89 protein-coding genes (1 of these 89 cut by a window edge) are annotated in these 115,343 nt (G+C 67.9%); 43 read left to right on the top strand and 46 right to left on the bottom strand.

Annotated features, from left to right (window positions below):
• The first annotated feature begins 173 nt into the window (after positions 1 to 173).
• The 3 genes from AC1RR5_RS23540 (at position 174) to nagA (ending at position 3,135) form a co-directional block, all read left to right on the top strand.
• Positions 174 to 914, top strand: a complete 741-nt coding sequence (locus AC1RR5_RS23540) for a GntR family transcriptional regulator (RefSeq protein WP_492925627.1) — start codon at positions 174 to 176, stop codon at positions 912 to 914.
• A gap of 83 nt (positions 915 to 997) precedes the next feature.
• Entirely contained in the window at positions 998 to 2,005 is a 1,008-nt protein-coding gene (locus AC1RR5_RS23535; RefSeq protein ID WP_492925631.1) for an SIS domain-containing protein, read from the top strand.
• On the top strand, positions 2,005 to 3,135 hold the full coding sequence (gene nagA / locus AC1RR5_RS23530) for an N-acetylglucosamine-6-phosphate deacetylase (protein ID WP_492925625.1): 1,131 nt from the start codon (positions 2,005 to 2,007) through the stop codon (positions 3,133 to 3,135). Before AC1RR5_RS23535 ends, nagA begins: the two co-directional genes overlap by 1 nt.
• 58 nt (positions 3,136 to 3,193) lie before the next feature.
• On the opposite strand, the gene AC1RR5_RS23525 is transcribed toward nagA, so the two are convergent.
• Together AC1RR5_RS23525 and AC1RR5_RS23520 are read right to left on the bottom strand one after the other, a co-directional pair.
• Complete coding sequence (locus AC1RR5_RS23525; protein WP_492925623.1) at positions 3,194 to 3,763, bottom strand: gluconate 2-dehydrogenase subunit 3 family protein; 570 nt, start codon at positions 3,761 to 3,763, stop codon at positions 3,194 to 3,196.
• Positions 3,763 to 5,511 (bottom strand): GMC oxidoreductase, encoded by a 1,749-nt coding sequence (locus AC1RR5_RS23520; RefSeq protein ID WP_492925621.1) that lies wholly within the window; start codon positions 5,509 to 5,511, stop codon positions 3,763 to 3,765. The genes AC1RR5_RS23525 and AC1RR5_RS23520 overlap by 1 nt, the downstream gene beginning before the upstream one ends.
• Before the next feature lie 100 nt (positions 5,512 to 5,611).
• On the opposite strand from AC1RR5_RS23520, the gene AC1RR5_RS23515 reads away from it, so the two are divergent.
• Positions 5,612 to 6,490 carry a 3-keto-disaccharide hydrolase gene (locus tag AC1RR5_RS23515; RefSeq protein ID WP_492925619.1) on the top strand — a complete coding sequence of 293 codons (879 nt, stop codon included), beginning with the start codon at positions 5,612 to 5,614 and terminating at the stop codon, positions 6,488 to 6,490.
• 16 nt (positions 6,491 to 6,506) lie between these two features.
• Here the strand turns inward: AC1RR5_RS23515 and AC1RR5_RS23510 are convergent, their stop codons facing one another.
• Genes AC1RR5_RS23510 through AC1RR5_RS23490 form a run of 5 tightly spaced genes read right to left on the bottom strand, consistent with a single transcriptional unit; the run spans position 6,507 to position 11,274 of the window.
• Positions 6,507 to 6,866 (bottom strand): c-type cytochrome, encoded by a 360-nt coding sequence (locus AC1RR5_RS23510; protein WP_492925617.1) that lies wholly within the window; start codon positions 6,864 to 6,866, stop codon positions 6,507 to 6,509.
• Between the two features lie 34 nt (positions 6,867 to 6,900).
• The gene (locus AC1RR5_RS23505; protein ID WP_492925615.1) at positions 6,901 to 7,956 is read right to left on the bottom strand and encodes a sugar phosphate isomerase/epimerase family protein; all 1,056 of its coding nucleotides are present in this window, start codon (positions 7,954 to 7,956) and stop codon (positions 6,901 to 6,903) included.
• Complete coding sequence (locus tag AC1RR5_RS23500; RefSeq protein WP_492925613.1) at positions 7,953 to 9,086, bottom strand: Gfo/Idh/MocA family protein; 1,134 nt, start codon at positions 9,084 to 9,086, stop codon at positions 7,953 to 7,955. The genes AC1RR5_RS23505 and AC1RR5_RS23500 overlap by 4 nt, the downstream gene beginning before the upstream one ends.
• Positions 9,086 to 10,009: a sugar phosphate isomerase/epimerase family protein gene (locus AC1RR5_RS23495; RefSeq protein WP_492925611.1), complete on the bottom strand. Its 924-nt coding sequence runs from the start codon at positions 10,007 to 10,009 to the stop codon at positions 9,086 to 9,088. The genes AC1RR5_RS23500 and AC1RR5_RS23495 overlap by 1 nt, the downstream gene beginning before the upstream one ends.
• Positions 10,010 to 10,032: 23 nt before the next feature.
• Entirely contained in the window at positions 10,033 to 11,274 is a 1,242-nt protein-coding gene (locus AC1RR5_RS23490; RefSeq protein ID WP_492925609.1) for an MFS transporter, read from the bottom strand.
• A gap of 138 nt (positions 11,275 to 11,412) precedes the next feature.
• On the opposite strand from AC1RR5_RS23490, the gene AC1RR5_RS23485 reads away from it, so the two are divergent.
• Positions 11,413 to 12,420, top strand: a complete 1,008-nt coding sequence (locus AC1RR5_RS23485; protein WP_492925607.1) for a LacI family DNA-binding transcriptional regulator — start codon at positions 11,413 to 11,415, stop codon at positions 12,418 to 12,420.
• Here AC1RR5_RS23485 and AC1RR5_RS23480 read toward each other — a convergent pair.
• A complete protein-coding gene (locus AC1RR5_RS23480; protein WP_492925605.1) occupies positions 12,417 to 13,196 on the bottom strand; it encodes a 3-keto-disaccharide hydrolase in 780 nt (259 codons plus the stop codon). The genes AC1RR5_RS23485 and AC1RR5_RS23480 overlap by 4 nt on opposite strands.
• A gap of 114 nt (positions 13,197 to 13,310) precedes the next feature.
• Positions 13,311 to 13,622, bottom strand: coding sequence for a hypothetical protein (locus AC1RR5_RS23475; RefSeq protein WP_492925603.1), 312 nt, complete (start codon positions 13,620 to 13,622; stop codon positions 13,311 to 13,313).
• A gap of 216 nt (positions 13,623 to 13,838) precedes the next feature.
• On the opposite strand from AC1RR5_RS23475, the gene AC1RR5_RS23470 reads away from it, so the two are divergent.
• Positions 13,839 to 15,047 carry an ROK family transcriptional regulator gene (locus tag AC1RR5_RS23470; protein WP_492925601.1) on the top strand — a complete coding sequence of 403 codons (1,209 nt, stop codon included), beginning with the start codon at positions 13,839 to 13,841 and terminating at the stop codon, positions 15,045 to 15,047.
• Here the strand turns inward: AC1RR5_RS23470 and AC1RR5_RS23465 are convergent.
• From AC1RR5_RS23465 to AC1RR5_RS23440, 6 genes are all read right to left on the bottom strand, one after another.
• Positions 15,044 to 15,952 carry an ROK family protein gene (locus AC1RR5_RS23465; protein WP_492925599.1) on the bottom strand — a complete coding sequence of 303 codons (909 nt, stop codon included), beginning with the start codon at positions 15,950 to 15,952 and terminating at the stop codon, positions 15,044 to 15,046. The genes AC1RR5_RS23470 and AC1RR5_RS23465 overlap by 4 nt on opposite strands.
• An 81-nt stretch (positions 15,953 to 16,033) precedes the next feature.
• Positions 16,034 to 17,236, bottom strand: coding sequence for an alpha-galactosidase (locus AC1RR5_RS23460; protein WP_492925597.1), 1,203 nt, complete (start codon positions 17,234 to 17,236; stop codon positions 16,034 to 16,036).
• Positions 17,229 to 18,776: a tryptophan halogenase family protein gene (locus AC1RR5_RS23455; RefSeq protein ID WP_492925595.1), complete on the bottom strand. Its 1,548-nt coding sequence runs from the start codon at positions 18,774 to 18,776 to the stop codon at positions 17,229 to 17,231. Before AC1RR5_RS23455 ends, AC1RR5_RS23460 begins: the two co-directional genes overlap by 8 nt.
• 59 nt (positions 18,777 to 18,835) lie before the next feature.
• Positions 18,836 to 21,988: a TonB-dependent receptor gene (locus AC1RR5_RS23450; protein ID WP_492925593.1), complete on the bottom strand. Its 3,153-nt coding sequence runs from the start codon at positions 21,986 to 21,988 to the stop codon at positions 18,836 to 18,838.
• A gap of 342 nt (positions 21,989 to 22,330) precedes the next feature.
• The gene (locus AC1RR5_RS23445) at positions 22,331 to 23,032 is read right to left on the bottom strand and encodes an FABP family protein (RefSeq protein WP_492925591.1); all 702 of its coding nucleotides are present in this window, start codon (positions 23,030 to 23,032) and stop codon (positions 22,331 to 22,333) included.
• Between the two features lie 55 nt (positions 23,033 to 23,087).
• Positions 23,088 to 24,974, bottom strand: a complete 1,887-nt coding sequence (locus AC1RR5_RS23440) for an ulvan lysase-like protein (RefSeq protein ID WP_492925589.1) — start codon at positions 24,972 to 24,974, stop codon at positions 23,088 to 23,090.
• A 245-nt stretch (positions 24,975 to 25,219) separates the two neighbouring features.
• Here AC1RR5_RS23440 and paoA point away from each other — a divergent pair, with 245 nt between their 5' ends.
• The 3 genes from paoA to paoC are packed head-to-tail and all read left to right on the top strand — an operon-like array spanning position 25,220 to position 29,011.
• Positions 25,220 to 25,849: an aldehyde dehydrogenase iron-sulfur subunit PaoA gene (gene paoA, locus AC1RR5_RS23435; RefSeq protein ID WP_492925587.1), complete on the top strand. Its 630-nt coding sequence runs from the start codon at positions 25,220 to 25,222 to the stop codon at positions 25,847 to 25,849.
• Entirely contained in the window at positions 25,846 to 26,808 is a 963-nt protein-coding gene (locus AC1RR5_RS23430) for an FAD binding domain-containing protein (RefSeq protein ID WP_492925585.1), read from the top strand. Before paoA ends, AC1RR5_RS23430 begins: the two co-directional genes overlap by 4 nt.
• A 4-nt stretch (positions 26,809 to 26,812) precedes the next feature.
• A complete protein-coding gene (gene paoC, locus AC1RR5_RS23425; RefSeq protein WP_492925583.1) occupies positions 26,813 to 29,011 on the top strand; it encodes an aldehyde oxidoreductase molybdenum-binding subunit PaoC in 2,199 nt (732 codons plus the stop codon).
• Here paoC and AC1RR5_RS23420 read toward each other — a convergent pair.
• From AC1RR5_RS23420 to AC1RR5_RS23385, 8 genes are all read right to left on the bottom strand, one after another.
• Positions 29,008 to 29,520 carry a winged helix-turn-helix transcriptional regulator gene (locus tag AC1RR5_RS23420; protein WP_492925581.1) on the bottom strand — a complete coding sequence of 171 codons (513 nt, stop codon included), beginning with the start codon at positions 29,518 to 29,520 and terminating at the stop codon, positions 29,008 to 29,010. The two genes, paoC and AC1RR5_RS23420, sit on opposite strands and share 4 nt — an antisense overlap.
• Before the next feature lie 9 nt (positions 29,521 to 29,529).
• Positions 29,530 to 31,086 (bottom strand): serine hydrolase, encoded by a 1,557-nt coding sequence (locus AC1RR5_RS23415; protein WP_492925579.1) that lies wholly within the window; start codon positions 31,084 to 31,086, stop codon positions 29,530 to 29,532.
• Entirely contained in the window at positions 31,083 to 32,204 is a 1,122-nt protein-coding gene (locus AC1RR5_RS23410; RefSeq protein ID WP_492925578.1) for a YkvI family membrane protein, read from the bottom strand. Before AC1RR5_RS23410 ends, AC1RR5_RS23415 begins: the two co-directional genes overlap by 4 nt.
• A complete protein-coding gene (locus AC1RR5_RS23405; RefSeq protein WP_492925576.1) occupies positions 32,201 to 33,235 on the bottom strand; it encodes an N-acetyltransferase DgcN family protein in 1,035 nt (344 codons plus the stop codon). The genes AC1RR5_RS23410 and AC1RR5_RS23405 overlap by 4 nt, the downstream gene beginning before the upstream one ends.
• 37 nt (positions 33,236 to 33,272) lie before the next feature.
• On the bottom strand, positions 33,273 to 35,516 hold the full coding sequence (locus AC1RR5_RS23400) for a TonB-dependent receptor (RefSeq protein WP_492925574.1): 2,244 nt from the start codon (positions 35,514 to 35,516) through the stop codon (positions 33,273 to 33,275).
• Positions 35,517 to 35,694: 178 nt separating this feature from the next.
• Complete coding sequence (locus AC1RR5_RS23395; RefSeq protein WP_492925572.1) at positions 35,695 to 36,972, bottom strand: peptide MFS transporter; 1,278 nt, start codon at positions 36,970 to 36,972, stop codon at positions 35,695 to 35,697.
• Positions 36,969 to 37,982 carry a dipeptide epimerase gene (locus tag AC1RR5_RS23390; RefSeq protein WP_492925570.1) on the bottom strand — a complete coding sequence of 338 codons (1,014 nt, stop codon included), beginning with the start codon at positions 37,980 to 37,982 and terminating at the stop codon, positions 36,969 to 36,971. The genes AC1RR5_RS23395 and AC1RR5_RS23390 overlap by 4 nt, the downstream gene beginning before the upstream one ends.
• Entirely contained in the window at positions 37,982 to 40,003 is a 2,022-nt protein-coding gene (locus tag AC1RR5_RS23385; protein WP_492925568.1) for a serine hydrolase domain-containing protein, read from the bottom strand. The genes AC1RR5_RS23390 and AC1RR5_RS23385 overlap by 1 nt, the downstream gene beginning before the upstream one ends.
• Before the next feature lie 169 nt (positions 40,004 to 40,172).
• Between AC1RR5_RS23385 and AC1RR5_RS23380 the strand changes: the two genes are divergently transcribed.
• Complete coding sequence (locus AC1RR5_RS23380; protein WP_492925566.1) at positions 40,173 to 40,778, top strand: helix-turn-helix domain-containing protein; 606 nt, start codon at positions 40,173 to 40,175, stop codon at positions 40,776 to 40,778.
• Here AC1RR5_RS23380 and AC1RR5_RS23375 read toward each other — a convergent pair.
• The 4 genes from AC1RR5_RS23375 to AC1RR5_RS23360 form a co-directional block, all read right to left on the bottom strand.
• Positions 40,775 to 41,839 carry a LacI family DNA-binding transcriptional regulator gene (locus AC1RR5_RS23375; RefSeq protein WP_492925565.1) on the bottom strand — a complete coding sequence of 355 codons (1,065 nt, stop codon included), beginning with the start codon at positions 41,837 to 41,839 and terminating at the stop codon, positions 40,775 to 40,777. The two genes, AC1RR5_RS23380 and AC1RR5_RS23375, sit on opposite strands and share 4 nt — an antisense overlap.
• A gap of 137 nt (positions 41,840 to 41,976) precedes the next feature.
• A complete protein-coding gene (locus tag AC1RR5_RS23370; protein WP_492925563.1) occupies positions 41,977 to 44,952 on the bottom strand; it encodes a TonB-dependent receptor plug domain-containing protein in 2,976 nt (991 codons plus the stop codon).
• A gap of 126 nt (positions 44,953 to 45,078) precedes the next feature.
• A complete protein-coding gene (locus AC1RR5_RS23365) occupies positions 45,079 to 48,123 on the bottom strand; it encodes a glycosyl hydrolase family 28-related protein (protein WP_492925561.1) in 3,045 nt (1,014 codons plus the stop codon).
• Between the two features lie 22 nt (positions 48,124 to 48,145).
• Positions 48,146 to 51,160 carry a glycosyl hydrolase family 28-related protein gene (locus AC1RR5_RS23360; RefSeq protein ID WP_492925559.1) on the bottom strand — a complete coding sequence of 1,005 codons (3,015 nt, stop codon included), beginning with the start codon at positions 51,158 to 51,160 and terminating at the stop codon, positions 48,146 to 48,148.
• Positions 51,161 to 51,315: 155 nt separating this feature from the next.
• On the opposite strand from AC1RR5_RS23360, the gene AC1RR5_RS23355 reads away from it, so the two are divergent.
• Complete coding sequence (locus tag AC1RR5_RS23355; RefSeq protein WP_492925557.1) at positions 51,316 to 51,870, top strand: gluconokinase; 555 nt, start codon at positions 51,316 to 51,318, stop codon at positions 51,868 to 51,870.
• On the opposite strand, the gene AC1RR5_RS23350 is transcribed toward AC1RR5_RS23355, so the two are convergent.
• Positions 51,867 to 52,544 carry a FadR/GntR family transcriptional regulator gene (locus AC1RR5_RS23350; RefSeq protein ID WP_492925555.1) on the bottom strand — a complete coding sequence of 226 codons (678 nt, stop codon included), beginning with the start codon at positions 52,542 to 52,544 and terminating at the stop codon, positions 51,867 to 51,869. The two genes, AC1RR5_RS23355 and AC1RR5_RS23350, sit on opposite strands and share 4 nt — an antisense overlap.
• A 294-nt stretch (positions 52,545 to 52,838) precedes the next feature.
• Between AC1RR5_RS23350 and AC1RR5_RS23345 the strand changes: the two genes are divergently transcribed.
• Complete coding sequence (locus tag AC1RR5_RS23345; RefSeq protein WP_492925553.1) at positions 52,839 to 53,096, top strand: helix-turn-helix domain-containing protein; 258 nt, start codon at positions 52,839 to 52,841, stop codon at positions 53,094 to 53,096.
• An 87-nt stretch (positions 53,097 to 53,183) separates the two neighbouring features.
• Positions 53,184 to 54,332 (top strand): N-acetylmuramoyl-L-alanine amidase, encoded by a 1,149-nt coding sequence (locus AC1RR5_RS23340; RefSeq protein WP_492925551.1) that lies wholly within the window; start codon positions 53,184 to 53,186, stop codon positions 54,330 to 54,332.
• Between the two features lie 39 nt (positions 54,333 to 54,371).
• Here the strand turns inward: AC1RR5_RS23340 and AC1RR5_RS23335 are convergent, their stop codons facing one another.
• The 8 genes from AC1RR5_RS23335 to AC1RR5_RS23300 form a co-directional block, all read right to left on the bottom strand.
• A complete protein-coding gene (locus AC1RR5_RS23335) occupies positions 54,372 to 55,718 on the bottom strand; it encodes an LLM class flavin-dependent oxidoreductase (protein WP_492925549.1) in 1,347 nt (448 codons plus the stop codon).
• Positions 55,719 to 55,732: 14 nt separating this feature from the next.
• Positions 55,733 to 56,404: a peroxiredoxin-like family protein gene (locus tag AC1RR5_RS23330; protein ID WP_492925547.1), complete on the bottom strand. Its 672-nt coding sequence runs from the start codon at positions 56,402 to 56,404 to the stop codon at positions 55,733 to 55,735.
• Complete coding sequence (locus tag AC1RR5_RS23325) at positions 56,404 to 56,793, bottom strand: 4Fe-4S dicluster domain-containing protein (protein WP_492925545.1); 390 nt, start codon at positions 56,791 to 56,793, stop codon at positions 56,404 to 56,406. The genes AC1RR5_RS23330 and AC1RR5_RS23325 overlap by 1 nt, the downstream gene beginning before the upstream one ends.
• Positions 56,793 to 58,367 carry an FAD-dependent oxidoreductase gene (locus tag AC1RR5_RS23320; protein WP_492925543.1) on the bottom strand — a complete coding sequence of 525 codons (1,575 nt, stop codon included), beginning with the start codon at positions 58,365 to 58,367 and terminating at the stop codon, positions 56,793 to 56,795. Before AC1RR5_RS23320 ends, AC1RR5_RS23325 begins: the two co-directional genes overlap by 1 nt.
• Positions 58,364 to 59,305, bottom strand: coding sequence for an ABC transporter substrate-binding protein (locus AC1RR5_RS23315; protein ID WP_492925541.1), 942 nt, complete (start codon positions 59,303 to 59,305; stop codon positions 58,364 to 58,366). The genes AC1RR5_RS23320 and AC1RR5_RS23315 overlap by 4 nt, the downstream gene beginning before the upstream one ends.
• 11 nt (positions 59,306 to 59,316) lie before the next feature.
• On the bottom strand, positions 59,317 to 61,923 hold the full coding sequence (locus AC1RR5_RS23310; RefSeq protein ID WP_492925539.1) for a TonB-dependent receptor plug domain-containing protein: 2,607 nt from the start codon (positions 61,921 to 61,923) through the stop codon (positions 59,317 to 59,319).
• A gap of 145 nt (positions 61,924 to 62,068) precedes the next feature.
• Positions 62,069 to 62,911 (bottom strand): TauD/TfdA dioxygenase family protein, encoded by an 843-nt coding sequence (locus AC1RR5_RS23305; RefSeq protein ID WP_492925537.1) that lies wholly within the window; start codon positions 62,909 to 62,911, stop codon positions 62,069 to 62,071.
• 144 nt (positions 62,912 to 63,055) lie between these two features.
• Positions 63,056 to 63,892 carry a LysR substrate-binding domain-containing protein gene (locus AC1RR5_RS23300; protein ID WP_492925535.1) on the bottom strand — a complete coding sequence of 279 codons (837 nt, stop codon included), beginning with the start codon at positions 63,890 to 63,892 and terminating at the stop codon, positions 63,056 to 63,058.
• Between the two features lie 213 nt (positions 63,893 to 64,105).
• On the opposite strand from AC1RR5_RS23300, the gene AC1RR5_RS23295 reads away from it, so the two are divergent.
• From AC1RR5_RS23295 to AC1RR5_RS23265, 7 genes are read left to right on the top strand one after another with little or no spacing between them, the layout of a single operon-like run.
• On the top strand, positions 64,106 to 64,831 hold the full coding sequence (locus tag AC1RR5_RS23295; RefSeq protein WP_492925533.1) for an ABC transporter permease: 726 nt from the start codon (positions 64,106 to 64,108) through the stop codon (positions 64,829 to 64,831).
• Positions 64,832 to 64,833: 2 nt separating this feature from the next.
• Positions 64,834 to 65,646, top strand: a complete 813-nt coding sequence (locus AC1RR5_RS23290) for an ABC transporter ATP-binding protein (RefSeq protein WP_492925531.1) — start codon at positions 64,834 to 64,836, stop codon at positions 65,644 to 65,646.
• 3 nt (positions 65,647 to 65,649) lie between these two features.
• Positions 65,650 to 66,261 carry a cysteine dioxygenase family protein gene (locus AC1RR5_RS23285; RefSeq protein WP_492925529.1) on the top strand — a complete coding sequence of 204 codons (612 nt, stop codon included), beginning with the start codon at positions 65,650 to 65,652 and terminating at the stop codon, positions 66,259 to 66,261.
• Positions 66,258 to 67,835 carry a rhodanese-like domain-containing protein gene (locus AC1RR5_RS23280; RefSeq protein ID WP_492925527.1) on the top strand — a complete coding sequence of 526 codons (1,578 nt, stop codon included), beginning with the start codon at positions 66,258 to 66,260 and terminating at the stop codon, positions 67,833 to 67,835. Before AC1RR5_RS23285 ends, AC1RR5_RS23280 begins: the two co-directional genes overlap by 4 nt.
• Before the next feature lie 8 nt (positions 67,836 to 67,843).
• A complete protein-coding gene (locus AC1RR5_RS23275; protein ID WP_492925525.1) occupies positions 67,844 to 68,482 on the top strand; it encodes a glutathione S-transferase family protein in 639 nt (212 codons plus the stop codon).
• Positions 68,483 to 68,508: 26 nt separating this feature from the next.
• Positions 68,509 to 69,603, top strand: coding sequence for an LLM class flavin-dependent oxidoreductase (locus AC1RR5_RS23270; protein WP_492925523.1), 1,095 nt, complete (start codon positions 68,509 to 68,511; stop codon positions 69,601 to 69,603).
• Between the two features lie 3 nt (positions 69,604 to 69,606).
• Positions 69,607 to 70,113, top strand: coding sequence for a flavin reductase family protein (locus AC1RR5_RS23265; RefSeq protein ID WP_492925521.1), 507 nt, complete (start codon positions 69,607 to 69,609; stop codon positions 70,111 to 70,113).
• Here AC1RR5_RS23265 and AC1RR5_RS23260 read toward each other — a convergent pair.
• From AC1RR5_RS23260 to AC1RR5_RS23245, 4 genes are all read right to left on the bottom strand, one after another.
• The gene (locus AC1RR5_RS23260) at positions 70,090 to 73,041 is read right to left on the bottom strand and encodes a TonB-dependent receptor (RefSeq protein WP_492925519.1); all 2,952 of its coding nucleotides are present in this window, start codon (positions 73,039 to 73,041) and stop codon (positions 70,090 to 70,092) included. The two genes, AC1RR5_RS23265 and AC1RR5_RS23260, sit on opposite strands and share 24 nt — an antisense overlap.
• Positions 73,042 to 73,135: 94 nt before the next feature.
• Complete coding sequence (locus AC1RR5_RS23255; protein ID WP_492925517.1) at positions 73,136 to 74,134, bottom strand: FecR family protein; 999 nt, start codon at positions 74,132 to 74,134, stop codon at positions 73,136 to 73,138.
• Positions 74,135 to 74,209: 75 nt separating this feature from the next.
• Positions 74,210 to 74,698, bottom strand: coding sequence for an RNA polymerase sigma factor (locus AC1RR5_RS23250; protein WP_492925515.1), 489 nt, complete (start codon positions 74,696 to 74,698; stop codon positions 74,210 to 74,212).
• 80 nt (positions 74,699 to 74,778) lie between these two features.
• Positions 74,779 to 77,562 carry a TonB-dependent receptor gene (locus AC1RR5_RS23245; RefSeq protein ID WP_492925513.1) on the bottom strand — a complete coding sequence of 928 codons (2,784 nt, stop codon included), beginning with the start codon at positions 77,560 to 77,562 and terminating at the stop codon, positions 74,779 to 74,781.
• 322 nt (positions 77,563 to 77,884) lie between these two features.
• On the opposite strand from AC1RR5_RS23245, the gene AC1RR5_RS23240 reads away from it, so the two are divergent.
• A complete protein-coding gene (locus tag AC1RR5_RS23240; protein WP_492925511.1) occupies positions 77,885 to 78,442 on the top strand; it encodes a hypothetical protein in 558 nt (185 codons plus the stop codon).
• A gap of 62 nt (positions 78,443 to 78,504) precedes the next feature.
• Here AC1RR5_RS23240 and pal read toward each other — a convergent pair whose 3' ends face one another.
• Positions 78,505 to 79,041: a peptidoglycan-associated lipoprotein Pal gene (pal, locus tag AC1RR5_RS23235; protein ID WP_492925509.1), complete on the bottom strand. Its 537-nt coding sequence runs from the start codon at positions 79,039 to 79,041 to the stop codon at positions 78,505 to 78,507.
• 259 nt (positions 79,042 to 79,300) lie between these two features.
• On the opposite strand from pal, the gene AC1RR5_RS23230 reads away from it, so the two are divergent.
• From AC1RR5_RS23230 to atzF, 8 genes are all read left to right on the top strand, one after another.
• Positions 79,301 to 80,764: an ATP-binding protein gene (locus tag AC1RR5_RS23230; protein ID WP_492925507.1), complete on the top strand. Its 1,464-nt coding sequence runs from the start codon at positions 79,301 to 79,303 to the stop codon at positions 80,762 to 80,764.
• A complete protein-coding gene (locus AC1RR5_RS23225) occupies positions 80,761 to 81,456 on the top strand; it encodes a response regulator (protein ID WP_492925505.1) in 696 nt (231 codons plus the stop codon). The genes AC1RR5_RS23230 and AC1RR5_RS23225 overlap by 4 nt, the downstream gene beginning before the upstream one ends.
• Positions 81,457 to 81,472: 16 nt before the next feature.
• A complete protein-coding gene (locus AC1RR5_RS23220; RefSeq protein ID WP_492925503.1) occupies positions 81,473 to 83,104 on the top strand; it encodes a Na+/H+ antiporter in 1,632 nt (543 codons plus the stop codon).
• Between the two features lie 116 nt (positions 83,105 to 83,220).
• Complete coding sequence (locus AC1RR5_RS23215; RefSeq protein WP_492925501.1) at positions 83,221 to 83,694, top strand: CopG family ribbon-helix-helix protein; 474 nt, start codon at positions 83,221 to 83,223, stop codon at positions 83,692 to 83,694.
• Positions 83,691 to 84,515, top strand: a complete 825-nt coding sequence (locus AC1RR5_RS23210) for an urea amidolyase associated protein UAAP1 (RefSeq protein WP_492925499.1) — start codon at positions 83,691 to 83,693, stop codon at positions 84,513 to 84,515. Before AC1RR5_RS23215 ends, AC1RR5_RS23210 begins: the two co-directional genes overlap by 4 nt.
• A gap of 9 nt (positions 84,516 to 84,524) precedes the next feature.
• A complete protein-coding gene (locus AC1RR5_RS23205) occupies positions 84,525 to 85,151 on the top strand; it encodes an urea amidolyase associated protein UAAP2 (protein WP_492925497.1) in 627 nt (208 codons plus the stop codon).
• Between the two features lie 10 nt (positions 85,152 to 85,161).
• Complete coding sequence (uca, locus tag AC1RR5_RS23200; protein ID WP_492925495.1) at positions 85,162 to 88,785, top strand: urea carboxylase; 3,624 nt, start codon at positions 85,162 to 85,164, stop codon at positions 88,783 to 88,785.
• Positions 88,782 to 90,554, top strand: a complete 1,773-nt coding sequence (gene atzF / locus AC1RR5_RS23195; protein ID WP_492925493.1) for an allophanate hydrolase — start codon at positions 88,782 to 88,784, stop codon at positions 90,552 to 90,554. The genes uca and atzF overlap by 4 nt, the downstream gene beginning before the upstream one ends.
• Positions 90,555 to 90,799: 245 nt before the next feature.
• Here the strand turns inward: atzF and AC1RR5_RS23190 are convergent, their stop codons facing one another.
• The 3 genes from AC1RR5_RS23190 to AC1RR5_RS23180 are packed head-to-tail and all read right to left on the bottom strand — an operon-like array spanning position 90,800 to position 93,500.
• On the bottom strand, positions 90,800 to 91,564 hold the full coding sequence (locus tag AC1RR5_RS23190) for an ABC transporter ATP-binding protein (RefSeq protein ID WP_492925491.1): 765 nt from the start codon (positions 91,562 to 91,564) through the stop codon (positions 90,800 to 90,802).
• Positions 91,564 to 92,379, bottom strand: a complete 816-nt coding sequence (locus AC1RR5_RS23185; RefSeq protein ID WP_492925489.1) for an ABC transporter permease — start codon at positions 92,377 to 92,379, stop codon at positions 91,564 to 91,566. Before AC1RR5_RS23185 ends, AC1RR5_RS23190 begins: the two co-directional genes overlap by 1 nt.
• Before the next feature lie 5 nt (positions 92,380 to 92,384).
• Positions 92,385 to 93,500, bottom strand: coding sequence for a putative urea ABC transporter substrate-binding protein (locus AC1RR5_RS23180; RefSeq protein WP_492925487.1), 1,116 nt, complete (start codon positions 93,498 to 93,500; stop codon positions 92,385 to 92,387).
• On the opposite strand from AC1RR5_RS23180, the gene AC1RR5_RS23175 reads away from it, so the two are divergent.
• The 6 genes from AC1RR5_RS23175 (at position 93,469) to AC1RR5_RS23150 (ending at position 100,293) form a co-directional block, all read left to right on the top strand.
• Positions 93,469 to 93,843, top strand: a complete 375-nt coding sequence (locus AC1RR5_RS23175) for a hypothetical protein (protein ID WP_492925485.1) — start codon at positions 93,469 to 93,471, stop codon at positions 93,841 to 93,843. The two genes, AC1RR5_RS23180 and AC1RR5_RS23175, sit on opposite strands and share 32 nt — an antisense overlap.
• 175 nt (positions 93,844 to 94,018) lie before the next feature.
• Complete coding sequence (locus tag AC1RR5_RS23170; RefSeq protein WP_492925483.1) at positions 94,019 to 95,182, top strand: acyl-CoA dehydrogenase family protein; 1,164 nt, start codon at positions 94,019 to 94,021, stop codon at positions 95,180 to 95,182.
• A complete protein-coding gene (locus tag AC1RR5_RS23165; RefSeq protein ID WP_492925481.1) occupies positions 95,179 to 96,129 on the top strand; it encodes a D-isomer specific 2-hydroxyacid dehydrogenase family protein in 951 nt (316 codons plus the stop codon). The genes AC1RR5_RS23170 and AC1RR5_RS23165 overlap by 4 nt, the downstream gene beginning before the upstream one ends.
• Before the next feature lie 11 nt (positions 96,130 to 96,140).
• Positions 96,141 to 96,983, top strand: a complete 843-nt coding sequence (locus tag AC1RR5_RS23160; protein ID WP_492925479.1) for a class II aldolase/adducin family protein — start codon at positions 96,141 to 96,143, stop codon at positions 96,981 to 96,983.
• Positions 96,983 to 97,981, top strand: a complete 999-nt coding sequence (locus AC1RR5_RS23155) for an ABC transporter substrate-binding protein (RefSeq protein ID WP_492925477.1) — start codon at positions 96,983 to 96,985, stop codon at positions 97,979 to 97,981. Before AC1RR5_RS23160 ends, AC1RR5_RS23155 begins: the two co-directional genes overlap by 1 nt.
• A 131-nt stretch (positions 97,982 to 98,112) precedes the next feature.
• Positions 98,113 to 100,293 carry a TonB-dependent receptor gene (locus tag AC1RR5_RS23150; protein ID WP_492925476.1) on the top strand — a complete coding sequence of 727 codons (2,181 nt, stop codon included), beginning with the start codon at positions 98,113 to 98,115 and terminating at the stop codon, positions 100,291 to 100,293.
• Positions 100,294 to 100,336: 43 nt separating this feature from the next.
• Here AC1RR5_RS23150 and AC1RR5_RS23145 read toward each other — a convergent pair whose 3' ends face one another.
• Positions 100,337 to 101,023 carry a DOPA 4,5-dioxygenase family protein gene (locus AC1RR5_RS23145; protein ID WP_492925474.1) on the bottom strand — a complete coding sequence of 229 codons (687 nt, stop codon included), beginning with the start codon at positions 101,021 to 101,023 and terminating at the stop codon, positions 100,337 to 100,339.
• 288 nt (positions 101,024 to 101,311) lie between these two features.
• Here AC1RR5_RS23145 and AC1RR5_RS23140 point away from each other — a divergent pair, with 288 nt between their 5' ends.
• The 7 genes from AC1RR5_RS23140 to AC1RR5_RS23110 all read left to right on the top strand — a co-directional run bounded on the left by AC1RR5_RS23140 (position 101,312) and on the right by AC1RR5_RS23110 (position 112,476).
• Complete coding sequence (locus AC1RR5_RS23140) at positions 101,312 to 102,655, top strand: LLM class flavin-dependent oxidoreductase (protein WP_492925472.1); 1,344 nt, start codon at positions 101,312 to 101,314, stop codon at positions 102,653 to 102,655.
• Complete coding sequence (locus AC1RR5_RS23135) at positions 102,652 to 103,866, top strand: dipeptidase (protein ID WP_492925470.1); 1,215 nt, start codon at positions 102,652 to 102,654, stop codon at positions 103,864 to 103,866. The genes AC1RR5_RS23140 and AC1RR5_RS23135 overlap by 4 nt, the downstream gene beginning before the upstream one ends.
• Positions 103,867 to 104,190: 324 nt before the next feature.
• On the top strand, positions 104,191 to 106,578 hold the full coding sequence (locus AC1RR5_RS23130; protein ID WP_492925468.1) for a TonB-dependent receptor: 2,388 nt from the start codon (positions 104,191 to 104,193) through the stop codon (positions 106,576 to 106,578).
• Between the two features lie 408 nt (positions 106,579 to 106,986).
• On the top strand, positions 106,987 to 108,561 hold the full coding sequence (locus AC1RR5_RS23125; RefSeq protein WP_492925466.1) for a flavin monoamine oxidase family protein: 1,575 nt from the start codon (positions 106,987 to 106,989) through the stop codon (positions 108,559 to 108,561).
• 14 nt (positions 108,562 to 108,575) lie between these two features.
• Positions 108,576 to 109,040 carry a Rid family hydrolase gene (locus AC1RR5_RS23120; protein WP_492925464.1) on the top strand — a complete coding sequence of 155 codons (465 nt, stop codon included), beginning with the start codon at positions 108,576 to 108,578 and terminating at the stop codon, positions 109,038 to 109,040.
• Positions 109,041 to 109,150: 110 nt separating this feature from the next.
• On the top strand, positions 109,151 to 111,598 hold the full coding sequence (locus AC1RR5_RS23115) for a TonB-dependent receptor plug domain-containing protein (RefSeq protein WP_492925462.1): 2,448 nt from the start codon (positions 109,151 to 109,153) through the stop codon (positions 111,596 to 111,598).
• Positions 111,599 to 111,717: 119 nt separating this feature from the next.
• Complete coding sequence (locus AC1RR5_RS23110; protein ID WP_492925460.1) at positions 111,718 to 112,476, top strand: SDR family NAD(P)-dependent oxidoreductase; 759 nt, start codon at positions 111,718 to 111,720, stop codon at positions 112,474 to 112,476.
• Here the strand turns inward: AC1RR5_RS23110 and AC1RR5_RS23105 are convergent.
• The gene (locus AC1RR5_RS23105; protein WP_492925458.1) at positions 112,470 to 113,342 is read right to left on the bottom strand and encodes an alpha/beta hydrolase; all 873 of its coding nucleotides are present in this window, start codon (positions 113,340 to 113,342) and stop codon (positions 112,470 to 112,472) included. The genes AC1RR5_RS23110 and AC1RR5_RS23105 overlap by 7 nt on opposite strands.
• Before the next feature lie 168 nt (positions 113,343 to 113,510).
• On the opposite strand from AC1RR5_RS23105, the gene AC1RR5_RS23100 reads away from it, so the two are divergent.
• A protein-coding gene (locus tag AC1RR5_RS23100) for a TonB-dependent receptor (RefSeq protein ID WP_492925456.1) crosses the window boundary here: on the top strand, positions 113,511 to 115,343 show its 5' portion. The gene runs 444 nt beyond the window's last position; 1,833 of the gene's 2,277 nt are visible here — the first part of the coding sequence; it begins with the start codon at positions 113,511 to 113,513; its stop codon lies off the right edge, out of view.

Genomic DNA, 115,343 nt, shown 5'->3' with positions numbered 1-115,343 from the left:
TCACTTTTTGTCAGACCATACGATTTACGTTTGGCAACAAGGACTTTTCGCCGATTTTGCGAACCAATTCCAACAAGGCCGGTTGCAAAAGGACTTAGATTGGTATGTTTCTAGTCAGCAACCGACCCACAGCGCTTCCTCCCGAAGCGAGTCGCGTTCAGGAGCGCTCGTAAATGTCGCTGGCCACCCAGATCGGCCCCTTGGGCCCCGGGGATTCGGCGCCGCTGTACAAGCAGCTGCAGAAGGCCCTGCGCGAGGCGATCCAGGGCAAGGTGCTGTCACCCGACGACGCCTTGCCGCCAGAGCGCGACATGGCTGACGAGTTCAACGTATCGCGAATCACGATCCGCAAAGCGCTGGACGGCCTGGTCAGCGAAGGCCTGCTGACCCGCCGCCAGGGCGCGGGCACCTTCGTCGCCGCGCGAGTCGAGAAGAACTTCTCGAAGCTGACCTGCTTCACCGAGGACATGATCGCGCGCGGGCGCACGCCGCACAGCGAATGGATCGCCCGCATGGAAGGCGCGGTGACGCCTGAGGAATCCCTGACCCTGGGCCTGTCGCCCGGCGCCCCAGTCTATCGTTTCCACCGCGTGCGTTACGCCGACGGCGCGCCGATGGCTGTCGAATATACCACCATCGCCGCCTTCGCCCTGCCCTCCGCCGAAGTGGTCAAGGACTCGCTCTACGAGGCCATGGCCGCCACCGGTCACCGGCCCGCCCGGGCCCTGCAGCGCCTGCGCGGGGTGCTGATCTCGACCCAGCACGCGGCGCTGCTGAGCGTGAAGGCCAAGGACGCCGGCCTGCTGGTCGAGCGGCGCGGCTTCCTGCGCGACGGCCGGGCCGTCGAGGTCTCGCAGTCCTATTATCGCGGCGACGCCTACGACTTCGTCGCCGAGCTGAACGATCCGGCCTGAGGGCCTTTCCCTTTCTCGTATTCCGGAGGTCGCCCGTGACGGCGCTTACCCTGTCATCGCCCGTGTCGTCGGACAGCACGCGGATGTTCCTGGAGGCCGGCGAAGCGTCGTCGGTCGCCGCGACCCAGCTCTCCGCCAACGCCCGCAAGATCGAGGCCCTGGCCCAGCGCCTGCGGGCCAATCCGCCGCGCGTGGTCGTCACCATCGCGCGGGGCAGCAGCGATCACGCCGCCACCTTCGCCCGCTACCTGATTGAGACCAAGGCCGGGGTGCTGACCTCGTCGGCCGGCCTGTCGGTCAGTTCGGTCTATGACGCCTCGCCCAATCTTGAGGGCGCCGTCGTTCTGGCCATCTCGCAGTCGGGCAAGAGCCCCGACCTGCTGGCGGCGGTGAAGGCGGCCAAGGCCGCTGGCGCCTATGCCGTGGCCCTGGTCAACGTGACGGACTCGCCGCTGGCCCAGCTGGCCGACGAAGTGATCCCGCTGCATGCCGGCCCCGAGCTGTCGGTGGCCGCCACCAAGTCCTACATCGCCGCCCTGGTGGCCATCACCCAGCTGATCGCCGCCTGGACCGAAGACGCCGAGCTGACCTCGGCCCTCTCCTCTCTGCCCAAGGCGCTGGAACAGGCCTGGGCGCTGGACTGGACCCCGGCCGTCGAGCGCCTGAAGCTGGCCCGCAACCTCTACGTCCTGGGACGCGGCGTCGGCTTCGGCGTGGCGCTGGAAGCGGCCCTGAAGTTCAAGGAAACCTGCGGCCTGCACGCCGAGGCCTTCAGCGCCGCCGAGGTGCTGCATGGCCCCATGGCCCTGGTGAAGGACGGCTTCCCGGCCCTGGTCTTCGCCCAGAACGACGAGAGCCGCGCCAGCGTCGACGACATGGCCAAGGGCCTGCGCGAACGCGGCGCCTCGGTGCTGATCGCCGCGCCGGGCGAGACCGGCGACGGCGTGCTGCCGACCGTTTCGGCCCATCCGGTGCTGGAGCCGATCCTGATGATCCAGAGCTTCTACCGCATGGCCAACGCCCTGTCGGTCGCGCGCGGCTACGATCCCGACAGCCCGCCCCACCTCAACAAGGTCACTGAAACCGTCTGATGCTGGCTGCTCTCGTCAATGGCCGCGTCCTGACGGCCACCGGTGTCGAAGCCGGCAAGGCCGTGCTGGTGCAGGACGGCAAGATCGCCGACGTGGTCGCGGCGTCCGAGGTTCCGGCCTCGGCCGAGCGTACCGACCTGGACGGCGGCCTGCTGATTCCCGGCTATATCGACACCCAGGTCAATGGCGGCGGCGGGGTGCTGTTCAACGACTCGCCCACCCCGGAAGCCATCGCCGCGATCGGCGCGGCCCACCGGGCCTATGGCACCACCGGTTTCCTGCCGACCCTGATCAGCGACGACCTCTCGGTCGTCGACCAGGCGATGCGGGCCACGGAACAGGCCATAGAGCAAGGCGTGCCCGGCGTGCTGGGCGTCCACATCGAGGGCCCGTTCCTCAATCCCAAGCGCAAGGGCATCCATGACGAGGGCAAGTTCCGGGTCATCGACGAGGAGGCCCTCGAACTCCTGAGCTCGTTGAAGGTCGGCAAGACCCTGGTGACCCTCGCGCCCGAGCGCACCACGCCGGACATGATCCAGCGGCTGGCCGACGCCGGGGTGCACGTCGCCGCCGGCCACACCAACGCCCTCTACGGGACCATGCGCCAGGCCCTGGACCATGGCCTGACCGGCTTCACCCACCTCTTCAACGCCATGTCGCCCCTGACCAGCCGCGAGCCCGGCGCCGTCGGCGCGGCGTTGGAGAGCCTGACCGCCTGGTGCGGCCTGATCGTCGATGGCCGCCACGTCGATCCGGTGACCTTGAAGCTGGCTTTGCGCACCCGGCCGCTGGACCGCTTCATGCTGGTGACCGACGCCATGCCGACCGTGGGCATGACCGACAAGCGCTTCACCCTGCAGGGCCAGGAGATCGTCGTCCGCGACGGTGTCTGCGTCGGCGTCGGCGGCACCCTGGCCGGCTCGGACCTCGACATGGCCGGGGCCGTCCGCAACACGGTCGAGATGCTGGGCGTCCCCCTGGAAGACGCCGTGATGATGGCCTCGGCCGCGCCGGCGGCGTTCCTGGGACTGGACGGTCAACGGGGGCGGATCGCCCAGGGTTATGCGGCGGACTTCTGCCTGCTGAACGAAGACCTCTCCGTCCGCAGGACCTGGATCGACGGGGCCTGACAAAAAAGGGCGCTGGCCTCGCGGTCAGCGCCCCAGGACTTTCGCCTAGATATTAAAGTCAGCGCGTCGCCCAGGCCTTGCCGATTTCCGCCAGCGGGACACAGCCGTGGTAGGCGCCCGGCACCGGGTCGTACTTCAGCGCCTCGGTCGCGCCCGTTTCGGACGTGAAATAGCCCACCGTGACCATGTCCTCGAGCGCCGGGAAGAAGTGGGTTTGCCCCTGCCCCCGCGAGACGCCGCCCTCCTGGTCGTAGGCGGTCAGCAGCGCGACCTGCTGCTCGGGCGTCAGGGCGGCGAAGACATCGCCGTGCGCGGTGCGGGCGTCGGCGTCCATGCGCGCCAGGCCGCCCAGCAGCTGGTCCACTTGATCCTTGGTGTAGTAGTCGGCCACGGCGCGGTCGATGAACTGCGGCACGCCGGCCGCCCGCGCGCCGGGTGTGTCGGTCGCGGGGATGATGAGCTCGGCCACCACATTCAGCAGGCGCGCCTGTTCGGCGTTCAGAGCTTTCGGGGTCCAAGTCAGGGCCGGGGCTGGCGCGGCGGCGGCCAGGGCGCGCTCGGCCCAGCCGGTCGAAGCGACGCCGACCGCCAGAGCCAGGCCGCGCAAGGTATCGCGTCGGTTCAGCATCAGATGTCTCCCCGCTTGCGAGCCTTCACCGCGTGGTCGGCGGCGCGGGCCGTCAGGGCCATGTAGGTCAGGGACGGGTTCACGCACGAAGCCGAGGTCATCGCCGCCCCATCGGTGACGTAGACGTTCGTGCACTCGTGCACCTGGTTGTGGGCGTTCAGCACCGAGGTCTTGGGGTCACGCCCCATGCGGGCGGTGCCCATCTCGTGGATGCCCAGACCCGGCGCGAAGCCGCTGTCGTGGCCCTTCACGTTCTTGAAGCCGGCGGCCTCCAGCATCTCGACCGCCGAGGCCTGCATGTCGCGCCGCATGGCCATCTCGTTCTCACGCATGGTGACGTTGATCGACAGGGTCGGCAGGCCGAAGACGTCCTTCTTGTCGCGGTTCAGGGTGATACGGTTGTCCTCGTACGGCAGGATCTCGCCGAAGCCGCCGAGGCCCATGGTCCACGGCCCCGGCTGGGTCAGCGCGGCCTTGCGCGCCGCGCCAAAGCCCTTGGCGCCCTTGGCCCGATTGCCCAGGTCGCGGTCCCAGGTCGAACGGCCCGCGCCGCCTTGGTAGCCGAAGCCGCGCAGGTAGTCGGTGCGCTTGGTGGCCTCGTCACCCAGGTTGCGGAAACGCGGCACGTAGATGCCGTTCGGGCGGCGGCCCGAATAGTACATGTCGGCGAACTCGGGTGCCTCGCCGGTCGCACCAACACCAAGGTGGTGGTCCATGACATTGCGGCCCAGTTGGTCACTGCCGTTGCCGAAACCGTTCTCGAACCGCGAGCTGGTCGAGTTCATCATGATCCAGGCCGAGTTGAAGGCCGAGGCGCAAATGAAGATGACGTCGGCGTGGAACTCCTCGTCCTTCTTGGTTTCGGCGTCCAGGATGCGCACGCCCGACGCCTTGCCAGCCTTCTGGTCGTAGACGATTTCGGTGACGATCGAGTTCGGACGGATCACCAGATTGCCGGTGCGCTCGGCCGCCACCAGGCCGCCGGAGTTGGAGCTGTAGTAGCCGCCGAATGGGCAGCCGCGGATGCACATATTGCGGTACTGGCACTTGGTGCGGCCAAGGCTGAGCTGTTCCTCGGTCGGATCGGTCAGGTGGGCCGTGCGGCCCATGCTGATCCGGCGCTCGGGGAAACGCGTCTCGGACTTGGCTTTGAAGGCCTTCTCAACGCAGTTCATTTCCATCGGCGGCTGGTAGTGGCCGTCAGGGAAGTGGCTCAGCCCCTCGTGCTGACCCGACACGCCAATGAAGCGTTCGACATGCTCGTACCAGGGCGCGAGATCTTCGTAGCGGATCGGCCAGTCGACGGCGATCCCGTCACGGGCGTTGCCTTCGAAGTCCAGCTGGCTGTGGCGATAGCTCTGCCGCCCCCAGGTCAGCGACCGGCCGCCGACGTGATAGCCGCGGATCCAGTCGAAGCGGTTTTCCTCGGTATAGGGGTGCTCGTCGTCCTTGACGAAGAAGTGCTGGGTGTACTCGGTCATCGTATAGTTGGTGCGGCGCTGCACCTGATAGTGCGCGTCCAACTCGGCCTGCGGCAGCTGCCCCTGCGGGTACTTGGTCTGCCAGGGATCGAGGACGGCGGTCGGATAGTCCTCGAGATGCTTGACCATGCGGCCCCGCTCGAGAACCAGGACCTTCAAGCCCTTCTGCGTCAGTTCCTTGGCCGCTATGCCGCCAGTGATACCGCTACCAACAACGATCGCGTCATAAGTGTTCTTGCGCCGCGCGCGGCCGTTCAGATTGGCCATGTTAGCTCCCTTTGCGGCCGCTCGATGGGCCGCGCCGGAAGCTTTAAGCAACGCGACGCCCCGACCTCGGCGAACCCTTCATTCTTGCCTGGAGGCTTCCATGAAATGGGTTACATTGCAAGAAAGCTCGGCATTTCATGTCAAAAATGGGCGAGCGTCTGGGAGGACAAGGATGATCAGATGGACCGCCGGGGCGCTGGCCCTGCTGCTGGCGCTTGGCGCGGGCGTGGCGCACGCCGAGGATGTGAAGGCGGGGCCCTGGCGGCCGCTGTTTGACGGCAAAACCCTGAATGGCTGGACGCCGAAGGTCGCCAAGCATCCGGCCGGCGAGAACTATCGCAACACCTTCGTCGTCGACCACGGCGCCATCCGGGTGTCCTACGCGGGCTATGACACACTGGACGGCCAGTTCGGGCACCTGTTCTACAACACGCCGTTCAAGGCCTATCGCCTGAAGCTGACCTACCGCTTCCTGACCGAAGGCGGTCTGGCCGACACCCCGGCCTGGGCGCGCAGCAACAGCGGCATCATGTTCCTCGGCCAGAGCGCCGAGAGCATGACGGTCGAGCAGCCCTTCCCGGTCTCGGTCGAATTCCAGCTGCTGGGCAAGGACGGCGACGCGCCCCGCTCCACCGGTTCGGTCTGCACGCCCGGCCTGACCATCACCATCGACGGGACCAAGGTAAAGGAGCATTGCACGATCTCCAAGAACGCCCCGACCATCCCGAACGGCACCTGGGTCCAGACCGAGCTGGAGGTGCTGCCCAACGGCGAGATCACCCAGAAGATCAACGGCGTGGCGGTCCACCACTATGCCGGCGTGACCTTGGATCCGGACGACACCGTGGCCGGCGGGGCTAAGCCCTACATCCTGGCGCGCGGCGCCCAACCCGTGACGGAGGGCTACATCGCCCTGCAGAGCGAGGGCCATCCGATCGAGTTCAAGGACATCCAGATCCAGGAGCTGACGGCGCGCTGAGCGCCGTCAGAACCGGCTACTTCTTCAACGTGCTCAGATACTGGACGACGGCGGCGCGCTTGGCCGCGTCCGCCTCGCCCAGCAGCATCTTGGTGCCCGGCACGGTCTTGCCTGGGGCCTTGATGAAGGCGTCCATCTGGTCGGGCGTCCAGGTGATGTTCGAGGCCTTCAACGCGGTGCTGTAGGCAAAGCCAGGGGCGGTCCCGGCCTTGCGACCGGCGACGCCGGCCAGGGGCGGCCCCATCTTGCCCGGCGCGGGCTGCAGCGAATGGCACATCGTGCACTTCTGCTCGAACACCTGCTGGCCTGAGGTCTGCGCGGCGGCGCTGGTCGCCATCACAGCCATGACGGCGGCGAGCGTAAGCTGGAACTTCATCGAGGAAACTCTCCGTCAGAATTTGGCGGCGGCCTTACAGACCCAATAGCCGGCGATTGCGACCGGCGTCTGGCGCGCTGCCGGCGAAGTCGTCGAAGGCCTTGTCCGTGACCTGGATGATGTGGTCGCGGATGAACGGCGCGCCTTCGCGAGCGCCCTGTTCGGGATGCTTCAACGCGCACTCCCATTCCAGCACCGCCCAGCCGTCGAAATCGTATTGGGCCAGCTTGGAGAAGATCGCCTTGAAGTCTACCTGGCCATCGCCCAGCGAGCGGAAGCGGCCCGGCCGCTCGGCCCAGCCCTGGTAGCCGCCGTAGACGCCCGACTGGGCCGTCGGCCGGAACTCGGCGTCCTTGACGTGGAACGCCTTGATCCGCTCGTGGTAGCGGTCGATGTAGCCCAGATAGTCCAGCTGCTGCAGGACGAAGTGGCTGGGATCATAGAGGATATTGGCGCGCGGATGGCCGCCGACCTCATCCAGGAACCGCTCGAAGGTCGCGCCGTCGTGCAGGTCTTCGCCCGGATGGATCTCGTAGGCCGCGTCGACGCCGTTCTCTTCGAAGACATCCAGGATCGGCTTCCAGCGGCGACCGAGTTCGGCGAAGGCCTCTTCGATCAGCCCCGCTGGCCGCTGCGGCCACGGGTACATGTAGGGCCAGGCCAGAGAGCCCGAGAAGGTAGCGTGAGCCTTCAGACCCAGGCGTCGACTGGCGACGGCGGCGGCCTTGACCTGCCCGACGGCCCATTCCTGGCGTTCCTTGGGCTTGCCGCGCAACTCGGGCGGAGCGAAGCCGTCGAACAGCTCGTCATAGGCCGGATGCACAGCGACCAGCTGGCCCTGCAGGTGGGTCGAGAGCTCGGTGATCTCCAGGCCGTACTCGGCCAACAGACCAGCGATGTCGTCGCAATAGGTCTGGCTTTCGGCGGCCAGGGCCAGGTCGAAGAACGAGTCCGCCCCGCCCGTCGGCATCTGCACGCCGACATAGCCAAGGTCTGCGACCCATTTGGCCATGGTCTCCAACTTGTCGAACGGCGGCTCGCTGCCGATGAACTGGGCCAGGAAGATGGCCGGTCCCTTGAGCGTCTTCATCGACCGTCTCCTTGAAGCAACACCCAGCCGGCGTCGTCGCGGCTGGCGGCCACGGCGCGCTCGACGAAGGCCATGCCGCGCACGCCCTCGCCGATGTCGGGCACGAGCGATACGCCCTGCCCTTCGATGGCGTCGGCGAAGTCGCGATAGATGTTGGCGAAGGCCTCGATGAAGCCTTCCGGATGGCCTGTCGGCAGGCGGGTCACCGCGCGAGCGCCCGCGCCCAGATAACCCGAGCCGGCGTGCAGCACCTGGCTGGGACCGTCCAGCCAGTCGATGGTCAAGACGTTCGGATCCTCGTGCGACCAGGTCAGCCCGCCCTTCTCGCCATAGACGCTGAGCGTCAGGCCGTTGCGGGCGCCGGCCGATATCTGCGAGGCGATCAGCACGCCGCGTGCGCCGCCTTCGAAGCGCAGCAGCACGTTGCAGTCATCGTCCAGGCTGCGGCCCGGCACCACGGTCGAGACGTCGGCGCACAAGCGCTCGACGCGGACACCGGTCACGAACTCGGCGATGTTGAAGGCGTGGACGCCGATGTCGCCGATGCAGCCGCCAACACCTGATTGCTTGGGGTCGGCGCGCCAGCTGGCCTGCTTGTTGGCCTCGTCACGCTCCAACGGCTGCGATAGCCAGCCTTGCGAATATTCGACCACGACCTTGCGCACCACGCCCAGGTCGCCCCGCGCCACGATTTCGCGCGCCTCGCGGACCATCGGATAGCCCGTGTAGGTGTAGGTCAGCCCGTAGAGCTTGCCAGACGCCGCGACGATGCTCGCGAGCTCCTGGGCCTCGGCGAGGTTCAGGGTCGCGGGCTTGTCGCTGATCACGTGCAGCCCGCGCTTCAGAGCGGCGGCCGAGACGTCGAAGTGCAGATGGTTCGGCGTCACCACCGAGACCAGCTGAACGCCGTCTTCACGGGCCCGCTCGGCGGCGATCATCGCGTGATGATCCGGATAGACCCGGTCGGGCGCCACGCCCCAGGCGGCCGCCGCCTGGGCGCTCTTGGCCGCGTCGCGGCTGAACACCCCGGCGACCAGCCGGATGCGGCCGTCCAGCTCGGCGGCCATGCGGTGCACCGGCCCGATAAACGAGCCGGGACCGCCGCCGACCATGGCCATCCGCAAGCTCATCAGGCGACGACCTTCGAGAGGTAGTCGTAGCTGATCTTGGCCGACTCCAGGCGCGGATGCGCGAACGGCGGCTCCTGCTCGTAGTAGAAGCCGCGAATGCCGGCGGCGTAGGCGGCGGGCAGCAGTTTCTTCCAGTCGATCATGCCGCTGCCGACCTCGGTCGGGTCCTGCTTCAGCTCGAAATTGGTCTTGGTCGTCGCCTTGACGTCCTTGACGTGCATCTGGGTGAAGCGGCCCGGATGGGCCTTCAGGAGCGCCTGCGGATCGTGGCCGGCGGCGGTGACCCAGCCCACATCCATCTCGAAGGTGACCAGGTTCGGATCCGTGCCCTTCAGCAGGATCTCCATGCCGGTGGTGTCACCCAGCGGCGCGAACTCGAAATTGTGGTTGTGATAACCGCTGACGATGCCGGCCTTCTTCAGCACGGCGGCCTTCTCGTTCAGGAAGTCGGCGTTCCACTTCCAGTCGTCGGCGGTCATCTGGACGCCGGCCGCGCGCAGGTCGTTGCCCAGGCGGTCGGGGATGTAGAGGATCGGCATGATCGCCGACTTCACCCCGATCACATGCAGCTCGCCGGCCAGCTTGTTCAGGTCGCCGCTGAAGCCGTTGGGGCCCTTGGGCGAGATGTGGGCGCTGGGGCAGATCAGGCCTGCCTTGTCGAAGGAAGCGCGCAGCTCGGCCGGCGTGCGGCCCAGATAACCGGCTAGCTCGACCGACTTGAAGCCAATCTTGGATACCGTGGCCAGCTGGGCGTCCAGCTCCTTGGCCAGGTCCGGACCCAGACTGTAGAGCTGGATGCCAACCGGCTGCTTGTGGCGCTGGAAGAACGGCGTCTGGGCCGCGCTGGCGCCGCCGGCCAGGGTCGCGCCGAAGAGGGCCGCGCCTGCGCCGAGAAGGCCGCGTCGAGAAAGGTGTTCGTGCACGAGGCTTTCCTTTTGCATGAGGCTTAGACTTGGGCCGGGCTGGCGGTGGCGGTGACGTCATCCGCCTCCGTCACCGGGCCGCGCGTGGGCGGGCGGAAGAACACCGCCAGCAGGCAGACGGCCGCCAGGGCCATGCCGGTCGGGACCAGGAACAGGGTGGTGTAGTCGACGGATCCGCCCGTGCTCAGCTTGCTGACCAGCGACGGGAACAGGAAGCTGGCCACCACATTGCCGACGCCCAGGATCAGCAGGTTGAACAGCCCCTGGGCGCTGGAGCGGACGTCCTTGGGGAACACCGCGTCGACGAAGATGTACACGGTGGCGAAGAAGAAGGCGTAGCAGATGCCGTGCAGCAGTTGCACGGCCACGATGGTCGGGATGCTGTCGGCGAAGAAGGCGAAGACGGCGAAACGCGCGGCGTGGCCCAGCACGCCGACGATCATCGTGACCTTCCAGCCCAGACGCACCAGCACCCGGCCCAGCAGGAACATGGTCAGCACCTCGGCCACCTGGCCCAGGCTCAACACCACCATGCTGAGGTTGCCGGCGATCCCGACCCGGTTGGTCAGGAAGGCGTCGGCCATGACGAAATAGCCGTTGTGAATGACGCTATCGATGAAGGTGACGATGAACAGCACCAGCACGAACGGCGCGGCCAGGAGCTTGAAAGCCCGTCGCCAGGCCAGCTTATCGATGCCGGTCGCGTCCTTGCGGGCCGGCGTGTGCGGCAGGGTCAGGGCGTAGCCGGCGAAGGCGAACGAGACGATCGCCGCGACCAGGAAGATCCAGCGCACCTGCTCGACCGACGCATGCGCGCCCAGCAGGAACACGAAGGGCCAGCTGACCAGCACCCAACCGACCGTCCCGCCCATCCGCACCGCGCCGAAGCCGGCCGCAGGGTCCTTCAGGTTGGCGAAGGCGATCGAGTTGGTCACCGACAGGGTCGGCACATAAACCAGGCTGAACACCAGGTAGCAGGCGAAGAACGGCCAGAAGGTGGTCGCGAAGGCCGTGCCGACCAGGGCGAGGCCACCGATCAGGTGGCTGACGGCCAGAAACCGCTCGGCTGCGAAGTTGCGATCGGCGAACTGGTTGGAAAAGAAGATGCCGACCAGGGCGGCCACGCCCCAAGAGCTGCCAACCAGCGACTGCTGCCAGGGCTCGAAGCCAAGCATGCCCATGTAGGGGAAGATCTTCGGCGCCCAGGCGCCCCAGATCGCCAGCTGCAGCACCATCATCACGAAGAGCCGGAAGCTCGTGTTCATGGACCTGGCCCTCCCCGACCAGTTTTGGGCGGCAGTTTCGGCCCGTTTGGGCCGCTCCCGCTCCGATGTAATCGAAATCATCGATAACAGGGGTGCGCCAGCTTGCCAAGCTGTCGGCTAGTCGCCAGTGTCGCGCCAATGGCGACCATTCAAGATGTTGCGCGCGACGCGGGGGTCTCGACCGCGACGGTTTCCCGGGTGTTCAGCGCGCCCGAACTGGTGCTGGAAACCACCCGCAACAAGGTGATGGAGGCGGTCAACCGCCTGGGCTACGAGCCCAACTTCGCCGCCAAGAGCCTACGCACCCTGCGGACCGAAAAGATCCTGGTTACGGTGCCCGACATCTCCAACCCGTTCTTCTCGCAAGTGATCCGGGGCGTCGAGGAAGCCGCCCTGGCCGCCGGCTATTCGGTGCTGCTGGGCGACACCCGCCATGAAGAGACGCGCGAAGAGCAGTACGCGGCCATGTTCCGCCGCAAGGAGGCCGACGGCCTGATCTTCCTGGGCCACCGCCTGCCCGACGTGCTGGCCGAGATGGTCGCCGCCAAGGGTCCCAAGACCCCGATCGTCAACGGCTGCGAGTTCCGGCCGGGCCTGGCCGTCTCCAGCGCCCATATCGACAACGCCGCCGCCGCCGCCGAGGTCGTCGACTTCCTCTATGGCCTGGGTCACACCCGCGTCGGCGTGGTCACCGGCCCGTTGGCTAGCCCGATCAGCAGCGACCGCCTGGCCGGCGTGCTGTCGGCGGCCCAGCGCCACGGCCGGGCCAGCGCCCTGCGCATGGCCATCGGCGACTTCTCGATCGAGTCGGGCGTGCGCCAGACCGGCGAGCTGCTGGACGAACCCGGCCGACCGACGGCGATCTTCTGCTTCAGCGACGAGATGGCGATGGGCGCGCTTGAGGCGATCCGCCAGCGTGGCCTGCGGTGTCCGGAAGACGTGTCGCTGGTCGGCTTCGACGACATCCGCTTCGCCCAATATCTGCACCCGCAGCTGACTACGGTCAGCCAGCCCAAGGAGCAGATCGGCCACGAGGTGGTGCGCCTGCTGCTCGACATCCTCAGCGGCCGCGCCACCGCGCTGCAGAACGTCACCCTGCCCCATCAGCTGGTGGTGCGGTCAAGTACGGCGCCGCCACCCGCCTAGCGGGGCGCCAGCTCGCGGACCCAGATGTTGCGGAAGCTGATCGGCGCGCTGGGATCGCCATGCGCCTGCAGTTTGATCGGCGTCGGTCCGTGGGCCTTATAGCCTGGCTTGCCGATATAGACTGTCTCGCCGGCCAGCACGGCGTGGTCCTGCACAAGGACGCCATTGTGTATCACGGTGACATTGGCCGGCGTCATGAGCGCGCCGTCCCCGCCGAACACCGGGGCATGCCAGACGATGTCGTAAGTCTGCCACTCGCCCGGCTTGCGGCTGGCGTTGGCCAGAGGCGGGTGCTGCTTGTAGACGCTGGCCGCCTGACCGTTGACGTAAGTGGCGTTGTCGTAGCTGTCGAGGATCTGCACCTCATAGCCCTGGTCGCGCGGACCGGTAGACGCCAGGAAGACGCCGCTGTTGCCCCGCGCCTGTCCCGAGCCGGTGATGTCGGCGGGGATGCGCCATTCCAGATGCAGCTGGTAGTCGCGGAACGACCGCTTGGTCTCGATATTGCCGCGCGCCTTGTCGACCGTCAGCACGTCATTCGCGACGGTCCAGCCGGCGGGCGACTTGTCCAGGGTCGAGACCCACTTATCCAGACCCTTGCCGTCGAACAGCACGATCGCGTCGGCGGGCGCGCCACCGGCGTCCTTGGCCGGCGCCACAACGGGAACCGCCGGCTTCCAGACCTCGGTCTCTTCAGGCTTGGTCTGGGCTACGGCCAGAGACACGGCCGCCAGGCCACCGACGCCAGCCAGCGCCAGGACGCTCTTACGCTTCATCTTGCTTCCCGCTCCCAGTCGAGCGGGCAGCATAGGCGCCTGGGTCCAGAAACGACAACGCCCCCGCTGGCGGACCAGCGGGGGCGATTGCGTGTAGCGCAAAGCCTAAGAGACTTACGCGCCGCCCGGGAAGCGGAAGGGAACCTTCACCGAACCGGTCTTGGCGCCCATCGGCAGCTTCTCGGCGATGCACATGGCAGCCTTGTCGAAGCCCTTACCGGCGGCGCTGTTGTCGACGACCTTGCAGTCCGACAGCTTGCCGTCAGCGGCGCTGCATTCCAGCATCACCTGCGCGGCGTCGCGCGTGTTGGCGAACTGCTGCAGGCAGCGGCCCATCTGGTCTTCGAAACCGCCAGCGGCCGAAGCGGCTTGAGCGACGAGGAAGCTGCCAGCGAGACCCGCGGCGAAAGCGATCGAGAGTTTCATACCCACCCATTCCTTCTGGAACCGAACTTGTGAGGATGGTTATCGGGCCTAAGCCCTAAGGAACGGCCAAGGTTCGCGGTTAATCATTTCCAAAAGCGCCGTGTCCGGAGAAAAATCCCTGATCGCGCCTGGCTTGGCGGAGAAATAATAAAAGCGGTTTTCTTAAATGCCGAACGAATGGTATCGCTTCCAATTCCCAGGAGAGACAGCGCGACCATGCCCGAAGCGCACAGCCGGCGCCCCAGCAAGCCGCACGACGACCGGACCAGCCTATCCGGCACCAATATCGAACGGGCCGGTGACTACAATCAGCGCGTCGCCTTGCAATCGATCCGTATCGGCCTGGCCAAGACCAAGCAGGAAGTCGCCACCTATACGGGCCTGACGGTCCCGGCGATCACCAACATCACCAACCGCCTGCTCGAGGAAGGCCTGATCATCGAGGCAGGCAAGCTGCACGGCGCCCGGGGCCAGCCGGCCATGACCTTCACGGTCAATCCGGACGGCTGCTACTCGATCGGCCTGAATATCGACCGCGACCACGTTACGATCGTGCTGCTGGACCTAGCCGGCAAGGTCCGCGCCCGCGCCTCGCGCGAGATCGCCTTCGCCAGTCCCGACGAGGTCGCCGAGTTCTTCGAGCAGCATCGCAAGGCGTTCCGTCGGCTGAAGGGCGTCCAGGCCGACCGCATCATCGGCATGGGCGTGGCCGTGCCCGACGACCTGGCCAAGGGCGACCTGCCCCATCGTCCGGCGGACTACGAGGCCTGGAACACGGTCGACATCCGCGCCCTGCTCTCGCGCGGCCACGACTGGCCGATCATGGTCGAGAACGACGCCGCCGCGGCCGCCCTGGGCGAGCTGCACTTCGGCCACGGCATGCGCAACCCCAGCTTCTTCTACATGCTGGTCAGCTCGGGCCTGGGCGGCGGGCTTGTCGTCGACGGCGAGTATTTCCGCGGCGCCCATGGCCGCAGCGGCGAGCTGGGCTTCCTGCCGACCGATGCCTCGGGCTCGGCGACGCTGGAGGACTTCCTCTCGCTATCGTCACTGAACGAAGCCCTGGGCGACCTTGCCCCGGCCGATCCGGCCGAACTGGCCAACCTGCCGCCGGAAGGCCGCGAGCGGATCGACGCCTGGCTGGACGTGGCGGCCGAGCGGCTGTGCGATCCGCTGGTGGCGATCAGCTGCCTGATCGATCCCCAGGCCGTGTTCATCGGCGGCCGCCTGCCCGGCTCGCTGATCGACCGCCTGGCCCAGGCCGTGAACGACAAGCTGGCCGCCCGCAACCTGGCCCTGGCCATGGCCCCGGTGCGTCACGCGGCGCTGGCCGCCGACGCTCCGGCCCTGGGCGCGGCGATCCTGCCGATCATCGCCAGCTACCTGCCGCTGCGCTCGGTGCTGCGCAACACCGCCCAGGTCTAGCCGGCCTCGCCCGGGGACCACAGGCGGGCCGCGCCACGCACGCCCGAGCTGTCGCCCCAGCGCGCCGGCGCGATCTTGGCCGAGAAGCCGTCCGAGAAAATGCGCGGCCCGATCACGCCCGGCAGCCGCGCGTACAGCGCCTCGACGTTCGACAGCCCGCCGCCCAGCACGAAGACGTCCGGGTCGACGATGTTGCAGATCACCGCCATGGCGCGCCCCAGGCGATCGACCAGGCGATCGAAGGCCGCGCCGGCTTCCGGTTCGCCGGCCAGGGCGTCGGCGACGATCGCCGCGCCGTCCAACTCCCGCCCCGTGCGCGCCGTGAAGTCGCGGCGCAGGCCCGTGCCCGAGACCCAGGTCTCCAGGCAGCCGTTTTGGCCGCACCAGCAACTGGGGCCGGGCGTCTCGTCGGCGTTCGGCCAAGGCAGGGGGATGTGTCCCCACTCCCCGGCTACGCCGTCGCCGCCCTCGACCAGACGCCCGTCGACCACCAGCCCGCCGCCGCAGCCAGTGCCCAGGATGATGGCGAAGGTCACGCGCGCGCCCGCCGCCGCGCCGTCGGCGGCCTCGGACAGCGCCAGGCAGTTGGCGTCATTGGCCAGGCGCACAGGTCGCTGAAGGGCCTGGGACAGGTCCTCGCGGAAGCGGCGGCCGTTCAGATAGACGGCGTTGGCGTTGCGCATCACGCCGGTGCGCGGCGAGATCGAGCCCGGCGCACCGACGCCGACCGTGCCACGCGTTCCAGCCTCGGCTTCGATGCGATCGATGAGATCGCGGACGGCGGCCAGGGCGGCGTCGTAGCTCGCGGGCGTCGGCGTCCTCAGCCGGGCCACCACGTTGCCGTCGGACGCCAGGGCGGCCGCCTCGATCTTCGTTCCACCAAAATCGACACCAATCTGGATCACTACAGAGCCTCAATCGAGCAGGTGGCGGCGCCCGCCCCCGCGTAAGCGTGGTTGGAGAAACGAGAAGAAAGACGAGCCCCGCTAGGGCGTGATGCGGACCATGACCACGCCGTGCGACGGGGCGGTCGCGACGAACCGGCCCTTCATGGCGCCCAGGTCCTTGCCGGCCCAAAGGTCACGCACCTGGGCCTTCAGCGTCGCAGGATAGCCGAGCTCGGTCCAGTCCACGGCGATCGGCTTGGCCGCCTCGCCACGATTGAACAGGATCACCGCCCGGCTGCCGTCGGCCAGGGGCTTGGACCAGACCTCCAGATCGCCATCGTCGCGCACGCGGCGGCCCTGAACGCCCAGGCGGTCCTGGTTCACGGCGATGACCTCCTTGTTCAGCAGGATGTCGCGCGTGTCCTTGTCCATGTTGGCGACGTCATTGCCGGCGATCAGCGGCGCGGCCATCAGCGCCCAAAGGCTGAAGTGCGAGCGGTACTCCGTCGTGGTCAGCCCGCCGTTGCCGACCTCCAGCATGTCCGGGTCATTCCAGTGGCCCGGGCCGGCGAACGGATAAAGTGGCTCGTTCAGATCCAAGATGCGCAGCACGCCCAACGAATAGTCGTGCTTGCCGTCCCACTTGTCGGTGATGTCGCCAGTGGTGCGCCACAGGTTGCCGACAGCGCTGGCCCACAGCCACGGCTTGGCCGTGCCCCACTCGCACATGGAGAAGACGATATCGCGGCCAGTCTCGCGCAGGGCGTCCGCCATCAGGGTGTAGGCCTCCTCGGCGTTGCGCGTGCCGGTCTCGCACCAGTCGTATTTCAGATAGTCGACGCCCCACGAGGCGTACGTTTTGGCGTCCTGGTACTCATGACCCTGGCTGCCCGGGCGGCCGCCGCAGGTCTTGGGGCCGGCGTCGGAATAAATGCCGAATTTCAGACCCTTCGAATGCACATAGTCGGCCAGCGCCTTGATCCCGCTGGGGAAACGCTTGGCGTCATAGGTGATGAAGCCGCCCTCGTCGCGCGCGCCATGCCAACAGTCATCGATCACGACGTACTGGTAGCCGGCCTCCTTCATGCCGTTGCCGGCCATGGCGTCGGCGACGCGGCGCACGGTGGCCTCGTCTATACTGCAGGCGAACTTGTTCCAGCTGTTCCAGCCCATCGGCGGCGTCTGGGCCAGGCCGTTGGCGACGCGCGGCGGCGGGTCCTTGTCCGCCGCGAAAACAGCGGACGGCAGGATCAGCGCGGCGGCCGCCAGCAAGGCGATCAGACGCTGGGATGGCCTAGGCATCAACGGTTCCTTTCACGGGATCGGGCGCGGAGACGCGCTCGAGAATGTTGGCGTGGGTGGGCATCTGCTCGGCGGCTCGTCGACAGGCCATCCGAACGTGCTGCAGCCGCTCGGCCATCAGGCGTTCGTCCATCAGGTCGGCCAGAGGATCGTGGCCCTCCGGCATGCCGCCCTGACCGACCATGATCGCCAGCCAGTTCGGCTCCTGGAAGATGGTCTGGTTGGGGAAGACGGTCGCGCCGCGGGTGCGGAACAGCTCCATCTTGAGCTTCAGCGAGTCCGGGATGGCCATGTGGCGCATGCGGTCCCACAGCGGCTGACCGACCCGGCGGTTGGCGTGGTAGTGGTAGATCAGGAAGTCCCGGATCTGCTCCATCTCCTCGCCCATCATCTGGTTGTAGAGGTCGGAGACCGGCGCATCGATCTTGACCAGCGGGAAGCTGCCAGCCAGCTTGATCAGGCCGTGCTGGATCAGGTGGATCGAGGTCGATTCCAGGGGCTCCAGGAAGCCGCTCGACAAGCCGATCGCCGCGCAGTTCTTGAACCGCGACACCTTGCGCCGGCCGGTGGTGAACCGCAGGAAGCGCGGCTCGGCCAGGACCTTGTTGTCCGGATGCTCAGCGGCCAAGGCGGCGAGCAGGTCGTCGGCCGCCTGGTCGTCGCTGATGTGGTCGCTCACATAGACATAGCCGTTGCCAGTGCGGTGCTGCAGCGGGATGCGCCAGCGCCAGCCGGCCGTGTCGGCGGTGGCGCGGGTATAGGGGATCGGATCCTCGTAGCGCGCCGTAGGCACGGCGATAGCGCGGTTGGCCGGCAGGAATTCCGACCAGTCTTCATAGCCGACGCCCAGAGCATCGCCGATCAACAGACCTCGGAAACCCGAGCAGTCGACGAAGAAGTCGCCCGCCAGCGTCTCGTCGCCATCCAGCGTCAGCGAGGCGATCGTGCCGTCCAGGGAGTCGAGGTTCACGCCCCGGATGGTGCGTTCGACACGCTTGACGCCCCTGCCCTCGGCCACCTCGCGCAGCAGCTTGGCGTAGAGCGAAGCGTCGAAATGATAGGCGTGGGCCATGGCCGCGCGCGGGTCGCGGGGATCCTCGACGCGCCAGTCGAACTTGCCGGCCTTGGCGGCCACGCAGCTCAGCGAGAATTCGGAAAGATCGGCCTGATAGCCCAGCTTGCGGGCCCGCAGCCAGAAGGCATGGAAAGACACCCCGTCCATCGGTGGGCCATAGTTGCCGAACGGATGCATGTAGGCGTCGCCAGGATCGCCCCAGCCGACGAACTCGATCCCCAGCTTGTACGTGCCTTGAGTGGACGTCAGCATCCGGCGCTCGTCCACGCCCACGACCTGGTTGAAGAAGGTGATCGGCGGGATCGTCGCCTCGCCCACCCCGACGGTGCCGATGTCGGCGGACTCCACGAGGGTGATCTTCATCTGCTGGGGCGTGAACACCTTCGAGAAGAAGGCCGCCGACATCCAGCCGGCCGTGCCGCCACCGACGATGACCAGGTGTGAGATCTTTCCCGCGTTTTCCATGCCGCCTTCGTTCACTCAAAAGATCCCCGCCGGCGGGAGGCCGGCGGGGTTGCAGGGGCCTAGAAGGTCCCGCGTACGATGAACGAAACACGGCGGTCGCTGACGGTCCAGCTATGGGTGCGGACCAGGGACTTCGAGAAGTTCCCCTGCGTGCCCAGGTACCAGCTGTCCCGTTGGTCCATCTCGAGGTCGTAGCGCGAGTTCAGGAGGTTCACGACCTGCAGACCGACCTTGACCTGCGGGGTCAGGCCGTAGGTCACCGAGCCGTCCAGCTGGCCGTACGCCTTGGCGTAGACCGGCACCATCAGGTTCGAGGCCGAGGCGCTCATCAGGTAACGCGAGCGCCAGTTGTAGGCCAGGCGGGCGTCGATGCCGTACTTACTGTAGAGCAGCGTCGCGTTGTAGGTGTAGCGCGACAACTGCTCCAGCGGCAGGTCCAGCTTCGAAGCATTGATCTGCGAGGAGTCGGTAACGCTGCTGGAAACGTTCGAGGTTCCTTTGCTTTCCAGCATGGTCGCATTGAATTCCGTACCCAGCCCGCCGAACGCGCCGGGCAGGAAGTCGTAGTACTGCTGGTACTGGAACTCGAGGCCATAGACCTTGCCATGGCCCATGTTCTGCGGGATCGTGCCCACGGCCTGCACGGACTTGCCGTCGGCCTTGGTGATCGTCGCCAGGGTCGGGGTCGACTGGATGTAGTCGTAGACATCCTTGTGGAAGGCGCCGAGCGCCATCATGCCGCCCTTGAAGTACCACTCGCCCGACAGGTCGAACGAGTTGGAGCGCATGGGCTTCAGGTTCGGATTGCCCGAGTAGAAGCCGAAGGCGACGTCGCTGTGGTACTGCACCGGCGAGCCACCGGCCGCCGCCGCGTCGAGCTGGGCCTGGGTGTAGGCCGATCCCGTCTGGGCGTTGATGATGCCGTCGGCCGCCGTGGCGTTGCGCGACTGCAGCGTGGCCGACATGTTGACCGAGGGATCCAGCTGGTAGAAGTCCGGCCGGACGATGTTCTTGGACGCCGCGAAGCGCAGGAACAGGTTCTCCTTGGCCTTCAGGCGCAGGTTCAGGCTGGGCAGCACATTGGTGTAGTTGGTGCTGCCGACTGAAGAGAACGACTTGCCGTCGGCGAAATCGATCTTGGCCTGGGCCGTGGTCGAGGCGAAGCGCTTCTGGGACGCGTCGATGAAGCCGACCGTGCCGAAGCCCTGCCCCTCGGTCGACGCATGCACGATGCGTAGGCCGATATTGCCGTCCCAGCTCATCGCCCGGTCGCCCCACTCGAACGGCAGGTCGCCGCCGAAGCGAGCCTTGGCGTAGACCGCCTCGGTCTTCTCCCACTGGCGGTTGACGCCGCGGCCGCCCGAATTGGCGAAGCTGGTGTTCACGTCGCCCAGCGGCTGCCAGTAGCTGATGCTGCCCGTCGGCGCGGCCCAGATGGGCATATAGCTCATCAGGGTGCCTTGGGTGAACGGGCTGTAGGTCCCGCCGGCCGGAGACCAGGTCGGGATGGTGCCGTTGGGGCCCCCGCGCGGATAGTAGCCGTACTCGCCGTCGTTATAGGCCGGGCCGCCGCCGGGGATCGGGCCGTTCCAGATGGTGTTTTTCAGATAGGCCGACAGCGCCTGCGGGCTCTTGGCCAAGTCGAACGACGGCATGATCAGGCCGGGGACGCTGAGGTCGCCCTTGAAGAAGTTATCGAAGCTGACCTTGTCCTGGTACTGGGTATACTTGTCGGCGGTGGCCGTGACCCGCGTGGCCCAGGGCGCCGAGATCAGGTTCCAGTTGTAGCCGGCGTCGCGCGAGGTGGCGTCGCGCGAGGTGGCCCGCACGCCCAGCTTCAGGTCCTTCAGCCAGCTGTCCTCGTCGAACGCGTAGGTGACGTCGAACTTGCCCGAATATTCGCGGGCGTCGTTGTCGTCGATGTGGTCCATCGCGGCGTACAGGTTGAACGCCGACGGGGTCGAGGTGGCGTTGGTCATGGTGATCTTCGGCAGCTCGCCGGTCAGATCCAGGCCAAAGCCGCCCGCCAGGGTGACGGTGTTATAGACCGTCAGGTCGGTGCCCTCGCGGTGCGAATAGACGTATTGCAGGTCGCCGGTGACCAGCCAGCGGTCGTTGCTCCACTTGAAGCCGGCCGAGACGTCGTTGGTGTTGTCCTTCACCTTGCCGTAGCGGGTGCCCAGGTTCAGCAGGAACGAGTTGGCCACGCCGTTGCCGCCGCCACCGCCGTCGACCAACTGGCCCTTCAGGAAGTTGCCGTCCGAGTCGAAGGTGAACGAGGTGCCGGTCGCCGGGCCGACCACGAACGACTGGTTGTTCGTCGCCGAGCAGCAGGCCGAGGTCTGGGCGAAGCGGTCCTGGAAGGTCTGCTTGGCCTCGGTGCGGAACAGGGTGGTGTAGAGCTCCAGGTTCTGGTTCGGACGCCACTGGAAGGCGCCGTAGAAGCCGTTGCGGTTCCGGTCCTGCTCGTTGTTGCGGTACTGGATGCCAACCGGCACGAAGACGCGGGCCTTGCCCTGGCCAGTGATCGAGTTGTCGCCATTGAAGTTCAGCGTCGAACCGCCGTCATAGGACGACTGCACGCCCACGCCGTGGGCGTTGTACGGATCGACGGCGATGGTGTTGACGGCGGTCTTCAGCTTGGAGCTGGACATGCTGACCAGCATGCCGAACTCGCCCAGATTGGTGTCGAAGCGGTCGCTGAGCAGGAAGCTGCCCGACGGCGAGCCTTCCTTGCGCAGGTCGCCGCGCGTGTAGTCCGCCGAAAAGGCCATCTGCCGACCGGCCTGATCGAACGGCATGCGGGTGCGCAGGTTGACCGTGCCGCCCAGGCCGCCTTCGACGATGTCGGCCGAGGGGTTCTTGTAGACGTCGACGCCGGCGAACAGCTCGGGCGTCACGTCTTCCCACGAGATCGCCCGGCCGCCACGCGCCGAGAACATGTCGCGTCCGTTCAGCTCCGAGCGCACCCAGGTCAGGCCGCGGATCTGGATGCCCGAGCCTTCGGCGTTCAGGCGATCGACGTCGCGCGGCTGGTTGGTCCGGCCGATGGTCACGCCCGGAACGCGTTGCAGGGCCTCGGTGACTGAGCGGTCCGGCAAGCCGCCGATGTCGACGGCGGTGATCGAGTCGACGATCTCCTCAGAGTTCTTCTTCAGATCCTGCGCCGACTGGATCGCCTTGCGCTGGCCGACCACGACGACTTCGGTCACTTGATCGACAGCGCTGTCTGATCCAGACGCAGTTGTCTGGGCCTGCGCCGATGTGGCCATGACGCCAGACATGGCGAAGGCGGCAGCCGACGCCAAAAGCACACTTTTCCTGTTGGTTGTCTTCACGTTTCCACCCCTGAAACTTCCGCCAGGCCGGTTGACCGGGCGGGCCGCCGTTTGCGGCGAGTTCGACAAGAGTCGCCTCACCGTCCCCGGCATATTTTATTTAATATGCTTTATTTAACCGGCCTGCATTTATCGTACAAGCGCCATTTTTCTGACGCCGAAAACGCGGCCGTCACCAGCAGCGGCGGGGTGAGCCGCTGCTGGGTTTCGACAGGTTCAGTCGGCGTTTTCCGGCGGCGTGATCGAGACGAAGCCGTGCGCCTCGACCAACGAGGCCTGGCCGGCGGCGATTCGCGCCGAGGGATTGGGTCGCGGCTCGGCAACCTTGTGCAGCGTGTTGCGATCAATGTGGCGGAACGGCGCTTCCCTGCCCCGCACCTGCAACATCGTCGTCGAGGTGTAGGACCAGCCGCCGTCGGCCTCGAAGCGGACGTCCAGTTCGTAGGAGTCGGTGCGGAACGCCCATTCCAGGAAGTCGGTCGAGCTGATGCCGTAGCCCGGGCTACCCCGCTCGGCCCGGACGATCAGGCCCGAGCCGGTTTCGAGGGCGCGACCGCCGGCCAGGGCCGTCTGCCCGCGCGGCAGGGCCAAGGTCTGCATGATCAGGCCCGTGGCCGGCTCCCACAGCCAATAGCCGACCTGGTCGTGAAAGGTCGTGTCCTCATCCGAGGCGACGATATGGACGTGATAGCGCAGGCCGTAGAGCAGTTGCGGGCCGTTGGCCTGCGGGTCGATCGGCTGAATCTCGATGCGCTCGAGGAACTCGCGGCGCTCGGGGCCCTCGGCCTTGGGGTTCACGTCGACGCCCTTCATCCCCTCCCAGACGCCGGCCAGGCGACGCAGCGGACCGAGGTTGGCCAGGGTGTCCGGATCCACGTCCTCCGGTTCGGTGAAGATGTCGTCGGGGAAGTCGTGCATGGCGTCCGTGCTCTGGTGAAGCTTGACGCCGGCTCTATCGGGATAGGCGAAGGCGTCAAGCGGTGCTGATCACCAGACTAGCCGCCTGGCCGTCCCGCAGATTGATCAAAAGTGGCGCCGCTTGCAGACCAGGCACGAGGTTGAAGATCCGGGCGCCGACGTCACCGGCCAGATCCGCATCAGGGCTGGAGACCAGGATCGAGCCGCCGGTCTTGGCGATGGCGACCGTACGGGCGTCGCGACGGGTAGCCGGCTCGTCCTTACGGGCCACGATCGGCGCAACCAGACGCGCGGCGCGATCACCGAGCCCGAACACGGTCGCGCTCAGCTCCAGGCCTTTGGGAGTCACGCTATAGGACATCGCGAAGTCGACCGGCGGATCCAGCTCGCGGCCTTCGGGTGTTTTCAACCGACCGGAGGCGGTAACGCCGACCGCGGCATCTCGCTCGACGGTCTCCAGCTTCGCGGACAGGTCGGCGACGCTGGTGAAGACGTCCCTGCCCTGCGCGACCTCGATCCGAAGCGTCAGCGGCTGATGCGCGGCGTCGATCGGCGCCTGCTGGTTGCTTATCTCGACGGCCTTGTAACGCGTCATGCTGGCGGCCAGGACCGGCCCCAGCGTCTGGTGATACAGAAGCGAGATCGCCCCGCCGGACGCATGACCGCCGCCGGCCGGCGCCAGGTAGTCGAAGTCGTAATCCGTGAAGGTCGCGCGCCAGGGGCCAACCGACGCCAGGTGCGTCCCGATCTCTGGAAACCGTTTCAGGCCGTAAGGCTTGTCTCGCGGCAGCGCCGCACGTGTCGGCGCGATCGGTTTGGCCAAGTCCAACACCGCCGCCAACGCCTTGGCGTGGCTGAAGGTGTGGTGGATGCAAGGCTTGTAGCCGGCGGCGCGATAGTGCGGGCCGCCATACAGCAGGCCGTCATGGGTGCAGGCGCTCATCAGGGCCAGGTTGCGGGCCGAGACCTCGGCGAAGCGCGGATCGCGATCGGCCAGCAGGCGATAGGCCGGATGGCAGCCGTCGCTGGTGCGGCTGCCCCACCAGGTCCACTTGAAGTTCCGCGTCCCCCAGCTGTTGTCCCAGCCGCCGTCGGGAAGCATGAACTCCATGTGGGCGCGCAGGCTGGTCACGACTTGATCCAGCAGCGCCTGGTCGTCCGTGCGCAGGCCGTACATCGCCAGGGCCGGCAGCGACTCCTCAACATTGTAGCCGAGGTCGACCGGCGGCCGCCCCTTGGCCGTGCGGCCGCGCTGCGGACGGCCCTCCCCGAACAGCAGGCCGTTCGGGGTGAAAAAGTCGAGGCTGGCCTGGGCGAAGTCGCGGGCCTTGGCGGTGTAGGCGTCGCGTCCCAGCGCCTCGGCGCCCAGCGAGAAGGCGTAGGCCGTCGAGATCGGATAGTTGATGTTGCCGGTGTCGATCTTCATGAAACCGTCGAGGAAGTCGAAGGCTTTGCCCAGCCGAGCCCGCCAGGCCTCGCGCGTCGCCGTATCCAGCAGGTCGCCGTGATGCAGCAGCGTCTCCGACAGGGCGATGGCGCGGAAGACGGTGATGCCTCGCCAGTCGTTCAGGAAGACGTCATTGGCCCAGCTGCCGTCCGGCCGGCTGACATTGTGCTCGCTCCAGTCCTGGGCGGCCTTGGCCGCGCGCACATACCGGGCTTCGCCGCTGGTCCGAGCCATGCGCATCAGCGGATAGACCGTATCGGCCACACGCCCGTGGATCATGCCGCAGCCCGGACACAGGAAGCCGCCATTGGCGCCCTCCCCGGCCAGACCGGTCACCTGGCGCCTGACCAGCCCATCACACCAGGTCTTCAGCAGCGTCTCATAGGACTGGAGGTCGGCGTGTGCGGGCGCCTCCGGCCCAGCCTCGGCCAGCGACGGCGCCAGCACCGCCGCGGTCGAAAGACCCAACACGCCTCTACGCGAAAGTCCGCTCATCACCCCTCCAGCGCTATGCGCGGGCACCATGACCAGGAGCAGAGAATTTGGCCAGACCAATTTCGAATATCGGTCATGCCACTTTGACCTGGCGCGGATTAGTGAATTATGCTCACCAAGCCGTGGAGCAGAACGCGCTAATCGAGACGCAGAACGTCCGCTAACCTGAGCCGACCTGCGCGCGGCAACCACCAGCCGCCCACGCCGCTTATAGTCGCGGCGTCAGCGGAGGATCGGAGGATGGAATGGCCGACACTGAAGACCTCAGCCTTTCGAGGCGCGACCTGATGGCCGCCGGCGCGGCGTCCGCCGCTGTCGTGAGCGCCCCCGCCGCCGCCAGCGCGGCGCCGTCCGACGCGCCGAGCCTGGTCCAGGTCGCCTTCAAGGTGAACGGCCAGAAGCGGTCCCTGAACCTGGACACCCGCACCACCCTGCTGGACGCCCTGCGCGAGCACCTGAAGCTGACCGGCACCAAGAAGGGCTGCGACCACGGCCAGTGCGGGGCCTGCACGGTCATCGTCGACGGGCGGCGGATCAATTCCTGCCTGACTCTGGCGGTGATGCACGAGGGCGACGAGATCACCACGATCGAAGGCCTGGGCACGCCCGACAAGCTGCACCCGCTGCAGGCCGCCTTCGTCAAGCACGACGGATACCAGTGCGGCTATTGCACGCCAGGCCAGATCTGCTCGGCCAAGGCGGTGCTGGACGAGATCAAGGCCGGCGTCCCCAGTCACGTCACCGCCGACCTGACCAACGATCCCAAGCTGACCGAGGCTGAACTCCGTGAACGGATGAGCGGCAACATCTGTCGCTGCGGGGCCTATTCCAACATTGTCGAAGCGATCGCCGACGTCGCGGGAGGCCTGGCATGAGAGCCTTCGCTTACGAACGCGCCAGCACCCCGGCGCAGGCCGCCGCGGCCGTCGCCAAGGATCCGACCGCCCGCTTCATCGCCGGCGGCACCAACCTCCTGGACCTGATGAAGCTGGATATCGAGACGCCGCGCCGGCTGATCGACGTCAACGGCCTGAAGCTGGACAAGATCGAAGCGACCAAGGACGGCGGCCTGCGGATCGGAGCCCTGGTGCGCAACACCGACCTCGCGTCCGACAAACGCGTGCGCAAGGACTATGGCGTCCTGTCACGCGCCCTGCTGGCCGGTGCCTCGGGCCAGCTGCGCAACAAGGCCACCACGGCCGGCAACCTGCTGCAGCGGACGCGGTGCCCATACTTCTACGACACCAACATGCCTTGTAATAAGCGCGTCCCCGGCGCGGGCTGTTCGGCGGTCGGCGGCTTCACCCGTTCGCACGCCGTGCTGGGAACCAGCGAGGCCTGCATCGCCACCCATCCCAGCGACATGGCCGTGGCCATGCGGGTGCTTGACGCCTCGGTCGAGACCGTCCGCCCTGACGGCGCGACACGGGCTATCCCGATCGCCGATTTCCACCGCCTCCCGGGGAACACGCCGCACGTCGAGACGGCCCTGGCGCCGGGCGAGCTGATCACCGCCGTCACCTTGCCCAAGCCGGTCGGCGGGACGCACGCCTATCACAAGGTCCGCGACCGGGCCTCTTACGCCTTCGCCCTCGTCTCGGTGGCGACCATCCTGCACAAGGACGGCACCGGCCGGGTCGCCCTGGGCGGCGTCGCGCACAAGCCTTGGCGGATCGAGGCGGCCGAGAGCGCGCTGCCGCAGGGCATCAAGTCAGTGTCCGAGCTGCTGCTGGCCGGCGCCAAGACCACCTCGCAGAACGCCTTCAAGCTGACCCTGGCCGAACGCGCCCTCGGCGCGGCCATCGCCGACGCCCAAACTCAAGCGAAGGGCTAGAGCCATGAAGTTCGACACCCCCGCCACCACCAACCCGATCGACCAGCTGAAGATCATCGGCAAGCCGGCCGATCGCATCGACGGCCCCCTGAAGACCACCGGCACCGCGCCCTACGCCTATGAGCGCCACGACGCGCTAGAAGGCGTGGCCTACGGCTACATCCTGGGCTCGGCGATCGCCAAGGGCAGCATCAAGTCGATGGATGTCAGCCGCGCCAAGGCCGCGCCGGGCGTGGTGACCGTGGTCACCGCCCAGACCGCCGGCAAGCTGGGCAAGGGCGACTTCAACACCGCCAAGCTGCTGGGCGGCCCCGAGATCCAGCACTACCACCAGGCCGTGGCCGTCGTGGTCGCCGAGACCTTCGAGCAGGCCCGCGCCGCCGCCGCCCTGATCAAGGTCGAGTACGAGCGGACCAAGGGAACCTTCGACCTGGCCTCGGCCAAGGACGGCGCCCCGCCGGTCGGCAAGGACAGTCCCGACACCGCCATCGGCGACTTCGACAAGGCCTTCGGCGAGGCGCCGGTCAAGCTGGACGAGACCTACACCACGCCCGACCACGCCCACGCCATGATGGAGCCGCACGCGACGATCGCGGCCTGGAAGGGCGACAAGCTGACGGTCTGGACCGCCAACCAGATGGTCGCCTGGAGCCGGGGCGACGTCGCCAAAACCCTGGGCATCCCCAAAGACAATGTCCGCCTGGTCTCGCCCTATATCGGCGGCGGTTTCGGCGGGAAGCTGTTCATCCGCGCCGACGTGATCATGGCCGCGCTGGGCGCCAAGGCGGCGGGTCGCCCGGTCAAGATCGCCCTGCCCCGGCCGCTGATGTTCAACAACACTACGCACCGCCCGGCCACGATCCAGCGCATCCGCCTGGGCGCCACCCAGGACGGCAGGATCACCGCCATCGGCCACGAGAGCTGGTCCGGCGACCTGCCCGGCGGCGGGCCCGAGACCGCGACCCAGCAGACCCGCCTGCTTTACGCCGGCGCCAATCGCATGATGAAGATGAAGCTGGCGACGCTGGACCTGCCCGAGGGCAACGCCATGCGTGCGCCGGGCGAGGCGCCGGGCCTGATGGCGCTGGAGGTGGCGATCGACGAGCTGGCTGAAAAGCTGAGCACCGACCCGATCGAACTGCGCGTCCTCAACGACACCCAGGTCGATCCGGAAAAGCCTGGTCGCCCGTTCTCGCAACGCCAACTGGTCGAATGCCTGCGCACCGGCGCCGACAAGTTCGGCTGGGCCAAGCGCAGCGCCCGCCCCGGCCAGGTGCGCGACGGCCGCTGGCTGGTCGGCATGGGCGTGGCGGCGGCGTTCCGCAACAACCTGGTCATGAAGTCCGCCGCCCGCGTGCGGCTGGAGCCCACCGGCCAGATCGTGGTCGAGACCGACATGACCGATATCGGCACCGGCAGCTACACGATCATCGCCCAGACCGCCGCCGAGATGATGGGCGTGCCGCTGCACCAGGTGACGGTGAAGCTGGGCGACTCCGCGTTCCCCGTCTCGGCGGGCTCGGGCGGCCAGTGGGGCGCCAACAGCTCGACGGCCGGCGTCTATGCCGCCTGTGTGAAACTACGCGAGGCGGTCGCGTCCAAGCTGGGCCTGGATCCCGCGACCGCCGAGTTCGTCGACGGTCGGGTGAAGATCGGCAACCAGAGCCTGCCGCTGGCCCAGGCCGCCGCCGACACGCCGATCGTCGTCGAGGACGCCATGGAATATGGCGACCTGAGCAAGACCCACCAGCAGTCGACCTTCGGCGGCCACTTCGTGGAGGTCGGCGTCGACGCGGCCACGTGCGAGATCCGCATTCGCCGCATGCTGGCCGTCTGCGCCGCCGGCCGGATCCTCAATCCCAAGGCCGCTCGCAGTCAGGTGATCGGGGCCATGACCATGGGCGCCGGCGCGGCGCTGATGGAAGAGCTGGTCGTCGACAAGCGCATCGGCTTCTTCGTCAACCACGACCTGGCCGGCTACGAGGTGCCGGTCCATGCCGACATCCCGCACCAGGAGGTGATCTTCCTGGACGAGACCGACCCGATGTCCTCGCCGATGAAGGCCAAGGGCGTCGGCGAGTTGGGCATCTGCGGGGTCGGCGCGGCGGTGGCCAACGCGATCTACAACGCCACCGGCGTGCGGGTCCGCGAGTATCCGGTCACGCTGGACAAGCTGCTGAAGGACATGCCGGTCCTGGCTTAGTCGCCGAGCAGCGCCCGCGCGTAGTGCTGGCGGTCGATGATCGGGCGGAAGAAAGTCAGGGCGCCGTCGATGACGGCCGGCTCGTTCAGCAGCGCCTTGAACCACAGGTTCGCCTCGGCCACGCCGCGATGCAGGGACGTGACGCGGTAGCTGTGCTTGCCGGTCACCGCCGCGGCGGCCGAGACGGCGGGGTCGTTGCGTAGGCGGGCTTCGAACTGGTCGAGCTCCCGCACCTCCAGCAGCCGCGTACGCAGGTCGGCGATGCAGTGGCAGACGTCGTCGGGCAGCCGCACCCGGTCGATCAGCTTCAGCAGGCCGCTCTGCTTGAAGCGGGAGATGATCCGGTGCGCCGTGGTCTGCGAGACGTCGAACATCTGGGCCAGCTCGACGACCGTCGGCAGCGGCTTGCCCTCCAGCCGGGCCAGGATCTCGAGGTCCGCCTCCAGCCCGACGCGCGGCGCGGGCGCCTGGCGCGAGAGGTGCGGCGGTCCGGGTCTGATCTGGTTCACTTGCGCCGCCTAGTCGCCGCGTTTCGGCGTGAACAGCAGGTCGTGATAGTCCCAGCTGAAGTCGGCGATCGGCGAGACCGCTTTCATGGTCACCCGCTCGATCTCGCCGTCGGCATTGAGGTTGAACGTGACGTAGGCCGGCTCCAGCGCCTTGTCGTCGAAGCGGGTGACGAAGGTGTCGTACTGCCAGTGCTCCAGCTTGCCGGCCATGCGCGGCGTCGACTTGAAGTCGATCCGCAGGCCGCCATCGCCTTGGGTCACCGCGATGTCACCGTACCAGGGATCGGCATAGGTCCCTGCGTACTTCGCCGTCGGCAGCGAAGGCCCGACGCCAGCCGGCTTGGCCTGCGTGCCACTCAGCGCCTTCAGCGCGCCGCCGACCAACTGCTTCTTGTAGGCGATGTAGCGCTCGGTCCACGGCTCGCGCTTGAGGCCCAGATAGTGGTCGAGCAGTTCGTACATCAGGCCGCGCGGCAGCTCGCCGTCCTCGCTGTTCAGCTCGATCGAGAAGCCGACATTGCGGTCGGGGATCAGCACCACCACGGTCTTGAAGCCGAACACCGCGCCGCCGTGCCAGACGATCTGGGTCCCGCGATAATCCTGGATCTCCCAGCCCAGCGCATAGGCCTGGAAGGTCGGCTTGGTGACCTCGAAGCCCGGCGGGGCTTTGTCCAGCGGCTGGATCACCGTGGGCTGCCACATGGCCTTGGACTGGGCCTCGCTGAACAGGCGCTTACCGTCGGGCAGAGCGCCGTGGGCCAGCTGCAGCTTCAGCCACTTGGCCATGTCGTTGGCGCTGACGGCCATGCCGCCGGCCGGGGCGGCGCTGGTCGAGAGTTCGTCACGCTCGTCGAGCACCTCCTGGTCGCCCGCCCCGCGCAGGCCGCCGTTCATGCGGGCGTGCGGCTGGGCGCGGTTGGCGATCTGGAAGCGGCGACCGTCCGTGGTCGAGCTGGTCATGCCGGCGGCGGCGAAGACGTGCTCGCGGACATAGTCCTCCCAGGTCTGACCGGTGACCGCCTCGATCAACTGGCCGGCGACCATATAGAGGACGTTGTCGTAGGCGTAGCCGCTACGGAAGCTGGTGGCGGGCTTGAGGTAGCGCAGGCGGCGCACGGCCTCGGCGCGCGGGATGTTGCTGCGCGGCACGAAAAGCAGGTCGCCCTGCCCCAGGCCGAGACCACTGCGGTGGACCAGCAGGTCGCGCACGGTCAGCTCGCGCGTCACCCATGGGTCGTACATCTGGAAGCCCGGCAGGCGGTCGGCGACCTTGTCGTCCCAGGACAGCTTGCCGGCGTCGACCAGGGTGGCGAGGGCCGCGACGGTCATCGCCTTGCCCGTCGAGCCGGTCATGAACAGGGTGTCGGCGTCAACCTTCTCGGGCGCGCCCAGCTTGCGCACGCCATAGCCCTTGGCCAGCACGGTCTGGCCTTCGTCGACGATGGCGATCGACAGGCCCGGCGCGCCGACCTTCTGGCGCAGCGCCTCGACATGGGCGTCGAAGTCCTTGGGCGGCTGAACGACAGGACCGGCGGCGAGCGCGGCGGCGAGGATGAGGCTGATCATGAGACCTCCGGTTGCAAGGCGGGACGTCGGACGAAGCGAATGAAGCTGATCACTGCCAGCGGCGTGACGTAGAGCGCGATTAGGGCATAGGCCAGCAAGCGGTAACCGCCGCCGATCAGGGCGACCAGGCCGACCCGCTCGGCCAGCACCATGCAGAAGACGAGCAGGGCCACGGTGCAAAGGGCTCGAGCCCGCACGCCGAACGGACGGCCCATCCGCGCCTGGAAGGCGCCAGCGACGCGTTCGTTGATGGCGTGCACCGCGCCCGTGCCGCTCTCCAGCAGGGCCGCGAAGACCATCAGCTGGAACAGCAGGCGGAAGATCGGCAGGTTCAGCTTGGCCAGCAGTACGTCCGACGGCAGCGCAGCGCCGCCGACCTCAGGCGCATAGGCGCACATGCAGACGAAGAAGACGAAGGCCGGGATCATGGCCAGCGGCCCGGCGATCAGGCCGGCAGTGACCGCGTCACGGTCGCTGAGCAGATGGCGGGTCACGGGCAGGATGATCACCGCCCCGATGATGTTGTAGCCGGCATAGGTGGTCCCGCCGACGAAGGCGTCCGCGCCGATCTGGACCGGGACCGAGAAGGCGGCGGCGATGTCGTGGCCGAAGGTCGTCAGGGCCAGCACCAGGAACAGGCCGTAGACGCCGTAAAGCAGGATCGAGACCCAGGCGAACAGCTGCTCGACCAGCTTGTTGCCGAAGCTCGCGAAAAAGGTCACGCCCGCCAGCAGGGCCAGCATCCCGGCCCATCGAGGCGCGGCGAACACGGCATGGCCGATCTCGCCCGCCGCCGCACCGAACACGGCCAGCACCAGCACGACGAAGAAGGCATAGGCCAGCTCGAAAGCGACCCAGCCTCTGCCCAGCAGCGCCTGGAAGAAGCTGCGATAGTCCCGCGCCCCGTTCGCTCGCGCGAACAGGAACGTCAGGACGCACATGCCGCTCCAGATCAGCGTCGCCAGGGTCAGGCCGGCCAGGCCGCCCCACGGTCCGGCGTGTAGGAAGAACTCTGCGATCTCGCGACCGGTGGCGTAGCCGCCGCCGATGACGGCGGCCTTGAAGGCCAGGCCCGGCAGCAGCCAGCGGCTGAACCAGCCTGACGCCTGGCCGCTCATGCGAGACAGGAGTCGAGCAGGCGCTCGAAGGCTGGCCCACTGCGCAGCGGATCAGCGGTCGGCATGCCCAGCCGCGCGGCCACGGCCTCGATCTCGGCCTGGGCCGCCTCGGGCGACAGCTTGCCGGTGTTGAGGCTGATCCCGGCGCAGCGGATGTTTGGGCTAGTCACCCGCCCCAGGGCGATGGTCGCCTCGATCACCGCCTCGATCGACGGGACGGCGTGGCCGGCATGGCCGAGGATCTCGGTGCGGCCAGGTTCGTGGCAGACCACGAAGGCGTCCGGCTGGCTGCCTTGCAACAGGCCCAGAGACACCGCGCCATAGGCCGGATGCAGCAGCGAACCCTGCCCCTCGATTACGTCGATATGGCTGGGCGGCGCGGCCGGGCTCAGCATCTCGGCGGCCCCGGCGATGAAATCGGAGACCACGGCGTCGATCGGCATGCCGGAGCCGGCGATCATGATGCCGGTCTGGCCGGTGGCCCGGAAATCGACGTCCAGCCCCCTGCCCTTCAGCCCCCGAGAGATGGCCAGGGCCGCGTACTTCTTGCCCAGGGCGCAGTCGGTGCCGACGGTCAGGATCCGGCGGCCCGAGCGCGGCTTGCCCGAGCCGACGGGGATCCCCGGCGGCGGCGTGCGCACGTCGATCAGTCGGCGTCCCGTCCGCTCGGCGGCGGCCTTCAGCTCAGGGATGTCGCCAAGACGAGCGTGCATGCCCGAGATGATGTCCAGCCCCGCCTCCAGCGCCTCGACCAGGCCGGAGATCCACGCCGGCGGGATGTGCCCGCCAGCGTTGGCCACCCCGATCACCAGCCCGCGCGCGCCCTCGGCCACCGCCTGCGCGGGAGCCAGGGCCGGCAGGCCGGTGCTGACCCGGCCGCCGGGCAGGACGAACTCGCCGACGCAGCGCTCACCGACCCAGTCGCGAAGGCCGAACGCGGTCTTGGCGTAGCCCGGCTCGACGGTGTCGCCGAGGAACAGGAGGTAGGGCGACGGCAGACCGCCGACCTCCTCCGCAACCTCATCGCCCATCTTGTCCCGGGGGGCTCTGGCGAGAACACTCATGGGATCAGAAGCCGGCCGTCAGGCTGACGCCGATGGTGCGCGGCCGGATCACGCCCGTGCCCATCGCGCCGGTCGGATAGACGGGCAAGCCGCTGGACGTCAGCGCGGAGCTCGAGACCTTACCGTCGGCGTCGGTCACGTTCTTCACATAGGCCTCCAGCTCGACCTTGCCGAAGTTCACGCCCGCCCGCAGGTCGACGACCTCATAGGCCGGGACCTTGCGCTGGTGGCCATTGGCGACGCGATAGGCGTTGTCGAAGCTGGCGCTCTGCTTGCCCAGCACCCGCAAAGAGGCGCCGACATAGGCCTGCTTGTCGCCGATCGACCAGCTGTAGTCGCCGTTGAAGCCCAGGCTGAGCTTGGGCGTGAACGGCAACTGGTCGCCTTTCTTGCCGCCGACCAGGGCGCTGGTGTCGCCCGCCAGCTTGGCGTCGGTATAGGCGCCGTTGGCCGACAGGGTGATCCCGCCCTCCAAGCGCGCCGTGGCGTTGAACTCGACACCGTCGCTCTTGGCGTTGGCGCCATTGGCGTTGATGCCGAAGTTGTTGACCACGGTCAGCAGCTGGATGCCGTTCCAGTCGATGTGATAGGCGGCCACGTCCAGGCTCAGGCGACGGTCGGAGCTCTCGCCCTTGAAGCCGGCCTCGTAGCTGGTGACCTTGTCCGGCGCGAAGGTGGCCGGGGTGCCGGCCGGCGCGCTGGGCGGGATCACGTTCGGGCCGCCGGGACGATAGCCCTTGGCGACGCGGGCATAGAGCGAGCGGTGATCGTCGAACTTGAACTTCGGGGCCAGCGAGTAGGTGAAGACATTGTCCGAGGACGTCAGGTTGCTGGCGATCGGCGTGCCGCCGGCCAACACGCCCTTGGCCGCCTGGCTGGCCGACTGCTTGTTGTGGCTGTAGCGGCCGCCCAGGTCGATATCGAAGCGGTCGCTCAGGTGCACGGTGGCGTTGGCGAAGCCGGCATACTCCTTGTAGCGCGAGCTGAGATCCAGGTTGGCCAGCAGCGGGATGCCGGTCAGCTGGGTCAGGGTGCCCGGCGTGACGGCGATATATTCCTGGTGGATCAGGCCCTTCTCGTCGGTGAAGTAGCCGCCGACCATCCAGTCGAACTTGGCGCCTTCGTTCGAGGCCAGCCGGACCTCCTGGGTGTATTTCCGGTTATTGGTGTTCTGAGCCAGATAGAGCTCGTTGGTGAAGCCCAGCGCCGACTTGATCAGCCCACTGAGGTTGAACGTGGCGTCATCGCGCTTGGTCTGGTTCAGCTTGGTGTAGCTGCTGGACGAGGTCAGGGTCGCGAAGCCCAGGTCGTAATTGAACACGCCGTTGTAGACGCGGTAATCGACGTCCGAGAACGCCGGCACGAACTGCGACAGGGTCGGACGGCCGTATTTGGTCTTCAGGGTGTTAGGATCGCTCTCGACCACGGTCGGGGCGTCGGCCTTGATGTTCTGAAACACGGTCGTCAGGCGCAGGTCGAAGGCGTCGTTCGGTTTGAACAGCAGCGAGGCGCGGCCGCCATAGACCTTGGCGTCGTTGATGTTCTCCTCGACGTCCGAGCCGGCGGTGCCGATCGAGTCGATGAAGCCGCCATCCTTGCGATAGAAGCCCGAGGCGCGGACCGCGACGGTCGAGCTCAGCGGAATGTTGACCACGGCGGTGCCGCGATACGACATATCGCCGCCCTTGGCCTGCTCGGCCGCGACGCGGGCCCGGGCGCTGTAGCCGTCGAAGTCGGGCGTGTTGGTCACGAATTTCAACAGGCCGCCCATCGAGCTGGCGCCGTACAGCGTGCCCTGCGGGCCGCGCAGCACCTCGATGCGGGCGACGTCGAAGGTGTCAAAGTCGCCAGCCAGCACCGCGCCGTTGACCAGCGCGCTGCTTGAGCCGAACGGCGTCTCGTCCATGTAGACGGCCACGGTCGAGGCGACGCCGCCGGTGTTGACGCCGCGCATGACCAGGCGGCCCTGACCGGGCGTGCTCTGGACCAGCTGCAGGCCGGGCACCAGCTTCAGGTAGTCGCTGAAGTTGGTGGCCTGATGGGTTTCCAGGTCGGCGCCCGACACCACCGAGATCGCTTGCGGAATATCGATCAGCGTCTGCTCGCGCTTCTGCGCGGTGACGACGATTTCCTCGACGGTCGAGACGGCCGGACGCGACGCCTCGTCGGCGGCCGCGAAGGCCATGGAGTGGGTCAGCAGCGCGCCGACGGCGCTGGAGATCAACAGGGTCGTACGCTTGAGCTTCATTCTTAGTCCCCTCGTTGTTGCATGCACCGGACGGCCCCCAGGGCGCTCTGGCCCATCTTCCCGTCGGGTGCTCGAGGTCGTCCGGGTTCCCCGTTTCCGACCTCAGCCCATTACGCAAATTTAATCCTATTTAGGACACTGTTATCCCAATCAGAGAATTGTCAACGGCAATTGCGCGTCAGCCGGACGGTCCGCCCGCTTCGACGCGACGCGCCCAAGGATCGATCAGACGCAGGAGGATCGCGGCGATGACGGCCAGCCCCGCGAGCAGCGCGAAATAGGCCGTGTGGGACATCTTGCTCCACAGCGTCCCGACCAGGCCGGCGCTGAGGCTGCCGGCGAAGATGGTCAGGTACCAGGCCGCCACGGTGGTCGCGCCGAACCCCGGCGGGGCCAGGCGCGCGAACAGGCCCAGGCCCGTCGGTAGGATGAACAGCTCGCCGAAGGTGTAGACCCCGAAGAACGCCACCAGCCACAGCCAGTGGGCCTTGCCGCCGCTGAAGGCGTCGACCGCGCACAGCATCAGATAGGCCCCGGCCACCACGAGCGCGCCCATCGACATCCTTAGCGCCGGCGAGGTGTCGCGGCCCGAGTCGGCCCGCTTCTTCCAGCCCGCCAGCAGCATCGGCGTCATGGCCATGACCAGCAGCGGGTTCAGCGACTGGAACCAGGTCATCGGCACGGTCCACGAGCCGAGCCCTCGGTTCACCCCCACATCGGCCCACAGGGCCACGGTGTTGCCAGCCTGCTCGTAGGCGCCGCGGAAGACGGTGACCGACAGGGCCACGGCCGCCAGGACCATGAAGGTCGGCCAGCCTATGCGTCCGCGCGCGGCGGTCGGCGCAGCGGCGACCCTGCCCTGCTCGGCCGGCAGGTAGCGCTGGCCCCACAGATAGATCACCAGGCCCGCCAGCATCCCCAGGCCCGCCACCGCGAAGCCGATGTGCCAGCCAAACACCTCGCCCAGCGTCCCGCACAGCAAGGGCGCGAGGAAGCCGCCGATATTGATGCCCAGATAATAGACGTTGTAGGCCCAGCCGCGCCGGGGATCGCCCTCGGCATAGAGGTCGTTGATCTGGCTAGGCAGGGTCGGCAGGAACAGGCCGTTGCCCAGGGCGATCACAGCCAGGGCGGGGAACAACAGGTTCTCGAAGCCCATCATGAAATGGCCGGCGGCCATGACGCTGGCGCCGATGATGATCGCCCGCCGCTTGCCCAGCAGCCGGTCGGCGATCACCCCGCCCACGATCGGCGTGAAATAGGCGCAGGCCGTGTAGGTCCCGTAGATCAGGGACGCCGTGCCCTGGGCGATCAGCAGCTGCTTGGTCATGTAGTAGACCAGCAGCGCCCGCATGCCGAAGTAGGAGAACTGCTCCCACATGTTCGTCAGGAACAGGACGGTCAGGCCGCGCGGTTGACCAAACCACGGCGAGGCCTCGACGGACTTGCCGGTCATGCGGCCGCCGCCGAGGCCGGAGCGCCCCACACGCCCTCGCCCGCCCAGACCGTGCCGTCCTTGTAGACCGCGCCGGGCGGCCGGTCCTTGGCCAGGAAGGTCGGGCCGTCCAGGTCGACGAGATCGCAGATCTGGCCCAGCACGAAGCCCGGCCCCGTGGCCAGGCTGGTGCCGACCATGGTGCCGACCATCACGCCCAGGCCCAGCCGCCGCGCCTTGGCCGCCATCAGCAGGCCTTCGGTCAGGCCGCCGCACTTGTCGAGCTTGATGTTGATGACCTGGAAGCGCCCCACCGCCGCCGCCACGTCGGGCAGCGACACCGCGCTCTCGTCGGCAGCGATCGGGATCGGGCTATCGAAGCCTTCCAGCTCGTGCTCGTGACCACGCGCCAGAGGCTGCTCCAACAGCGACACCCGCTGCTCGACCAGGGTCTCGACCAAGCCGTCCAGGTCGGCGCGAACGAAGCCCTGGTTGCCGTCGACGCCCAGCCAGGCGTCCGGCCGCGCGGCGCGGATGGCCCGCACACGCTCCTGGTCCAGGCCCAAGTCGCCAGTCAGCTTGATCTTGATCGACCGCGCGTGGCCGTAGCCGATCGCGCCCTTGGCCATGGCCTCGGGGCTGTCGGCGCCGAGTGTGAACGTGGTGCGCAGCGGCTGGGGGGCGTCTAGCCCCGCCAGCCTCCACACCGGTTGCCCTGTCAGCGCCGCCTCCAGTTCCCAAAGGGCGCAGTCGACGGCGTTGCGGGCCCCGCCGGGCGGCAGGATGAAGCGCAGTGCCTCGCGGGTCGGCCAAGCCTCGATGGCATCGCGGACCGCCTCGATCTGGGCCCGCATGCCGTCCACAGTCTCCTTGAGGAAGAAGACCCCGGACGCTTCGCCACGTCCCTTCCCGCGCCCGTCCGACAGCGTCACGACGATGATGTCGGACGTGTCAAAGACGTGGCCGGCGATCCGGAACGGCTGAGCTAGCCGCAGCGTCTCGCTGGCGATGTCCAGGGTCAGCCGGCCCATCAGTAGCTCACCGACATGCCGAGCAGGTGGAAGCTGAAGGCGATGTAAAACAGCACCAGCGTCGCCAGCAGCAGCAGCGCGCTCCACAGCTTGCGCGCCCAGCCGCGGCCGTCGGTCCAGGTCAACCAGGCGTTCCAGCCGGCGGTGACGATGGCCAGCGGCAGCAGCACCCAGCCCAGGCCCTGCAGGAGCAGCATCAGCCAGTCCAGCGCGCCGGCCAGGGCCGCGGCGCTGGAGGTCAGCTTGGACATGCCGATCGCCCAGCCGATAAGCAGGGCCACCAGCAGGCCCGCGCCGGCGCGAGAAGCGCGCGAGGCCGTCAGGGCCTTGCCCGAGATGTCGACCTTGGTCTTGTAGCGACGACGCACCAGGGCCACGACCGGCCAGTACAGGAAGGTCAGCAGCAGCACGCCGATGCTGGCCATCAGCGCGGGCAGCACCCAGGCCATGTCCTTGCCAGCCGGGGGACGGTCGAACACCATGAACGGCGAACCGAAGTCCCAGCTCCAGCGGACCGGCTTGCCGTCGACGACCTGGGCCGCCAGGCGATCGTGACCGCCAACTTCACGCCAGACGTAAGGCGCGATCTCGACCCACTCCTTGGGACGGCCATTCGGGCCCAGCACGCTGGGGACGATCAGCTCGCCCTTGGGGCCGACCGCGATCTTGGCCTGGCCCATGGCGTAGAACAGCGACAGGAAGCTGCTGTCGGCGCGACGGCTGGCCCACCAGCCGCCGGCCATGGCCTTGGCGTGTTCGGCCGAGGTCTTGGCGTCGATCTTGCCTTCGGCCACGCCGCCATAGGGCATGTAGCGGTCCGAGAAGTCGCGGAAGATGGCCGTGCGCAGCGTGCCCGCTGCGCCCTGACGGCCGCCGCTGTTCAGCGACAGATACAGGCCCACGCCGTCGTTCATGTAGAGGTGCAGCGACGAGTGGAAACCCTCGGTGTCGCCCAGGTGGCCGATCACGGTCTTGCCGTTGATCGAGGTTTCGAAGAAGCCCAGCTCCATGCGGTCCAGCGGCTTGATCAGCGACTTGGGATCGACCTTGTCCAGCGGGCTGTCGTGCATCGTCTTGGCGGTCGCCGCCGACAGGATGCGCTGGCCATCCAGCTCGCCGCCCTGCAGGTGGGCGATCATGAAGCGGCCCATGTCCGCGCCCGTCGACGAGGCCGAGCCGGCCGGGGCCGGACCGACGATCTCGAAGCCCTTCGAGGGCTTGCCGGGCTTGGAGTAGCCGACCGAGTCCGTGCCGGCCAGATTCGCGGGCAGCGGCTGCCGGAACGTGGTGTTGCGCATGGCCAGCGGGCCCATGACGTGGCGGTCGAGATAGTCGTTGAACTTCTCACCCGACACGCGCTCGACGATGTAGGCGGCCAGGGCCGTGCCGTAATTTGAATAGGCCGGCGTCGTGCCCGCGTCGAAGATGCGGTGCGGCAGGTGCTTCTTCAGATAGTCGCCCAGCACGGGCTCGGGCTGGTCATAGAAGATCAGCGCCTTGGCCACTTCCTCGAAGCCGGCCGTGTGCGTCATCAGCTGGCGCGTGGTGATCGGCTTGCCCTTGTAAGCCGGGATCTTGAAGTCGAGGTACTGGTTGACGTCGGCGTCCAGGTCGATCTTGCCGGCCTCGACCTGCTGCATCACGGCCGTCCAGGTGAACAGCTTCGAGATCGAGCCCGGACGGAACAGGGTCTTGTAAGGGTCGACGCTGGTGCGCTTGTCGCGATCGGCGTAGCCGAAGCCGCGCGTCGTCAGGATCTGACCATCCTTGACCACCGTAACCACGGCGCCGGGGATATCGCCCACGCGCAGGGCGTAGGGCATGTAGCCATCCAACCAGAGGTCGACATCGGCCTTGGTCAGGACCGGATTGGCCGACGGAATCGTCGGGGCCGCCGGCAATGACGCCGTGGTCTTGGCGACCGGCGGCGTGGCCGTCTCTTGCCGCGTCTGCGCCTGGACGGAGCCTAGCCCCGCCAGCACCGCGGCCACCACGACCGCTACTCTTCTGATCGCCCGCATTTCCTTGGCTCCCCTGGCCTGACGGCAGGATTGCCCCCGCTCGGCTCAGCCGATAGATTGGGAGACAACAATCCTGATTAGGACAATTGCTATCCTGATTGGAAAATTCGTCAACTGCCTCGAGGAGTCGCGGCGCGTGCCTGCCAATGCCCACACGCTAGGAACCCTGTTGCGTGGACTGAGAGATCGTGAGGGCTGGACGCTCAAGCAGATGAGCGAGAAGAGCGGTATCCCCGTCTCGACGCTGTCCAAGGTCGAGCACGACCGCCTGACCCTGACGTACGACAAGCTGCAGCAGCTTTCCCAACGGCTGGGCATGCGGATGTCAGAGCTGTTCGCCGAGGAAGACGCCAACCCGCCCCAGGCGGTCACCGCGCGGCGCAGCCTGGGCGATGTCGACCGCGCCGTGCGCGTCGAGACGCCGAACTACGACTACTACTACCTGTGCACCGAGCTGCGCGGGAAGCGGATGATCCCGGTGATCACCAAGATCCGCGCCAAGAGCGCCGAGCAGTTCGGCGACTTGGTCAGTCACGCGGGCGAGGAATATATCTTCGTCCTGAAGGGCAAGGTCGTCGTCACCACCGAGTTCTACGATCCGGTGGTGCTGGAGGAAGGCCAGTCGATCTACATCGACTCCAGCATGGGCCACGCCTATCTGGCCGCCGAGGGCTGCGACGAGGCCGAGGTGCTGGGCGTGATGTCCAGCGAGGACGACGAACTCATGAAGGCCCTGCTGGACATCCACGAGGACCAGAAGCAGGCGCGCCGCTAGCTGCTCCGCGGCGGGGCCGTCGAGTCCCGCTCGATCAAGGCATGCTCCAGGACGTGGTCCGCGAAGATCTCGTCCGTCTCGTCGTTGGACCGCAGGGCGCGGATCAGCCGGTCCAGCGCGATGGCCGCCATCTGCCGCACCGGCTGACGGATGGTGGTGAGCGGCGGCCACAGCGTGGTGGCGACGGTCGTGTCATCGAACCCGACCACGGTCAGGTCGCGCGGTACGTCCAGGTGCCGACGATGCGCCACCGAAACCGCCGCGGCGGCCATGTCGTCGTTGCTGGCGAAGATCGCGGTGGGCGGCCGGCCAGAGTCCAGCAGCGACTCCGCGGCGCGCAGGCCCGAGTCGTAGCTGAAGGCGCCCGACGCCACGACCAGCTCGGCCCCCTCGACCTTCGCGATCGCCGCCCGCGCGCCCTCCAGGCGCACGGCGCTGGCGGTCTGGTCGGGATTGCCGGCGATGAAGCCGATCCGCCGGTGGCCCAGATCCAGCAGGTGCTGGGTCATGGCCTGACTGGCCCGGCGGTCGTCGATGCGGACATTGATCGCGTCACTGGGCGGCTTGCCCGCCGCGACCACGGCGATCGGCAAGTTCGCGGCGTGAAGAATGTCGAGCGCCAGGGCCGACTCGCCCAGCGGCGGCGCCAGCACCACACCATGGACGCCGGCTCCGACCAGCCGTTGCAATTCCTCGAGCGACGGCGGCTGGCCGTTTTCACCCCGCACCAGGATCAGGCGCGCGCCGGCGCTGGTGGCCTCTTCGAAGACCCCGACCAGGAAGTCGCTCATGAAGGCCGAGCTCGGATTGGAATAGACCACGCCGATCCGCAGCTCACCCGACATCACCAGGTTGCGGGCCGCCAGATTGGGCTCGAAGTTCAGGTCGCGGATCGCGGCCAGGACCGCCAGCCGAGTTTCCTCGCGGACCTTGGCGCCCTCGTTGATGACGCGCGACACCGTCATGCGCGAGACGCCCGCCCTATCGGCGACGTCGGCCATGGTGGCGCCCCGGGTCTGGCGGGGCTTTCGGATTGCTGACCCAGTAACTGGCGCTGTCATGTCGGCGTGAATCTCCCGCGCAGGACCGAGCCATAGCGCAAAGAAAGACGCCCGGGCCACTGCGGCTGAACCGCGTGGGCCCGGGCGGGGCCGCCCAGGGGGAGGTGGAAGGCAGGCGGCCCGGGACTTGGAGCCTGCTAGAAGCTGTACCGCAGGCCGAGGTGGTAGAACCGGCCCAGCAGGTCATAGAGCGCCGGGTTGGCGTCCAGGCCCGTATTGGTCTGCGGCGACGGCGTTGGATCGCGGTTCAGCAGGTTGTCGATCTTGCCGTAGAGCTGCAGGCCGTTGCCGAACTTGTAGGATGCGCTGACGTCGACATAGGTCGCGCCCTTCATCTGGTTGTAGTCGATGGTCGGATTGCTGCCGGTCGAGACGGGGCAGCTGCCGGCCTTGCACTCGATGTAGTCAGTGGTGGTGCCGCCGAACCGGCCATCGCTGAACCAGCGCTCCTGAACGCTGAAGGCGAAGCGGTCGGTGTCCCAGGACTGGATGGCCAGGACCTTCCAGTCCGGTGTGGCGCCAGAGTTCTGGCCGGCCGAGTCAACAGCGACCGCGCCGGGGATGCCGGGGTTGGTGACGTACTTGTGGACGTTGGTCGCCAGGCCGCGGATCGTGAAGCGGCCCGGAACACTGGGCAGCTCGAAGCGGTAGCTGCTCTCGATGTCGAAGCCGCTGGTCTTGATCGAGGCCAGGTTGAACGTCTGGGAGTTGATGAAGGCGTTCGGCGTGTTGAGATTGAAGGCGCCGCAGAACTGGGTCATGCCCGCATAGCAGAAGTTGACGATCTGCTGAGCGCCCAGGCTGGAAATGCCGCCGTTGAGGACGATGTTGTACCAGTCGACCGAGACGCTGAAGCCCGGCAGCCATTGCGGGTTCGACAGCACCACGCCGATGGTCACGTTCTTGGCGATTTCCGGCTTCAGGTTCGGGTTCCCCACCACGTTCTGGAACGCCGTCACCGCGCCGCCGGAAGGCTGACCGGCTGGCGGCGTGCCGTTCGAGGGGATGGTGAAGTTCGGCAGCGTGGTCGTCACCGGCGCGGCGAACAGTTCCGACAGGTTCGGCGCGCGGACGTCACGCGAGGTGACGGCCCGCAGGCGAACACCCTCGATCGGCGTGTCCCAAGTCGCCCCGACCTTCCAGGTATAGACGGTGCCCGAGGTGCTGTAGTCGGTCCAGCGACCGGCCATGTTGAGGTTTGCGCGGCCCGCGGCGTCCGAATTGATCAGCGGGATGTTCACTTCGGCATAGGCTTCCTTCACCGAGTAGCTGCCGCGACCCGAGTGATAGTTGCCCGCGAACCAGTTGGCGCCCGACGCATTCAGGACCGGATCGGCCGGATAGTCGGCGGTGTTGGGCGAGTCCGTATTGCCATCGCCGTAGGGGTCGCCTTGGACGTGGTACTGCTCCTTGCGCCACTCGCCGCCGAACGCCAGCGCCACCGGGCCGGCCGGAAGCGAGAATGCCTCGCCGCTGAAGTTGATGCTGGCGACGTCCTGCTTCTGCACCGAGTGCTGGTACGGACCGTTCTTGGGCGTGATGTAGGCCAGGGCCGCTTCGCTTGGCGGCTTGCCACCAAAGATGTTGAACGGCACGCAGCCATTGGCCCGGGCGACCGGGTCGGCGCAGACGATCTGTCCGCCCACCGTGACGGCCTGGATGGCCGCGCGGTAGCGCGGCATCAGCAGGATGTCCTTGACGTGAATGTTCGTCGTGTTCTGGCCGTGGGTGAAATAGGCGTCGTAGTGCCAGTCCTTGCCCAGGGCGTTGAACTTGCCGTTGGCGCCGATCACGCCGCGATACTGGGTCCGCGTCGGATGGACCGAGATGTTCCGCGGCAGCAGGGCGTTGCTGGTGCCGAAGTTGAAGGTCGTGATGCCGTTGGCCGCGCAGGCGGCCACGATCGAGGCCGGCAGGTACGGGTTCGAGCACGACATCGTCAGGCCGGTGGTGGCCCCGCCCGGATTGGGCTGGTTGCTGCTTTCCACGCGCGCGATGTTCAGGGTCGCGTAGATCTCGTTGTTGTCGTTCACGTCGTAGCCGATGCGGCCGTAGCTGCCCATCCGCTTGATCCGGGACTGCAGCGAGGTGCCGACACCGACATTGCCCGACAGGTCGCCGCCGACGCAGAAGCCGCCGTTCGAGTAGCAGCCGCTGACCGTGCCGGCGGCGTTCTTGGCGGGGACACCGCCGCCGCCATACTGGAACTGGAACGGATTGCCGGCCTGGTCGAAGGCCGTGCCTTGCAGCGGGCCGTTACTGATCAGGCCGTACTTGGTGTACTGATAGGCTTGGGCGTGCTCGCGATAGAGGTACTGCGGCGAACCGTCGTTGGTGACCCCGCGGTTGACCAGGGTGGCGGTCGTGTACCAGTCGCGGCTGCCCGGCGCGTCTTCACCGAAGCCACCCGGCGGAACGCCCTCCTCCCAGTCGTACTCGCCGCTGACCTGCACGTGCAGACGGTCGTTCAGGAAGTTCTTGCCGGCCGCGACCTGGGCCAGCCACTGGTGGTTGTCGCCATAGGTGGTGACGCCCGTCAGGACGTTGGCCTTGAAGCCCTCGAACTTCTTGTTGGTGATGAAGTTGACCACGCCGCCGACGGCGTCGGAGCCGTAGGACGCCGAGGCGCCGCCCGTCACCACGTCGACCCGCTCGACCAGCAGCTGCGGGAACAGGCTGATATCGGGAACGCCCGTGACGTTGGCCGGCACGACGCGCTGACCGTCCAGCAGGGTCAGGGTACGGATGGTGCCAAGGCCCCGCAGCGAGAACGAGCTGAGGCCCTGCTGGCCGCTCGAGGTGCTGAACGTCCCCGTCGTCGCGCCGCTCGAGCCCTGCAGCGACGGCAGCTGGGTGATGGCGGTGAAGATGTTGGGCTGCGCCGCGCGCTCCAGATCGGCCTGGCCCAGCATCTGGGTCGGCGTCGGAGCGGTGAAGCCTTCCGATCGGATCCGCGTGCCCGTGACCACGATCTCGGTCACGGTGCTATCGTCCGAAGCCGGGGTGGCTTGCGCGTAGGCCGCGCCGCCTGCGAAAATCGTCGCGAAAGCGCTCGTGGCGAGCAGAGCGCTCACAAAGGACGATCCCCCTCGCGTGCTAGCAACAGCACTCATCCTGCATCCCTCCCAGTTTTTCATTGGGCCATCTCATTGGCCTGCCGGGAATTTGTCAGACGATGGGACCGCTAACTATACGACCATGGTCGTAGGCCTTTCGGGGAGTGATCGCCTATTGTGGGACTACTTGCTTCGCACCGCATAAAGGGCGTGGTGAGTCAGCACATACAGGGTGCGCTTGTCGGCCCCGCCGAACAGCAATTGCAGGGGTCTTTCGGGGATATCGAGGCGTCCGACCTCCCTGCCGTCGGGGGCGTAGACGAACACCTGACCGTTGGCGACATAGACGCGTCCATCGGCGTCGGTGGCGACGCTCTCCCCGCCCCGGTCGGCGAAGACCTTGAGGTCGGTGACGGCGCCCTTTTGTCCGACCAGGCCGCTGTAGGTCTTGTTCTCGGAACTGTTGGCGACGAACACCCTCTGGCCAGGCTTGGCCGTGGTGAAGCCATAGGTGTCCAGCGAGTCGGAGAAGCGCAGACCCCGGTGATCAGGCGGACCGTTCGGGAACACCCGGAAGGCCGGCAGGATCAGGCTGCCGTCGGGCGAGACATATTCCTTGGCCTTGGGCAGGGCCATGTCGCGGGCGAACAGCTCGGCCAGGGTCGCGAACTGGAAGGTGTCCGGGTTCAGCTGATCCTTGAACTCGCCATTGTTCCACCAGTTGACCGGCAGCACCGTCGCCGTGTCCGGCCGATCGGCGGAAGGCGTCGGCGCGATGACCGTCACCTCGGTGTCGGGGCTTCCCGGCTTGAAGCTGTAGACCGAACCGGCGCGGCCGTCCGATGACAGCACCAGGATATTGCCAGAGCCATCGATGGCCAGGTTGACCGGATCGAGGGTGTTGTCGCGCACGATCGACAGCTTGCGATCGCCGGACCAGCTGTAGATCCGCTGGTTGCGGCGGTCGGTGAAGTATAGCGTGCCAGCCGCGTCCACGGCCCCGCCGCCCAGCGAATAGAAGCCGTCGCCCAGCTTCTCGATCGTCGCCCCGGCCGGGAACACTGACGGCGTCACCGGCTTCGGCGTCGCGCCAATGTCCAGCACCGCGAACTGCCGCTCACGCACCTCCAGGCCGCTAGTGATGTCCTGGATGGCATTCTCGTACGGATACTTGGTCAGGCGGGTGAAGGTGCCGCAGCCGTTGTCGTCGCAGGTGCCGAAGCCGCTCTCGCCATTGACCGCCACGTTGCGGAACCGGATGTCCTTGGAATTGTAGATCCGAACCGCCGCCGGCGCCGGGCGCCGCGTCCGGGTGACGCGGTAGGCGTGATAGTTGGCCAGCAGAATGTTGCTGGAGTCGCGGATCTCCAGCGAAACGGTGTCCTCGCCCTCACCCGCTTCCTCTTCGGTCTGCGGGGCCAGGAACTCCCAGTTGGCGACGCGGTTCAGGCTGATCTCGGTGCGCAGGTGATGCTCGACCGAGGCCTGGTAGACGTGGCCGGGCGTCTTGGTGTCGGAGATGTAGATGCCCGAATAGGCGTAGGTGCTGGGGCTCCAGATGTTGGAGAACGTCCCTCCCCCGCCGTTGGTCACCCACAGGCTGGGATATTGCCCGCCCCAGCGCTTGGCCGCATCGGCGTCGGCCGTGGCGTTGTTGTTGTACGGGCTGAACCGCGTGCCGTCATACAGGTTGGTGCCGTGGCCGCCCTGGAACTTGACGTCGTTCACCATCGAGGTCGCGCCGGCCGTCCACAGCAAGGCCGTCGCACGCGGATTGGCGCCGTCGGTGTAGAGCCCTAGGCCAAAGACGATGTTGTCGCCGCCGTCCGCCGACTGCACCAGCGCCTTGGGCGCGCCGACGCCCTGGAAGGCGGGCGTGGCGTGGGGCAGCACGATCTGGGTCAGGCTAGGGTGCAGGCCGATCAACACCGTGTCGGGCTTCAGCTTCAGCGTGTCGGTGACGCGGTAAAAGCCGGTCGGGAAATAGACTACGCGATGCGCATCGATCGCCTTCTGGATGGCGGCGGTGTCGTCGGTGGTGTTGTCACCCTTGGCGCCCAGGGTGCGGACATTGGTCCACTCGGAGGTCGGCGGCAGAGAGCGGATCGCCGGCGCGGCGGGCTTCGGCGCGGCGGAGACGGCCTCGGCCTCGAACGTCGTCTTATACTCGCCCATCTGGCCCAGGCCCGGCACAGTCAGCCCGTGATTGAAGGCGGCGACGCGGTAGGCGCGGCCCTTGCCCGCCGTGGTCTTGCCGCTGTCGCGGAAGCGGGCGAACTCCGGGGTATTGACCACCGAGGCGTTCTCGAAGCCGACCTGGGTGTAGACGTTGCGCTCGTTGGAGATGACGACGCCGGCCTTGGAAACGTTCTCGAAACGGACGTCCCTGCCCCATAGCCAGTCGCCGTAGCCACGGTCGATCTCGATTCCGACCGGCGTGTCCTTCATCGCGACATTGACCAGGGTCAGACCCGCCTCGTGCTCGCGGATGGCCGCGTCGCGCTGGCCCTCGAAAGTCGAGTCCAGCAGCACGAAGCCCCAGGCCGCCGACGGCTTCTCGGCCAGGATGCCGTAGCGTCCGCCCTTGAAGTGCAGGTCCTCGGCTTCGTTGGCGACATGGTACAGGCCCGCCAGGCCCGAACCAATGTCGAAGGTCATGTGGCTGAGCACGGCGTGCTGGGCGGCGTGGAAGCGGATCGCCGTGGCCGCCGGATTGCCCTTACCGATCGTGAAGTCGACGTTGCTGATGGCGCTGTAGAAGGTGCCGGGATTGGCGTCGGCGATGTCCTTGTTGAACGGCACGCTGCCCGGCGGCGGGAAGGCCGGCTTGAAGGCCCGCGCCGGGTCGGGCTTGGCCCCGGCGAAGATCAGCATGTTGGCCAAGCCCTTCTGGAAGCCTGGCGTTGCCTCACCCAGCACGATCTCGGGCCTAGTCGGGCCCACGCCGAACAGGCGCACACCGGGCCACAGAAACAGGGTTTTGCTGATCCGGTAGCGCCCCGACGGCAGGAAGACGAGACCGCCGCCCGGCTTGGCCGCCGCCGCGTCGATCGCCGCTTGCAGGGCGGCGGTGTCGTCGGTGCGACCGTCGCCCTTGGCCTTCACTGTGACGGCCGCTGGATCGTCAGGCGCTGAAGCGAAGACCGAGACCGATGCCCAGGCCGGCGCGCTTACCGCGCAAGCCAATGCGATCGACGCCGTGCTTACGGCGACCAGCCAACGCTTCATACGCGACTCCCCAACCCAACCCTTATGGCGTGACAGCGTAGAGCGAACGGTGGGTCAGGACGAACAGTGTTTTCCCGCCTTCGCCGCCGAAGATCAGTTGCAGCGGACGCTCGGGCACATCGATGCGGCCGGTCAGGCTGCCATCGGCGGCGTACTGGAAGATCTGGCCGTTGGCGACGAACACCCTGCCCAGGCCATCGACCGCGACGCTCTCGCCACCACGATTGGCGAAGACCTTGAGGTCGGTCAGGGTCCCGCCGGGACCGACCTTGCCGCTGTAGGTCTTGTTCTCCGAGCCGTTGGTGACGAACAGCCGCTCACCAACCGCGCCGCCGATCAGACCGTTGGTCTGCAGGCTGTCGGCCCAGCGCCAGCCGACATGGTCCGGCGGGCCTTGCTGCCACACCCGGAAGGCCGGCAGCGACACGCTGCCGTCGGGCGAGACATATTCCTGGGTCTTGGGCGCGCCGACATCGCGGGCGAACATTTCGGCCAGGGTGGTGAACTCACCCTTGGCCGGATCGTACTGGTCCTTGAACTCGCCGTTGTTCCACCAGTTGACCGGCAGCAGCGTCTTGCCCTTCCCGCGTGAGGTCACGGCGGTCGGGGCAATCATGGTCAGCGCATCGTGGGGACCGTTCGGGTCGATCGAATAGACCGCGCCTTGCGGACCCAGCGACGACACCACCAGCAGCTTGCCCGAGGCGTCCACCGCCAGGTTGGTCGGATCCAGCGAGCTGTCGCGGACGATCTCCAGGCCCTTGGCGGCCGTCCAGCGGTAGATGCGCTGGAAGCGTTTCTCGACGAAGTACAGCGCGCCGTCCGCGCCCACCGTCGCGCCCGAGATCGACCAGAAGCCGGTCTCCAGCTTCTTGACCTTGGGATCGGCCGGGGCCGGCGCGGGCTGGTCGCCCTTGACGTCCAGCACTGCGAACTCGCGATCGCGCACCTCCAGCTTGGAGGTCTTGTCCTGGATCGCGTTCTCGAACGGATACTTGCTGGCCCGCAGATAGGTGCCGCAGCCTATCGTGTCGCACAGGGCCACGCCGCTCTCGGCGTTGATGTGGACGTTGCGGAAGCGGATGTCGGTCGAGTTGAACAGCTTCACCGCCGTCTCGGCCGGATGGTACGAGCGCGTGACGCGATAGCCGTGATAGTTGGCGAACAGGATGTTCTTGGAGTTGCGGATCTCCAGCGACACCGCGTCAGGGCCGTCGCCGACCTCCTGCTCGGTCTGGGGCGCCAGGAATTCCCAGTTCTCCACGTTGTCGAGCACGAACTCGTTGCGCACGTGGTGCTCGACCGAGACCTCGTAGATGTGGCCCGGCGTCTTGGTGTCGCTGATGTAGAAGCCGGCCGAGGCGAAGGTGTTGGGGCTCCAGACATTGGCGAAGGTGCCGCCGCCTCCGTCCGTCACCCAGATGCTGGGATACTGCGCGTCCCAGCGGCCGTCGGCCACAGGATCGCCGCTGCGGGCCTGGGCCGCGCCCAGAGGCTTGCCATCGGCGGTGGGCGTGCCGCCGCCGCCCATGATCTTGACGTCCGTGACCAGCGACTTCTCGCCCGACCGCCACAACAGCGCCGAGGCGCGCGGGTTGATGCGGCCGGTGAAGAGCCCGATGCCGGAGACGATGTTGTCCCCGCCGCGCGGGGTCTCCAGGATCGGCTTCACGGCGCCGACGCCGACGTGGCCGGGACTGCCGTCCGGAATAACCAGCTGGGTCAGGGCCGGATGCAAGCCGATCAGCACGGTGTCGGGCTTCAGCTTCAGCGTGTCGCTGACCATGTAGAAGCCGATCGGCAGATAGAGCACGCGGTGGGTGTCGATCGCCTTTTGCAGGGCGGCCGTGTCGTCGGTGGCGCCGTCGCCCTTGACGCCCAGAGTCTTGACGTTGGTCCACTCGCTCATCGGCGGCAGCGACCGCAGGGCCGGCGTCATGACGGCCGGCAGGGCCTTAAGCGGCGTGATGTCGGAGAGCGTCTTGTACTCGCCCATCTGGCCCAGGCCCGGCAGGGTCAGGCCGTAGGTGAACGAGCCGACCCGGTAGGCCTTGCCCTTACCCTCCACCGTCTTGCCGCTATCGCGGAAGCGGGCGAACACCGGGGTGTTGGTCGCCACGGCGTTGTCGAAGCCGACCTGGGTGAAGACATTGTCCTCGGCCGAGATCACGACACCGGCCTTGGAGACGTTCTCGAAGCGGACGTTCTTGCCCCACAGGCTGTCGCTGTAGCCCTTGTCGATCTCAATGCCGACGGGGGTGTTCTTGATCGCCACATTGACCAGGGTCAGGTCGACCTCGTGCTCGCGGATGGCCGCGTCGCGCTGGCCGTCGAAGGTCGAGTCCACCAGGGTGAACTGCCAGGCCGGCGAGGTCTTCTCGGTGACGATGCCGTAGCGGCCGCCCTGGAAGTGGACGTCCTCCATGATGTTGCCGGCCTGGTAGACGCCGGCGAAAGCCGAGCCCAGGCGGAAATTCATGTGCTTCAGGAACGCGTGCTGGGCCATGCGGAAACGCACGCCCGCCGCGGCCGGATTGCCGTCGCCGATCTCGATGTCGATATTGGCCATCGACGAATAGAAGGTGCCGGAGTTGGCGTCGCGAACCTTGGCGGTCGTCGGCCGCACGCTGGGCACCGGCACGGGGATGTCGCCGACCTGATACTGGTCGCCGCCCGTGAACGAGACCATCGTGCCCACGCCGTCCTGGAAGCCGGGCGTATTGGGCCCTAGCACCAAGACCGGACGGGTCTTGCCGACGCCAAAGACGCGCACGCCGGGCGGGATCAGGATGGTTCGGCTCAGGCGATAGCTACCCGAAGGCAGGAAGACCAGGCCATGGCCGGTCTTGTCGCGTGCAGCGTCGATGGCCTGCTGGATGGCGCCGGTGTCGTCGGCCTTACCGTCGCCGACTGCCTTGACTGTGACCGCGCGGGGATCGTCCGGCGCGGCCGGCCACGCCGAACTGGAAGCAGCGGCGGCTTCCGCCATGATGGGGCACGAGGCCGCCAGCAACAACGACAACACAAGCGCTCTCATGCCACTCCCCAAATCTACTTTCGGTAAGTGATACGGCCCCGCCCCGCCCTCACCATCCTCGACCATGGTCGTAGTTACGTCCCGCCGAGCCGTCGGTAGAACCCAAGGCCAACCTTGGCGTGTCGGCTCCTCGACGCGCCAGCCAGGGACACCGCTTGCCGCCGACACCCCGCCTCGTACGACCCGCCGGCCTCGCCGTCATCGCCATGGGCGTGAGCGGCAGCGGCAAGTCGACACTGGGCGCTTTGCTGGCCCGGGAGCTGGACTGCCCGTTCCTGGAGGGCGACGCCTTTCACGACGCCAAAGCGGTCGCCAAGATGAGCGCCGGCCTGCCGCTCGATGACGACGACCGCTGGCCCTGGCTGGACCGGATCGGCGCGGCCATGGGCGAGGCCCTGGCCTCTGACGGACAGGTCGTGGCGGCCTGCTCGGCCCTGCGTCGCCGCTATCGTGAGCGCCTGCGGGCAGCGATCCCCGTCCCCACCCGCTTCGTGCTGCTGGACGCCAGCTATGACGAGCTCCTGCGCCGGCTGACCCAGCGCGCGGGCCACTACATGCCCGCCAGCCTGTTGGACAGCCAGTTGGCCACCCTGGAGCGTCCCGACGCCGACGAAGGCGTCTTCACCCTGGACGCCGCCGAGCCGCCCGAGCGACTGTGTCAGATCACCCAGGCCTGGCTGACCGAGCCCGCCCTGGCCGCGCGCGCCTAGGGCATCAGCCGCTTGCGGCCGCGCGACAGGTGCCAGCGCATGGCCAGCGCCGCCTGATCGCCATCCTGGGCGCGGATGGCTTCGACGATCATCTCATGTTCGCGCATCATCTCGGCGATCGCTTCCGGAGGCCGCGAGCGTGAGATGTCGACGCCCGCTCGCATGATCTTGTCGACATCGGCCTCCAGCGCCTCGAAGGCGACCAGGAAGGCCGGATTGGCGGTGGCCAGCACGATCTGGCGGTGCAGCTCCATGTCCTCGGTGTGGGCCGGCGCGCTGGACAGCAGCGCGGCGCGCAGGTTCGAAAGCGCCGCCTCGATCGCGTCCATCTCCTCGGCCGAGCGCCGCACCGCCGCCAGTCGCGCCGCCTCGGCCTCAAGCACGAAGCGCACCTCGTAGCTGCCCATGGTCGAGGGCAGCTCCGACAGCGGCATATAGGCGCCCAGCTTGTCGGACGGGCGGTTCTTCACATACGAGCCGGCCCCGCGACGGGCCTCGGTGATGCTGTCGGCGGCCAGCCGGACCAGGGCCTCGCGCACGATGGTGCGCGACATGCCGAACATCTCGGCCAGGCGCGACTCCGACGGCAGGCGGTCGCCGACCTCCAGGCCGTCGCCGTTGATCATCTCGACGATGCCCGTATAGGCCCGGTCGGCCAGGCGGCCCTCGCTCATCCATCGGTCTCCAAGTCGACAGCCGCCCACCATCGGGCCATTTGCCGCCCTTAGGAAGCGCCTCGGCGCGTTTCCACGCCATAACACCCAAACCTGTATGACAGGTTTTCCTGATGAATTGTTCATTTTGCGATGTTCACGCTCACATCGGCAAAATCGCTTGAACTTGTCCAACAGATAGCGCTAACGTCGAGTCAGATAACCCGGATCGCCCGACGCAGAGTCGGGAAACAAGAAAACGGGCGACGTACCCTCGAAAGGCGGTGCGCAGGGTCGAGACAGAGGGATTCAGCGATGACCACGACGGACGTTGCCGATCGGGATGTGAAGACGGCGCTGGGCGGCCTCACGCCGACCCAGATGAGAGTTCTGGAAGGCGTCAATTCGGGCCTGCTGAACAAGCAGATCGCCTTCGACCTCGGCATCGCCGAGGCCACGGTCAAGGCGCACATGACCGCGCTGATGCGTAAGCTCAACGTCCACAACCGCACCCAGGCCGCCATCGCGGCCCAGTCGCTGCTGGTCCAGGGTCTGCGCTCCGCCGGCGGCTAGCTGCACGCCGGCGCTCAAATCGCCCCCAGGTAGTGAAATTGCCGATATCTCGCATATATGGCATGCTCGACATCTGGGGGACGCGACATGAGCAACGAGCTGTTTCGACGCCTGGCGACGGTCTATCTGGGCGAAGCGATCCGCTACCCATCCCTGCGCGCGGTGACACTGGCGCAATGGATGCTCGAAAGCGGTCGCGGCACGTCGCCCCTGGCCCGCGAGCACTACAATTTTGGTGGGCTGAAGTGGCGCAAGGAAATGGCCGCTTACGCCACCAAGATCAAATACGCTGCCCATGACGGCGAAGACTTCTACTGCAAGTTCGCGACGCTAGAGAACTTCATCTCCGGCTACTGGGCCTTCCTGAACCGCGCGCCCTACTCCGGCTGGGAAGCCAATGTGGCCACGCCCGAGCGCTTCATCCGCTTCATCGGCCCGACCTACACGCCACGCCCGGACTATGCCGACTCCGTCCTGGCGCTGGTCCCGGAAGCCGAAAGCCTGCTGGCTGACATCCAGCAGAAGGAAGTCGCGGCCGCCAAGCCCATACCCAAGGGCCTGGGGGTGATCGTCATAGACCCTGGCCACGGCGGAACCAGCGACGTCTCCGGCAGCAGCGCCAACAACGCGATCTCGGTCAGCAACGTCAAAGAGAAGAAGCTGGCCCTGGATTTCGCGCTGATCCTGCGCGACGAGTTGCTGCGGCAGGCGGCGTCCAAGAACGAGGCGGTCCAGGTGGTGCTCACCCGCACCACCGACATCAACGTCACCGGCAAGGCGCGCGCCGCGATGGCCTTCGACCACAAGGCCAAGCTGTTCCTGTGCCTGCACTTCAACGGCAACAAGACCGCGTCCGTCCGAGGCACCGAGACATTCTATCGGGCCAAGGAGAACGACAACATCAACCTGGCGGCGGACATGGAGTTCGCCGGCGCCGTGCAGTCGGCGCTGTTCGGGGCGCTGAAAGCTCTCGACCCCGGCGCCAAGGACCGCGGCATCAAGCCCGACAACCAGGGCAATCCCAACCTGCCGGGCTTTGGAGTCCTGAACGACATCAGCCTGGGCAACGACCGGCGACCGACGCCCTGCCGCGCCGCCTATATCGAGGCGGAGTTCATCTCCAACCCCTCGGTCGACAAGCTGCTGATCTCGGGCCCTAGCGCCATTGCCAACCGGACCGCGGCGATGGCGGCCGTCGCCGGCGCTTGCCTGGCGCAGATGCGGAAGATCCCTTGAGCCGTGGGGCCGCCGGCGGGGCGGCCCCACGCACCCTCCCTACTCGGCCGCCTGCAACGCCCCCACGTAGCGGTTGACCGGGAAGTCCAGGCCCAGGCTGTCGCGGAAGGTCGTCCCTTCGTACTCGGTGCGGTACAGGCCGCGCGCCTGCAGGATCGGCACGACCAGCTCGACAAAGGCCTCTAGCTGACCAGGCAGGCTCTCGAACAGCACGAAGCCGTCGGACGCGCGCGTCTCGAACCAGTGCTGCAGGCTGTCGGCGACCTGCTCGGGCGCGCCGACGAAGTGGCCGCGCGGGGTGGCGAAGCGCAAAGCCGTCTCGCGTAGGGTCAGGCTCTCGGCCTTTACCGCCGCGACGACGCGGGTAACGGCGCTCTGGTTGGAATTGGCCCCGAACTCGGCGGCCTCCAGCGGGAACGGACCGTCCGGATCGTGCTGGCTGAAGTCGTACTCGTTGAACGGCCGCGCCAACATCGACAGGGCGTTGTCCAACGACACCAGTTCGGTCAGCTCCTTGTAGAGCGCCTCAGCCTCCTCGGCGGTGCGGCCGACCACCGGACGAGCGGCGGGCAGGACGTGTAGCTGGTTCGGATCGCGGCCGAAGCCGGCGGCGCGGGCCTTGATGTCCTTGTAGTAGGCCTGGGCGGCGTCGACATCCTCGTGCGAGACGAAGATGGCGTCGGCGCGCTTGGCGGCGAAGTTCTTGCCGTCTTCCGAGGCGCCGGCCTGGAAGATCACCGGCTGACCCTGGGGCGAGCGGCTGATGTTCAACGGCCCCTTCACCGAGAAGAACTCGCCCTTGTGGTTCAAGGCATGAAGCTTGGCCGGATCAAAGAATTGCCCGCCCTTCTTGTCGAAGGTCAGGGCGTCGTCCTCCCACGAGTCCCACAGCCCCTGGACCACGTCCAGGTACTCGCCGGCCAGGCGGTAGCGGACGTCGTGGTCATAGTGCTTCTCGCGACTGTAGTTGGCGGCGCTGCCTTCCAGCCATGAGGTGACGACGTTCCAGCCGGCCCGGCCGCCGCTGATGTGGTCCAGCGAGGCGAACTGGCGGGCCACGTTGAACGGCTCGCTGTAGCTGACCGTCAAGGTAGCCACGAGGCCAATGTTGTTGGTCGCGCCAGCCAAGGCCGACAGGATGGTCAGCGGCTCGAAGCGGTTCAGGTAGTGGGGGCTGGACTTCTCGGTGATGTAGACGCTGTCAGCCACGAACAGGAAGTCGAACTTACCCGCCTCGGCCACCTGGGCCTGGCGCTTGTAGAACTGGAAGTCGGTGCTGGCGCTGGGCTGGGCGTCCGGGTGACGCCAGTCGCCCCAGCCGGGGCCGACGCCGTGCAGGATGAAGCCGAGCTTCAGCTGGCGCTCGGAGGTCTTGGCGATAGTCATCTGAAATCTCGGATCTATTCGGCGGGAACCAGGGTGATGTCACGGACGGCCTGGAGGACCGGATCGGCCTCGGTGCGGACCAGCCAGTCGGGGCTGACATCGACGAAGCGGACGACACGCTCGTGGTCGATAACGACGACGGCGGGCTGGGGCAGTTCCCAGGTCCCGGCGCCGGTCGTGTCGCCGATGAAGCCGCCCTTGGCGCGCTGGGCGGCCTGGCTGGCCTCGTCGGCCGTGTAGAGGATGCCCAGGCGACGACCGAGGTCGTTGTTAAGGTCCGAGGCGACCTTGAAGGTCAGGTTGTGGCGGCCGCGGATTTCGATCAGCCGCTCGGGAACCTGCGGGCTGACCGCCACCAGGGTCGCGCCCAGATCGCGCAGGCCCGGCGCCAGGGCCTCATCATAGTAGGGCAAGGCGATGTTGCAGGCCGGGCAGCCGGCGAAGCGGAAGAATACCAGCACGGCCGGACCACGCTGCAGCAGCCTCTCCAGGGCCAGCTCGCCGCCCTCGACGTCCTGCAGCACGAACGGCTCCAGGCGGTCGCCGACCTTGACCCATTGCGACGGGTCGGCCGTTTCGACCAGGGTCTGCCGCTGGTCGACATTGATCTTCAGCGCCGCCGGCTCCCAGGTGCGCACGCGCTCGGCGTGCAGGTCGGCCAGGCGGTCCTTCAGGCTCTTGCTCATCAGGTCTTCTCCCCTTCTGATCGAGCGGTCTTGGCGGCGGCGAGCTCGGTCGCCTGTCGGTAGGCGCGCTCGAAGATCGCCCCCATCCGCCAGTGTTGGTTGGTGTGGGTCGCGGCGTGCTCGCCCCAACCGTGGTCGCGGCGGAACGCGCCCAACTGGCCCGAGGCCAGGGCCTGCTCGGCGGTGACCCCAGCAATGCGGTCGACCTCCGGCCAGACGAACAGGGCGTCGGTCGGGCAATAGAGCTCGCACAGCAGGCAGGTCTGGCAGTCGGCCTGGGCGGCGATCACGACCTTGCCGCCCTCGCCCACCCGCAGCACGTCGCTGGGGCAGGCGTCGACGCAGTCGCCGCATCCGCCGCAGCGCTCCTCGATGACGACCTCGATCATCAGGCGACCTCCGCCTGGGCGAGCGTCGGCTCGAACCGCGTGAAGACCCGCGTCAGGCCCTGGGCGCGCTGGCGGCTGGCCAGGCGTGGATCAAGGCCTGGAGCATCCTCGCGGCGGTGCATGCCCCGGCTCTCGCGACGCGCCAGGGCGGCGGCCTTGTTCCAGCGGCCGGCGGCGACCAGGGCAGCGGCTTCGCGCAGGCGCAGGGCGGCGCGGCCTTCGGCGTGACCATGATCGGCCAGCTCGCGCCAGACCTCGTCCAGGCGCTCCAGCGAGGCGGCCAGGACGTCGCCCCGGCGGAAGATGTTCTTGTCGTAGGCGTTCAGCTCCTCGCGCACCGCCTGGACGGCGCCTGCCGTGTCGAACGATCGCGCGGAGAGCCGAGGCGTCAGGCCGGCTTGGCCCGTAGCGATGGCCAGGTCTTCATGCCGCGCCCCGTTCGACCGCGCCCGCCGCGCCGCCGCCGCGCCGGCCCACTGGCCCGACGACAGCGCCCAGGACGAGTTGACCGCCCCGCCGCCGGAGATCGCGCCGGTGACCAGCTCGCGGCTGGCGGCGTCGCCGGCGACATAGAGGCCCGGCACGGCGGTCTGGCACTCCTCGTCATCGACCCGCAGGCCGCCGATGCCGCGCACCGTGCCCTCGGCATGCAGCGTGACCTCGAAGCGCTCGCTATAGGTATCGATGCCAAGCCTCTGGAAAGGCAGCACGAAATTAGGCTGCACTTCAGGCATCACCTGACGGATGTCGTCCGGCACGCGGTCCAGTCGGCAGAACAGCGGCCCTTTCAGCAGCGCCTGCGCCAGGTGCGGGGTGACGTCCGGCCCGTTGGGGATGTCCAGCTCGGTGTCGTCGGCGTCGAACCAGCGCGCGAAGCTGTAGGCCATCGAGCGGGCCATGTTCGTGCCGGCCACCGCGGCCGTGTAGTAGTTGGTGAACTCCATGCCGGAGAGATCCGCCCCGGCCTCGACGCCCATCAGCAGGCCATCGCCGGTGTTGGTCGCCGAGCCCAGCAGGCGCGAGGCGAAGGCCGTGCCGCCGGTGGCCAGCACCACGGCGCCGGCTCGGATCGTCCATGGCCGCTCGCCGCGCAGTGCGATCCCCGAAGCGCCGGCGATCGAACCGTCGCCATGCCGCAGCAGCTGCAGCGCCGGATGGTGGTCCAGGATCTTCGCGCCCGCAGCCAGGGCGTAGACGCGCATGGCCCGCATATATTCCGGTCCACGCAGCCCCCGGTACTGCACCTCGCCCTTGTCGTCTGTCGAGAAGGCGTAGTGGTCGGCGAGACCCGGCAGGCTGGACCAGGTCAGGTCCAGGATCCGCCGCATCCAGTCGGGATCGCCCAGGCCCAGCGAGCGCTGCAGCCGGTCGGCCACCGCCGCCTCGCGGCGTTCGGGCGGGACCCACCAGTGGCCCGGGCCTGCCGTGGCGGTGACGCCGCTAGTCCCGCAATGGCCCTTGTCGACCAGCACCACGTCCGCGCCCTCGCGCGCCGCCGCCATGGCGGCCCAGGCGCCGGCCAGGCCCCCGCCGATGACCAGGACGTCGGTAGAAAGGGTCAGAGGTTCGCTCACGCAAGGGCCCCGTTGAACGAGGCGTCAAACGCGGCGGCCGGGTCGCGAGCGGTGTTCACCGCGCCAGCCGAGCGGAAGCGGTCAAGCACCGCCTTCGCCTCCCGCACGGACTCCTCGCCCAGCGGCGCCGGCCGGATCCGGTACTGGCGCACGGTATAGAGCGCGACCTCTTCCGAGAGCCCCGTCTCCTTGGCCAGCACCTTGCCGAAGGCGTCGGGATTGTCGGCCGCCCAGCGCCGGGCCTTGGCCAGGCGCTTCAGGAAGTCCTCGATCTGCGGCCGCTTCTCGGCGATCGCCTTCTCGCTGGCCGCCTCGTAGCCGAAGCCGCCCAGCAGGCCCTCACCATCGATCAGGACCCGCGCCGCGTCGTGCAGGTGCGCCAGGGCCACGTACGAGCCCCAGGTCACCCAGGCGTCGATCGAGCCGGCGGTGAACGCCGCCTTGGCGTCGCCGGGGCTCAGATAGACGATCGAGACGTCGGACGGCTTCAGCCCCGCCTTCTCCAGCACCACCAGCAGCAGGTAATGGCCGATCGAGCCGCGCCCGGTGGCGATCTTCTTGCCCCGCAGGTCGGCGGGCGTGCGGATCAGCGAGTCCTTGGAGACCAAGATCGCCGTCGACGAACCGCCGCTGCGCCCCGCCTGCACGGCCTTGATCTTGGCCCCGCCGGCATAGGCGAACAGGAACGGCGCATCGCCGGCCTCGCCCAGGTCGACGGCCCCCGCGCCGACCGCCTCGAGCAGCGGCGCGGCGGCCGGGAACTCGCTCCACTCGATCTTGTAGGGCACGCCCTCCAAGGCGCCGGAGGCGATCAGCACCGCCTTGGTGCCGCCGCGCTGGCTGCCGACCTTGAGGACGGGCTGGCCACCTCCGCTCTTGGAGCAGGCAGCTAAACCGGCAAAGGCGAAGCCGGTGACGAGTAGCTGGCGTCGGTTCATCGCGGCCTCCCTCAGAAGCTCTGGGTCAGGCGGGCGTAGTAGTAGCCGCCGGTGATGCCGAAGGGCGAGAAGGTCCCGAACTGGCCGGTGCCCTGGTCGGCGTTGAGGATCCCGATCTTGTCGGGATGCTTGTCGAACAGGTTGTTGGCCCCGATCGCGATGTTGGTGCTCTCACGAACCTGCCAGGCGATGTCGAGATCGGTGATCCACTTCGGGCTGAAGGTGCGATCCAGGCTCGCCGAGGTGCCGGCCTCGGTGTAGCGGCCGTAACGGGTGTTACGCAGACCGGCGGTCCAGTCGCCGCGCTGCCACTGGGCGCCGACGATGATCTTCTCGCGCGGCGTGCCGATGGTCAGGTCGGCGATCTTCTGGCGGTCGAACAGCACCAGGTTCGGGTTCACCGCCTTCAGGACCGCGGGCGTTGCCTTCAGCTTGGTGATCTTGGTCTTGTTGAAGGCGTAGGCGGCATTGAGGTTCAGACGGCCCAGGTCGCCCACGCTGAAGCTGTACTCGCCAACGAAGTCCACGCCCGTGGTCCGGGTCGAAACCGCATTGGTGTAGTAGGTCGCCGTCAGGCCCTGCGGAAAGCGGGCCAGCAGCGGCGCCAGGTCGGCCCGCGAGCCCAGCTGGGCCACCGATAGGTCGAGGTTGCTGGTGTCGACGATGCGGTCGTCGATCTGGATCTCGTAGGCGTCCAGGGTCAGGCGGAGACCGGCGAATGGCTCGGCGGTGACGCCGAAGCTGTAGTTGGTCGAGGTTTCCGGCTTAAGCGTCTCAGCGCCCAGCGCTTTTGCCTCGACGCTGTCAGTGCGCAGCACCTTGGTCGGGAAGGTCAGATACTCGCCCGGAACGCAGGGAGCGCCGCGGAAGATGTTGTTCGGCGCGGCGGGGCACAGACTGCCGTTGATGGTCGAGGTGGCGAACAGGGTCTGGCCCAGCGACGGGGCGCGGAAGCCGTTGCTGACCGTGGCCCGCACGGCGTAGCCCGGCAGGAACTCCCAGCGCGTGGTCAGCTTGCCGCTGAAGGTGTCGCCCACGCCCTTGCCGTACTTCTCGTAGCGGCCGGCCAGGCCGACATACCAGGTGTCGGTGACGTCGGTTCCGACATCGACATAGGCCGCGCCGCTGTGGCGGTGGATCGACCCGGCGTCCTCCGGCGCGGTGCCGGCATAGGAGGCCAGGCCCGGGTTCGGGCGCAGGCCGGCGAACGGCTGGCCGGCCGGGATCACGTAGTCGCCGACGATGTACGAGGCCTCGTCGCCCGCCTCGATCAGGAAGCGCTCGTAACGATGTTCAAGGCCCCAGGAGACTTGCAGCGGATTCTTCAGCAAACCGGCGAACTCGCGCGTGAAGTCCAGGTTGTTGGTCCACTGCCGGAACTCGTGGGTCGACAGGTGGAAATAGGTCGGGCTCTTCGGACCCAGCGTGGCGTTCAGGGTGTTCTGGCCGTCCAGCTGGGCGTGGTCCTGGGCCAGGGTCGTCGATAGGTCCCAGGCCCAGCCGGCCGTCTCGCCGCGCGCGCCGAAGCTGGTCTGGAAGTCCAGCTCGAAGATCCGGCGGTAAGCGTTGAAGCCGTCGGGATAAACCTCGGGCAGCGAGTTGCGGTTCAGCGGCCGGCCGGCGGTGACGCCGGTCACCGGCGCGAGGTTGGGCAGGAAGCTGCCGGTGTTCTTCTTCGACGAGCGGTGGCTCAGCGTGCCCGACGAATAGAGCTTCAGGTCGCGCCACGGCAGCTCGGCATTGTAGGCAGCGGCCAGGATGTCTTCCTCGCCGGGACCGTAGCTAAGGCCCCAGGAATAGCGGTCGACCGTGGCATCGCGCGGATCAGGCGTCACCGTCGTGACGCCGCCAACGCTCGTGACGGTGGGCTGGTAGATGTACTGGGCGCGCGAGGGCACGGCGCGGGTGGCCGCTTCGTTGTTCTTCCAGTTCAAGGCCAGGTGCAGGAAGCCGCCGTTGTCGCCCAGGCGCCGGCCCCAGTTGATCGTGGCGGCGCGGGTGTCGCCGTCGCCCAGGAAGTTCTGGCCGCCGGTGTAGCTGAACGAGCCGCCCTCGAAATCGTCCTTCAGGATGATGTTGACGACGCCGGCGATGGCGTCCGAGCCGTACTGGGCCGAGGCCCCGTCACGCAGCACTTCGATGCGCTCGATCGCCGAGGCCGGGATGAAGTCCAGGTCGACGGGCACGCCGCCTCGGCCCACGCGGGCCAGGTTGTTGATCAGCGAGGTGGTGTGACGGCGCTTGCCGTTGACCAGGAACAGGGCCTGGTCGCCGTTCAGGCCGCGCAGGGTGATGGCGCGCACCGTCCACGAGGTGCCACCGCCATTGATGCCCGGCAGGTTGAACGACGGGATCAGGGTGTTGAGCACTTCCTTGAGGCCGACCTTGCCGGTGGCCAGCAGCTGCTCACCGCCGATCACGTCGACCGGCGCGGGACTGTCGGCGACGGTGCGGCGGGCGCCGCGCACGCCGGTGACGATGACGCTGTCGACCGCCGTCGCACCCTCGGTGTCGGCGACAGACGCGTCGACAAGGGGAGCGGGCGTGGCGTCGGCGGCGTGGGCCACGCCGCCGCTCAGCGCCAGGACCGAGGCGCAGGCCAGCAGCGAGGCGTGCAAGTTCAGCTTGGAGTCACGCTGTCGGACAACCGTCCGGCTCTTGGAAAAAGGCAAAAGTCTATCCCCCGCGCCCGGCGGGTCGCCGAGCGTCGTTTGTTGATCAGTGGTGGAAAGCGCGTCCCCGGCCCTTCGGACGCGCCGGAAGTCAGGCGGGCTTGCGCTCGCGGTACGGAATGTCGTCGCTGCCGATCAGCACGCGCTCCATCACCCGCGGGAAGTCGCCATAGTCGCGGACCGCGTAGTGCAGGCCCGCGCGGTTGTCCCACAGGGCCACGGAGTTCTTGCGCCAGCGGAAGCGGGCATGGTGTTCGGGCCGCTTCACCTCGTCATACAGACGGGCCAGCAGCGCCTTGCTCTCTTCGGGCGCCAGATCCACGAAGCGCGGCTTGAGGCTATAGTTGATCCAGAAGATCTCCTCGCCGGTCTCAGGATGGGTGCGGACGGCCGGATGGGCCACCAGCGGATAGCGCTCGCCGGCCTTCGCCAGGGCGTGCTGGTAGTCGTGCACGACATAGAGGTCGTCGATCTGGGCCTTCAGGTCTTCCGGAAGCCCCTTCCAGATCGCGTGGCCGTCAGCCCAGATCGTGTCGCCGCCGACCTCGGGGATGTGCACCGCCTTCAGCACCGCGCCGAGCGACGGATTGATCCGCCAGCTGGTGTCGGTGTGCCAGTGGTTCTCGCGGATGTCGTACTTCTTCAGCGCCTCGGCCGAGATCGGCTGCACCGCGCGGTGCGTCTCCACCCCGCCGATGGGATGGGCGTAGACCTCGCCGAAATTGGCCGCGAAGGCCAGTTGCTGGTCGCGGCTGATATCTTGGTCGCGAAAGAACAGCACCTTGTGACGCAGCAGCAGCGCCTTCAGCGTGTCGCGCTGCTGACGGTCCAGTTGCTGGCGCAGATCCAGGCCGCCGATCTCGGCGCCGATGGAAGGATTGAGCGGCGTGACGCTCAGGCCCACCTGCTCAATCTTGTCGAGGACGTCGCTCATTGGAAACCTCCTGAAGCCGACCTCAGGGCCGGTGCGGCGCAACATGGCCACGACCGCCCAACGGATCGACCGAGTATTTCTCTGAACAAATTCAGAGTTTTATATATCGCCCGTGGCAATAAGCGGCATTTGCGCAGCGCATAGTCAGAGGTCCAGCGCGGCCGCGTGGATCAGCTGTCCCAGCTTGGTGATCGAGGCGTGGGGCGTGTCGTTGATCCTCTGGACGTAGGCCACCTCGGGCAGCGACGGCAGGCGATTGGTGGCCAGCGGCGCGCGCTCGGGCAGGAAGAGCGAGGTGCGGCAGGTCACCGCCAGACCGGCCTGCACCGCCGCCCTCAGGGCCGACAGGCTGGGGGTCTCCAGCGCCACCCGGTACGGCCGGCCATCGCGCTCCAGGGCCGCCAGGGCCGCGTCGCGGAAGCGGCATGGCGCCTCCAGGATGGCGATCGGCAGGACCTCGGTTTCAGCCAATGCCGACTCGCCATGCCAGACCATCGGCACCACTCGCGCCGCGCGCGGATCGTCGGGCGCGCCCATGCACAGGATGACGTCCAGGCGATCGGCTTCCAGCAGGCCCAGCAGTTCGGGCGAGCCGGCCACCCGCACCTGCAGCTGGGTGTCGGGATTGAGCTGGGCGAAGCGCGCCAGCACGCCCGACAGCAGGGTCTCGGCGAAGTCCTGGACGAAACCCACCCGCGCTGGCCCAGCCAGGGCGTCACCGGTCAGGGCCACCACGGCGCGGTCGTTCAGGGCCAGGATCTCTCTCGCCCTCGGTAACAGGGTCTGCCCCGCCGGCGTCAGCACCAGCCGTCGTCCCTCGCGGTGGAACAGCGGCGTCAGCACCGTCTCCTCCAGGCGCTTCATCTGCAGGCTCAGCGCCGACTGGGTGACGAACACCCGCTCGGTCGCCCGCAGCATCGAACCGGAGTCGACAATGGCCACGAAGCTTCGCAGCAGTTCGGTCGGCAGGTTGGTCACCATCGGCGGCCCCTTGAGAATTGCTAATAAGCTATGTGAGGATAAGTCTATTGATCAAGTAGGAATTCAACGTCCTTCTCTGTGGACCCGCGGCGCTTGCGTCGCAACGGTTTACGACGAGAGAGGACCGCAGTGTCTCTGGCGACGACCTACAGAATTTCTGAAGCTAGGCCGTGGCGTTGGCCCGATCTGGCCCGCGCCCGTTGGCTCTCTCCCTTGCTGTTGCTGGCTTTGTGGGAGCTGGGCGCGCGCGCCGGCGTGATCCCGCCGCGGGTGCTCGCTGCACCGTCGACGGTTCTGGAGACCTTCTGGTCCCTGACCGCGTCGGGCGAACTGCCCAAGAACCTGCTGGTCTCGCTGGCCCGCGCCGGCGCAGGCCTCAGCATCGCGCTCGTCTTGGCGACCACCTTAGGCCTGATCTCGGGCCTGTCGCGCTGGGGCGAGACGCTGGTCGACCCGCTGATGCAGATCAAGCGGACCATCCCCGTCTTGGCCCTGACGCCGCTGTTCATCGTCTGGTTCGGCATCGGCGAGACGCCGAAGATTCTGCTGATCACCGTCTCGGCGACCTTCCCGCTGTACCTGAACCTGTTCGCCGGAATCCGGGGCGTCGACGTCAAGCTGGTCGAGGCCGCCCGCAGCTTTGGTCTCACGGGCTGGAGCCTGGTGCGTGAGGTGATCCTGCCCGGCGCCCTGCCCTCGTTCTTCGTCGGCCTGCGCTATGCCCTGGGCATCTCGGTGCTGGTGCTGGTGATCTCCGAGCAGATCAACGCCCAGGCCGGCCTCGGCTACCTGGTCAACAACGCCCGCGACTTCATGCGCACCGACATCATCGTCGTCTGCCTGGTCGTCTACGCCCTGCTCGGCCTCGGCGCCGACGCCCTCGTTCGCACGCTGGAGCGCAAGACGCTGGCGTGGCGCCCCAGCCTCGTGGAGCAATAGTCATGGCCATCTCGCAACCGCGCCTGCGTCGCCCTGAGATCTCGCGTTCGGCCTCCAAAGCCGTCGAGCCCGCCGTACGACTGAAGAACTTCGTCCGTCGCTTCGGCGACAACACCGTCATCGACGGCCTGGACCTGTCGATCGCTCCCGGCGAGTTCGTCGCCCTGCTGGGCGCCAGCGGCTCGGGCAAGACCACCCTGCTGCGCACCCTGGCGGGCCTCGACTCCGCCGTCGGGCAGGACGTGAAGACGCCCGACGCCCGCGCCGTGGTGTTCCAGGACGCTCGCCTGCTGCCGTGGAAGAAGGTCTGGCGCAACGTGGCGCTCGGCCTGTCCGGCCCGAGCAGCGAAGTCCGGGCCCGCGCCGAGGCGGCGCTGAAGGAGGTGGGCCTTGGCCATCGTCTCGGCGCGTGGCCCGGCACCCTGTCGGGCGGCGAAGCCCAGCGTACCGCCCTGGCCCGCGCCCTGGTGCGTGAACCCGGCCTGCTGCTGCTGGACGAGCCCTTCGCGGCCCTGGACGCCCTGACCCGCCTGAAGATGCACGACCTGGTCCTGGCCCTGTGGCGCGAGCACGCCCCGGCCGTCCTGCTGGTCACCCACGATGTCGACGAGGCCATCGCCCTGGCCGATCGCGTGCTGGTGCTGGACAAGGGCCGCATCGCCGCCGAGGAGCGTATCGAATTGGAGCGCCCGCGCGCGCCGGACGCCCGCTTCCAGGCCATCCGCCGTCGCCTGCTGGGCCACCTGGGCGTCGACGCCCCGGTCCATAGTGAAGGCCACCTGGTCGCCTTCCCGACCGGCGAGGTCGTGCTCTAGGCCATGAGCCAGCACCGTCCTCATCGCCTCTCGGACTTCGTCGCCGACCTTTCCGACCTGCTCGACCAAACGGGCGACGAGGCCGTGATCCTGCGCGAGGGCGGCGCCCTGCTGGCGCATCTGGTCGCCGCCGACGACTGGCTGCCCGAACCGCAGAGCCAGCCCGATCCGACGCGCTACCAGCAGTACCTGCTGCATCGCGACCCGGCAGGCCGCTTCTCGGTGGTCAGCTTCGTCTGGGGTCCGGGCCAAGCCACGCCGATCCACGACCACACCGTCTGGGGCCTGGTCGGCGTCCTGCGCGGGGCCGAGCTGTCGCAGGCCTATGCCCGACGCGGCGAGGCCCTGGCCGCCACCGGCGAGGTCCATCGCCTGGAGGCAGGCCAGGTCGAGGCCGTCTCGCCCACCGTCGGCGACATCCACCGCGTGGCCAACGCCTTCGACGACCGCACCTCGATCAGCATCCACGTCTACGGAGCCGATATCGGGACGGTGCGGCGCTCGACCTACGACGCCGAGGGCAAGCCCAAGGCCTTCATCTCCGGCTACGCGGATGTCCCGCCGCCCCTTCTTTTCGATCGCGCCAGCGCCTTGGCCTATGGAGCCGCTGAATGAGCCTTCCCGTCGTCACTCCGGAAGATGTCCGTCGTGACCTGATCGCCCGACGCGAGATCGCCCTGCTGGACCTGCGCGAGGAAGACCCGTTCGCGAAGGCCCACCCCTTGTTCGCCTCGCAGCTGCCGCTGAGCCGGCTGGAGATCGAGATCCTGGATCGCGTGCCGCGCCAGGACGCGAAGGTCGTCCTCTATGACAACGGGGAAGGCCTTGTCGCGCCGGCTGGCGAGCGCCTGACCGCCCTTGGCTACACGAACGTCCACGCGCTGGACGGCGGCCTCGGCGGCTGGACGGCGGCCGGCTACGAGCTGTTCCAGGACGTCAATTCCTACAGCAAGGCATTTGGTGAACTGGTCGAGGCGCGGCGGCACACCCCGTCCCTGCCCGCCCAGGAGGTCCAGGCCCGCATCGACGCCAAGGCCGATCAGGTGATCCTGGATAGCCGCCGCTTCGAGGAATATGCGGTGATGAGCATCCCGGGCGGCATCAGCACGCCCGGCGCCGAACTCGTCCTGCGCGCCCGCGAGCTGGCCCCCGATCCGTCCACCACCATCATCGTCAACTGCGCCGGCCGCACCCGCAGCCTGATCGGCGCCCAGTCGCTGGTGAACGCCGGCCTGCCCAACCCCATCTTCGCCCTGCGCAACGGCACGATCGGCTGGACGCTGGCCGAGCAGAGCCTGGAGCACGGCCAGACCCGCAAGTTCCCCGAGGTGCGTGAGCAGACGCTGGAAGAGGCCCGCAGCCGCGCCCGCGACGTCGCCTATCGCGCCGGCGTCCGTCGCCTGGACGCTCAAGGCCTGGCTGATCTCGCCCAGGACACCCACCGCACCCTCTACCGCTTCGACGTCCGCACGCCCGAGGAGTTCGCGGCCGGCCACCTGCCCGGCTTCCGCTCGGCGCCGGGCGGCCAGTTGGTGCAGGAGACCGACGTCTTCGCGCCCGTGCGCGGCGGCCGCATCGTGCTGGCCGACGACCTGGGTCCACGCGCCGACATGACTGCCTCGTGGCTGGCCCAGCTGGGCTGGGAAGTCTACGTGCTGGAGGGCGGTTTCGACGGCGCGCTGGATACCGGCGCCTGGACGGCCCGGCTGCCCGCCCTGCCAGCGTTCGAGACCCTGTCGCCGCGCGACCTGGTCCAGGCCCTCGCAGACGAGGCCGTGGTCGTCGTCGACCTCGCCCCCAGCCCGCGCCACCGCAAGGGACACGTGCCTGGCGCCTGGTTCGCCATCCGCGCCCAGCTGCCGGAGGCGTTGGCGGCCCTGCCCAAGGACAAGGCCATCGTCCTGACCTCGGCCGACGGAGCCCTGGCCGCTCTTGCCGCGCCGGAGCTGGAAGCCCTGACCGACCGTCCGGTACGCGTGCTGGAAGGCGGGACCGAGGCCTGGATCGCCGCCGGCCGCGCCGTCGAGCCGGGCCTGACCCGCGCCGCCAACCCGCCGACCGACGTCTACAAGCGCCCGTACGAAGGCACCGACAACGCCGCCGAGGCCATGCAGGCCTATCTCGACTGGGAGTTCGGCCTGGTCGACCAGCTGGCCCGCGACGCCACGCACGGCTTCTACGTGATCTGAGGCCCGCGATGACTTTGAAGCTCTATTTCGCGCCCGGCTCCTCGTCCCTGGCCCCGCTGGTGGCGCTGGAGGAGATCGACCTCCCCTACGCCGCCCACCGCCTGGACCTGGCGGCCGGCGACCAGCGCAAGCCCGAGTACTTGAAGGTCAATCCGCGCGGCCGCGTGCCGACCCTGGTGGTCGACGGCCAGCCGGTGACCGAGGTGCTGGCCATCCTAACCTATCTGGCTCACCGCTATCCGCACAGCGAGCTCCTGCCGCTGGCCGATCCGCTGAAACTGGCCAAGGCCTATGAGGTCATGAGCTGGTTCGCCAGCACGGTGCACGTGGCCTTCGCCCAGATCGCCCGGCCCGAACGCTACGCCGACGACGAAGAGGTCAAGAAGGCCCTCGCCACGCCCGGCGAGGCGCGCTTTGCCCGCACCCTGACCGACATCGAGCGCCTGGCGCAGGAGCCCGGCCCCTGGCTGCTGGGCGAGAGCTTCAGCGCCGTCGACGCCTATGCCCTGGTCATCTGGCGCTGGGCCGAGCGCCGGCAGATCGACACCGCCAAGTATCCCGCCTGGAGCGCCAAGGCCGCCCGCGCCTTCGCTCGCCCTTCCGTCGTCCGCGCGCTGCGCAAGGAAGCCGCGCCCGTCGCGGCCTGACCCCACCCCTTCCAAGGAGCCTCGCCATGAGCGTCGAATTCATCGGCATCATCCATACGCAGAACGTGTCGGAGATCATTCCGCCGTCCGGTCCGGTCATCGACGTCGACTATGTCGAGAAGATCGCCCGCGCCCACGAAGACGGCGGTTTCGATCGCGCCCTGGTCGCGTTCAGCTCCACCTCCCCCGAAAGCCAGTTGGTCGTGGCCCACGCCGCCTCGGTGACCAAGAAGCTCAACTTCATGATCGCCCACCGTCCGGGCTTCACCCAGCCGACCCTGGCCGCGCGCCAGCTGGCGACGCTGGACCACTTCACCGGCGGCCGCGTGGCGGTGCACATCATCACTGGCGGCTCGGACGAGGAACTGGCCAAGGACGGCGATCACTCGACCAAGGACGAGCGATACGCCCGCACCAGCGAGTACCTGGACATCGTCCGCGCCGAGTGGACCAGCGAAAAGCCGTTCGACTATGAGGGCAAGTTCTACAAAGTCGACCAGGGCTTCGGCGCGGTGAAGCCCGTGCAAAAGCCGCACATCCCGATCTATTTCGGCGGCTCGTCCGACGCGGCCATTCCTGTCGCCGGCAAGCACGCCGACATCTACGCCCTTTGGGGCGAGACCCAGGCCCAGGTGGCCGAGACCATCGCCCGCGTCCGCCACGCCGCCGCCAAGCACGGCCGCCAGGTGAAGTTCTCGCTGTCGCTGCGTCCGGTGATCGCCGACACCGAGGAAGCCGCTTGGGCCCGCGCCGACGAGATCGTCGCCAAGGCCAAGGCCCTGCGTGAGGCCGCCGGCCTGCCGACCACCGGCCACCGCCCGCCCAACGCTGGCTCGCAGCGCCTGCTGGACGCCGCCGCCCAAGGCTCGCGCCTGGACAAACGCCTGTGGACCGGCGTCGCTGGCGTCACCGGCGCGCAAGGCAACTCCACGGGCCTGGTCGGCACGCCGGAACAGGTCGCCGAGAGCCTGCTGGACTATTACGACCTGGGCGTCTCGACCTTCCTGATCCGGGGCTTCGACCCGGTGGAGGACGCCATCGCCTATGGTCGCGATCTGATCCCGCTGGTCCGCCAACTGGTGGCCGAGCGCGACATCCGCCTGGCCCGGGCCGCGAGCTGATCCATGCCCTACGACGCCGCTCCGCCTGCCTCGGCCGATTTCAAGGACGTCCTGGCTCACCTGGCGAGCGGCGTCGCCATCATCTCGTGCTGGGACGGCGAGACGCCGCGCGGCCTGCTGGTCAGCTCGATCACCGGCCTGTCGGTCGATCCGCCCCGCTTCCTGTTCTGCGTCCGCAAGGAGGCCGCCAGCCATGACGCGCTGTCGGCCTCGGTCGAATGCGGCGTCGCCCTGCTGGGTGCCACCGACGAGGACGAGGCGATGAAGTTCGCCAGTTCCTCCCGCGCCCACGAACGCTTCGCGCCCGCCCGCTGGAGCCTTGAGGTCGAGGAGCCGCCAGCCTATCGCGCCGGCTTGGCGACCGCCCACTGCAGGATCGACAGCATCGCCGACGCCGGCACCCACTCGATCTTCGTGGTCACGGCCGCGCGCAGCGCCCTGACCTCCGGCCCGCCCCTGGTGGCCTGGAACCGCGCCCTGCGAGCCCTAGAGCCGCATCCTCAGCCCTAGACCGAACGAGCGACCCGAGCGGCCGATCTGCAGCGGACGACTACGGTGGTTCTCGTAGGCGGCCTCGACCGTGTCGGTCAGGTTGCTGGCCTCGACGAAGACCGAGACGCGTGGGCTCAGGTCATACGAACCGGCCGCGTCCAGGTAGCCGGCGCTGGCGACCACGAAGCTCGACACCCCGCCGCCCTGCATGTCGGCCTCGGAGCCGAACGGCGAACGCCAGGTCCAGGACAGATGGGCGTGCAGCGGTCCACGCTCCACGAACGGGCTGATCGAATAGGACAGCCGCGAGACGCCGTTCAACCGACCGCGCCGCCCCAGGGCGTCGCTGCTCGAGGCGTCGACCCAGGTGGCGCTGGTCCAGACGCCGAAGCCATGGGCGAAGCGTCGGCTGAAAGCGGCCTCCAACCCGGTCACCTTGGCCTGGCCGGCGTTGCGCGGCCGGGACATCATCACCGTGGCCACCACCGGCGTCCCCGCACGCGTGGCGAAGGTCAGGCGCTCGGCCTGGACCGAGGCGACGATGAAGTCGTCGATGCTCTTGTGGAACACCGCCAGGCTGACGCCGCCGAAACCCTCGAACTCCCGCTCCAGCGACAGGTCGTAGTTGGTTGCCAGGTACGGCTTCAGCGCCGGATTGCCGCCGACGCCAGAGAACAGCGTCCCCGGCGAGGGATTGTCGATCTCGGCCTGGCCGCGCTGGTAAAGGATCGAGACCAGGCTGCTGGCCGGTACGGTCGCCGAACGCAGATCGGCCAGCGATGGCCGCGTGATACTGCGCGAGGCCGCCAGGCGCAGCCGCCAGTGATCGTCCAGGGCGATGGCCAGGTTGGCGCTGGGCAGCACCACCGCATGGTCGCCAGCATAGCGGACCGGCTTGACGTCCATGGATCCCGTCGCCGAGACCCCTAGCAGCGAACCGGCCACATCCGTGCGAGTCCAAGCGGTGCGCACGCCGACATTGCCCGTGGCCGAGCGCCCCAGCACGTTCGTCGCGAAGTCCAGGCGTCCGTAAGCAGCCAGGATCTGTTCGCCGACCTTGTAGGAGCCTTGCAGGTCCGCGCCGGTGGGGACGAGCTGGTCGGCGTCGACGATCACCCCGTCCGCCGCGCCCGGCAGCACGAAGCCCCGGCGGAAGGCGGCGAAATCGGCGGCGATCCAGGCTGGGGGGCGCGCGTCGATCAGGCGATCGAAGGCGCCTCTAGGGGCCCGAATATCGAAGAAGCTGGCGTCGACGACGGTCCCTGACCGGGCCACGGCTTCACGATCGCGGCGCTGAAAGTTCCGCCCCCGGTCGCTGGCCTGGCCGCCCAACCTCAGGCGCTCGATCCTGACCGGCCCCAGCGTCCAGTCGACCGGCCGCTGCGCGGCGATCAGGCCGGTGATGTCGTGGTCCTCGACCTGGGTGGCGCGAACGCCATAGCGCGAGAAGGTCAGCTGGCCCGGATCGGTCAGGTCGAACGACGTCGACAGCAGTGGGGCTTTGCGGCTCTCGATCAGGTCGGGTCCCAGGTCGAAGACGTAGGAGACGCCCAGCGGGCTAACGGCGCCGATCCGCTGCAGCGGCGTATCGAGGTTCGAGCGAGCACTGGAGAGGCTGAGGCGCGGCTCCAGGTTCCAGGCGCCAGCGTCGGCCTTCATGGCCAGGCTCAGCGAGACATTGTCGTGGACCTGGTCGGAGACTTCGAGATTGTTGCTGATCTGGCCGGCTGTGATGCGACCGCCGACCAGGGTGCGGCCCTCGACCTTGGCGTCGCCCACCAGCGCCTGGGCCGCGTAGTCGCCAATGCCATAGACGACGCGGTCCTCGCGGATGCCGTTGTCGAAGCGCGAGGCCAGGGCGTCGAGATAGAGGGTGACGGAAGGCGCGACCCGCCACTCGGCGCCGACGAAGGCCGTGGTCCGGGCCCGCTGTTCCTGCTCGACGGTGGTGCGGATGTCCTCTGGACCGGTCAAGGCGCGGCCGCCGATGACGAGGTCGCGGTAGCGCGAGACCTGGAAGCGGTCGTACTGCACCTCGCGCCGCTCGGTGGAGACGCCGGCCACCACGCCCAGGCGGTCATCTGCGCGCCGCCAACGGCCCGAGACGGCGACGTCCGGCGACACCGCGCCCGAGCGGACCTCGGCATGGGCGTCGGCGCGGATTGACAGGTACGACGGTCCTTCCAGCCCCCGCACCGTACGGATGTCAATGTTGGAGCCGATACCGCCATCGACGAGGTCGGCCGTCGCCGACTTGGCCACCACGGCCCCGGCAAGCAGGTCGGCCGACAGCGCGCGGAAGCGGAACTGGCGGCCGCTCTGGGTGGAGTTGCGGATGTTCTCGTTGAACGCCACCGGCGCGCCGTTCAGGGTCACTGACTGGAACAGCGGCCCCAGCCCCCGGACGCTGACGAACTGCCCTTCCCCCACCTCGCGCTCGATGGCCACGCCAGGCACACGCTGTAGGGCCTCGGCGAGGTTGGCCGCCGGGAGCTCGCCGATACGGCCGGCCGAGACGGCGTCGATGATCGCGTCGGCGCGACGCTTCTGCATCAGGGAGTCTTCGATCCCGGCCACGAAGGCGGCGGTGATCGTTACCTCATCCAGATGGACCGGCGCCTCCGGAACCGGCGCGGCGCGCGGCGGAGCCACCGCCACCGGCGGTTCGGCCCAGACCCGCACCGAGGCGTGATCGGTGATCTCATAGCGCAGGCCAGTGCCCGCCAGCAGCCGCTTCAGCGCATCCGGCCAGGGCATGGTCCCGGCAACGGCGTTGACGCGATAGGTTTGGCCGGGCTCGGTGGACAAGGCGAAGGCGCAGCCGGCCTTCAGGCATAGCGCCATCAAGGCTGGGCGAGCATCCTGGGCCGGAATGTCGAAACGGGTCGCCGCCTGCGCCGAAAACGGCGCGGCCAGGGCCAGCGCCGCGATCGACAGAGCGGACACGCGGCGAAGCGACATATGACGACTGACGAAAACCCCCGACGCGGTGAAAGCGTCAGGGGTCTGGTAGCTCGGCTTCGTGACAGTCGCGCGAAACTCAGCGCGCCGAGGCGGTCACCTCGCCCGGCGCGGTGCGGCTCAGGGTCACCGGCAGCACCTTGGCGGCGCGGCTGATGACCGTGTCGCGGCCGTCCAGCGGCAACATGGCGGTGACGCGCTGGCGACCAAACGCCGGGTCGGCCAGACGGATCTTCGCGTCGGTATAGCGGCCCAGTTCAGTGAGAACCTCCGACAGCGCCGCGTCCTGGAAGACCAGTCGGCGCTGACGCCAGGCGACCGCCGTCGCCGGGTCGATCCGGGCCTCGCGACGGACGCCGCCGCCGGCCTGGTACGACACCTGGTCGCCGGGGGCGAGACGGACGGGCTCGGTCGAGACGCGGGGCTGGCGAACCTCGACCGAGCCCTCCAGCAACTCCACTCGGGCACGGCCGTCGCGGAGGCTCGTGGCGAAATGGGTGCCGGTCACGACGACCTGACGGTCGGCCAGGGCGACTTGAAACGGATGAGCCTTGTCATGGGCGACGGCGAAATAGGCCGCGCCCTTGTCCAGGGCCAGGCGGCGCACGCGGCCGTCGACCTTGGCCCGCAGGGTGGTGGCGGTGTCCAGCGTGACGACCGAGCCGTCGGCCAGGGTCACGTCGCGGATCTCGCCCACGGCGGTCGTGTAGGTCGCCGCGCCGGTCAGCGGGTCCTGGAGGCGACGAAGCAGCGTCGGCGCGATGGCCACGGCCATCACGGCCGCGATCAGGCCGCCAGCCAGGGCCACAGGCGTCCAACCGGTCTTCACGTGGCGACGGGCGGTCGGCGCGGACGGGATCAGGTTCAGCTCGCCCAGCAATTCGGCGCGCAGGCTTTGCGTCTCGCGCACCAGGCCCTTGGCCGCTTCGTAGTTGGCGAGGTTCTTGGGATCAGCCGCCAGCCAACGCTCGAACGCGGCCTGCGTCGCACGCGACACGTCGGGACGACCCAGGCGCACCACCCAGTCCTCCGCGGTGCGCGGTTGGCGTTCAAAAAAGGCGGCGAAACGATCGAGCATCTAGAGCGTCAGGCTTTCCCAGTGGCCCGGTCTTGTCCGGGGCGTATCTTCTCAACGATCGCGGAGACAAACACCTCAGGTCTCCCGCGCGGCTTTCAGGCGTCGCAGCGCTTCGGCCAGGTGCTTTTCCACCATGCTGACCGACACACCCAGGCGCTCGGCGATCTGGCGATAGCTGAGGTCCTCGAAGCGATGCAGCAGGAAGGCGTCGCGGCAGCGCGGCGGCAGTTCGCGGATAGCCGCTGCGATCCCGGCCAGGTCCTCGCGAGCGATCGAGCGGCGGTCGGCGGCGGGGTCCTCGCTAGGCGCGTTCTCCCAGGCGGCGGTCGTGTCATCGGCGTCGAGCTGCAGAGTGCGGGCGCGCTCGCGATTGGCCTGCTTCCAGTGATCTTTCAGCAGGTTCTTGGCGATGGCGAACAGCAAAGGGCGGCCGTCGGCCTGGCCAAGCTCGTGCCCCGCCCGATGGAAGCGCGCGAACGCTTCCTGGACGATATCCTCCGCATCCTCGAGGGACTGCCCTCGCCGCTGCAGGAAGATGACGAGTTCGGCGCGAAGGCCCTGCATGCCGCTCCTCTTGATTGAACGCGCGGAAGCGCTCCCCCCGGCGAAGGGGGGAGCGCTTCCGGTGATGGCGTCCAACGGGCTCAGAAGTTCATCCGCAGGCCGAGGCTGAAGCGACGACCCGACTTCTCGTCCATGGTCGGGAAGGACGGGTCCATCGTGTAGCCGCGGGTGGCCTCGTCCGTGACGTTGATCCCTTCCAGGCTCAACTCGACGCGTTCGTTCAGGTTGTAGCTGACCGAAATGTCCGTCTGACCGTAGCCCGAGCGCCAGATCGGGTACATCTCGTAGCCGATTCCTTCGACGTACTTGCCCTTGTAGTTATAGGACACGCGGGCCTGGAACTTGTCGTTCTCGTAGTAGACCGTGACGTTGTAGGCCTTGTCGGCCAGGCCCACAGGCGGGGTCGGGACCTTGATCAGCGACTGGCCGCTCAGCGAGCTGTCCAGGATCGTATAGTTGGCGTTGATGCCGAAGCCCTTCGCCGGCTCCCAGAACAGGCCGAACGGCACGATGGCCACCAGTTCCACGCCGTCGACCTTGTACGAGCCCTCGACATTGATCGGCTGGTAGACGTCGAAGTCGTAGACGCCGTCGATCGTGCCGTTGGCGTTGTACTTGGTGACGTTCTTGACCGTGCCCGTCAGGGCCTGGCGAACGACGCCCTCGATCTTCTTGTTGAAGTACGAGACGGCCAGCAGGCCGCCTTCCGGCAGATATTTCTCGAGACCCACTTCCCACTGCTCGGCGAAGGTCGGCTTCAGGCCGGGGTTGCCGTCGGTGAAGCGGAACGAGTTGAAGCTGGCGGTGCGCTTGTAGGCCAGGTCGGTCAAGGCCGGACGCATCAGGGTCTTCGACGCCGCGGCGCGCAGCACGATGCTGTCGGTCAGTTCGGCGGTGAAGTTCATGCTGGGCAGCAGCTTGTTGTAGCTGCCGTCGCTGGACACCGGCGCGGGGGTGTAGGTCGTGCCGCCGGTCGGGGTCTGGATCTGGTGATAGCCCGACGAGGTGATCGAGGTGTCCACGTAGCGGACGCCGCCGTTGATCGTGACCGGCACCGGACCGACGTCGAAGCCCAGGTCGGTCATGGCGTAGAGGCTCGTGACCTTCTCCGACACTTCGTAATAGTCGCCCGGCGTGAACGGCGTGCTGAAGCCCGCATAGCGGAAGGTGTTGCGCGCATACTCGTTGGAGATCTGGCTCCAGTTGATGTCGCGGATAGTGTAGTCGCCGCCCGGCACCAGTTCGCCGATCGGGGTCAGCGGGCTGTCGGCCATGGTGCGGGTGTTGAGCCAGGCGGTGCTGCCCTTCGACGGACCCTGGATGTTCAGGGCGCCGTACTGGCGTTCCTTGGACTTGTCGGTGTAGCGGGCGCCGACCTGGATGCTCTTCAGGGCCGGGAAGAAGCCGAAGGCGAAGTCCTTCGTGAAGTCGACCTGGGCCGCGTACTTGTCGTCCTTGATCTTCTCGAGGGTCGTCTCATAGGCCTCGAACAGATACTTCGACGGCGAGTTGTACATGTCGATCGAGGCCGGGTTGGCGCTCTTGACGGTCTCGCCGCCCTTCTCCGTCCAGCGCGTGCGCGACGGGGCGTAGGCCACGTGCTTCAGGTTCGAGTAGTCCAGCGTCTTCTCGGCGCCCGAATAGCCGGCCAGGCCGTGCAGCTTCCAGCTGTCGCCGTGCCAGTTGAACTCGGTGCCGAACTGGACGTAGTCGGTCTTGTTGATCTGCTCCTTGCTGAGCATCTCGTGCTGGGTCGCGGTGTAGGACACGTCACGCAGAACGACCATGCCGTACTCGGCCAGGGTCGTCTTGTCGTACTCGTGGATGGTCTCCAGCGTGCTGCGGCTCGAGGCCGAATAGGCCGCAGCGTCGTACTGGTCCTCGGTGCTGTCGAAACCGCCGACCATCAGGTCGAAGGCGATGTCGAAATTGGCCGTCGGCTTGTACTGCAGCGAGGCCGTGCCGCCCCACTGGTCCTGGGTGTTCAGATAGGCGCGATCGCCGACCTTGTCCTGGAAGATGATGCGGCCGGTCTCGTCGCGGTTGGTGTTGCTCTTGATGATGACGCCGGCGTCGCGGGCCAGGACCGAAGCGGCCTGCGCGGCGCGCGCGCCTCCAGCTTCCGAGAAGCGGAACATCGGGCGGAAGTTAATGCCCGAGTTGGAGTCGGTGCGGTTCGTGCGGCGCGCGGCGGAGAACGAGACCAGGCCGCCCCAGTTGCCCCAGGTGTCCGAAGCCAGGAACGAGACCTTCGGGTCGGCCTTTTTCGAGATCGAGTTGTAGGCGCCCTCGGCCGAGGCCACCAGCTTGCGGCTGCCGTAGTCGAACGGACGGGCCGTCGAGATGTTCACCGAGCCGGCGATGCCGCCCTCTTCGTCCGAAGCGCGCGGCGACTTCTGCACCGTGACCTGCTGGACGACTTCCGAGGCGAAGATGTCGAACTCGACGTCACGACCGCCGCTGCCCGAAGCCGTGGCCAGGTTGTTGATGGTGACGAAGGTGAACTCGCTGGGCAGGCCACGGACGCTGACACGGCCGCCCAGGCCCTTGTTGCGCTCGATGGTCACGCCCGGCATGCGCTGCAGCGCCTCGGCCAGGTTCTGTTCGGGGAAGTTGGCGACGTCGGTGGCGACGATCGAGTCCGAGAAGCCAATCGCCTTGCGCTTCATGTCCACGGCCTTTTCCAGGCTGCGGCGATAGCTGCCGGTGACGACGATTTCCTCGACGCTCTCGTCCTGAGCGGCCGGAGCCGGCGCCGTCTGGGCGTGGGCGCCCGCGGCGGTGAACAGGCCGATGGCGGCGCAGCTGGTCATCAGCCAGGCCGTATGACGCGCGCGGGCGCCGTTCGTGTTCGTTCCGATCATTGCCGATATCCCCGAGTCTTTTGTTGCGACGGGGGAGCCGAACGTGCTCGCTCGACCCACGCCCCCGACCGCAACAACGACGCTCCCGCGAGGGGCCTCAGCGCGTGTCGGTCGATTTCATCAAAACTTCACGCCCGCCGCACCTCGCGGCTCCGAAGGCGACGTCGCGGACTGACCTCAACCTGACCGCGGCCTCGAACAATATCAGTCAACCTCAAGAATTCGAGGTCGACTAGGCGACGTTATAATTTCCTTATACTTGCAGAATTCTACAGAGCGGCGCTGCGTTCTTTTCGGGATCATCTTGAAAAGGTAAACTTCCATGCGCGCCCGTCGCCTACTCGTCTCCACGCTTTCGTTCGGCCTACTGATGGTCGCCGCTCCGGACGCGGCGCTGGCGCGTCAGGCGTCGGCCGTGAGCGACGCCTCGCTACAGCAACAGATCGCCGCCGCCGCGAGCAGCGCGGCCCGGCAGCCCGGCTTCGCAAAACTGAGCAAGCAGCAGAAGCTGGCGGCCATCCAGGCGGCGGTGTCGGCAGCGCTCGCCAAGAGCGGCGCCACGCCCCAGCAGATCGCGGCCGCCCTGATCCAGGCAGTCGCCTCCAACATCATCAGCGCTGGCGTCGCGATCTCGATCGCCTCGGCAGTCGCGCCGGAAATGGCCCAGATGGTCGCCAACGCGCCGGTCGTGCTGGCTCAGCTGCAGGCCACCGGCCAGTCGGCCAACATCACCGCATCGACCAACGGAGGCGACGGCGTCAGCGTACTGGTCAACCTGCAAGGCGCGTCTTCGCCAGGCGGCGGCGCGACCAACAATCCAACCACGACGGCCCCATACGACCCCTGCGCGGGCGTCATCGCCACCTATTGCGGCGGCTAGAACGCAAAAACCGGCCGGAACCAGGTGAAAGTTCCGGCCGGTTGATGACGACGAAAGAGACGTCAGCGCGGAGCCAGGTCCACCACCACCGTGCCGGCGTTGCGATTGCGTGACCAGGCCGCGTCGGTCGCGCCGGCGTCGATCGGACGCTCCTTGCCGTAGGACACCGTCTGAAGACGCGCGCTGGAAACGCCTTGGGCGACCAGGAAATCACGAGCGGACGAGGCGCGGCGGGCGCCGAGGGCGAAGTTGTACTCCCGCGTGCCGCGCTCGTCGCAATTGCCGGCGATCAGCACCCGGACTTCGGGATGGCTGGCCAGCCACTGGCCCTGGGCGGCCAGGATCTGCCGGGCCTCGCCGGTCAGGTCGTAGCTGTCCAGAGCGAAGAACACGCGGTCGCCAGCCGTGGCGGCCAGCTCTTCTTGCAGGCTACGCGCGGCGGGGCTGACGTCCAGACTGGGCGGCGCATAGGGCTCGCCGGCCGGCGCGGCTGGCGCTTCCGGCGCGGCGGCGATCGGAGCGGGCTTGGGCTTGGACGCGCAGGCCGACAGGCCCAGAACAACAGCGAGGGTCAGGGGAACGGAAATCAAGCGAGACATGGCGTATCCAGAGACAAGGGTTCGCCGCCATGCAGCCGCCCTGCCCCGCCAAGCTCAAGCATAAGAACCTTATAACGCCGCCCGATGGCGAGCCCAGCATAACGGGCGCATAATTGCCGGCGGCGCTTAGGGTCGACATGGTGTCCCTCCCCGCGACGCGCCGGGCGCGCGTCGGTCGCCCTCGGGATACTTCCTCACGCCCCCCGTGAGGCGCATTGTCCTGCCTGACCGACGCGCGAGTTGCTTTCCCAGGGCGATGATGCCGCAAAACACCCTCGCCGAGTTCCCCTGGCCGACACGCCTGGCCCTGCGTCTCAAGCCCTATGGCGCGGCGTTGGTCTTCACCCTGGCCGCGACCGGCGTCTCCGAGTTGCTCTATCGGCTGTTCGACACCACGCGGCTGTCGATGGTGTTCCTGGCCGGGGTTCTGCTGACCGCCGTGACCCAAGGCGCCTATGCGGGCTACTTCGCCGCCCTGCTCGCCTTCGCCATCTACAATGTCTACCTTGTCGAGCCGCGCTTTACCCTGGAGTTCGCCTCGCCCGAGGACGTGCTGGTGCTGGGGACCTTCCTGGCCGTGGCCATGCTGACCGGCGGCCTGACGGGCCGCCTGCGCGACGAGGCCAAGCGCAACATGATCCGCGCCCGCGCCACGGGCGCCCTGTTCGAGACCAGCCGCCAGCTGTCGTCGGTCGATGACGAGATGGCCATCCGCATGCTGGTCGTCGAGCAGATGGCCGCCGCCGCCAAGGGCGAGGCGGCCATGGTCGACCGCACCATGGTCTGGAGCTTCCCGCGCGCCGACCAGGCCCTGCCTGCGCCGCCGGAGCCGCCGGACTTCAGCGAGCCGGGCTGGTGGGTTCGGGAACTGGTCGCCGACGGGGTCGAACTGGGCGTCGTGGCCTGGCGCGGCGCGGATCGCGTGCCCGACCCCGACAGCGACCGGCTGATCCAGGTGCTGGCCGACCTGGGCGCCGCGGCCGTTCTGCGCGCCCGCCTGTCGACCGAACGTTCTGAGATCGCCGCCGCCACCCGCACCGAGCAGTTGCGCAACGCTCTGCTGTCCTCGATCTCGCACGACCTGCGCACGCCCCTGGCGGCGATCCTGGCCTCGGCCAGCAGCCTGAAGACCTTCGGCGGCCAGTTCCCGCCGGACGTCCAGCATGACCTGGTCACGACCATCGAGGAGGAGGCCGAACGCCTCAACCGCTTCGTCGCCAACCTGCTCAGCATGACCAAGCTGGAGTCCGGCGCCCTGGCGCTGGAAAGCCAGAGCTTCGCGGCCGCCGAGGTGGTCAATCGCGCCGCCGACCGACTGGTTCGGATGGGCAATACGATCACGCGAACCATCGAGGACGAGGCGATGATCCAGGGCGATCCGATCCTACTGGACCAGGCGCTGGGAAATGTCTTGGAGAACGCCGCCCGCTACGGCCGTGACGGCGGTCCGATCGCGGTGCGGGTGCGAGGGCTGGGCGCGGCGGTGCTGATCGAGGTCGCCGATGCGGGCCCCGGCGTGCCCGAGGCCGACCTGCAGCGGATCTTCGAAAAGTTCTACCGCTCGCCCCACTCGGCAGGCGCCAGTCAGGGCACGGGCCTTGGCCTCTCCATCACGCGCGGCCTGGTCGAGGCCATGGGCGGCACGGTCACGGCCGCCGGGCGTTGGGACGGTGCGACCGGCCTCGTGGTCAGCATGATCTTCCCGGGAAAACTCGCCGCATGACCACTGCTCAGATCCTGCTGGTCGACGACGAGCCCCAGCTGGTGCGCGCCCTGACGCCGGCGCTCAAGGCGGCCGGCTACGTCGTGTCGGTGGCAGACAGCGGCCAGGCGGCCCTGGCCCATCTGGCGCAGGAGGGTTGCGACGCCGTCATCCTCGACCTGGGCCTGCCCGACATGGACGGCAAGGCGGTGATCGATCGTATCCGCGAATGGTCCGAAGTGCCCATCGTCGTGCTGTCGGCGCGCGACCTGGAGCAGGAGAAGATCGCCGCCCTGGATCTCGGGGCCGACGACTTCGTCAACAAGCCCTTCGGTGTCGGCGAGCTGCTGGCGCGCCTGCGGGCGGCCATGCGCGGCCGCGAGCGCCGGTTCTCGGCCCGGGCTCGCTTCAAGAGCGGCGATCTCGAGATCAACTTCGCCGACCGCCGCGTCCTGGTGCTGGACGAGGAGATCCGCCTGACGCCGCGCGAGTACGATCTGCTGCGCAGCCTGGCCCGTTATGCCGGCCGGGTGGTCACCCACCGCCAGCTGATGACCGCCGTCTGGGGCGCGGACGCCCATGTCGACGCCCAGTTCGTTCGCGTGCTGGTCGGCCAGGTCCGCCAGAAGATCGAGGAGGAGCCGGCCTCGCCGCGCCTCCTGCTGACCGAGCCGGGCCTGGGCTATCGCCTGTCGCCGGAAGACGAGCACTAAGGGAACACCAGACCGCATGCAGACCGTCGAGATCGTCCTGGCGCTCCTGGCCGCCGTCGTCCTGAGCGGCGCGGCCGCCCGCTTCCTGCCGCTGGCCGTGCCCGCACCTCTGGTCCAGATCGGCCTGGGCGCCCTGATCGCCCTCGTGACCAAGACGCCTGTGGCGCTGGATCCGCAGCTGTTCTTCCTGCTGTTCCTGCCGCCGCTGCTGTTCCTGGACGGCTGGCGCATCCCCAAGGACGACTTCTTCCGAGATCTGCCGATCATCCTGGAGATGGCCCTGGGCCTGGTGGTGCTGACCGTCGTCGGCGCGGGCCTGTTCATCCACTGGATGATCCCGGCCATGCCGGTGGCCGTCGCCTTCGCCCTGGCCGCGGTGATCTCGCCGACCGACCCGATCGCTGTGTCGGCCATCGCCCAGCGGGTGTCGATCCCCAAGCGCCTGATGCACATCCTCGAGGGCGAGTCTCTGCTGAACGACGCCTCGGGCCTGGTCTGCCTGCGCTTCGCCGTCGCCGCCGCCCTGACCGGCGCCTTCGTGCTGCGCGAGGCGGTCCTGACCTTCGCCTGGGTGGCCCTGGCCGGCATCGTGATCGGCGTGGCCACCACCATGGTCATCACCAGCCTGAATGCATGGCTCTCGCGCCGCAGCGCCGAGGACGCCGGTCCCCAGACCCTGGTCAGCCTGCTGATCCCGTTCGCCGCCTATCTGGTCGCCGAAAAGGTCCACGCCTCGGGCATCCTGGCCGCCGTCGCCGCCGGCGTGGCGATGAGCTTCTCCGAAGCCGCCCGCCAGACCGTGGCCGCCACCCGCGTCCGCCGCAACATGGTCTGGGACACCCTGCAGTTCACCGCCAACGGGGTGATCTTCGTGCTGCTGGGCGAGCAGCTGCCGTCGATCCTGGCCGGCGCGGTCGAGACCGTCCACACCACGGGCCATCACGACGCCTGGTGGCTGGGCGTCTATGTCGTGGCCATCACCCTGGGCCTGGGCGTGCTGCGTTTTGGCTGGGTGTGGGGTTCGCTGAAGCTGACTCTGCTGCGCGCCCGCCGGCGCGGCGAGGAACGCGCCAGCCCGGACTGGAAGATCATTGCCGCCACCGCCTGCGCCGGCGCGCGCGGCGCCATCACCCTGGCCGGCGTGCTGACCCTGCCCCTGGCCACCGCCAGCGGCGCGCCCTTCCCGGCCCGTGACCTGGCCATCTTCCTGGCGGCCGGCGTCATCGTGCTGTCCCTGCTGATCTCCAGCATCGCTCTGCCCCTACTCCTCAAGGACCTGCAGCTGCCGCCGGACACCGACAGCCAGGAACAGGCCGCCCAGGCCCGCGCCACCCTGGCCAATGCCGCGATCCATACGGTCGAGCACCTGATGACCGCCTCGCCCCACGCCGACGACCACGACTTCCAGACCGCCACGGCCCGCGTCGCCGACATCTACCGCGACCGTCTCGACAGCCTGGCCCAGTCAGGCGAGGTCGCCATCGCCGCCCGCCGCAGCCAGGTGTTCGAAAAGGACATCCGCCTGTCGGCCCTGGAAGCCGAACGCGAGGCGCTGCGTACGCTCGTTCGGCAACGCACGGTCAATGACGGCGTCAGCGCCCGACTGACCCGGGATCTGGACCTGGCCGAAGCGCGGGCGCGATCGTGAGCCCCAGGCAGGTGCGCAAGGCGCGGGCTTTCGACGCCTAAATCCAAGGCGCCCGCCCTTCGTCCGAGGGCGCGATCAGTATTACACATTGCATCCTTCGTAATAACGACGATCGGATGCGCTCAATGGATACGTCTTCGAACCTCGCACGCCTGAGCGTGAGCCTGCCGGCCGAGCTGATGAACCAGCTCGACGCCATGGTGGCCGAACGCGGCCTGCCCAGCCGCTCGCAGATGATCGCCGAGTTGATCCGCCACGAACTGGCCGAGCACAGCGGCGAGCGTCCCGACGCCGTGCTGGCCGGCACAATTACCCTGATCTACCGCGCCGAAAGCGGCCGGGTGCGCCACGCCCTGGCTCAAGCCCAGCTGGGCTACGTGAAAGAGGTGATCTCGGCTCAGAACGTCTTCCTCGAAGACGACCAGGCCATGGAGGTCCTGCTGGTTCAGGGCCCGGCCGAGCGCCTGCAGCAGCTGTGCGACGACCTGCGCAAGGTGCGCGGCGTCCAGCAGATCAAGCTCGTGACCACCACCGCCCTGCTGCCGCCGCTGCACTTCCACGGCGACGAGCCCGACGGAGAGTCTCCTTGAGCGACACCGCAACGCCCTATGCTGCCCAGGCCCATGCCCGCGCCCAGGCCGGCGCCCGCGTCGAGGCCATGCCGACCCTGCCGGCCAGCGCCGCCGTCGACCTGCCGCCGAGCGTCTCGGCCGCCGACGTCGTCTGGGACGAAACCATCGCGTCGGGCGGCTACGCCAGCCGCCAGATCGCCCGAGGATCACGCCTGCGCCTGACGGATCTCGCCGGCGACGCGGCTGTGTCGCTGCTGATCTTCAACGCCGAGCGCCCGATCGAGCGCCTCAACATCGCCGACACCCTGAAGGTCCAGTGGAACGGCTATCTGGGCCAAGGCCGCCTGTTGCTGTCCGACATGGGCCAGGTGCTGGCCAGCATCGTCGAGGACGAGGCCGGGACCCACGACGCCTTCTGCGGCGCCTCCAACCAAGCCAGCAACGCCCGCAAGTACGGAGACGGCTTCAACCACGGCGCCCATCCCAACGCCCGCGACCGCTTCTCGCTGGGCGTCGCCAAGTTCGGCCTGGGCCGCAAGGACATCCACCCCTGCCTGAACCTCTTCAAGGAGGTCCGTGTCGGCCAGGGCGGCGAGACGGTGATCGATGTCGGCCCCTACGCGCCCGGCCGGTCCCTGACCCTGCGCGCCGAGATGGATTTGATCGTCGTACTGGCCAACTGCCCCCATGTGCTGGATCCGCGCGACGCCTACGCCGTGACCCCGGTGCGCGCCACCGCCTGGCGCGGCCCGGTCACGCCGGCCGCCGACCCGATCCGCAATGCGACGCCCGAAGGCCTGCGCGCCTTCCTGAACGTCGAAGACTACTTCTCGCGCTGAGGCCCCGTCATGGCGTTCGATCCCCCGCCCCTGAACACCATCGTCCACGACGAGATCGTCCCCGCCCGCGCGCCCTGGCTGCACGAAGTGAAGGCCGGACAGACGCTTCGGATCGTCGACCTTGAGGGCAACCAGGCCGTCGACTTCCTGGCCTACAGCGCCGCCGACGACACGGAGCGCTACAGCGCGCAAGACACCATCGCCGCCCAGAAGAACATCTTCCTGCGTGAGGGCTCGGTGCTGCTGTCCAACGAGGGCGCGCCGATGATGACGGTGACCGCGACGGCCGTGGCCTATCACGACACCATCGGCGGGGCCTGCTCGTGCGAGAGCAACACCCTGCGCTACGGCCATCACACCAAGAGCCAGCACGCCTGCGTCGAGAACTTCCTGGTCGCCAACGCCATTGAGGGACGCGGCAAGCGCGACATGGTCAGCAACGTCAACTGGTTCATGAACGTGCCCGTCGAGGCGGACGGCGCGCTGGGCATCGTCGACGGCATCTCCGCGCCCGGCCTCTATGTCGACCTGCGCGCCGAGATGGACGTGATCGTCGTCGTCTCCAACTGCCCCCAGATCAACAACCCCTGCAACGGCTTCAACCCGACGCCGGTGCGTATGATCATCGCCCAGTAGGACCGCGCTCATGTTCGACAAGGTCCTGATCGCCAATCGCGGCGCCATCGCCTGCCGCATCATCCGCACGCTACGGGCCATGGGCGTGAAGTCCGTGGCGGTGTTCAGCGACGCCGACGCCGGCTCGCTGCACGTCTCCCTGGCCGACGAGGCCGTGCGCCTGGGCCCCGCGCCCGCCGCCGAGAGCTACCTGCGCGCCGACCTGGTGCTGGCGGCCGCCAATGCCACGGGCGCTCAGGCTATCCACCCCGGCTACGGCTTCCTCAGCGAGAACGCGGCCTTCGCGGAGGCTTGCGAGAAGGCCGGCGTCGCCTTCATCGGCCCGACCGCCGAGAACATCCGCGCGTTCGGCCTCAAGCATACGGCGCGGGACCTGGCCGAAGCGCACGGCGTGCCACTGGCGCCGGGCACCGACCTGCTGGTCGATCCGGCGGCGGCGTTGGAAGCGGCGGAGCGGATCGGCTTCCCGGTGATCCTGAAGGCCACGGCCGGCGGCGGCGGCATCGGCATGCGGGTCTGCGAAAACGCGCAAGGCGTCGAAGAGGCCTTCGCGGCCGTCCAGCGCCTGGCGACCGGCAACTTCAGCGACGGCGGCGTCTTCCTGGAGCGCTATGTCCGCAAGGCCCGCCACGTCGAGGTGCAGGTGTTCGGCGACGGCGAAGGCAAGGTCGTGGCCCTGGGCGAGCGCGACTGCTCCCTGCAACGCCGCAACCAGAAGGTCGTCGAGGAGACCCCCGCCCCCGGGCTGCCCGCCGCCACCCGCGCGGCCCTATTGGACGCCGCCGTGCGCCTGGCCCAGGCTGCCAACTACCGCTCGGCCGGCACGGTGGAGTTCTTGTACGACGCCGACCGCGACGACTTCTTCTTCCTGGAGGTCAACACCCGGCTACAGGTCGAGCACGGCGTCACCGAGCAGGTCACCGGCATCGATCTCGTGGAATGGATGGTGCGCGGCGCGGCCGGCGACTTCGCCTTCCTCGACGTCCCGCCGCGCGAGCCCAAGGGCGCGTCGATCCAGGTGCGGCTCTATGCCGAGGATCCGGCCCAGGACTATCGCCCCAGCTCCGGCGTGCTCACGCAGGTGGCCTTCCCGAACGGCGTCCGCGCGGACGGCTGGGTGGTAGACGGGACCGAGGTCAGCGCCTTCTACGACCCGCTGCTGGCCAAGCTTATCGTCACCGCGCCCGACCGCGAGGCGGCGGTCGTCGCGCTGCAACAAGCCCTGGACGACACGCGCTTGGCCGGCATCGAGACCAACCTCGGCTGGCTGCGCGCCGTGGTTCACAGCGAACCCTTCACGAGCGGCCAAGTCTCGACCCGTGCCCTGGAGACCGTGACCTGGACGCCCGACACCATCCAGGTACTGAGCGGCGGCCCCGCTACCACGGTGCAGGACTGGCCCGGCCGGCAAGGCTACTGGGACGTCGGCGTGCCGCCCTCGGGGCCGATGGACGCCTTCGCGTTCCGGCTGGGCAACCGCCTGCTGGGCAATGGCGAGGACGCCGCCGGGTTGGAGATCACCGCCCTCGGCCCGACCCTGAAGTTCAACCGCGCCGCCACAGTATGCCTGACCGGCGCCCGCTTCGACGCCCGCCTGGACGGTGCGCCGGTCGAGCCCTATGCGCCACTGACGGTCGCCGCCGGCCAGGTGCTGAAGATCGGTCGCGCGGTCGAGGCCGGCCTGCGGGGCTACCTGCTGTTCCAGGGCGGCCTGGACGTGCCGGAATATCTGGGCAGCCGCTCGACCTTTACCCTGGGTGGTTTCGGCGGCCATGCCGGGCGCAACCTGACGGCCGGGGATGCGCTGCGGCTGCTGGAGCCGGGCGGCGCAATCGCCGCGCCCGCGCTGGCGAACGACCTGCGCCCCGAAACGACCAAGGCCTGGACCATCCGTGTCCTACCCGGTCCGCACGGCGCGCCCGACTTCTTCACACCCGCCGACGTCGCCATGATCGGCGGCACGGACTGGAAGGTGCACTACAACTCCAACCGCACCGGCGTGCGCCTGGTCGGCCCCAAGCCCGAATGGGCGCGACGCGACGGGGGCGAGGCCGGGCTGCACCCGTCCAACATCCACGACAACGCCTACGCCATCGGGGCCGTCGACTTCACCGGCGACATGCCCATAATCCTGGGCCCGGACGGTCCGTCGCTGGGCGGCTTCGTCTGTCCGTTCGTGATCATCCAGGCCGACCTGTGGAAAGCTGGCCAGCTGGCGCCGGGCGACACCGTCCGCTTCGCCGTGGTCGACGACGCGACCGCCGCCGCAGCCCTGGACGCCCAAGAGGCGCTGATCGCCGACCTCGCGGCCTCGCCCGAGCCCGCCGCGCCGCCGGTCAACGAGCAGATCAGCCCGATCCTCCACGAGCTGCCGCAGGACGGCCACCGCCCCCGCGTGCTCTACCGCCGCCAGGGCGATCAACACCTGCTCGTCGAGTACGGACCCATCATGCTGGACCTGGAACTGCGCCTGCGCATCCACGCCCTGCTGCTGGACCTCCAGGCCCAGGCGCTGGAGGGCGTCATCGACCTGACGCCGGGAATCCGCTCGCTGCAGGTCCACTATGACAGCCGCCGTCTCACCCAGGCCCGGCTGCTGGAGATCCTGATCGCCGCCGAGGACCGGCTGGGCGGACTGGACGATTTCGAGATCCCATCTCGCGTCGTCCACCTGCCGCTGAGCTGGAAAGACCCGGCGATCTACCAGACCATCGACAAGTACATGCAGGCCGTGCGTGACGACGCGCCGTGGTGCCCGGACAACATCGAGTTCATCCGCCGAGTCAACGGGCTGGACAGCATCGAGGACGTCAAACGCATCGTCTTCGACGCCCGCTACCTGGTGATGGGCCTGGGCGACGTCTATCTGGGCGCGCCGGTCGCCACGCCGGTCGATCCGCGCCACCGCTTGGTGACCACCAAGTACAACCCCGCCCGCACCTGGACGCCGCCCAACGTGGTCGGCATCGGCGGGGCCTATATGTGCATCTACGGCATGGAGGGTCCAGGCGGCTACCAACTGTTTGGGCGCACGATCCAGGTCTGGAACACCTGGCGGCAAACCGAGGCCTTCACAGACGGCAAGCCCTGGCTGCTGCGGTTCTTTGACCAGATCCGCTTCTTCCCGGTCAGCGCCGACGAGCTGACCGAGTGGCGCCGCGACTTCCCGCTGGGTCGTCGCCAGGTCCGCATTGAGGAAGAGACCTTCCGCCTCTCGGACTACCGCAAGATGCTGGCCGAAGAGGCCGACAGCATCGCCGCCTTCCAGGCCACCCGCCAGGCCGCCTTCGACGCCGAGCGCGCAGACTGGGAGGCCAAGGGCGAGTTCGCACGGATCGAGGCCCTGTCCGGCGTCGCCGATGCCGAGGAAGAAACCGCTGCCGTCAAGGTCCCGCCCGGTGCCGACCTCGTCGAGGCCCCGTTGGGCGGCAATGTCTGGAAGGTGCTGGTCGAGCCCGGCCAGCGGGTCGAGGCCGGCGCCGTGATCGCCATCATCGAGGCCATGAAGGCCGAGTGCGACGTCAACACGCCCGTCGCCGGCGTGGTCAGCGCCGTCTACGCCCAGCCCTCGCAGTCCATCGCCGCCGGCGCGCCGGTCATCGCCGTAACCCCGGACCTGGAAGTCGCCGCGTGAGCTTCGAGCGTATCTCCGTCGAGGCCATCGCCAAGGCCGTCAACGGCGGCGCAAGCGCCATCGCGGTCGCCCAGGCCGCCTTGGACGCGGTCGCGGATTACGACCTGATCCAGCCCCAGGTCTGGATCCTGCGCCTGCCCGCAGAGGCCGTCCTAGCCCAAGCCCGCGCCGTGGACGCCCGCATCGCCGCCGGCGAGACCCTGCCGCTGGCCGGCGTCCCGTTCGCGGTGAAGGACAACATCGACGTCGGCGACTGGCCGACCACCGCCGCCTGCCCGGCCTTCGCTTATACGCCCGAGCGCTCGGCGACCGTGGTCGAGCGGCTGGTCGCGGCCGGCGCGGTGCTGATCGGCAAGACCAACCTCGACCAGTTCGCCACCGGCCTGGTCGGCGCCCGCAGCCCCTACGGCGCGCCGCGCTGCGTGTTCAATCAGGCCTTCGTCAGTGGCGGGTCGAGCTCGGGTTCGGCAGTGGCGGTCGCGGCCGGGCTCGTCGCCTTCTCTTTGGGCACCGACACGGCCGGTTCAGGCCGCGTGCCGGCGGCGTTCAACCACCTCGTGGGCCTCAAGCCCAGTAAGGGTCGCTGGAGCACACGCGGCCTCGTGCCCGCCTGTCGGTTGCTGGACTGCATCAGCGTCTTCGCCGCCGACCTCGCTGGCGCGGCTCTGGTCGATGAGGTGCTGACCGCCTTCGATCCCGAGGACGACTTTTCCCGCCGCCTGCCCGACGCGCCGATCAAGGGTCTGCGCTTCGCGATCCCCCTGCCCGAGCAGCGGATCTTCTTCGGCGACGGCGAGTCCGAGACGCTCTATGCCGCCGCCGTCGCGCGCCTGAAGGCCGCCGGCGGCGTCCCCGTACAGGTCGACATCGCGCCGCTGCTGGACGCGGCCAAGCTGCTCTACAGCGGCCCCTGGGTCGCTGAGCGCACGGCCGCCGTCGAGCCCCTGCTGCGCGCCTCGCCCAGCGCCATCGAGCCGACCGTCCGCGCCATCGTCCAGGGCGGACTGGCCATCACCGGCGTCGAGACCTTCAAGGGCCTCTACGCCCTGGAAGGCTATCGCCGCGCGGCCGAGGCGATCTGGGAGGCGGCGGACTTGCTGTTCCTGCCGACCGCCCCGACCATCTACACGCTGAAGGCGCTCAAGGCCGAGCCGTTGGCGCTGAACGCCAATCTCGGCCTCTACACCAACTTCGTGAACCTGCTGGACCTCAGCGCCCTGGCTGTTCCGGCCGGCTTCCGCACCGACGGCACGGGCTTTGGCGTCACCTTCGTCGGCCCAGCCTTCGCCGATCGCGCGCTACTGGATCTGGCCGCTAGCTATCTGGAGACCTTCCCCATGGCCGACACGCCCCCGCTGGACCTGACGCCCCACAAGCCTGGCGTGAAGCTGGCCGTGGTCGGCGCGCACCTGGGCGGCATGCCGCTGCACTGGCAACTGACCTCGCGCGAGGCCAGGCTAGTCACCGCCACCAAGACCGCGCCGGCCTACAAGCTCTACGCCATCGCCAACTCGACGCCGCCGAAGCCCGCGCTGGTCCATGTCGGCGACGGCGGCAGCTCGATCCTGGTCGAGGTCTACGAACTGGACGTCGAGGCGTTCGGCAGCTTCACCGCCGAAGTCCCCGCCCCGCTGGCGATCGGCACCGTGACCCTGGAGGACGGAACCTCGGTGAAGGGCTTCGTCGCCGAGCCCCGCGCGCTGGACGGCGCGACCGACATTACCCAATTGGGCGGCTGGCGGGCCTATATCGCCTCCCTCGCGAGCTAACATTTCGCACCGCACAACGAAAAAGCCCGTCAACTTGCGTTGGCGGGCTTTTCAGGATCGTCAGAGACGAAGAGCGCCTTAAGCGGTGGTGCGCGCGGCCTTCAGGGCCGAAACGGTGTAGTAGATCAGGCTGAACATCGGACTTTCCGGGTTGCGATCAGGCGAGGACGGTTCCTCGCTATACAACCCATATATGATGACAACGTTGTCACGACAAGACGCAATGCTGCGACGCAACATCGCAGCTACTTGCCCAGCCCCGCCAACGCCTCCGGCCCCACCGCGCCCGGCTTGTCCAGCGGGAAGTCGTAGACGGCTGTCGCGCCGTAGCGATGCGGCGCGTGCGGGTCGCGGCGGCGTTTGTCGAAGGCCAGCACGCGGGTGCCCAGCTTGAAGGCCTCCTTGATGTCGTGGGTGACCATCATGATGGTCAGACCGTTGTCGCGCCAAAGGCCGGTGATCAGCTCGTGCATGTCCAGGCGCACGCCGGGATCAAGGGCGCCGAACGGTTCGTCCAGCAGCAGGATGCGCGGCTTCTTGATCAGCGCCTGGGCGATGGCCAGGCGCTGCTGCATGCCGCCAGACAGCTTGGCCGGATAGAGATCCCCGCTGTCGGAGAGGCCCACAGCGGCCAGCATGGCGTCGGCCTCCTCCAGCGCCTTGCGACGCCTGGCGCCTGACAGCTTGCCCAGGAACGGCGAACCGGCGCAGTCCAGGCCGAACACGACGTTGTCGCGGGCCGACAGGTGCGGGAACACCGAGTACTTCTGGAACACCACGCCCCGATCGGGTCCGGGCTCGGCCCTAAGCTTGTCGCCATCCAGGTCGATGGCGCCGCGGGTCGGCTTTTCCTGGCCGATGATCATCCGCAGGAAGGTGCTCTTGCCCGCGCCGGACGGGCCGACGATCGAGACGAAGCTGCCCTGCGCGATCGACAGGTCGACATTCTCGAGCACGACCTTGTCGCCGTACTCCACCCAGACATTGCGGAAGGTCAGCAGGCCGCCCATCAGCGCGCCCTTTCCGGATAGGCCCACGGATAGGCGCGGCGGGCGATCAGCTTCAGCGCGACATCCATCGCCACGGCCAGGATCGAGATCCAGGCGACGTAGGGCAGGATGATGTCCATCGACAGGTAGCGGCGGACCAGGAAGATGCGGTAGCCCAGGCCGCTGTCGGCGGCGATCGCCTCGGCCGAGATCAGGTAGACCCAGGCCGGGCACAGCGACAGGCGCAGGCTGTCGATCAGGCGCGGCATGGCCTGGGGCAAGGCCACGCGCAGGGCCAACTGCCAGGTGCTGGAGCCCAGGGTCTGAGCCTTGACCAGCTGTTCTTCGGGGATGGCCGCGACGTGGGCGGCGAGGTCGCGGACCATGACCGGCGTCACCCCGATGACGATCAGGGCGATCTTGGCCGTCTCTCCCAGGCCGAAGACGATGAACAGGATCGGCAGCACGGCGATCGGCGGGATCACCGCGATCGCCGCCACCAACGGTCCGAACTTGGCCCGCAGCAACGGCAGCAGGCCAAGCCCCAGGCCCAGGATCAGGCTCAGCGCCGTGGCGATCAGCAGCGCCAGGCCGATGCGCTCCAGGCTGGCCAGGGTGTCGACCAGCAACGGCGCGTGGCCGGTCAGCGGATCGACCCTGGCCATCAGCTGCACTGCCTCGACCATGGCGGTCGGGGTCGGCAGCAGCTTGTCGCGCGGGTTCTCCGCGTGACGAGCCTGGGAGGCCATCAGGTAGAGCAGCGCCGCGGCCAGCAGCGGGATCATCCCGAGCAGGACCGCGAGACCGCCTCGGGGCCTGACGTTGAGGAGGCGCATGATGGCTAGAGCTTACCGTCGGCGGCCTGCTGCACGTAGGTCGTGTCAAAGCGTAGCTTGACGTTCTTGGGGTCGCCCAGGGTCTTGCCGCCCGGGAAGCTGATGCCGATGTCGTCCACCGACTTCGCGCCCTGGCCGAACAGGCCCATGCTGAAGCTGAACTTGCGCACGCGGTCGTTGGCGGTGACGAGGTCAGGGCTGACCGTCGCGGCAAGGGCCGCCTTCGGTTCGGCGTAGAGGTGGGTGGTCTTCAGCTGACCTTCGAAGCTGGCCAGGTCCGAGCCCGACAGCTTGGCCATCTGCTCGCGGGCCGCCTTGCCTTCCGGCGTCTGGGCCACGGTCAGGGCCATGGTTTCGTACCAGATGCCGGTCAGGGCCTTGCCCAGGTTCGGATTGGCCTTGAGCGTCTCGGTGCTGACCATCAGGCCGTCCAGGATCTCGCCTGGGATCATCGAGCTGTTGAAGACCTCGGTCGCGCCGGGCGCCTTCTTCACTTCCGACAGCTGCGGGTTCCAGGTCACCAGGGCCTTGGTGTCGGCCGCGCCGAAGGCGGCGACGATGTCGGCGTCGGACGTGTTGATCGTCTTGACGTCGCTCATCTTGAGGCCGGCCTTCTCCAGGGCGCGAGCCAGCAGATAGTGCGAGACCGACAGCTCGACGAGGTTGACCGGACGGCCCTTCAGCTCGGCGAGGCTCGTCCCGTTCTTCAGCACCACGCCGTCGTTGCCGTCGGAGTAGTCGCCGATCATCACCACGGTGGTGTCCTTGCCGGCGGCGGCCGGCACGGTCAGGGCGTCCATGTTGGTGGCGGTGACGCCATCCAGCTTGCCAGCCGAATACTGGTTCAGCGACTCCACATAGTCGTTGATCTGCACCAGCTCGATCTTCACGCCGTACTTGTCGGCCCACTTCTTCACAATGCCCGACTGCTGGGCATAGGCCCACGGCATCCAGCCGGCATAGATGGTCCAGCCGATCTTGTACTCGGTCTTGGCCGCTTCGGCGGACGCCGCCGGCGCGGCCTTGTCGGCGCCCTTCGGCCCGCACGAGGCGAGTGTAAGGGCCAGGGTCGATACGGCCAAGGCCGCCATGAAACGCTTGCGGGTGAACAGGACACTCATCAGCGGCTCCCTCCGAATTCGCTGCCAGAACGCGTTGAAGGAAGCGTTTTTCATATTACGAGTTGGCGCAATCGTAATACTGACGCACCGCCGCGACCGCCTTTCCATCAAGGCCGATCTGCCGAAAAAGCAGGCCGATCCACCGCAGAGGCGCCGCATCCCGCGCCGTTCTCGTCGCCCTAGGCAGTTCCCCGCGCCTGAACCGTATGCCCAGGCCATCCACTCCCCCAGCCTCGATCTGCATACGGAGGCTGCGAACATGTTGAGCAAACTGATGGCGGGCGCCTGGTCCATTCTGCGTGATGGTTTCACCGCTCGCGGCGGGCGCTACTGGCTCACCTGAGCACCCTAGAGAATTCCTGATAAGACCGCTGAGGATAAGTCTATTGAATGGATAGGAATTAAACGTCCTACTTCGAGACCCGTGGCGCATCCGCCGCGACTTTTCGAAGAAAGGCGTGACCGATGTCCTCGGCGATCGCGTTTGAGTCCCCATCGCCAGCCCTCGAGGCCCGGTCGTGAACGCACCGGCTCTTCGACTGCAGCCCGCCCGGCTGCCGGATCTGGATGCGATCCTGCCCGGCCTGACTCAGGCCTTCGCCGAGACCGCCGGCCAGCACGATCGCGAGGCCAGCTTCCCCGCCCAGAACTTCCGCCTTCTCCATGACGCCGGCCTGCTGGCCCTGACCGCGCCGGCGCGCCTGGGCGGGCTGGAGGCCGACCTGCCGACGGCGCTGAAGGTGATCTCGGCCGTCGCGCGCGGCGAGCCCGCCACGGCGCTGGTATTGGTCATGCAGTACCTGTTCCACGCCTCGGTCGAGGGCCGTTCGGGCTGGCCCGAGCACCTGAAGCAGCGGGTGATCGGCGAGGCGATCGAGCATGGCGCCCTGATCAACGCCCTGCGGGTCGAGCCGGACCTCGGCACCCCCGCTCGTGGCGGCCTGCCCGCCACCATCGCCCGCCGCACGTCCGAGGGCTGGCGGATCAGCGGCCGCAAGATCTACTCCACCGGCTCGACCAACCTGACCTGGTTCGTGGTCTGGGCGCGCAGCGATGACGCCGAACCCCTGGTCGGCGGCTGGCTTGTCCGCGCCGACACGCCCGGCATCGTCATCGAAGAGAGCTGGGACCACCTGGGCCTGCGCGCCAGCGCCAGCCACGACGTGGTGTTCGAGGACGTGCTGGTCCCGCTGGACCACGCCCTGGACCCGCAACCCGTTGGCGCGCCACCGCCCTACCCGGCCAATTTCGCGGCCTGGTCGTCGGTGCTGACCTCGGCGATCTACGACGCCGTCGCCCGTGCGGCCCGCGACTGGCTGGTCGAGTTCCTGGCCAATCGCAAGCCAGCCAACCTGGGCGCGGCCCTGTCGACCCTGCCCCGTTTCCAGGAAGCGGTCGGCGAGATCGATGGCCTGCTGCTGTCCAACCGCGTCCTGCTGGACACCGCCGCGCGTGGCGAGGTCGGCGGCGTCGAAGCCAGCCTGGTCAAGCACCTGGTCACCGAGAACGCCATCAGCGCCGTCGAGAAGGCCCTGAAGCTGACCGGCAATCCGGGCCTGACCCGCGCCAACCCGCTGGAGCGCCATCATCGCGACGTCCTGTGCGGCCGGGTCCACACGCCCCAGGCCGATGTGGTGCTGACCAGCGCCGGCCGCGCCGCCTTCGCGGGGATTTCCGCATGAGCCGCGTCGTCGTCGCCAGCCAGCTGCCCGAGGTCTTCAACAGCGTCTTCGCCCAGCACGCGGCCGACGCCGAGATCATCGCCGTCCCGCCGGGCCTGACCACGCCCCTGCCGCCCAAGGCCAATGTCCTGGTCGCCGCCCCCTTCCGGAAGGCCGGCGGCGTCCTGCCCGAGCGCGCGCCGCCCGGCTGGCCGTTCGACGTGCGCTGGGTGCAGTTGGTCTCGGTCGGCATCGACTTCTATCCGGACTGGCTGTTCGACGGCCCGGTCGTCACCTCGGCGCGCGGCTCGTCCGCCGTGGCCCTGGCCGAGTTCGCCCTGGCCGCCATCCTGGCCGAGGCCAAGCGCCTGCCCGACATCTGGATCGACAGCGCCCACCGCTGGGCGCCGCAGCAGCTGAAGCTGGTCGCCGGCTCGACGCTGGGCCTCGTGGGCTTTGGCGCCATCGGCGAAGCCCTGGCCCCGCGCGCCCAGGCGCTGGGAATCAAGGTCCTGGCCACCCGCCGCTCGGACGCGCCGATCCCGGTGCCCGGCGTCGAGCGGGTCGGCGACCTGAAGGCCCTGTTCGAGCGCAGCGACCATGTCGTCCTCGCCGCGCCGGCCACGCCAGAGACCGAGCGGATCATCAACCGCGACCTGCTGCTGCACGCCAAGCCGGGCCTGCACCTGATCAACATCGCTCGCGGCGCCCTGATCGACGACGAGGCCCTGCTGGCGGCGCTGGACGAAGGCCGCGTCGGCCGCGCCAGCCTGGACGTCACCTTCCCCGAGCCGCTGCCGGACGCCCATCCGTTCTACGCCCACCCCAAGGTGCGCCTGTCGCCGCATACCTCGGTGCACACGCCCGACACCCGCATCAATCTGGCGACCCAGTTCGCCGAGAACCTCGCCCGCTTCCGATCCGGCGCGCCCCTGGCCGACGTCGTCGATCTGTCGCGCGGCTACTGAAGGACAACGCCATGACCGCCATCCCTTCCGCGCGGGACTTCAGGTCCGCCGGGCCGCATCCGACCAAGATCGAGACCGTCCTGCCCGAGTTCGGCACGCGCGAGATCCCGCGCCAGCCGACCCACGAGCTCGAGCGCCTGTATCGCAAGCAGCGCCTGGCCGCCTCGTACCGCCTGTTCGGCCGCTACGGCTTCGACATGGGCGGGGCGGGCCACATCACTGCCCGCGATCCGGAGCTGACCGACCACTTCTGGGTCAATCCGTTCGGCGTCCACTTCAGCCGGATCAAGGTCTCGGACCTGATGTTGGTCAGCCATTCGGGCGAGATCGTCGAGCCGCCGGCCAAGGTCCCGCCGCGCCTGAACCGCGCCGCCTTCGCCATCCATTCCCAGCTGCACGAGGCCCGCCCCGACGTGGTCGCCGCGGCCCACTCGCACTCGCTGTATGGCAAGGCGTGGTCCTCCCTGGGCCGGCTGTTGGATCCGCTGACCCAGGACTCGGCGGCCTTCTACGACGACCACGCCCTGTTCGAGGAGTTTTCGGGCGTCGTGCTCGACACCAGTGAGGGCCAGAAAATCGCCCAGGCGCTGGGGCCCAAGAAGGCCGTCATCCTCCAGAACCACGGCATTCTGACCGTCGGCCAGTCGGTCGAGGCAGCCGTCTGGCGCTATCTGGCCATGGAGAACGCCTGCCAGGCCCAACTGCTGGCCGAGGCCGCCGGCCCGACCAAGCCGATGCCGCCAGAGGTCGCCAAGCACACCGCCGGCCAGGTCGGCACCGAGACCGGCGGCTTCTGGGCCTTCCAGGCCTATTGGGAAATCGTCACCGAAGAAGAGCCGGACCTGTTCGACTGATGACCGATTTTTCCTTCTCGCGCCGTGGCTTGATGCTCGGCGGCCTGTCGCTCACGGGTTTGTCGCTGGCCGGTCTCGCGGCCTGCGCGCCGAAACCGACCGCCGCCCCCGGCGATCTGTCCGACCTGACCCTGCGGGTGGCCACCTATCGCGGCAATCCCGAGAGCTTCTTCAAGGAAGCCGGCGTCGGAGAGCCGCCCTACAACCTGGCCCGCACCCAGTTCGCCGGCGGCAACCTGATCGCCGAGGCGATCAATGCCCGCGCACTCGACTTCGGCGGCATGAGCGAGATCCCACCGATCTTCGTGGCCGGCCATCCGGGCAACCAGGTCCGTATCGTCGGCGCGCTGCAGGGCGACGTGAACAACCAGGTCGTGCTCGTGCCCAAGGGCTCGCCAGCCCAGGACTTCGCCCAGCTGAAGGGCAAGCGCATCGGTTATGTGAAGGCCACGACCTCGCACTACATCCTGCTGCGCCTCTTGGAAAAGGCCGGCCTGACCTGGGCCGACATCACCCCGGTGGCGCTGTCGCCGCAGGACGGGCTGGCCGCCTTCCAGAGTGGCGCGCTCGACGCCTGGGTGATCTACGGCGTCATCGTCTACCAGGCCCGCGAGGCCGGGGCGCGGGTGCTGACCACGGCTCAGGGCATCCTGTCGGGCAACTACCTGATCGCGGCCGCCAAGGAGGCGCTGGACGATCCCACGCGGCTGAAGGCGATCGGCGACTACGTCCAGCGCTATCGCAAGGTGTTCGACTGGATCAACGCCGACGGCGTGCGCTGGGCCAAGGTCCGGACGGCGGCGACCGGCGTCAAGCAGAGCTACTACGAGCAGGAATTCCGCGAGCGCAGTTCGCCCTCGATCCTGGGCCCGATCAGCGATGCGGCGATCGCTTCGCAGCAGGCCGTGGCCGACACCTTCGCCGCCGCCAAGATCCTTCCCGGTGCGGTTCAGGTCAAATCATTGTGGGACGACCGGCTGATGCCCTTCTTCAAATGAGTTTCGAAGTTCAAATATAGAACTTCACATCTCACGATATGAGCAAATCTATCGCGTTCTGAATTTTATATTCGTTGAGTACAGGTCGCGCAGATGACAAATCCCTACTCGACAGATGGGGATAAAATCAAATGCCTAAACTTTACCTGCGCGACCTTCTACTCGTCAGCTCAAGCCTGGCGGTGGCCGGCGCGGCACAGGCCGCCGAGCCGGCCACCGCCAACGGGGCCGACAGCGCCGCGCCCGCCGTCGAGCAGGTGATCGTCACCGCCGAGCGCCGCGCCACCGACCTGCAGAAGACCGCCATCGCCATCTCGGCCTTTGGCCAGCAGGTCCTGGCCGATCGCAAGATCGACAACATCCGCGACCTGTCGGGCCAGATTCCCAACCTGTCGATCAGCCGGGTCACGATCAGCCACACCACCCAGACCTACGCCTTGCGCGGCGTTGGAGAGGCCGACCCGATCCAGGAGCCGGTGCTGGCCGTCTATGTCGACGACGTCTACATCCCGCGCCAGATCGGCTCGATGGTCGAGTTCAACGACCTGGAGCGGATCGAGGTGCTGCGCGGCCCGCAAGGCACGCTGTATGGCCGCAACTCCAGCGCCGGCGCGCTGCGCATCATCACCCGCGATCCCGGCCAGGCCCTGCGCGCCAAGGCCGAGGTTGGTCTGGGCAACTACGGCGCCGTCGACGTCCGCGCCCTGATCGAGGGCCCGCTGGTCGCCGACAAGCTGGCTGGCAGCTTCTCGTACATCCACCACAGCCGCGACGGCGTCACCTTCGACCCGACGTTGAATCACGACGTCAACCGCATCGATCTGGACGCCTTCCGCGCCAAGCTGCGCTGGACGCCGACGGAACGCCTGGACGCCCTGCTGACGGTCAACGCCCTGCGCGACCGCAGCGACACCCGCAGCTACGTGCCGGTGAACCAGCCCGGCGGCGTATTCCGCAACGACCGCTCCTATTCGGAAGTCGAGCCCAAGCAGGACCTGGACCAGATCAGCGGCTCGCTGCGCGTCCAGTACGAGCTCAATGATAACCTGAAGCTCAAGTCGATCACCGCTTACGGCGGCTTCAACCTCAATCCCGTCTATTACGAGAACGACGGCGAGGCAGCGCTGATCCAGAAGAACCTGATCCACTACAACGACCAGTACGCCACCCAGGAACTGCAGCTGAACGGCGACTTCGGCGCCCTGACCTTCACCAGCGGCCTGTTCTATCTGCACGAGCGCTTCTTCGTGCAGCGCGACGGCTACAGCCGCCGCAACACCCAGAACACCGACCCGGTCGTGACGCCTGGCAACTACGGCTTCGCCCGCGCCCACAACATCACCAACACCGACGCCTATGCCGTGTTCGGCGAGGCGACCTGGAAGGCGACCGAGCGCCTCTCTCTTACCGGCGGCCTGCGCTGGACCAACGAGGAGAAGGAATTCGTCTTCGACAACAAGGTGCTAAACCTGGCCGGCCAGGTCGTGGGCCAATCGATCGCCGGCAAGGCCGACAAGATCTTCTCGTCGATCACGCCCAAGCTTTCGGCGCAGTACCAATGGACGCCCGACGTCCTGCAGTATGTGAGCTATTCCAAGGGCTTCAAGTCGGGCGGCTTCGACAACCGCGCCACCCGCATCGACCTGGCCACCCGCCCCTTCGCGCCCGAGACCGTCGACAGCTACGAGACGGGCCTGAAGACCGAGCTGTTCGATCGCCGCGCGCGACTGAACCTTGCGGTGTTTTACAACGACTACAAGGACCTGCAGGTCAGCTACAGCGACCCGGCCTATCCGGGCAATTCGATCCGCGGGAACGCCGGCAAGGCCCACACCTACGGCGTCGAGCTGGAGAGCGACATCCGCCCGACCGAGCGGCTGGGGCTGCAGGCCTCTGTCGGCTACCTGTTCGCCGTCTATGACCGCTATCGCAATGCCGGCGGCGTGGGCGTCAACGCGGGTGGCCACCGCCTGCTGAACTCGCCGCGCTGGAGCCTGGCCGGCGGCCTGACTTATGACGTCCCGATCGAAGTGCCGGGCTCGGTGCGCCTGGGCCTGAACGCCCAGTGGCAGAGCAAGACCTACTACAGCGCCCTGCAACGCCCCCAGGACTCCGCGCCAAGCCAGGGCTTCCTGAACGGCTCGATCACCTGGACCGCGCCGGATCCGCACTGGGCCGTGCAGTTGTCGGGCCGCAACCTGCTGAACTCCGACAAGCCGGTGACCTCGACCTACACGCCGGCCACCGGGGTGTTCTATCGCAACTACCCAGACCCCCGGACCTTCCTGGTCACGCTGAAATACGCCCTCTAAGCAAGAGCGCCGCCGCCCGATCAGGACGGCGGCGCTTTTCGTTTCAGGCCCGTTCGATCGGCACGTGCGGCTTGGTGTTGGGATAGATCAGCTCGACCGGCGGCTCGTCCGCGCCCGGCTTCTTCATGCCGTAGGCGTTCACCGGCTGCGATCGGTTGATCCAGGCGGTGTAGTAGAGGTGATCCGAGCGCGGATCGTCCGTGTTCGGATGCAGCAGGATCGTCAGGCCCAGGCTGTTCAGCTGCAGCCACGGCAGGATCACGTGCAGCAGGTCGTTGGTGAAGCCGAAATAGAACGACGGCGTCACGTGCGGCCCGCGCGGCGTCAGGTTCCAATCGCCCAGCTCGACGACGAACCGATCGGCCACCCAGCGGCGCAACAGGGCCGCCTTGTCGGCCGTGTCCTCGTCGAAATAGATGTGGGCGTGATAGCTGCGGATGTCGGTATAGGCGCGCGGCGCCGTCGGCAGCGGCGTCTCGCCCGGACGCACCGAAGCAGGCTTGGGCGTCGCCTGACCGGCGGTCTCATAACCCCACGGACTCTTGCCGCCGACCGGCGTGCGCGGCTGCTTGGTCGGCGGCGGAACTCCGGCGCCCTCCTCCGCTTTCGCCGGCACGCCTGACGCCAGGCTAGCCGCCGCGGCGAGACCTCCGCCCAGCAGCAGCCCGCGACGTTGCACGCCCGGTTCCTCGAGAGCGGCGGCCGAGATCGGCGGAGCGGATTTGGGCATGGAGACGGACTCGCGAATGGCTTTTCTAAGGTTCGCCAACCTCTCGCACCGCCTCGCCAGGCTCAATTCAGATAGCTTCAGTAGGAATTTAGATTACCTGATCCCGTGCAGGGCGCGTTCCAAGCCTGCAAGAAATCCTGAGGCTCTTTTCAGCAATTCAAAGCCGCCCGCCAAATTGCTCAGTAAAACCGGCAAACTTCACGGCGCCGAATAAAGCGCATTAGAAGACGCAATTATTGGAGCCTCTCCGAGTTCGATAGAGCCGACCTGTCTTATCAGGAGGTCGACGTGACCCAAGGCTCGCAACGTCAATTGAAACTGGGCGCCATTCTGGCCGGCGTCGGCACCGATCACGCCAGCTGGCGCGACCCCGCCCTGCCCGGCGACGCCAGCATCGACATCAACTGGTACATCGACAACGCCAAGCTGGCCGAGGCGGCCAAGTTCGATCTGGTGTTCATCGTCGACAGCCCGTTCATCACCCCCGACACCGCGCCGCACTTCCTCAATCGCCTGGAGCCGCTAACCCTGCTCTCGGCCCTGGCGGTCTCGACCTCGAAGATCGGTCTCGTCGGCACCCTGACGACCTCGTACTGGGAGCCCTACAACGTTGCCCGCCAGTTCGGCTCGCTGGACCATATCAGCAAGGGCCGCGCCGGCTGGAACGTGGTGACCACGGGCCTCGAAGGCGCCTCGAAGAACTACGGCCGCGACGAACACTTCGACCACGGCGAGCGCTACGAGCGAGCCGGCGAGTTCGTCGATGTCGTCCAGGGCCTGTGGGATAGCTATGAGGACGACGCCTTCCCGCGCGACAAGGCCGCTGGGACCTTCCTCGACAAGTCCAAGCAGCACGCCCTGAATCACAAGGGCAAGCACTTCTCGGTGGCCGGGCCGTTGGCGCTGACGCGCTCGGTCCAGGGCCAACCGGTGATCTTCCAGGCGGGCGTCAGTGGCGCGGGCCGGGATCTCGGCGCGCGCATCGCCGAGGGCGTCTTCGCCGGTGTCGACACCTTCGAGGACGCGGTCGAGTACTATGCCGATCTCAAGGCTCGAGTCGTCAAGGAAGGCCGCGATCCGGACCACATCAGCGTCCTGCCGGGCCTCTTCCCAACGATCGCTGAGACCGACGAAGAAGCCCAGGCCCTGGACAAGGCCCAGCGCGGCGAGGTCGGCATCGACAAGCTGCTGGTCCAGCTGGGCCGCGCCTTCGGCTATCACGATTTCAAGCAGTACCCGCTGGACGGCCCGTTCCCGGACGTCAGCAATCTCAGCCTCAACGCCTACAAGGGCCACGCCGAGCGGATCGTGCGGGTCTCGCGCGAGCAGAACCTGACCCTGCGCCAGGCGGCGGAGCGGTTCGGGGCCTGGCGGTCGGGCTTCGTCGGTTCGCCACAGACCATTGCCGACGAGATCCAGCGCTGGTTCGACGGCCGCGCCGCCGACGGCTTCATCCTGCACGTCACCCGCCCCGGCGACTTCGCGTTGTTCCGCGAGAAGGTCGTGCCGATCCTGCAGGCCCGCGGCCTGTTCCGCACCGAATACACGCACGACACCCTACGCGGTCACCTGGGCCTGCCGGTCCCCGACAACCGCTGGAACGTCGCGCCGGAAAAGGTCGCCGCCGAATGAGCCTGCGCCTCCTCGCCCTCGCCTCGGCCAGCCTGCTGGTCGCCACCGCCGCCCTGGCCGCCGACCCGAACGCGGCCGCGATCCACGCCCGCGCCCTGGTGCTGGACAGCCATGTCGACGTGCCGCTGGATCTGGGCGTCGGCCCGCACGAGGCCGCCGTCGACGGCGATGGCCAGCTCGACCTACCCAAGCTGGAACGCGGCCAGGTCGACGCCGCCGTCCTGGCGGTGTTCGTCTCGCAAGGCCCGCGCACGCCGGAAGGCTACGCCAAGGCCAAGGCCGATGCAGACACCAAGCTGGCGGCGATTCGGGCCGTGGCCGAGCGCCACCCCGACCGCGCCGTCCTGGCTCTGAACGCCAAGGACGTCGAGGCCGCCGCCAAGGCCGGCAAGCGGGCCATCGTCGTCGGCTTCCTCAACGCCTATCCGTTCGGCGAGAGCCTGGATCCGATCGACGCCTATTACCGCGCCGGCGTCCGCAGCTTCGGCTTCGTCCATGCGGGCAACAACGCCTATGCCGACTCCTCGCGCCCCAGCGGTGGGACCAAGGTCGAGTGGAACGGCCTGTCGCCCCTGGGCAAGGCCGCCGTCGGCAAGCTGAACGACCTGGGCGTGATCATCGACATCTCGCAGCTGACGCCCGATGGCGTGCTCCAAACGCTGAAGCTGACCCGCGCCCCCGTGGTCGCTAGCCACTCCGGCGTCCGGGGCGTGGTCGACGCGCCGCGCAACCTGTCGGACGCAGAACTGGACGCCATCAAGGCCAACAACGGCGTCGTCCAGGTGGTCGCCTTCGGACCCTATCTCGTGAACCCAGGCCCCGACTTCGCCGCCAAGGTCGCGCCGATCCGGGCCCAGTTCGGCCTGCCCGCCGCCTTCGCCAAGCCGGCGGACGGGACCGAGGCGCTCTCGCCCGCCCAGCGCACCGACTACAGCCACGCGGTGAACGCCCTGCTGCCCAAGGCGACGGTGAAGGACTTCGTCGACTCGATCGACTACGCGGTGAAGCGGATCGGCGTCGACCATGTCGGCATCGCCTCGGACTTCAACCACGGCGGCGGCGTCATCGGCTGGGCCAATGAGGGCGAGGCGGCCAATGTCACCGCCGAACTGGTCCGCCACGGCTACTCCGAAGCCGACATCGACAAGCTGTGGGGCGGCAACTGGCTGCGCGTCTTCCGTCAAGTCGAGGCCGCCCGGCGACCTGCCTAGTCAAAACGGCGCCCGGCGTTCGCGCGTCGGGCGCCGTCATCGTTCGCAATTAGGACGCTATCGCGCCCGGGCAAGCGGAGAGGCTTGACGCCCGCTTCCCCGCCCCGGCCAAATCGGCCGACCGATAAAACAGTTCGAGCGCATCGCCGTCTTTTCAGATCGCGACAGCCGAACCGCACGCAACAATCATAGTCTATATTTTCAATGCTCATGAATTGAACGCCATTGAGCGCAATCATGACTAATTGAATATATGTCCTTGTCCTGAGAAATTCTGAATTTACCTGTTGCGCCGCGACAGCAACGCTATCCCCATCAAAGTGATTGGGGATAGTGATGACCATTCGAAACCGACCGCATGCGACCCTTGGCCTGCGCGCGCTTCTGCTCACCGCCACCGTGCTCGGCGGCGCGACCTCCGCCCTGGCTCAGGAAACGTCCGAGGTCGACACCGTCGTGGTGACCGGCAAGCGCCTGTCCGAGGCCAGCGTCGCGATCGGCACCGACCACGCCACCGCCACGGTCTCGATCACGCGCGAGGCGCTGCTGTCAGCCCCGGCGGGCATCACCGGCCTGAAGATGCTGGAGTCCCTGCCCGGCTTCAACGTCCAGGCCAACGACGCGCTGGGCATGTACGAGTTCGGCAACTCGGTGTCGGTGCGCGCCTTCAACTTCCAGCAGATCGGCTTCCTGCTGGACAACATCCCGATGGGCCGCAGCGACCAGTTCGGCGGCAGCCCGATCTATCGTTATGTCGACAACGAGAACCTGCTGCGCGTGACCGCCTCGGCCGGAGCCGGCGACGTCGCCCTGCCCAGCTACGCCTCGCTGGGCCCGATCGTCGACTACTTCACCCAAGCCCCCTTCAAGGACGCCGGCGGCGCGATCAGCGGCACCCTGGGCAGCGACAACCTGCGCCGCGGCTTCCTGCGTCTGGAGACCGGCGAGCACGGCGGCTTCTCGGGCTATGCCAGCGGCTCGTGGATCAAGGGCGACCTGTGGCGCGGCCCAGGCACGATCGACCGCAAGCACTTCGAGGGCAAGCTGCGCTACGCCCTGCCCAACGGCGGCGACGTCAGCTTCCAGACCGTCCACAACGACTATTTCGACTACGACAGCCCGTCGATCACCATCGCCCAGTATGCCGGGACGGCCGGCGACGTGTTCGGACGCTCGGGCCGCTACTTCGCCTATCTGGGCGTTGTTCCGAACCCCGGCGCGGCGGGCACGACCCAGTCGGCCACCAACCTGCCGGCGGTCGCGGGCGGCCCGACCTATTCGAACGCCAACTACGCCCAGTACTACAAGTTCGCGGTCAACAAGCGGAAGGACCACCTGTATGGCCTGACGCTGAACACGCCGATAACCGACAGCTTCGACCTGACCACCACGGCCTATTACGAGGACAAGGGCGGCTACGGCGTCTCGCCCGAGGCCTATGCGACCTCGCTGGCCAGCTACAACGCCGAAGTCGGCAAGGTGGCCGGCATCGTCGCGCCCAAGGGCATCCAGTACGGCCTGTCGGGCGTCGACGGCGTGCGCCAGGGCGTGACCGGCAAGGTCTCGTGGCATCTCGGCTTCAACAAGATCGAGGCCGGCCTCTGGCTAGAGAACGACGACTATCACCGCACCCAGAACCGCTACAACGTGGCCAACGGCAACCCCGACGGCGCGCCGCTGTTCAACGAGCGGGTCCACGCCCAGCGGGACTACAAGTCGCTGCGCGAGACCAAGCAGTTCTTCCTGAAGGACACCCTGACCCTGCTGGAGGCCAAGCTGAAGGTCGAGCTGGGCTTCAAGGCCACCGACATCGACTACAAGATCGCCGGCTATCGCAATCCGGCCGACTATATCAACGGCCGCCACCCGATCCTGAAGGCCAACTGGAAGGACAACTTCCTGCCCCAGATCGGCGCGGTCTACAGCCTGACCGGCCGCGACCAGGTGTTCGCCTCGTACTCTGAGAACATGGCCCTGCCGCGTGGCGCCGACGACATCTTCTCGGCCGCCAGCCCGATGGTCGCCGCGCCTTTGCCTGAGACCTCGACCAACTGGGAAATCGGCTACCGCGCCAATCACCGCACGTTCAACGCTTCGATCGTGGCCTACCAGACGGAGTTCAAGAACCGCCTGCAGTCGTTCGCCTCGCTGGTGCCGGGCGGCGGCGGCGTGACCGAGACCTTCTTCCAGAACGTCGGGGCGGTGAAGGCCAAGGGCGTCGAGTTCAGCGGCCAGTGGAAGCCGGAAGTCTTCGCCGGCAAGGCCTATTTCAACGCCAACATCTCGTACAATGACGCCAAGTTCCAGGACGACGTCTTGAACTACCGCGCCAGCACCACGGCCGCGCCCGTCACCCTGCCTATCGCCGGCAAGAAGGTGCCGGACTTCCCCGACTGGGTGTTCACCACCGGGGTCACGGTCGAGCCGTTCGACGGCCTGCTGGTCAACGTCTCGGCCCGCCACCTGGAGAGCCGCTTCACCAACTTCGTCAACAGCGAGAAGGTCGGCGGCTACACCATCGTCAATGCCTATATCGACATCGGTGACGGCTTCGCGGCCGGACCGTTCAGCCAGGTCAAGGCGCGGGTCAATGTCGATAACCTGTTCGACAAGGACTACCTGGGCACGATCAGCACGACGGTGAACACGCCCGCCAGCTTCCGCCCGGCGCCGCCCCGGACGGTGCAGTTCACGATCTCGGCCGACTTCTAAGACTGAGCGCCGGCGGGATCCAGCAGGGGCCCGCCGGCGCGAATTCTTCAGCAGCACTCAACAAAACACGCACGATACTCAATCAGCTGAAATACAAGAAAATCACATTCGAGACTTTTGAAACATTCATATCGACGAAACGCTGATTTTCAGCGCACGTTTATCAAAACTATTTCCCACTAATTCATATAGATACACATAGGCGCTGATTTTCCGCGCAGCGACCCTCGAAACCGTCGCAGTTTTTCTGAATCAAGGCGCTGAGCAAAACGCCCCTGCAATGCCTCCACGAAGACGCGCCATCCCGGACGTCTTCGCATTGGCGATCCTTCCCGTCTGCGAACTCGGCCGCCGCCCCGCCGGCGGCGGCCGCTCTTTCCGGGAAGATCTTTGGGGGCGTTCCTTATCTTGGTTTCCCGTCGTTCCTTCCTGACCCGCGCCGTCGCCCTGGGCGGTTTCGCCGCCGGCTATGCGGCCCTCCAAGGCCTGGGCTTGGCCTCCACGGCGCACGCCGAGGCTCTGCCCGACCTGCCGCGAGATCTCGGCAAGGGCCGCTCCGCGATCGTCCTGGGCGCCGGCATTGCCGGCCTGGTCGCCGCCTACGAGCTGGAGCGCGCTGGCTTCGCCGTCACCGTGGTCGAGGCCCGTGACCGGGTCGGCGGCCGTAACTGGACGATCCGCGGCGGCGACCGCGTCGAGACCCTGGACCGTCCGACCCAGACGGCGAGCTTCTCCAAGGGCCTCTACTTCAACGCCGGCCCCGCTCGCCTGCCCAGCCACCACCAGGGCGTCCTGTCCTATGCCCGCGCCCTGGGCGTGCCGCTGGAGGTCGAGGTCAATTCCAGCCGCAGCAGCCTGCTGCAGTCCGACAAGGCCTTCGCCGGCAAGCCGATCCAGCAGCGCCAGGCGATCAACGACCTGCGCGGCGGCCTCTCCGAGCTGCTCGCCAAGGCCACGCGCACCGGCGGCCTCGACCAAGACCTGACGACCGAGGACAAGGAGCGACTGCTCGGCTTCCTGAAGACCTACGGCGATCTGGACGCCAACGGCGCCTACAGGGGCTCGGAACGCTCGGGCTATGTCACCACGCCCGGCGCGGCCGACCAGAAGGGCGTGGCGCGCGCGCCGCTGCCGCTTCGCGAGCTGCTGGCCGACGACGTCGTCCCCTACGCCCTGTTCGAGGACAACATCCTGATGCAGGCGACCATGCTGGAGCCCTCGGGCGGCATGGACGCCATCCCCAAGGCCCTGACCAAGGCGCTGAAAGGCCCGCTGCTGCTGGGCGCCGAGGTTACAGCCCTGCGCCAGAGCCCTACCGCCGCCGAGGTCGCCATTCGCGACAGCCGCACCGGCGCGGCCCGCAAGCTCACCGCCGACTATCTGGTCGTCACCGTGCCGCTGCCGATCCTGGCAAAGGTCCAGAGCGACCTGCCCGCCGAAGTGAAAACCGCCATCGCCGGCGCCAAGTACGACAACGCCAGCAAGGTCGCCTTCGACGCTCCGCGCTTCTGGGAGGCTGACCAGATCTATGGCGGCCTGTCGTTCGTCGGCGGCGAGACGGCGCTGGTCTGGTACCCCAGCAGCGGCTTCCACCAGCCGCGCGGCCTGCTGGTCGGCGCCTACACCGTCATGGGCCCGGCCCGCGCCTTCCAGGCCCGCAACTTCGAGGACCAGGTCGGCCTGGCTCGCGCCGCCGTCGAGAAGCTGCACCCCGGCCACGGCAAGGATCTGGCCGCGCCGCTGGTCATCGACTGGAACCGCCAGGCCCACAACCTGGGCCCCTGGATCCACTGGGAAGGCGACGGCAACGACCCGGCCGCCTACCGCCTGCTGAACCAGCCGCAGGGCCGCATCTTCCTCGCTGGCGCGCATCTCTCGCAGCTGCCCAGCTGGCAGGAAGGCGGCGTCGCCTCGGCCCGCCGCACCGTCGCCCTGATCGCCGACCGCGTCCGTAGCGACGCCCTGGCCACCCCCGCTCACTGAACGGAGACCCTTCCATGATCCGCAAACTCACCATCGCCCTGCTCCTCACCGGACTGGCCGCCACCACCGCCCAAGCCGAGGTCAAGCGCGCGCCCTCCTCCGGGCCCATCGCCATCTCGCCCGCCGTGACGGTGACGCCTGGCTCGACCCTGGTCTTCCTGAGCGGCGCCCTGCCGACCATCGCCGACAAGGCCGCGCCCGGCGACACCGCCGCCCAGAGCCGCTCGGTGCTGTCGAAACTGGAAGCCGCGCTGAAGGCACAGGGCCTCGGTTTCGGCGACGTGATCAAAGCCACCGTCTTCCTGGTCGGCGACCCGGCCAAGGGCGGCGAGATCGACTTCGCTGGCCTGAACGCCGCCTGGAGCGAAGCCTTCGGCACGACCGCCCAGCCCAACAAGCCGGCCCGCAGCACGGTGAAGGTCGCCGGCCTAGTCGCGCCGGGCGCCCTGGTCGAGATCGAGTTCGTCGCCGCCCGCTAAGCGGCGGCGACACCTGAAACCGCCGCGCGACGGGGCCGCTTCCCCGGCCGATCGCGCCCTTCAACAAAAACCGAAACAAACTCTCTGGGGGTAAGATGAGAACCTATGCCTTGAGCGCGTCCGCGCTCACCCTGACGACCGCGCTCTGGGGGAGCGCGGCCCTCGCCGAAACACCGGCAGCCCCGATCGCCGCCACGGCGGCGGCGGCCGCCGACGCCACGACGCTGGACGCCGTGATCGTCACCGGCACGCGCCAGACCGGCATCCGCGCCGTCGACAGCGCCGCGCCCGTGCAGGTCGTCGACGACCAGGCCCTGGCCCGCACCGGCCAAGGCGACCTGCGCCTGGCGCTCAGCAACCTGACCCCGTCGTTCACGGCCCAGGCCTTTGGCGGCGACTCCGCCAACCTGACCCTGTCGGCCCGCCTGCGTGGCATCAGCGCCAACCACGCCCTGGTGCTGATCAACGGCAAGCGCCGCCACGGCACCGCCAACCTCGCCGTCCTGGCCGGCGCCTATCAGGGCTCGGCCTCGGCGGACCTGAACTTCATCCCGGTCGACGCGATCGAGCGGGTCGAGGTGCTGACCGACGGCGCGGCCGCCCAGTACGGCACCGACGCCATCGCTGGGGTCATCAACATCATCCTGAAGGACGCTGACCACGGCGGCGGCGTCTCGGCCACCGGCGGCGCCTACTACGAGCGCGATGGTGAGACCACGAGCCTGTCGGCCAATATCGGCTTCGCCCCTGCGACCGACGCCTATGTGAACCTGACGCTGGAGAACCGCTTCCACGACTTCAGCTTCCGCGGCGCGCCGGACGCCCGGATCGTCGCCCCCGCCACGATCGCGGCCAATCCGTCCTGGCCGTCGCTGCTGGAAGACTATCCGTACACAAACCGCATCGCCGGCGACGCCCGCTACCAGATCACCAACGGCACGGTGTCGGCCGGCTGGAAGGCCAGCGACGCGGCGCAGGTCTATGGCTTCGGCACCTACGGCGTGAAGAAGGCCACAGCCTGGGAGAACTATCGCCTGCCCAACCGCCTGCCCGCCGTCTATCCGCGCGGCTTCAGCCCGCGCTTGGAGACCAAGGAAACCGACTACGCCTTCACCGGCGGTCTGAAGGGCCAAGTCCTGAACGGCTGGCGCTATGACCTCTCGGCCACCTACGGCCGCGACGATCACGAGGTGCGGGTGCGCAACTCGGCCAACCTGCAGCTCTATGCCGACACCGGCGCGACCCCGACGCAGTTCCACGCCGGCGACCTGATCGCCACCCAGCGGACCCTGAACCTCGACCTCGGCCGTGAGTTCGACCTCGGTTGGGCCACGCCGCTGACCGTCGCCCTGGGCGGCGAGCAGCGCCACGAGACCTATGAGATCCGCGCCGGCGACGCCGCCTCGCGCTACAAGTCCGGCTCGCAGTCGTATCCCGGCTTCGCCGCGACCGACGCCGGCAAGCACGGCCGCGACAACTGGGCGGCCTATATCGATCTCGCCGCCTCGCCGATCGAGAACCTGAAGCTGGATATCGCCGCGCGCCACGAGCACTTCAGCGACTTCGGCTCGACCGACATCGCCAAGCTGACCGGACGTTACGACTTCACCCCGGCCTTCGCCCTGCGCGGCACGGTCTCGACCGGCTTCCGCGCCCCGACCCTGGCCGAGCTGTACTATTCGGCCACCAACGTCTCGCCGACCACAGCCTTCGTACAGCTGCCGCCCAGCTCGGCCGGCGCCAAGCTGCTGGGCATCGACGGCCTGGATCCGGAAAAGTCGACCAATCTCAGCTTCGGCCTGGTCGCCGAGCCGCTGCCGCGCGTCTCGGTCACCCTCGACGCCTATCAGATCGAGATCGAGGACCGCATCGTCGGCAGCGGCTCGCTGTTCGGCAAGATCGGCGGCACGACGGTGAACGCGGCCATCACCAACGCCATCACCGCCAACGGCAACGTGCTGGACCCCAGCGTCGGCACCACGGGCATCAACCTGTTCGCCAACGGCCTGGACACCCGCACGCGCGGCATCGAGGCCCTGGCCACCACGTGGACGGACCTCGGCGAGCTGGGCAAGATCGACTGGACCCTGGGCGTCAACGTCAACAAGACCAAGGTCACCCGCATCGCCACGCCGCCATCGGGCCTGGGCGGATCGGTGCTGTACGACAGGGCCGCCATCGCGTTCCTCGAGCACGCCACGCCGCGCTACAAGGTCAATCTCAGCAACGTCTACACGAACGGCGCCTGGACGGTGAACCTGGCCAACACGGTCTACGGGACGTCCTGGGCCTATACCAACGTCAACGGTGCCTACTTCCAGGACCGTATCGGCCGCAAGCTGATCACCGACCTGGAGCTGGCCTACAAGCTGCCCAGCGGTCTGCGTGTCGCCCTAGGCGCCAACAACCTGTTCGACGTCTATCCCGACAAGCTGAACGCGGCCGGCACGACCGCCTCGATCGCGGCCGGCAATCCGGGCGTGGCGCTGTATCCCAGCTTCTCACCGATCGGGATCAACGGTGGCTACTACTACGGCAAGCTGACCTACAGCTTCTAGCCGGCTCCGGACGCGTCGTTTCCGAACCGATCCCCTTCATTTGGAGACGACGCCGAGGCGGCCCTTGCGTGGGGCCGCCTCATCCTTTTCGCACATCTCGATGGCTTCTGGAGACATCCATGGATCTTCAACTGAACGGCAAGCGCGCCCTGGTGACAGGGGCCAGCCGCGGCATCGGCAAGGCCATCGCCCTGACCCTGGCGCGAGAGGGCGTCGATGTCGTCATCGCGGCGCGCAACCTGGAAGCTCTCAACGCCACCGCCCTGGAACTGGCCAGCGCCACGGGCCGGCGCATCTTGCCGCTGGTCGTCGACACCGGCGACGACGCTTCGGTCAAGGCCTTGGTCGAGCAGGCGGTCCAGGCGCTAGGCGGCATCGATATCCTGGTCAACAACGCCGCCACGCCGGGCGGAGGCGCGCCGGCCGCCACCATCGCCCAGGCTACCAGCGCGGCCGTACTCGACGACGTCAACGTCAAGGTCGCGGGCTACCTGCGAACCGCCCAGGCCGTCGCGCCGCATCTGGTCGCCGGCGGCTGGGGTCGGATCATCAATATCGGCGGTCTGGCCGCGCGCAGCACCGGCCACTACGTCGCCTCGATCCGCAACGTCGCCGTCTCGGCCCTGACCAAGAACCTGGCCGACGAACTGGGACCACAGGGCGTCACCGCCAATGTCATCCATCCCGGCGGCACCCGCACCGAGAAGACCACGCCGGAGGCCGAGGTGCGCATCGCCGCGTCCAACACCATCGGCCGCATTGTCGACGCTTCGGAGATCGCCTGGCTGGTCGCCGTACTGGCTTCGCCGCTCAGTGGGGCCATCAACGGCCAGACCCTGGCGGCGGGCGGCGGCACGCCCAAGGTGATCGACTACTGATCCCGGAGGGCGCGCAGCCAGGTGAGGAAAAGGTCCGGCCAGGCCGCCGCGGACGAGCCGGCCGGCGCGCGCAGGCCAAAGCCGTGGCCGCCGCGCTCGAAGACGTGCAGCGCCGTCTCGGCCCTGACCTTCTTCCAGGCCTGGAAGGCTTGCAGGCTGTTGTCCACCGATACCCGTGGGTCGTCAGCCGCGTGGAACAGGAAGGTCGGCGGCGGCGCCTTGGGCGGACCGGGATACAGCGTCTGCCGGGGCGAGGCCGGGACGTTCAGATACGCATAGCCCAGGCCCAGGAAATCGATCCGCAGCGGGTCGCGATCGGCCTCGTCCACCGGCGGATAGGCGACCTCGGCGGCGCGGCTGGTCAAGGCTCCGGCGATCGTGCCGCCGGCCGAGAAACCCAGGACGCCGATCCGCTTGGCCCCCGTGCGACGGGCCAGCAGGCGTAGCGCCCGCGCCGCGTCGTGCAGCATGACGTCCGGGCCGTCGGCCCAGCCATCGCCCGGTAGACGATAGAGCAAGGCTCCAGCAGCGTAGCCGGCTCCGGCCAACCAGCGGCAGACCTCCTCGCCTTCCTTGTCGAACACCACGCGATTGAAGGCGCCGCCAGCGATGACCAGCACCGCCGTATCGGTCGCGGCCGACGGTCGATGCAGGCTCAGGCGCGGCTCGCGCACGCCGGAGATGTCACGGCCTTTGCGGCCCTGGTCATCGACCTCGCGCGCGATTTCCTGGACGGTGACCCCGGCCCCGCCCGGCGCGCCGCCCGCCCACAGGATGATGCTTTCGACCTTGGCCTGCGGAACGGGAGCGGCCGCCGCCAGGCCCGGCGCGGCCAAAGCGCCAGCCAACAAAGCGCGTCTGTTCATGGGGTCGTCTCCCTAGGATGCGCGTGCCTAGCAGGGGTTACCGGTAACCGGGCTTTTTGAAATCCTATTAATCCCATAGGAAAAATTGAATAACGCTATTTGCGACCCTCAAGCTAATCGGCCAGCACTCGCCGAGTGACCGGCGTTCAGTCATCTGGGGGATATCCAATGTCGTCGTCCGTCTCGCGTTCTCGCCGCCGCGCGCTCGTCGTTCCGGCGCTGCTGCTGGGCGCCAGCCTGCCCGCCCTGGCCTGGGCCGCCGACGCCCCCGCTTCCGATACGCAGCTGGAAGAGATCGTCGTCACCTCGCAGCGCCGCGCCGAGAACCTGCAGAAGGTGCCGATCGCCGTCACGGTGGTGCGGGGCGAAGACCTGGAAAAGCGCCAGACCTTCTCTGCCGAGCAACTCGTGCAGCAGGTCCCCTCGCTGACCTTCCGCAAGGGCACGACCAATGTGAATTCGTCGCTGAACATCCGCGGCATCGGCACCACCTCGTTCTCGTCGGGCTCGGAGCCGGCGGTGTCGACCGTGGTCGATGGCGTGGTCTATGCCCGCTCCGGCCAGGCATTCTTCGACTTCTTCGACGTCGACCGCATCGAGGTGCTGCGCGGCCCGCAGGGCACGCTGTTCGGCAAGAACGCCTCGGCCGGCGTCGTCTCGATCGTCACCCGCCGCCCGTCGGCCACGACCAAGGGCTTCGTCGAAGGCAGCTGGTTCGAGGGTGACGAATACCGCCTGCGCGCCGGCATCTCGGGTCCGATCAGCGACACCCTGCGCGGCGCCCTGACGGCGGTCTACGGCCAATACGACGGCTCGGCGACCAACGTCTATGACGGCTCCAAGGTCAACGGCTACGAGCGCCTGGGCTTCCGCGGTAAGCTGGAATGGACCCCGAACGACAAGCTGACCGTTAGCCTGATCGCCGACACCGTCAACGCCGTCGACAACGGCTCGGCCGACGTCATCGGCTACGCCACGCCCGGTGACGCGATCATCGGCCTGGAAGCGCCGCTGGCCGTCGGCCCCAGCAACCGCAACATCAACAACGACGTAAACCCGGTCACCAAGGACAGCACCTGGGGCTATTCGGGCCAGGTCGAGTACAAGCTGGGCGACTACACCCTGACCTCGATCACCGCCTGGCGCGGCTGGGGCAATACCGAGGTCCGCGACGGCGACTACACCTCGACCCTGGGCCGCCGCGTGGGCACGGCCTCGTCGCGTGACGTCGGTGTTCTGGACTTCCACCAGTTCACCCAGGAAGCGCGCCTGGCCTCGCCGACCGGCGGCTTCCTCGACTACGTAGTCGGCGCTTTCTACTACAAGACCAAGCAGGAGAATTACTTCAACCGCACCAACGTCGCCTGCACCAGCACGACGCTGAGCGGCGGGGCCTGCGCCACCGGCTCCTCGACCTTCGCGGTCACCTCGAACGGCACGGCCAACTTCACGACCGAGCTCGAGAACTACGCCGCCTTCGGCCAGGCTAACCTGAACTTCACCCCCCGCCTGCGCGGCGTGGCGGGGCTGCGCTGGTCACACGACCAGATCAGCTTCGACTTCGCCCGCGTCTCGGCCTTCCCGACCGCCACGGCCGGCGTGCGCCCCAGCTTCACCGCCCAGGGGACCAAGTCCACCGACGGCGTCTCGGGCCGCATCGGCCTGCAGTACGACGTCGCCGACAACGTGCTGGGCTACGTGAACTATTCGCGCGGCTACAAGGGCCCGGCGATCAACGTGTTCTTCAACATGCAGGCCTTCGACACCCTGCCGCTGGATCCGGAAAAGTCCGACGCCTACGAGGCCGGCCTGAAGAGCACCCTGCTCGACCGCAAACTGGTGCTGAACCTGGCGGCCTTCTCGACCAAGTTCAAAGGCTTCCAGACCACCAATTTCGACACCGTGGCCGGCACGATCGTCAGCCGCCTGGTCAATGCCGGCGAGGTCTCGACCAAGGGCCTGGAACTGGACGCCCAGGCGCGTCCGATCCGCAACCTGACC

Source organism: Caulobacter sp. GW821-FHT11E11 (assembly GCF_058808315.1).
Note: the sequence above shows the minus strand (reverse complement) of the source record. Positions and strands in the feature narration are given on the sequence as shown.

Coding starts and splice junctions, on each gene's coding strand:
- AC1RR5_RS23540 (WP_492925627.1), top strand. CDS start 174: ATGTCGCTGGCCACCCAGATCGGCCCCTTGGGCCCCGGGGATTCGGCG.
- AC1RR5_RS23535 (WP_492925631.1), top strand. CDS start 998: ATGTTCCTGGAGGCCGGCGAAGCGTCGTCGGTCGCCGCGACCCAGCTC.
- nagA (WP_492925625.1), top strand. CDS start 2,005: ATGCTGGCTGCTCTCGTCAATGGCCGCGTCCTGACGGCCACCGGTGTC.
- AC1RR5_RS23525 (WP_492925623.1), bottom strand. CDS start 3,763: ATGCTGAACCGACGCGATACCTTGCGCGGCCTGGCTCTGGCGGTCGGC.
- AC1RR5_RS23520 (WP_492925621.1), bottom strand. CDS start 5,511: ATGGCCAATCTGAACGGCCGCGCGCGGCGCAAGAACACTTATGACGCG.
- AC1RR5_RS23515 (WP_492925619.1), top strand. CDS start 5,612: ATGAAATGGGTTACATTGCAAGAAAGCTCGGCATTTCATGTCAAAAAT.
- AC1RR5_RS23510 (WP_492925617.1), bottom strand. CDS start 6,866: ATGAAGTTCCAGCTTACGCTCGCCGCCGTCATGGCTGTGATGGCGACC.
- AC1RR5_RS23505 (WP_492925615.1), bottom strand. CDS start 7,956: ATGAAGACGCTCAAGGGACCGGCCATCTTCCTGGCCCAGTTCATCGGC.
- AC1RR5_RS23500 (WP_492925613.1), bottom strand. CDS start 9,086: ATGAGCTTGCGGATGGCCATGGTCGGCGGCGGTCCCGGCTCGTTTATC.
- AC1RR5_RS23490 (WP_492925609.1), bottom strand. CDS start 11,274: ATGAACACGAGCTTCCGGCTCTTCGTGATGATGGTGCTGCAGCTGGCG.
- AC1RR5_RS23485 (WP_492925607.1), top strand. CDS start 11,413: ATGGCGACCATTCAAGATGTTGCGCGCGACGCGGGGGTCTCGACCGCG.
- AC1RR5_RS23480 (WP_492925605.1), bottom strand. CDS start 13,196: ATGAAGCGTAAGAGCGTCCTGGCGCTGGCTGGCGTCGGTGGCCTGGCG.
- AC1RR5_RS23475 (WP_492925603.1), bottom strand. CDS start 13,622: ATGAAACTCTCGATCGCTTTCGCCGCGGGTCTCGCTGGCAGCTTCCTC.
- AC1RR5_RS23470 (WP_492925601.1), top strand. CDS start 13,839: ATGCCCGAAGCGCACAGCCGGCGCCCCAGCAAGCCGCACGACGACCGG.
- AC1RR5_RS23460 (WP_492925597.1), bottom strand. CDS start 17,236: ATGCCTAGGCCATCCCAGCGTCTGATCGCCTTGCTGGCGGCCGCCGCG.
- AC1RR5_RS23455 (WP_492925595.1), bottom strand. CDS start 18,776: ATGGAAAACGCGGGAAAGATCTCACACCTGGTCATCGTCGGTGGCGGC.
- AC1RR5_RS23445 (WP_492925591.1), bottom strand. CDS start 23,032: ATGCACGACTTCCCCGACGACATCTTCACCGAACCGGAGGACGTGGAT.
- AC1RR5_RS23440 (WP_492925589.1), bottom strand. CDS start 24,974: ATGAGCGGACTTTCGCGTAGAGGCGTGTTGGGTCTTTCGACCGCGGCG.
- paoA (WP_492925587.1), top strand. CDS start 25,220: ATGGCCGACACTGAAGACCTCAGCCTTTCGAGGCGCGACCTGATGGCC.
- AC1RR5_RS23430 (WP_492925585.1), top strand. CDS start 25,846: ATGAGAGCCTTCGCTTACGAACGCGCCAGCACCCCGGCGCAGGCCGCC.
- paoC (WP_492925583.1), top strand. CDS start 26,813: ATGAAGTTCGACACCCCCGCCACCACCAACCCGATCGACCAGCTGAAG.
- AC1RR5_RS23415 (WP_492925579.1), bottom strand. CDS start 31,086: ATGATCAGCCTCATCCTCGCCGCCGCGCTCGCCGCCGGTCCTGTCGTT.
- AC1RR5_RS23410 (WP_492925578.1), bottom strand. CDS start 32,204: ATGAGCGGCCAGGCGTCAGGCTGGTTCAGCCGCTGGCTGCTGCCGGGC.
- AC1RR5_RS23405 (WP_492925576.1), bottom strand. CDS start 33,235: ATGGGCGATGAGGTTGCGGAGGAGGTCGGCGGTCTGCCGTCGCCCTAC.
- AC1RR5_RS23400 (WP_492925574.1), bottom strand. CDS start 35,516: ATGAAGCTCAAGCGTACGACCCTGTTGATCTCCAGCGCCGTCGGCGCG.
- AC1RR5_RS23395 (WP_492925572.1), bottom strand. CDS start 36,972: ATGACCGGCAAGTCCGTCGAGGCCTCGCCGTGGTTTGGTCAACCGCGC.
- AC1RR5_RS23390 (WP_492925570.1), bottom strand. CDS start 37,982: ATGGGCCGGCTGACCCTGGACATCGCCAGCGAGACGCTGCGGCTAGCT.
- AC1RR5_RS23385 (WP_492925568.1), bottom strand. CDS start 40,003: ATGCGGGCGATCAGAAGAGTAGCGGTCGTGGTGGCCGCGGTGCTGGCG.
- AC1RR5_RS23375 (WP_492925565.1), bottom strand. CDS start 41,839: ATGACAGCGCCAGTTACTGGGTCAGCAATCCGAAAGCCCCGCCAGACC.
- AC1RR5_RS23370 (WP_492925563.1), bottom strand. CDS start 44,952: ATGAGTGCTGTTGCTAGCACGCGAGGGGGATCGTCCTTTGTGAGCGCT.
- AC1RR5_RS23365 (WP_492925561.1), bottom strand. CDS start 48,123: ATGAAGCGTTGGCTGGTCGCCGTAAGCACGGCGTCGATCGCATTGGCT.
- AC1RR5_RS23360 (WP_492925559.1), bottom strand. CDS start 51,160: ATGAGAGCGCTTGTGTTGTCGTTGTTGCTGGCGGCCTCGTGCCCCATC.
- AC1RR5_RS23350 (WP_492925555.1), bottom strand. CDS start 52,544: ATGAGCGAGGGCCGCCTGGCCGACCGGGCCTATACGGGCATCGTCGAG.
- AC1RR5_RS23345 (WP_492925553.1), top strand. CDS start 52,839: ATGACCACGACGGACGTTGCCGATCGGGATGTGAAGACGGCGCTGGGC.
- AC1RR5_RS23340 (WP_492925551.1), top strand. CDS start 53,184: ATGAGCAACGAGCTGTTTCGACGCCTGGCGACGGTCTATCTGGGCGAA.
- AC1RR5_RS23335 (WP_492925549.1), bottom strand. CDS start 55,718: ATGACTATCGCCAAGACCTCCGAGCGCCAGCTGAAGCTCGGCTTCATC.
- AC1RR5_RS23330 (WP_492925547.1), bottom strand. CDS start 56,404: ATGAGCAAGAGCCTGAAGGACCGCCTGGCCGACCTGCACGCCGAGCGC.
- AC1RR5_RS23325 (WP_492925545.1), bottom strand. CDS start 56,793: ATGATCGAGGTCGTCATCGAGGAGCGCTGCGGCGGATGCGGCGACTGC.
- AC1RR5_RS23315 (WP_492925541.1), bottom strand. CDS start 59,305: ATGAACCGACGCCAGCTACTCGTCACCGGCTTCGCCTTTGCCGGTTTA.
- AC1RR5_RS23305 (WP_492925537.1), bottom strand. CDS start 62,911: ATGAGCGACGTCCTCGACAAGATTGAGCAGGTGGGCCTGAGCGTCACG.
- AC1RR5_RS23300 (WP_492925535.1), bottom strand. CDS start 63,892: ATGGTGACCAACCTGCCGACCGAACTGCTGCGAAGCTTCGTGGCCATT.
- AC1RR5_RS23290 (WP_492925531.1), top strand. CDS start 64,834: ATGGCCATCTCGCAACCGCGCCTGCGTCGCCCTGAGATCTCGCGTTCG.
- AC1RR5_RS23285 (WP_492925529.1), top strand. CDS start 65,650: ATGAGCCAGCACCGTCCTCATCGCCTCTCGGACTTCGTCGCCGACCTT.
- AC1RR5_RS23280 (WP_492925527.1), top strand. CDS start 66,258: ATGAGCCTTCCCGTCGTCACTCCGGAAGATGTCCGTCGTGACCTGATC.
- AC1RR5_RS23275 (WP_492925525.1), top strand. CDS start 67,844: ATGACTTTGAAGCTCTATTTCGCGCCCGGCTCCTCGTCCCTGGCCCCG.
- AC1RR5_RS23270 (WP_492925523.1), top strand. CDS start 68,509: ATGAGCGTCGAATTCATCGGCATCATCCATACGCAGAACGTGTCGGAG.
- AC1RR5_RS23265 (WP_492925521.1), top strand. CDS start 69,607: ATGCCCTACGACGCCGCTCCGCCTGCCTCGGCCGATTTCAAGGACGTC.
- AC1RR5_RS23255 (WP_492925517.1), bottom strand. CDS start 74,134: ATGCTCGATCGTTTCGCCGCCTTTTTTGAACGCCAACCGCGCACCGCG.
- AC1RR5_RS23250 (WP_492925515.1), bottom strand. CDS start 74,698: ATGCAGGGCCTTCGCGCCGAACTCGTCATCTTCCTGCAGCGGCGAGGG.
- AC1RR5_RS23245 (WP_492925513.1), bottom strand. CDS start 77,562: ATGATCGGAACGAACACGAACGGCGCCCGCGCGCGTCATACGGCCTGG.
- AC1RR5_RS23240 (WP_492925511.1), top strand. CDS start 77,885: ATGCGCGCCCGTCGCCTACTCGTCTCCACGCTTTCGTTCGGCCTACTG.
- pal (WP_492925509.1), bottom strand. CDS start 79,041: ATGTCTCGCTTGATTTCCGTTCCCCTGACCCTCGCTGTTGTTCTGGGC.
- AC1RR5_RS23230 (WP_492925507.1), top strand. CDS start 79,301: ATGCCGCAAAACACCCTCGCCGAGTTCCCCTGGCCGACACGCCTGGCC.
- AC1RR5_RS23225 (WP_492925505.1), top strand. CDS start 80,761: ATGACCACTGCTCAGATCCTGCTGGTCGACGACGAGCCCCAGCTGGTG.
- AC1RR5_RS23220 (WP_492925503.1), top strand. CDS start 81,473: ATGCAGACCGTCGAGATCGTCCTGGCGCTCCTGGCCGCCGTCGTCCTG.
- AC1RR5_RS23215 (WP_492925501.1), top strand. CDS start 83,221: ATGCGCTCAATGGATACGTCTTCGAACCTCGCACGCCTGAGCGTGAGC.
- AC1RR5_RS23205 (WP_492925497.1), top strand. CDS start 84,525: ATGGCGTTCGATCCCCCGCCCCTGAACACCATCGTCCACGACGAGATC.
- uca (WP_492925495.1), top strand. CDS start 85,162: ATGTTCGACAAGGTCCTGATCGCCAATCGCGGCGCCATCGCCTGCCGC.
- AC1RR5_RS23190 (WP_492925491.1), bottom strand. CDS start 91,564: ATGGGCGGCCTGCTGACCTTCCGCAATGTCTGGGTGGAGTACGGCGAC.
- AC1RR5_RS23185 (WP_492925489.1), bottom strand. CDS start 92,379: ATGCGCCTCCTCAACGTCAGGCCCCGAGGCGGTCTCGCGGTCCTGCTC.
- AC1RR5_RS23175 (WP_492925485.1), top strand. CDS start 93,469: ATGAAACGCTTGCGGGTGAACAGGACACTCATCAGCGGCTCCCTCCGA.
- AC1RR5_RS23180 (WP_492925487.1), bottom strand. CDS start 93,500: ATGAGTGTCCTGTTCACCCGCAAGCGTTTCATGGCGGCCTTGGCCGTA.
- AC1RR5_RS23165 (WP_492925481.1), top strand. CDS start 95,179: ATGAGCCGCGTCGTCGTCGCCAGCCAGCTGCCCGAGGTCTTCAACAGC.
- AC1RR5_RS23160 (WP_492925479.1), top strand. CDS start 96,141: ATGACCGCCATCCCTTCCGCGCGGGACTTCAGGTCCGCCGGGCCGCAT.
- AC1RR5_RS23155 (WP_492925477.1), top strand. CDS start 96,983: ATGACCGATTTTTCCTTCTCGCGCCGTGGCTTGATGCTCGGCGGCCTG.
- AC1RR5_RS23150 (WP_492925476.1), top strand. CDS start 98,113: ATGCCTAAACTTTACCTGCGCGACCTTCTACTCGTCAGCTCAAGCCTG.
- AC1RR5_RS23145 (WP_492925474.1), bottom strand. CDS start 101,023: ATGCCCAAATCCGCTCCGCCGATCTCGGCCGCCGCTCTCGAGGAACCG.
- AC1RR5_RS23135 (WP_492925470.1), top strand. CDS start 102,652: ATGAGCCTGCGCCTCCTCGCCCTCGCCTCGGCCAGCCTGCTGGTCGCC.
- AC1RR5_RS23120 (WP_492925464.1), top strand. CDS start 108,576: ATGATCCGCAAACTCACCATCGCCCTGCTCCTCACCGGACTGGCCGCC.
- AC1RR5_RS23110 (WP_492925460.1), top strand. CDS start 111,718: ATGGATCTTCAACTGAACGGCAAGCGCGCCCTGGTGACAGGGGCCAGC.
- AC1RR5_RS23105 (WP_492925458.1), bottom strand. CDS start 113,342: ATGAACAGACGCGCTTTGTTGGCTGGCGCTTTGGCCGCGCCGGGCCTG.